At 55.5% G+C, this 115343-nt stretch carries 95 protein-coding genes, 5 tRNA genes, 3 rRNA genes, 1 other RNA gene and 1 pseudogene; 30 read left to right on the top strand and 75 right to left on the bottom strand.

What is annotated here, in order from left to right; all coding sequences use genetic code 11:
* Positions 1 to 150 precede the first annotated feature (150 nt).
* The 15 genes from shiA to KGP17_RS01415 form a co-directional block, all read right to left on the bottom strand.
* Positions 151 to 1497 (bottom strand): shikimate transporter, encoded by a 1347-nt coding sequence (gene shiA / locus KGP17_RS01485; RefSeq protein WP_223498735.1) that lies wholly within the window; start codon positions 1495 to 1497, stop codon positions 151 to 153.
* A gap of 109 nt (positions 1498 to 1606) precedes the next feature.
* Positions 1607 to 5830 carry a DNA-directed RNA polymerase subunit beta' gene (gene rpoC, locus KGP17_RS01480; protein ID WP_021808068.1) on the bottom strand — a complete coding sequence of 1408 codons (4224 nt, stop codon included), beginning with the start codon at positions 5828 to 5830 and terminating at the stop codon, positions 1607 to 1609.
* A 118-nt stretch (positions 5831 to 5948) separates the two neighbouring features.
* Positions 5949 to 9977, bottom strand: coding sequence for a DNA-directed RNA polymerase subunit beta (gene rpoB, locus KGP17_RS01475; protein WP_223498734.1), 4029 nt, complete (start codon positions 9975 to 9977; stop codon positions 5949 to 5951).
* Between the two features lie 332 nt (positions 9978 to 10309).
* Entirely contained in the window at positions 10310 to 10675 is a 366-nt protein-coding gene (gene rplL / locus KGP17_RS01470; RefSeq protein ID WP_021182158.1) for a 50S ribosomal protein L7/L12, read from the bottom strand.
* A 65-nt stretch (positions 10676 to 10740) separates the two neighbouring features.
* Entirely contained in the window at positions 10741 to 11238 is a 498-nt protein-coding gene (gene rplJ / locus KGP17_RS01465; RefSeq protein ID WP_021808069.1) for a 50S ribosomal protein L10, read from the bottom strand.
* A 330-nt stretch (positions 11239 to 11568) separates the two neighbouring features.
* On the bottom strand, positions 11569 to 12273 hold the full coding sequence (rplA, locus tag KGP17_RS01460; RefSeq protein ID WP_021182156.1) for a 50S ribosomal protein L1: 705 nt from the start codon (positions 12271 to 12273) through the stop codon (positions 11569 to 11571).
* A 3-nt stretch (positions 12274 to 12276) separates the two neighbouring features.
* Positions 12277 to 12705 (bottom strand): 50S ribosomal protein L11, encoded by a 429-nt coding sequence (gene rplK, locus KGP17_RS01455; protein ID WP_021182155.1) that lies wholly within the window; start codon positions 12703 to 12705, stop codon positions 12277 to 12279.
* A 157-nt stretch (positions 12706 to 12862) separates the two neighbouring features.
* On the bottom strand, positions 12863 to 13408 hold the full coding sequence (gene nusG / locus KGP17_RS01450; protein WP_021182154.1) for a transcription termination/antitermination protein NusG: 546 nt from the start codon (positions 13406 to 13408) through the stop codon (positions 12863 to 12865).
* Between the two features lies 1 nt (position 13409).
* Positions 13410 to 13793, bottom strand: coding sequence for a preprotein translocase subunit SecE (gene secE / locus KGP17_RS01445; RefSeq protein WP_021182153.1), 384 nt, complete (start codon positions 13791 to 13793; stop codon positions 13410 to 13412).
* Between the two features lie 256 nt (positions 13794 to 14049).
* Positions 14050 to 15234 (bottom strand): elongation factor Tu, encoded by a 1185-nt coding sequence (gene tuf / locus KGP17_RS01440; RefSeq protein ID WP_046808053.1) that lies wholly within the window; start codon positions 15232 to 15234, stop codon positions 14050 to 14052.
* A 111-nt stretch (positions 15235 to 15345) separates the two neighbouring features.
* Positions 15346 to 15421, bottom strand: a tRNA-Thr gene (locus tag KGP17_RS01435).
* Positions 15422 to 15427: 6 nt separating this feature from the next.
* Positions 15428 to 15502 (bottom strand) — tRNA-Gly (locus KGP17_RS01430).
* Between the two features lie 40 nt (positions 15503 to 15542).
* A non-coding RNA gene (locus KGP17_RS01425) (RtT sRNA) lies at positions 15543 to 15653 on the bottom strand.
* A gap of 44 nt (positions 15654 to 15697) precedes the next feature.
* Positions 15698 to 15782: transfer RNA gene (locus tag KGP17_RS01420), tRNA-Tyr, on the bottom strand.
* A gap of 38 nt (positions 15783 to 15820) precedes the next feature.
* Positions 15821 to 15896, bottom strand: a tRNA-Thr gene (locus tag KGP17_RS01415).
* 393 nt (positions 15897 to 16289) lie between these two features.
* Between KGP17_RS01415 and KGP17_RS01410 the strand changes: the two genes are divergently transcribed.
* Complete coding sequence (locus KGP17_RS01410) at positions 16290 to 16838, top strand: N-acetyltransferase (RefSeq protein ID WP_021182235.1); 549 nt, start codon at positions 16290 to 16292, stop codon at positions 16836 to 16838.
* Positions 16839 to 17058: 220 nt separating this feature from the next.
* The gene (gene coaA / locus KGP17_RS01405) at positions 17059 to 18009 is read left to right on the top strand and encodes a type I pantothenate kinase (RefSeq protein WP_021808140.1); all 951 of its coding nucleotides are present in this window, start codon (positions 17059 to 17061) and stop codon (positions 18007 to 18009) included.
* 41 nt (positions 18010 to 18050) lie between these two features.
* On the opposite strand, the gene birA is transcribed toward coaA, so the two are convergent.
* From birA to pepQ, 10 genes are all read right to left on the bottom strand, one after another.
* Positions 18051 to 19013: a bifunctional biotin--[acetyl-CoA-carboxylase] ligase/biotin operon repressor BirA gene (birA, locus tag KGP17_RS01400; protein ID WP_223498733.1), complete on the bottom strand. Its 963-nt coding sequence runs from the start codon at positions 19011 to 19013 to the stop codon at positions 18051 to 18053.
* Complete coding sequence (murB, locus tag KGP17_RS01395) at positions 19010 to 20047, bottom strand: UDP-N-acetylmuramate dehydrogenase (RefSeq protein ID WP_094983248.1); 1038 nt, start codon at positions 20045 to 20047, stop codon at positions 19010 to 19012. The genes birA and murB overlap by 4 nt, the downstream gene beginning before the upstream one ends.
* Before the next feature lie 641 nt (positions 20048 to 20688).
* Positions 20689 to 20804, bottom strand: a 5S ribosomal RNA gene (gene rrf, locus KGP17_RS01390).
* A gap of 104 nt (positions 20805 to 20908) precedes the next feature.
* Positions 20909 to 23816: ribosomal RNA gene (locus tag KGP17_RS01385) — 23S ribosomal RNA — on the bottom strand.
* A gap of 242 nt (positions 23817 to 24058) precedes the next feature.
* A tRNA-Glu gene (locus KGP17_RS01380) sits at positions 24059 to 24134 on the bottom strand.
* Between the two features lie 145 nt (positions 24135 to 24279).
* Positions 24280 to 25820 (bottom strand): 16S ribosomal RNA (locus tag KGP17_RS01375).
* The 16S, 23S and 5S rRNA genes sit together here with 1 tRNA gene alongside, the layout of an rRNA operon.
* Positions 25821 to 26253: 433 nt before the next feature.
* Positions 26254 to 26787, bottom strand: coding sequence for a menaquinone-dependent protoporphyrinogen IX dehydrogenase (gene hemG, locus KGP17_RS01370; protein ID WP_021181453.1), 534 nt, complete (start codon positions 26785 to 26787; stop codon positions 26254 to 26256).
* 23 nt (positions 26788 to 26810) lie between these two features.
* A complete protein-coding gene (gene trkH, locus KGP17_RS01365; RefSeq protein ID WP_021181454.1) occupies positions 26811 to 28262 on the bottom strand; it encodes a Trk system potassium transporter TrkH in 1452 nt (483 codons plus the stop codon).
* 35 nt (positions 28263 to 28297) lie between these two features.
* The gene (locus KGP17_RS01360; RefSeq protein WP_021807951.1) at positions 28298 to 28912 is read right to left on the bottom strand and encodes an IMPACT family protein; all 615 of its coding nucleotides are present in this window, start codon (positions 28910 to 28912) and stop codon (positions 28298 to 28300) included.
* Positions 28912 to 30243, bottom strand: a complete 1332-nt coding sequence (gene pepQ, locus KGP17_RS01355) for a Xaa-Pro dipeptidase (RefSeq protein ID WP_094983278.1) — start codon at positions 30241 to 30243, stop codon at positions 28912 to 28914. The genes KGP17_RS01360 and pepQ overlap by 1 nt, the downstream gene beginning before the upstream one ends.
* Positions 30244 to 30563: 320 nt before the next feature.
* Between pepQ and fadB the strand changes: the two genes are divergently transcribed.
* Complete coding sequence (fadB, locus tag KGP17_RS01350; protein ID WP_059199062.1) at positions 30564 to 32756, top strand: fatty acid oxidation complex subunit alpha FadB; 2193 nt, start codon at positions 30564 to 30566, stop codon at positions 32754 to 32756.
* 10 nt (positions 32757 to 32766) lie between these two features.
* The gene (gene fadA, locus KGP17_RS01345) at positions 32767 to 33930 is read left to right on the top strand and encodes an acetyl-CoA C-acyltransferase FadA (RefSeq protein ID WP_021807954.1); all 1164 of its coding nucleotides are present in this window, start codon (positions 32767 to 32769) and stop codon (positions 33928 to 33930) included.
* Positions 33931 to 34082: 152 nt separating this feature from the next.
* Here the strand turns inward: fadA and fre are convergent, their stop codons facing one another.
* The 3 genes from fre to pepE all read right to left on the bottom strand — a co-directional run bounded on the left by fre (position 34083) and on the right by pepE (position 37270).
* Positions 34083 to 34784 (bottom strand): NAD(P)H-flavin reductase, encoded by a 702-nt coding sequence (gene fre / locus KGP17_RS01340; RefSeq protein WP_021807955.1) that lies wholly within the window; start codon positions 34782 to 34784, stop codon positions 34083 to 34085.
* Between the two features lie 51 nt (positions 34785 to 34835).
* Positions 34836 to 36332 (bottom strand): 4-hydroxy-3-polyprenylbenzoate decarboxylase, encoded by a 1497-nt coding sequence (gene ubiD / locus KGP17_RS01335; RefSeq protein ID WP_059199063.1) that lies wholly within the window; start codon positions 36330 to 36332, stop codon positions 34836 to 34838.
* 212 nt (positions 36333 to 36544) lie between these two features.
* Positions 36545 to 37270 carry a dipeptidase PepE gene (pepE, locus tag KGP17_RS01330; RefSeq protein WP_021807957.1) on the bottom strand — a complete coding sequence of 242 codons (726 nt, stop codon included), beginning with the start codon at positions 37268 to 37270 and terminating at the stop codon, positions 36545 to 36547.
* 242 nt (positions 37271 to 37512) lie between these two features.
* Between pepE and rfaH the strand changes: the two genes are divergently transcribed.
* Positions 37513 to 38001, top strand: coding sequence for a transcription/translation regulatory transformer protein RfaH (gene rfaH, locus KGP17_RS01325; protein ID WP_021181462.1), 489 nt, complete (start codon positions 37513 to 37515; stop codon positions 37999 to 38001).
* 42 nt (positions 38002 to 38043) lie between these two features.
* On the opposite strand, the gene hemB is transcribed toward rfaH, so the two are convergent.
* From hemB to udp, 14 genes and pseudogenes are all read right to left on the bottom strand, one after another.
* The gene (gene hemB, locus KGP17_RS01320; protein ID WP_021181463.1) at positions 38044 to 39066 is read right to left on the bottom strand and encodes a porphobilinogen synthase; all 1023 of its coding nucleotides are present in this window, start codon (positions 39064 to 39066) and stop codon (positions 38044 to 38046) included.
* 14 nt (positions 39067 to 39080) lie between these two features.
* Positions 39081 to 39863, bottom strand: coding sequence for a 3'-5' ssDNA/RNA exonuclease TatD (tatD, locus tag KGP17_RS01315; RefSeq protein ID WP_059201910.1), 783 nt, complete (start codon positions 39861 to 39863; stop codon positions 39081 to 39083).
* Positions 39864 to 39915: 52 nt separating this feature from the next.
* Complete coding sequence (gene tatC, locus KGP17_RS01310) at positions 39916 to 40686, bottom strand: Sec-independent protein translocase subunit TatC (RefSeq protein ID WP_021181465.1); 771 nt, start codon at positions 40684 to 40686, stop codon at positions 39916 to 39918.
* A 176-nt stretch (positions 40687 to 40862) separates the two neighbouring features.
* Positions 40863 to 41262: pseudogene (tatB, locus tag KGP17_RS01305) on the bottom strand (Sec-independent protein translocase protein TatB); the annotation flags it as partial.
* A gap of 3 nt (positions 41263 to 41265) precedes the next feature.
* Positions 41266 to 41532: a Sec-independent protein translocase subunit TatA gene (tatA, locus tag KGP17_RS01300; protein WP_021181467.1), complete on the bottom strand. Its 267-nt coding sequence runs from the start codon at positions 41530 to 41532 to the stop codon at positions 41266 to 41268.
* Between the two features lie 140 nt (positions 41533 to 41672).
* The gene (ubiB, locus tag KGP17_RS01295) at positions 41673 to 43304 is read right to left on the bottom strand and encodes a ubiquinone biosynthesis regulatory protein kinase UbiB (RefSeq protein WP_021181468.1); all 1632 of its coding nucleotides are present in this window, start codon (positions 43302 to 43304) and stop codon (positions 41673 to 41675) included.
* Positions 43301 to 43909 carry an SCP2 domain-containing protein gene (locus KGP17_RS01290; protein WP_094983281.1) on the bottom strand — a complete coding sequence of 203 codons (609 nt, stop codon included), beginning with the start codon at positions 43907 to 43909 and terminating at the stop codon, positions 43301 to 43303. The genes ubiB and KGP17_RS01290 overlap by 4 nt, the downstream gene beginning before the upstream one ends.
* Positions 43910 to 43922: 13 nt before the next feature.
* Complete coding sequence (ubiE, locus tag KGP17_RS01285; protein ID WP_021181470.1) at positions 43923 to 44678, bottom strand: bifunctional demethylmenaquinone methyltransferase/2-methoxy-6-polyprenyl-1,4-benzoquinol methylase UbiE; 756 nt, start codon at positions 44676 to 44678, stop codon at positions 43923 to 43925.
* Between the two features lie 78 nt (positions 44679 to 44756).
* Positions 44757 to 46304, bottom strand: a complete 1548-nt coding sequence (gene rmuC, locus KGP17_RS01280; protein WP_223498731.1) for a DNA recombination protein RmuC — start codon at positions 46302 to 46304, stop codon at positions 44757 to 44759.
* Between the two features lie 142 nt (positions 46305 to 46446).
* Positions 46447 to 47760 (bottom strand): OprD family outer membrane porin, encoded by a 1314-nt coding sequence (locus tag KGP17_RS01275; RefSeq protein ID WP_021807962.1) that lies wholly within the window; start codon positions 47758 to 47760, stop codon positions 46447 to 46449.
* 108 nt (positions 47761 to 47868) lie between these two features.
* Complete coding sequence (locus KGP17_RS01270; RefSeq protein WP_081050576.1) at positions 47869 to 48657, bottom strand: histidine phosphatase family protein; 789 nt, start codon at positions 48655 to 48657, stop codon at positions 47869 to 47871.
* 285 nt (positions 48658 to 48942) lie between these two features.
* Positions 48943 to 49473, bottom strand: a complete 531-nt coding sequence (locus KGP17_RS01265) for a DedA family protein (protein ID WP_024485458.1) — start codon at positions 49471 to 49473, stop codon at positions 48943 to 48945.
* 86 nt (positions 49474 to 49559) lie between these two features.
* A complete protein-coding gene (locus KGP17_RS01260) occupies positions 49560 to 50342 on the bottom strand; it encodes a tyrosine-protein phosphatase (RefSeq protein ID WP_209524141.1) in 783 nt (260 codons plus the stop codon).
* 151 nt (positions 50343 to 50493) lie between these two features.
* Positions 50494 to 51255: a uridine phosphorylase gene (gene udp / locus KGP17_RS01255; protein WP_021807966.1), complete on the bottom strand. Its 762-nt coding sequence runs from the start codon at positions 51253 to 51255 to the stop codon at positions 50494 to 50496.
* A gap of 302 nt (positions 51256 to 51557) precedes the next feature.
* Between udp and KGP17_RS01250 the strand changes: the two genes are divergently transcribed.
* A complete protein-coding gene (locus tag KGP17_RS01250; protein WP_166733875.1) occupies positions 51558 to 52385 on the top strand; it encodes a dienelactone hydrolase family protein in 828 nt (275 codons plus the stop codon).
* An 88-nt stretch (positions 52386 to 52473) separates the two neighbouring features.
* Here the strand turns inward: KGP17_RS01250 and fsa are convergent, their stop codons facing one another.
* Entirely contained in the window at positions 52474 to 53139 is a 666-nt protein-coding gene (fsa, locus tag KGP17_RS01245) for a fructose-6-phosphate aldolase (protein WP_223498730.1), read from the bottom strand.
* Positions 53140 to 53190: 51 nt separating this feature from the next.
* Positions 53191 to 55692, bottom strand: coding sequence for a phosphoenolpyruvate--protein phosphotransferase (gene ptsP, locus KGP17_RS01240; RefSeq protein ID WP_223498729.1), 2502 nt, complete (start codon positions 55690 to 55692; stop codon positions 53191 to 53193).
* 361 nt (positions 55693 to 56053) lie between these two features.
* Between ptsP and KGP17_RS01235 the strand changes: the two genes are divergently transcribed.
* The 5 genes from KGP17_RS01235 to KGP17_RS01215 all read left to right on the top strand — a co-directional run bounded on the left by KGP17_RS01235 (position 56054) and on the right by KGP17_RS01215 (position 61118).
* Positions 56054 to 57130: a PTS fructose transporter subunit EIIC gene (locus KGP17_RS01235; protein WP_021807970.1), complete on the top strand. Its 1077-nt coding sequence runs from the start codon at positions 56054 to 56056 to the stop codon at positions 57128 to 57130.
* Between the two features lie 74 nt (positions 57131 to 57204).
* Positions 57205 to 57525, top strand: coding sequence for a PTS fructose-like transporter subunit IIB (locus KGP17_RS01230; RefSeq protein ID WP_021181481.1), 321 nt, complete (start codon positions 57205 to 57207; stop codon positions 57523 to 57525).
* Between the two features lie 67 nt (positions 57526 to 57592).
* Positions 57593 to 59890, top strand: coding sequence for a formate C-acetyltransferase (locus KGP17_RS01225; RefSeq protein WP_223498728.1), 2298 nt, complete (start codon positions 57593 to 57595; stop codon positions 59888 to 59890).
* The gene (locus tag KGP17_RS01220) at positions 59856 to 60752 is read left to right on the top strand and encodes a [formate-C-acetyltransferase]-activating enzyme (protein ID WP_223498727.1); all 897 of its coding nucleotides are present in this window, start codon (positions 59856 to 59858) and stop codon (positions 60750 to 60752) included. The genes KGP17_RS01225 and KGP17_RS01220 overlap by 35 nt, the downstream gene beginning before the upstream one ends.
* A 21-nt stretch (positions 60753 to 60773) precedes the next feature.
* Positions 60774 to 61118 (top strand): PTS fructose-like transporter subunit IIB, encoded by a 345-nt coding sequence (locus KGP17_RS01215; RefSeq protein ID WP_065685033.1) that lies wholly within the window; start codon positions 60774 to 60776, stop codon positions 61116 to 61118.
* Positions 61119 to 61265: 147 nt separating this feature from the next.
* Here the strand turns inward: KGP17_RS01215 and KGP17_RS01210 are convergent, their stop codons facing one another.
* Positions 61266 to 62153 (bottom strand): AraC family transcriptional regulator, encoded by an 888-nt coding sequence (locus KGP17_RS01210; RefSeq protein ID WP_021807974.1) that lies wholly within the window; start codon positions 62151 to 62153, stop codon positions 61266 to 61268.
* Positions 62154 to 62278: 125 nt separating this feature from the next.
* Positions 62279 to 64555: a 5-methyltetrahydropteroyltriglutamate--homocysteine S-methyltransferase gene (metE, locus tag KGP17_RS01205; protein WP_223498726.1), complete on the bottom strand. Its 2277-nt coding sequence runs from the start codon at positions 64553 to 64555 to the stop codon at positions 62279 to 62281.
* 105 nt (positions 64556 to 64660) lie between these two features.
* Here metE and metR point away from each other — a divergent pair, with 105 nt between their 5' ends.
* Entirely contained in the window at positions 64661 to 65611 is a 951-nt protein-coding gene (gene metR, locus KGP17_RS01200) for an HTH-type transcriptional regulator MetR (protein WP_021807976.1), read from the top strand.
* A 3-nt stretch (positions 65612 to 65614) separates the two neighbouring features.
* On the opposite strand, the gene KGP17_RS01195 is transcribed toward metR, so the two are convergent.
* On the bottom strand, positions 65615 to 66478 hold the full coding sequence (locus KGP17_RS01195; RefSeq protein ID WP_223498725.1) for a carboxylate/amino acid/amine transporter: 864 nt from the start codon (positions 66476 to 66478) through the stop codon (positions 65615 to 65617).
* 156 nt (positions 66479 to 66634) lie between these two features.
* Here KGP17_RS01195 and KGP17_RS01190 point away from each other — a divergent pair, with 156 nt between their 5' ends.
* Positions 66635 to 66988 (top strand): hypothetical protein, encoded by a 354-nt coding sequence (locus tag KGP17_RS01190; RefSeq protein WP_223498724.1) that lies wholly within the window; start codon positions 66635 to 66637, stop codon positions 66986 to 66988.
* On the opposite strand, the gene KGP17_RS01185 is transcribed toward KGP17_RS01190, so the two are convergent.
* From KGP17_RS01185 to KGP17_RS01130, 12 genes are all read right to left on the bottom strand, one after another.
* Entirely contained in the window at positions 66969 to 67925 is a 957-nt protein-coding gene (locus KGP17_RS01185) for an AEC family transporter (protein ID WP_223498723.1), read from the bottom strand. The two genes, KGP17_RS01190 and KGP17_RS01185, sit on opposite strands and share 20 nt — an antisense overlap.
* A 291-nt stretch (positions 67926 to 68216) precedes the next feature.
* Positions 68217 to 68954, bottom strand: coding sequence for a glycerophosphodiester phosphodiesterase (gene ugpQ, locus KGP17_RS01180; protein WP_223498722.1), 738 nt, complete (start codon positions 68952 to 68954; stop codon positions 68217 to 68219).
* Positions 68954 to 70027, bottom strand: coding sequence for a sn-glycerol-3-phosphate import ATP-binding protein UgpC (locus KGP17_RS01175; protein ID WP_021807984.1), 1074 nt, complete (start codon positions 70025 to 70027; stop codon positions 68954 to 68956). Before KGP17_RS01175 ends, ugpQ begins: the two co-directional genes overlap by 1 nt.
* A gap of 5 nt (positions 70028 to 70032) precedes the next feature.
* The gene (gene ugpE, locus KGP17_RS01170) at positions 70033 to 70878 is read right to left on the bottom strand and encodes a sn-glycerol-3-phosphate ABC transporter permease UgpE (RefSeq protein ID WP_223498721.1); all 846 of its coding nucleotides are present in this window, start codon (positions 70876 to 70878) and stop codon (positions 70033 to 70035) included.
* Complete coding sequence (gene ugpA, locus KGP17_RS01165; protein WP_209529141.1) at positions 70875 to 71762, bottom strand: sn-glycerol-3-phosphate ABC transporter permease UgpA; 888 nt, start codon at positions 71760 to 71762, stop codon at positions 70875 to 70877. Before ugpA ends, ugpE begins: the two co-directional genes overlap by 4 nt.
* 115 nt (positions 71763 to 71877) lie before the next feature.
* Positions 71878 to 73197, bottom strand: a complete 1320-nt coding sequence (ugpB, locus tag KGP17_RS01160) for a sn-glycerol-3-phosphate ABC transporter substrate-binding protein UgpB (protein WP_223498720.1) — start codon at positions 73195 to 73197, stop codon at positions 71878 to 71880.
* 193 nt (positions 73198 to 73390) lie between these two features.
* Positions 73391 to 74578, bottom strand: coding sequence for a PLP-dependent aminotransferase family protein (locus KGP17_RS01155; RefSeq protein WP_223498719.1), 1188 nt, complete (start codon positions 74576 to 74578; stop codon positions 73391 to 73393).
* 67 nt (positions 74579 to 74645) lie between these two features.
* Positions 74646 to 75347, bottom strand: coding sequence for a high-affinity branched-chain amino acid ABC transporter ATP-binding protein LivF (gene livF / locus KGP17_RS01150; RefSeq protein WP_021807790.1), 702 nt, complete (start codon positions 75345 to 75347; stop codon positions 74646 to 74648).
* Between the two features lie 4 nt (positions 75348 to 75351).
* A complete protein-coding gene (gene livG / locus KGP17_RS01145) occupies positions 75352 to 76119 on the bottom strand; it encodes a high-affinity branched-chain amino acid ABC transporter ATP-binding protein LivG (protein WP_025120109.1) in 768 nt (255 codons plus the stop codon).
* Positions 76116 to 77399: a high-affinity branched-chain amino acid ABC transporter permease LivM gene (locus tag KGP17_RS01140; RefSeq protein ID WP_223498718.1), complete on the bottom strand. Its 1284-nt coding sequence runs from the start codon at positions 77397 to 77399 to the stop codon at positions 76116 to 76118. The genes livG and KGP17_RS01140 overlap by 4 nt, the downstream gene beginning before the upstream one ends.
* Positions 77396 to 78322, bottom strand: a complete 927-nt coding sequence (gene livH / locus KGP17_RS01135) for a high-affinity branched-chain amino acid ABC transporter permease LivH (protein WP_021181499.1) — start codon at positions 78320 to 78322, stop codon at positions 77396 to 77398. Before livH ends, KGP17_RS01140 begins: the two co-directional genes overlap by 4 nt.
* Before the next feature lie 148 nt (positions 78323 to 78470).
* Complete coding sequence (locus KGP17_RS01130; protein WP_037376583.1) at positions 78471 to 79586, bottom strand: branched-chain amino acid ABC transporter substrate-binding protein; 1116 nt, start codon at positions 79584 to 79586, stop codon at positions 78471 to 78473.
* A 463-nt stretch (positions 79587 to 80049) separates the two neighbouring features.
* Here KGP17_RS01130 and panM point away from each other — a divergent pair, with 463 nt between their 5' ends.
* Genes panM through KGP17_RS01115 form a run of 3 tightly spaced genes read left to right on the top strand, consistent with a single transcriptional unit; the run spans position 80050 to position 83724 of the window.
* Entirely contained in the window at positions 80050 to 80442 is a 393-nt protein-coding gene (gene panM, locus KGP17_RS01125; RefSeq protein WP_223498717.1) for an aspartate 1-decarboxylase autocleavage activator PanM, read from the top strand.
* Positions 80439 to 81656: a DUF3142 domain-containing protein gene (locus KGP17_RS01120; protein ID WP_223498716.1), complete on the top strand. Its 1218-nt coding sequence runs from the start codon at positions 80439 to 80441 to the stop codon at positions 81654 to 81656. Before panM ends, KGP17_RS01120 begins: the two co-directional genes overlap by 4 nt.
* Positions 81643 to 83724 (top strand): hypothetical protein, encoded by a 2082-nt coding sequence (locus KGP17_RS01115; RefSeq protein WP_223498715.1) that lies wholly within the window; start codon positions 81643 to 81645, stop codon positions 83722 to 83724. The genes KGP17_RS01120 and KGP17_RS01115 overlap by 14 nt, the downstream gene beginning before the upstream one ends.
* 58 nt (positions 83725 to 83782) lie before the next feature.
* Here the strand turns inward: KGP17_RS01115 and rpoH are convergent, their stop codons facing one another.
* From rpoH to ftsY, 4 genes are all read right to left on the bottom strand, one after another.
* Positions 83783 to 84640, bottom strand: a complete 858-nt coding sequence (gene rpoH / locus KGP17_RS01110) for an RNA polymerase sigma factor RpoH (protein WP_223498714.1) — start codon at positions 84638 to 84640, stop codon at positions 83783 to 83785.
* Between the two features lie 314 nt (positions 84641 to 84954).
* Complete coding sequence (ftsX, locus tag KGP17_RS01105) at positions 84955 to 85908, bottom strand: permease-like cell division protein FtsX (RefSeq protein ID WP_021181504.1); 954 nt, start codon at positions 85906 to 85908, stop codon at positions 84955 to 84957.
* Positions 85898 to 86569, bottom strand: a complete 672-nt coding sequence (ftsE, locus tag KGP17_RS01100) for a cell division ATP-binding protein FtsE (protein WP_021181505.1) — start codon at positions 86567 to 86569, stop codon at positions 85898 to 85900. The genes ftsX and ftsE overlap by 11 nt, the downstream gene beginning before the upstream one ends.
* Positions 86570 to 86574: 5 nt before the next feature.
* Positions 86575 to 88176 carry a signal recognition particle-docking protein FtsY gene (gene ftsY / locus KGP17_RS01095; protein WP_223498713.1) on the bottom strand — a complete coding sequence of 534 codons (1602 nt, stop codon included), beginning with the start codon at positions 88174 to 88176 and terminating at the stop codon, positions 86575 to 86577.
* A gap of 209 nt (positions 88177 to 88385) precedes the next feature.
* On the opposite strand from ftsY, the gene rsmD reads away from it, so the two are divergent.
* Complete coding sequence (gene rsmD, locus KGP17_RS01090) at positions 88386 to 89009, top strand: 16S rRNA (guanine(966)-N(2))-methyltransferase (protein WP_021181507.1); 624 nt, start codon at positions 88386 to 88388, stop codon at positions 89007 to 89009.
* Positions 88999 to 89271, top strand: coding sequence for a DUF1145 family protein (locus tag KGP17_RS01085; RefSeq protein WP_021181508.1), 273 nt, complete (start codon positions 88999 to 89001; stop codon positions 89269 to 89271). The genes rsmD and KGP17_RS01085 overlap by 11 nt, the downstream gene beginning before the upstream one ends.
* Positions 89272 to 89300: 29 nt before the next feature.
* Here KGP17_RS01085 and KGP17_RS01080 read toward each other — a convergent pair whose 3' ends face one another.
* Positions 89301 to 89660, bottom strand: coding sequence for a DUF2500 domain-containing protein (locus KGP17_RS01080; RefSeq protein ID WP_021181509.1), 360 nt, complete (start codon positions 89658 to 89660; stop codon positions 89301 to 89303).
* 163 nt (positions 89661 to 89823) lie between these two features.
* On the opposite strand from KGP17_RS01080, the gene KGP17_RS01075 reads away from it, so the two are divergent.
* Together KGP17_RS01075 and KGP17_RS01070 are read left to right on the top strand one after the other, a co-directional pair.
* The gene (locus KGP17_RS01075; RefSeq protein ID WP_021181510.1) at positions 89824 to 90450 is read left to right on the top strand and encodes a lysoplasmalogenase; all 627 of its coding nucleotides are present in this window, start codon (positions 89824 to 89826) and stop codon (positions 90448 to 90450) included.
* 142 nt (positions 90451 to 90592) lie between these two features.
* A complete protein-coding gene (locus tag KGP17_RS01070; protein ID WP_223498712.1) occupies positions 90593 to 92929 on the top strand; it encodes a zinc/cadmium/mercury/lead-transporting ATPase in 2337 nt (778 codons plus the stop codon).
* A gap of 49 nt (positions 92930 to 92978) precedes the next feature.
* Here KGP17_RS01070 and tusA read toward each other — a convergent pair whose 3' ends face one another.
* Positions 92979 to 93230: a sulfurtransferase TusA gene (tusA, locus tag KGP17_RS01065; RefSeq protein ID WP_021181512.1), complete on the bottom strand. Its 252-nt coding sequence runs from the start codon at positions 93228 to 93230 to the stop codon at positions 92979 to 92981.
* A gap of 198 nt (positions 93231 to 93428) precedes the next feature.
* Here tusA and KGP17_RS01060 point away from each other — a divergent pair, with 198 nt between their 5' ends.
* The 3 genes from KGP17_RS01060 to KGP17_RS01050 are packed head-to-tail and all read left to right on the top strand — an operon-like array spanning position 93429 to position 95197.
* Positions 93429 to 94094 carry a 7-cyano-7-deazaguanine/7-aminomethyl-7-deazaguanine transporter gene (locus KGP17_RS01060; RefSeq protein WP_021181513.1) on the top strand — a complete coding sequence of 222 codons (666 nt, stop codon included), beginning with the start codon at positions 93429 to 93431 and terminating at the stop codon, positions 94092 to 94094.
* Between the two features lie 48 nt (positions 94095 to 94142).
* The gene (locus KGP17_RS01055; protein WP_209555259.1) at positions 94143 to 94577 is read left to right on the top strand and encodes a GNAT family N-acetyltransferase; all 435 of its coding nucleotides are present in this window, start codon (positions 94143 to 94145) and stop codon (positions 94575 to 94577) included.
* A gap of 53 nt (positions 94578 to 94630) precedes the next feature.
* Positions 94631 to 95197, top strand: coding sequence for a DcrB family lipoprotein (locus tag KGP17_RS01050; protein WP_021807781.1), 567 nt, complete (start codon positions 94631 to 94633; stop codon positions 95195 to 95197).
* A 35-nt stretch (positions 95198 to 95232) separates the two neighbouring features.
* Here KGP17_RS01050 and glpC read toward each other — a convergent pair whose 3' ends face one another.
* Genes glpC through glpA form a run of 3 tightly spaced genes read right to left on the bottom strand, consistent with a single transcriptional unit; the run spans position 95233 to position 99339 of the window.
* Positions 95233 to 96432, bottom strand: coding sequence for an anaerobic glycerol-3-phosphate dehydrogenase subunit GlpC (gene glpC / locus KGP17_RS01045; RefSeq protein WP_223498711.1), 1200 nt, complete (start codon positions 96430 to 96432; stop codon positions 95233 to 95235).
* A complete protein-coding gene (gene glpB / locus KGP17_RS01040) occupies positions 96429 to 97700 on the bottom strand; it encodes a glycerol-3-phosphate dehydrogenase subunit GlpB (protein WP_223499737.1) in 1272 nt (423 codons plus the stop codon). The genes glpC and glpB overlap by 4 nt, the downstream gene beginning before the upstream one ends.
* Positions 97690 to 99339 carry an anaerobic glycerol-3-phosphate dehydrogenase subunit A gene (gene glpA / locus KGP17_RS01035; RefSeq protein ID WP_021807778.1) on the bottom strand — a complete coding sequence of 550 codons (1650 nt, stop codon included), beginning with the start codon at positions 99337 to 99339 and terminating at the stop codon, positions 97690 to 97692. Before glpA ends, glpB begins: the two co-directional genes overlap by 11 nt.
* Before the next feature lie 361 nt (positions 99340 to 99700).
* Between glpA and glpT the strand changes: the two genes are divergently transcribed.
* On the top strand, positions 99701 to 101053 hold the full coding sequence (glpT, locus tag KGP17_RS01030) for a glycerol-3-phosphate transporter (RefSeq protein ID WP_021181519.1): 1353 nt from the start codon (positions 99701 to 99703) through the stop codon (positions 101051 to 101053).
* 103 nt (positions 101054 to 101156) lie between these two features.
* Complete coding sequence (glpQ, locus tag KGP17_RS01025) at positions 101157 to 102236, top strand: glycerophosphodiester phosphodiesterase (RefSeq protein ID WP_021807777.1); 1080 nt, start codon at positions 101157 to 101159, stop codon at positions 102234 to 102236.
* 122 nt (positions 102237 to 102358) lie between these two features.
* On the opposite strand, the gene KGP17_RS01020 is transcribed toward glpQ, so the two are convergent.
* Positions 102359 to 103261, bottom strand: a complete 903-nt coding sequence (locus tag KGP17_RS01020) for a LysR family transcriptional regulator (RefSeq protein WP_021807776.1) — start codon at positions 103259 to 103261, stop codon at positions 102359 to 102361.
* Positions 103262 to 103690: 429 nt separating this feature from the next.
* Here KGP17_RS01020 and budA point away from each other — a divergent pair, with 429 nt between their 5' ends.
* The gene (budA, locus tag KGP17_RS01015) at positions 103691 to 104470 is read left to right on the top strand and encodes an acetolactate decarboxylase (RefSeq protein ID WP_021807775.1); all 780 of its coding nucleotides are present in this window, start codon (positions 103691 to 103693) and stop codon (positions 104468 to 104470) included.
* Between the two features lie 28 nt (positions 104471 to 104498).
* The gene (gene alsS / locus KGP17_RS01010) at positions 104499 to 106178 is read left to right on the top strand and encodes an acetolactate synthase AlsS (RefSeq protein ID WP_223498710.1); all 1680 of its coding nucleotides are present in this window, start codon (positions 104499 to 104501) and stop codon (positions 106176 to 106178) included.
* 308 nt (positions 106179 to 106486) lie between these two features.
* Here the strand turns inward: alsS and yigL are convergent, their stop codons facing one another.
* Both yigL and pldB read right to left on the bottom strand, forming a co-directional pair.
* Positions 106487 to 107287, bottom strand: a complete 801-nt coding sequence (gene yigL / locus KGP17_RS01000; protein WP_179249272.1) for a sugar/pyridoxal phosphate phosphatase YigL — start codon at positions 107285 to 107287, stop codon at positions 106487 to 106489.
* A gap of 11 nt (positions 107288 to 107298) precedes the next feature.
* Entirely contained in the window at positions 107299 to 108336 is a 1038-nt protein-coding gene (pldB, locus tag KGP17_RS00995; protein WP_094982260.1) for a lysophospholipase L2, read from the bottom strand.
* 105 nt (positions 108337 to 108441) lie between these two features.
* Here pldB and rhtB point away from each other — a divergent pair, with 105 nt between their 5' ends.
* Complete coding sequence (gene rhtB, locus KGP17_RS00990) at positions 108442 to 109062, top strand: homoserine/homoserine lactone efflux protein (RefSeq protein ID WP_021181524.1); 621 nt, start codon at positions 108442 to 108444, stop codon at positions 109060 to 109062.
* A gap of 33 nt (positions 109063 to 109095) precedes the next feature.
* Here rhtB and rhtC read toward each other — a convergent pair whose 3' ends face one another.
* From rhtC to pldA, 3 genes are read right to left on the bottom strand one after another with little or no spacing between them, the layout of a single operon-like run.
* Complete coding sequence (gene rhtC / locus KGP17_RS00985) at positions 109096 to 109722, bottom strand: threonine export protein RhtC (RefSeq protein ID WP_179249273.1); 627 nt, start codon at positions 109720 to 109722, stop codon at positions 109096 to 109098.
* Positions 109723 to 109734: 12 nt separating this feature from the next.
* Positions 109735 to 111567 (bottom strand): ATP-dependent DNA helicase RecQ, encoded by a 1833-nt coding sequence (recQ, locus tag KGP17_RS00980; protein ID WP_021181526.1) that lies wholly within the window; start codon positions 111565 to 111567, stop codon positions 109735 to 109737.
* Between the two features lie 55 nt (positions 111568 to 111622).
* Positions 111623 to 112501: a phospholipase A gene (gene pldA, locus KGP17_RS00975; protein ID WP_021807771.1), complete on the bottom strand. Its 879-nt coding sequence runs from the start codon at positions 112499 to 112501 to the stop codon at positions 111623 to 111625.
* A 201-nt stretch (positions 112502 to 112702) separates the two neighbouring features.
* On the opposite strand from pldA, the gene KGP17_RS00970 reads away from it, so the two are divergent.
* Together KGP17_RS00970 and rarD are read left to right on the top strand one after the other, a co-directional pair.
* Positions 112703 to 113173 (top strand): thioesterase family protein, encoded by a 471-nt coding sequence (locus KGP17_RS00970; RefSeq protein ID WP_021807770.1) that lies wholly within the window; start codon positions 112703 to 112705, stop codon positions 113171 to 113173.
* A gap of 101 nt (positions 113174 to 113274) precedes the next feature.
* Entirely contained in the window at positions 113275 to 114162 is an 888-nt protein-coding gene (rarD, locus tag KGP17_RS00965; RefSeq protein WP_021807769.1) for an EamA family transporter RarD, read from the top strand.
* Here rarD and KGP17_RS00960 read toward each other — a convergent pair.
* Positions 114154 to 115215, bottom strand: a complete 1062-nt coding sequence (locus tag KGP17_RS00960) for an AbrB family transcriptional regulator (protein WP_021807768.1) — start codon at positions 115213 to 115215, stop codon at positions 114154 to 114156. The two genes, rarD and KGP17_RS00960, sit on opposite strands and share 9 nt — an antisense overlap.
* Between the last annotated feature and the right edge of the window lie 128 nt (positions 115216 to 115343).

Raw genomic sequence — 115343 nt, 5'->3', positions numbered from 1 at the left:
GGCAAGCTGGCAGGGAAAAATGGCCTGGTTATAGTGGCGGTGTTGGCAAGCGTTCCTAAGCCAACCAAGGTTATCTCCCCCTCTTGATAACCTTGCTTACCAAACGCCGGAGCGTGCGGGGACTGGCCGCACGCTTCCGGTTCCTCTGCTTTATTCGGCCGTCTGGGGTTTCATACGCAGACCTACAATGGCCGAAAGCAAACATCCCAGCGCCAGATAGGCAGCAACCAGATGCCAGGAGCCGTCCATCAACTCCACCAGCAACACGGCAATAAACGGCGTGAAGCCCCCGCCGACCACGCTGGCGACCTGATAACCCACTCCAGCACCGCTATAACGGTATGCCGTGCCGAACAGTTCGGTAAACATCGGCTGCTGCACGCTGACCAGCATGTCGTGCGCCATATTTCCCAGCATGATGGCAAAGAAGATAATCATCACCGTATTACGGCTCTCGAGCGCCATGAAAAACGGTACCGTGCTGGCAACACCAATCAATGCTCCCGTCACGTAGATCCGCCGTCTGCCAAAGCTATCGGCCAAATAGGCAAAGCAAGGGATCGAGACACAGCTCACCGCTCCCACCAACAAGCCGATATTCAGGAACAGATCCCGTGACAGGCCAAGATGGGTGGTCGAGTAGTTCATGGCAAAGGCCGTGACGATATACATCGTCAGCAGTTCGCCAAAGCGTAGGGCAATGATCAACAAGAAGGCTTTGGGATTCTGGCGCAGTGCCTCAAAGATTGGGAACTTGCGGATTTTCTCGGCCCGTTCGTGCAGCGTTTTATTGGCTTCAAACTCCTGCGACTCGTCCATGCCGTTACGGATCCACCAGGCAATGGCGACCAGCACCAGGCTGAACAGGAACGGCAAACGCCAGCCCCAGCTAATAAAGTCCGCATTGCTGGTGAAATGGCTGACCAGGGAAACCGAGCCGGTAGCCAACAGCAACCCGACGCCAAAACCAATCTGTACGCCGCTGCTGTAAAAGGCTTTTCTCTTCTTCGGCGCGCTTTCTACCGCCAGCAAGGCTGCACCGCCCCATTCGCCGCCCACGGCAAACCCTTGCACCGCTCGTAGCAGTACCAGCATCACCGGGGCCCACCAGCCGACTGAATCGAAAGAGGGCAACAGGCCAATCAACGCCGTAGAGATCCCCATCATCCAGACGGTGATCATCAGCATGCGCTTACGGCCCAGCTTATCGCCAAAGTGCCCGAATACCATGCCACCTAGCGGGCGAAACAGAAAACCGACGCCAAAGGTGCCAAAGGCGGCCAGCGTGCCCATCGTTGGGCTGACCTGCGGGAAAAACTCAGTGTTAAAGACTAAAGCGGCAACTATTCCGTACAGCAGGAAGTCGTACCAATCGACTACGGCGCCAACAAAGCTTCCCCAGGCGGCACGCCGCGCCCGGCTTTGAGAGTACTGGGTTGGTGAGGTTATTTCGCTGTTGGCAGCGCTGCTGCCACTGACTGAAGTTGAGGTGTCCATGCCTGTTCCGTTATTTTAACTTTACAGCACTGTACAACAAAAAGCCCCGGCTAGGATAGCCAGGGCTTTAGTCATTCACTGCAAAACGTACAGTCAGGGATCAGGTGACTTATTCGTCACTGCCACCCAGGTTGCCAGCGTTGAGCAATTCGGCCAGGTTGGCTGTCGCTTCTTCCGCACTCACCAGCGGAACAACCGGAGTTTCACCCAGAGCCTTACGGCGCATACGATCCTGATGATAAGCGTAACCGGTACCGGCTGGGATCAGACGGCCCACGATCACGTTCTCTTTCAGGCCGCGCAGTTCATCACGCTTACCGGCAACAGCCGCTTCGGTGAGAACGCGCGTCGTTTCCTGGAACGATGCAGCAGAGATGAAGGACTCGGTCGCCAAGGAAGCCTTGGTGATACCCAGCAGATCGCGTGAGAAGGTTGCTTCGATCTTGCCTTCAGCAGCAAGTTTACGGTTAGCAATCTTGACGCGTGATACTTCAGCCTGTTCGCCTTCCAGGAACTCGGTGCTACCAGCGCTAACGATGGTCCCTTTACGCAGCATCTGACGAACGATAACTTCGATGTGTTTATCGTTAATCTTAACGCCTTGCAGACGGTAAACTTCCTGCACTTCGTTGGTGATGTAGCGGGTAACAGCATGCACACCACGCAGACGCAGAATGTCATGTGGAGATTCTGGGCCGTCAGAAACAACGTCACCACGTTCCACAATTTCACCTTCGAACACGTTGAGCTGACGCCATTTAGGGATCATCTCTTCGTAAGCGTCGCTGCCGTCCAGTGGAGAGATTACCAGGCGACGTTTGCCTTTGGTCTCTTTACCGAACGAGATAATCCCGCTGATTTCAGCCAGGATTGCCGGCTCTTTCGGACGACGTGCTTCGAACAGATCCGCAACGCGTGGCAGACCACCGGTAATATCCTTGGTACCGCCGGATTCCTGAGGAATACGCGCCAGGGTATCACCCGCACCGATCTGAATGCCGTCTTCCAGCTGCACAATCGCTTTACCCGGCAGGAAGTATTGAGCAGGCATATCAGTACCTGGGATCAATACGTCGTCGCCTTTGGCATCAACGATTTTCAGTGCCGGACGCAGGTCTTTACCGCTACCGGTACGTTCTGCGCTGTCCAGTACCACCAGAGAAGACAAACCGGTCAGTTCGTCGGTCTGGCGAGTAATGGTCTGGCCGTCAACCATATCGGCGAAGCGAATGAAACCGCTCACCTCGGTCACAACCGGCATGGTGTGTGGATCCCAGTTAGCAACGGTTTCGCCGCCGTTAACTTCTGCACCATCACCTTTGCCCATTACGGCACCGTAAGGCACTTTGTAGCTTTCTTTGGTACGGCCGAATTCGTCGATCAGCTTCAGTTCGGTATTACGCGAGGTAATGACCAGCTTGCCTGAGGCGTTCATAACGAACTTCACGTTGCTCAGCTTCAGGTTACCTTTGTTCTTCACCTGGATGCTGGATTCTGCTGCCGCACGAGATGCCGCACCACCGATGTGGAACGTACGCATCGTCAGCTGTGTACCCGGCTCACCGATGGACTGGGCCGCGATAACGCCGATAGCTTCACCTTTGTTGATGATGTGGCCACGTGCCAGGTCGCGACCATAGCAGTTGGCGCACACGCCAAAGTCGGTTTCACAGCTAACTACGGAACGGACTTTAACGCTGTCGACAGAGTTCTCTTCCAACAGGTCACAGGTCTTCTCGTTCAGCAGGGTGTTACGTGGCACCAGGATGTCAGCCGTACCCGGCTTGATGACATCTTCAGCGGTCACACGACCCAGAACGCGTTCACGCAGTGGCTCTTTAACGTCACCACCTTCGATAACCGGAGTCATCATGATGCCGTTGTGAGTACCACAGTCGTCTTCGGTCACTACCAGGTCCTGCGCCACGTCAACCAGACGACGGGTCAGATAACCGGAGTTTGCCGTTTTCAGTGCGGTATCCGCCAAGCCTTTACGAGCACCGTGCGTGGAGATGAAGTACTGGAGTACGTTCAGACCTTCACGGAAGTTCGCTGTGATTGGCGTTTCGATGATGGAGCCATCTGGCTTGGCCATCAGGCCACGCATACCCGCCAACTGACGGATCTGAGCGGCAGAACCACGAGCACCGGAGTCGGCCATCATAAAGATGCTGTTGAAGGAAACTTGTTGTTCCACCACGCCGTCACGGTTAACCACGTCTTCAACCGACAGGTTTTCCATCATCGCTTTAGCAACACGTTCGTTCGCCGCAGCCCAGATATCGATCACTTTGTTGTAGCGTTCGCCCGCGGTAACCAGACCAGACTGGAACTGCTCCTGGATCTCGGCAACTTCGGTTTCCGCTTCTTCGATGATCTCTGCTTTCTTGGCTGGGATAACCATGTCATCGATACCTACGGATGCGCCTGAACGGGCAGCGTAAGCAAAACCGGTGTACATGATCTGGTCAGCGAAGATTACGGTCGGCTTCAGGCCCAGGATGCGGTAACAGGTGTTCAGCATCTTGGAGATCGCTTTCTTGCCCAGAGGCTGGTTAACGATCGAGTAAGGCAGACCTTGCGGTACGATCATCCACAGGATGGCGCGACCGATGGTGGTATCAATAATCGAAGTCTGGTGAACAGATTCACCTTCGGTATTCTTGATCTCTTCTGTAATACGCACTTTTACGCGTGCATGCAGAGAGGCCAGACCAGCGCGGTAAACGCGTTCAGCTTCTTTAGGACCCGTCAGAACCATGCCTTCGCCTTTGGCGTTAACACAGTCACGAGTCATATAGTACAGACCCAATACAACGTCCTGAGAAGGAACGATGATTGGCTCGCCGTTCGCTGGTGACAGGATGTTGTTGGTAGACATCATCAACGCACGCGCTTCCAGCTGGGCTTCCAGCGTCAACGGTACGTGAACAGCCATCTGGTCACCATCGAAGTCGGCGTTGTAGGCCGCACAAACCAGCGGGTGCAGCTGGATCGCTTTACCTTCGATCAGAACCGGTTCAAACGCCTGGATACCCAAACGGTGCAGGGTTGGTGCACGGTTCAGCAGTACCGGGTGTTCGCGGATCACTTCGTCCAGGATATCCCAAACGACAGCTTCTTCGCGCTCAACCATTTTCTTGGCGGCTTTGATCGTTGTGGCCAGGCCACGCAGTTCCAGCTTGCCGTAGATGAACGGTTTGAACAGCTCCAGTGCCATTTTCTTCGGCAGACCGCACTGATGCAGACGCAGGTATGGACCTACGGTGATAACAGAACGACCAGAGTAGTCAACACGTTTACCCAACAGGTTCTGACGGAAACGACCCTGCTTACCTTTGATCATGTCGGCCAAAGATTTCAGAGGACGCTTGTTGGAACCGGTGATAGCACGACCGCGACGGCCGTTATCCAGCAGGGCATCTACCGCTTCTTGCAGCATACGCTTTTCGTTGCGCACGATGATGTCAGGCGCAGCCAGATCCAGCAGGCGTTTCAGACGGTTGTTACGGTTGATCACGCGGCGGTACAGATCGTTCAGATCTGAAGTCGCGAAACGGCCACCATCCAGTGGAACCAATGGACGCAGATCTGGCGGCAGTACCGGCAGCACGGTCAGGATCATCCACTCTGGCTTGTTACCAGATTGCACGAACGCTTCCAGCAGCTTGATACGCTTGGTCAGCTTCTTACGCTTGGTTTCGGAGTTGGTTTCGTTCAGCTCTTCACGCAGCTGCTCACACTCGGCTTCCAGATCCATGTTTTTCAACAGGGCCTGAATAGCTTCCGCACCCATCTTGGCGTCGAATTCGTCACCAAACTCTTCCAGCGCATCCAGATACTGCTCTTCAGTCAGGATCTGACGACGCTCGAGGTTGGTCATACCGCCTTCGACTACCACGTAGGATTCGAAGTACAGTACACGTTCGATGTCACGCAGCGGCATATCCAGCAGCAAACCGATGCGCGAAGGCAGCGATTTCAGGAACCAGATGTGCGCAGTTGGGGAAGCCAGTTCGATGTGGCCCATACGCTCACGGCGTACTTTGGTCTGGGTCACTTCAACGCCGCACTTCTCACAGATCACGCCGCGGTGTTTCAAGCGCTTGTACTTACCGCACAGGCACTCGTAATCTTTTACCGGCCCAAAGATACGGGCGCAGAAAAGGCCGTCACGCTCAGGTTTGAACGTACGGTAGTTAATGGTTTCCGGCTTTTTAACTTCACCGAACGACCATGAACGGATCATGTCTGGCGATGCCAGAGCAATCTTGATCGCATCAAACTCTTCGGTCTTAGTTTGCGCTTTCAGAAACTTTAATAAGTCTTTCACGGATTGGCTCCTGTCGGAGTTAAACCTGTTGGGAGCACGCTGACAAATCGTGCGCCCGTGTGACCTGAACAACCACCCTCTGGCTCCCTAAGGTCGGGAGCCAGAGCTGGAATAGCGATTAGTCGCCTTCCAGTTCGATGTTGATACCCAGCGAGCGGATTTCTTTCAACAGTACGTTGAAGGACTCCGGCATGCCTGGTTCCATACGGTGATCGCCATCCACGATGTTTTTGTACATCTTGGTACGGCCGTTGACGTCATCCGACTTAACGGTAAGCATTTCCTGCAAGGTGTAAGCTGCGCCGTATGCTTCCAGCGCCCACACTTCCATCTCACCGAAGCGCTGACCACCGAATTGCGCCTTACCACCCAGCGGCTGCTGAGTAACCAAGCTGTAAGAACCGGTAGAACGCGCGTGCATCTTATCGTCAACCAAGTGGTTCAGTTTCAGCATGTACATATAGCCGACGGTTACCTGGCGCTCGAACTGCTCGCCGGTACGGCCATCAAACAGCGTAATCTGACCTGAAGTCGGGATACCGCCCATTTCCAGCAGTTGCTTGATTTCTGACTCTTTCGCACCATCGAAGACTGGGGTTGCGATCGGCATACCTTTTTTCAGGTTCTCTGCCAGACGCAAGACTTCGTCGTCGGTGAAGGTGTTCAGGTCAACTTTCTGGCAAACGCCGTCACCCAGATCGTAAGCCTTCTGGATGAATTCACGCAGCTTGGCCACTTCCTGGTGCTGCTTGAGCATTTGGTTGATCTTCTCACCAATGCCTTTCGCCGCCATACCCAGGTGAGTTTCCAGGATCTGACCGATGTTCATACGCGATGGAACGCCCAGCGGGTTCAGAACGATGTCAACCGGCGTACCGTTTTCATCGTAAGGCATATCTTCGATCGGGTTGATCTTGGAGATAACACCCTTGTTACCGTGACGGCCTGCCATCTTGTCACCCGGTTGGATCTGACGCTTAACGGCCAGATACACCTTGACGATTTTCAGCACGCCTGGTGCCAGATCGTCGCCTTGGGTGATCTTACGACGCTTGGCATCCAGCTTCTTCTCGAAGTCGGATTTCAGTTCGTCGTACTGCTCTGCCAGCTGCTCCAGCTGGTTTTGCTTGTCTTCGTCGGTCAGGCCCAGTTCCAACCAGCGATCGCGTGGCAGTTTGCTCAGCTTCTCGGCTTCGATACCACCAGAAACCAGTACCGCATGGATACGAGCGAACAGGCCAGCTTCCAGGATCTGCAGTTCTTCAGTCAGGTCTTTCTTCGCCTGCTTCAGCTGCATCTCTTCGATTTCCAACGCACGTTTGTCTTTGTCCACGCCATCGCGGGTAAAGACCTGCACGTCGATAACCGTACCGGAAACGCCGTTTGGTACGCGCAGAGAAGAGTCTTTAACGTCAGACGCTTTCTCACCGAAGATCGCACGCAGCAGCTTCTCTTCTGGCGTCAGCTGGGTTTCACCTTTCGGCGTTACCTTACCAACCAGAATGTCGCCACCGGTCACTTCTGCACCGATATACACGATACCGGACTCATCCAGCTTGGAGAGCGCTGCTTCACCCACGTTAGGGATGTCGGCGGTGATCTCTTCCGGCCCCAGTTTGGTGTCGCGAGACACGCAAGCCAGTTCCTGGATGTGGATGGTGGTGAAGCGATCTTCCTGTACTACACGTTCGGAGACCAAGATGGAGTCTTCGAAGTTGTAGCCGTTCCAAGGCATGAACGCGACGCGCATGTTCTGACCCAATGCCAGTTCACCCAGGTCTGTAGACGGGCCATCTGCCAGCACGTCGCCGCGCTCGATTGGCTCACCCAGATTCACACAAGGCATCTGGTTGATACAGGTGTTCTGGTTAGAACGGGTGTACTTGGTCAGGTTATAAATATCGATACCTGCTTCGCCCGGGTACATCTCGTCTTCGTTAACTTTGATAACGATACGGGAAGCATCCACGTACTGGATCACACCACCACGTTTGGCTACGGCAGTAACACCGGAGTCAACCGCTACGGCACGTTCCATACCGGTACCTACCAGCGGCTTGTCAGCACGCAGGGTTGGCACCGCTTGACGTTGCATGTTCGCACCCATCAATGCACGGTTGGCGTCATCGTGTTCCAGGAATGGGATCAGTGAAGCACCAACGGAGACAACCTGCTGGGTTGATACGTCCATATAGTCAACCTGGTCGCGGCTAAACAGGCTTGATTCGCCTTTGCTACGACAGGTAACCAGGTCTTCTTCAAAGCGGCCTTCTTCGTCCAGGTTGGAGTTCGCCTGAGCGATAACGAAGTTGCCTTCTTCAATAGCAGACAGATAGTTGATTTCATCGGTCACCACGCCGTCACGCACGCGGCGGTACGGGGTTTCCAGGAAGCCATACTCGTTGGTCTGTGCGTACACGGACAAGGAGTTGATCAGACCGATGTTTGGACCTTCCGGCGTTTCGATTGGGCACACGCGACCGTAGTGAGTCGGGTGTACGTCTCGAACTTCAAAGCCGGCACGTTCACGGGTCAGACCGCCTGGGCCCAATGCAGAGATACGACGTTTGTGCGTGATCTCGGACAACGGGTTGTTCTGGTCCATAAACTGGGACAGCTGGCTTGAACCGAAGAACTCTTTCACCGCCGCCGAAATTGGCTTGGCGTTGATCATGTCCTGAGGCATCAGGGTATCCAGATCGCCCAGGGACAGACGTTCTTTCACCGCACGCTCAACACGTACCAGACCGACACGGAACTGGTTCTCGGCCATTTCGCCAACGGAACGGATACGACGGTTGCCCAAGTGGTCGATATCGTCCACTTCGCCTTTACCGTTACGGATATCGATGAGCTTCTTCATCACTTCGATGATGTCGTCTTTGCTCAGGATGCCCGAACCTTCGATCTCGTCACGCAGCAGAGAACGGTTGAACTTCATCCGGCCAACCGCAGACAGATCGTAGCGGTCTTCAGAGAAGAACAGGTTCTCGAACAGGCTTTCCGCCGCTTCACGCGTTGGTGGCTCACCAGGGCGCATCATGCGGTAGATTTCTACCAGAGCGCTCAGACGATCGCTGGTTGGGTCGACACGTACGGTTTCAGAGATGTACGCACCGTGGTCCAGATCGTTGGTGAACAGCGTTTCGATACGCTTGTGGCCTGACTGGCTCAGCTTGGCCAACAGATCCAGTGACAGCTCCATGTTGGCTGCACAGATCAATTCGCCGGTATTGGTATCGATATAGTCCTTCGCGACCACTTTGCCCGCGATGTACTCAACCGGTACTTCAATGCTGCGAATTTCGTCTTTTTCGAGCTGACGGATATGACGAGCGGTGATACGGCGTGCTTTCTCAACGTAGATCTTACCGTTGGCTTCGATATCGAAGGACGCAGTTTCACCACGCAGACGCTCTGGAACCAGCTCCATCTGCAGCTTGTTATCACGGATCTCGAAAACAATTTTCTCAAAGAACAGGTCAAGGATCTGCTCAGTGGTGTAGTTCAGCGCGCGCAGAATAATGGTCGCAGGCAGTTTGCGGCGACGGTCGATACGCACGAACAGGTTGTCTTTCGGGTCAAACTCGAAATCCAGCCATGAGCCACGGTAAGGGATGATACGTGCGTTATACAGCACTTTGCCCGAGGAGTGGGTTTTGCCCTTATCGCTGTCGAAGAACACACCAGGACTACGATGCAGCTGGGATACGATAACCCTCTCAGTACCGTTAATGACAAAGGTACCGTTTTCGGTCATGAGCGGAATTTCGCCCATATAGACTTCTTGTTCCTTGATGTCTTTGACCGTACCTTCTGGTGCTTCACGTTCGTAGATGACCAGGCGCAGTTTTACGCGCAGCGGTGCAGAGTACGTCACACCACGGATCTGGCACTCTTTAACGTCAAACACCGGCTCACCAAGACGGTAGCTAACGTATTGCAGCTCCGAATTGCCACTGTAGCTCTGGATCGGGAAAACAGAACGGAATGCGGCTTCTAAGCCGTATTGCCCTTCTGGATCTTGCTCGATAAATTTCTGGAACGAGTCAAGCTGGATAGAAAGGAGATAAGGTATGTCCAAAACTTGTGGACGCTTACCAAAATCCTTACGAATACGTTTCTTCTCGGTATAGGAGTAAACCATAGGGTTCCTCAGCTCGCTGGAAAGTCGAACCTATTGTCCGTCCGGGTAGGGGACGGTTCATGCAACACCGTTTTGTTGACCGGAAAGCGAGAACACTTTCCGCAATACTCGTTTCTATCACGCTTAAATCATTTCATTGCCGTGGCGGCAGATTCGGCTGCGGCGCAGAGGGCAGTATATTAAGTCGTCGATAGAAAGAAATATTGGGGTTAGCCAGTAGTCAAACAGTGTGAAACTCTACTGACGCCCTACAGCGCAAAAAGGCTGGTGACCAAAAAGTCACCAGCCATCAGCCTGTTAGTTAAAACAGACTGCACTCCAAAAGCAGTGGCTTATTTAACTTCAACTTCAGCGCCAGCTTCTTCCAGAGCTTTTTTCAGTGCTTCAGCGTCGTCTTTGCTGATGCCTTCTTTCAGTGCTGCTGGTGCAGACTCAACCAGGTCTTTAGCTTCTTTCAGACCCAGGCCAGTTGCGCCACGTACTGCTTTGATTACTGCAACTTTGTTCGCGCCGATACCTTTCAGTACAACGTCGAATTCAGTTTTTTCTTCAGCAGCTTCAACAGCAGCAGCAGGACCTGCAGCTACAGCAGCAGCAGAAACACCGAACTTCTCTTCCATAGCGGCGATCAGTTCAACGATTTCCATTACAGACAGGGCTGCAACGCCTTCGATAATTTGGTCTTTAGTGATAGACATAACAAAAGTTCCTAAAATTCAGAAATAGTTTAAATACGTAAGCAAAGGCTAAGAAAGAGAAAGGCTTATGCCGCTTCTTTCTGATCGCGTACTGCAGCCAGAGTGCGAACCAATTTGCCGGCAGCGGCTTCTTTCATGGTTGCCATCAGGCGTGCGATTGCTTCTTCGTAAGTAGGCAGCGTTGCCAAGCGGTCGATTTGTGCCGCAGGGATCAGCTCACCTTCAAAGGCCGCAGCTTTAACCTCAAATTTTGCATTCGCTTTCGCGAACTCTTTGAACAGACGAGCAGCAGCGCCCGGGTGTTCAGTAGAGAATGCAATCAAGGTTGGACCGACAAACGTGTCTTTCAGGCATTCGAACGGAGTGCCTTCAACTACGCGACGCATCAAGGTGTTGCGAACAACACGCATGTAAACGCCAGCTTCACGACCTGCTTTACGCAGTTCAGTCATTTTATCAACGGTAACGCCACGAGAATCCGCAACTACCGCAGACAGCGCGCCTTTGGCTACTTCGTTGACTTCAGCAACAATCGCTTGTTTGTCTTGAAGATTTAATGCCATTAGCTTTTTGCTCCTGGATTTAGCCGGGGAAATCCCCGGAACTCACTTCACTCAACAGCTTGTGCGAACACGCGCCGTTGAGCGGCTTAACACGGTGAGCAGAATCCAGCAAAGACCATTCTTTTTAAAAAAGAAAAAATTTCTTTAGGCTCTGTCACCGTCTACGCAGGAAGGATTAAGTGCCTTGCGGCACACCTGCGGTCTTGGACGGAGGCCTGGATAGGCCAGGCTCCAACCGAAAAATCTGTTGTTCCGCACGTAGCAGAACCTTGGGGGATAAGATTCTAGATGAATTCCACCCCCAAGTCAAAGCGATTAATCACCAGGTGATTAGTTCGCTACAGCACTCAGACCGCTTTGATCGATAGCAACGCCAGCACCCATGGTGGTGGAGAGGCTAACTTTCTTGATGTACATGCCTTTTGCCTGAGATGGTTTGGCTTTTTTCAGCGCAACCAGCAGAGACTCCAGGTTTTCCTTCAGCTTGTCTGTGTCGAAATCAACCTTACCGATAGTGGTATGGATGATACCGTTTTTGTCGTTACGATAACGAACCTGACCTGCTTTAGCGTTCTTCACAGCTTCTGCAACGTTAGGAGTAACGGTACCCACTTTCGGGTTAGGCATCAGACCACGTGGACCCAGAACCTGGCCCAGTTGACCTACAACGCGCATTGCATCCGGGGAAGCAATAACCACGTCGAAGTTCATCTCGCCTTTCTTGATCAGGTCAGCCAGATCTTCCATACCTACCAGCTCTGCGCCTGCAGCTTTAGCAGCTTCAGCGTTAGGGCCCTGGGCAAATACGGCAACGCGAACGCTGCGACCGGTGCCGTGTGGCAGAACGGTAGCACCACGTACGTTTTGGTCTGATTTACGAGCGTCGATGCCGAGGTTAACGGCAACGTCAACGCTTTCTACGAATTTAGCGGTGGCCAGCTCTTTCAGCAGAGCAACAGCTTCGAGGATGTCATACTGTTTAGTAGCATCAACTTTGTCACGGATCACGCGCATGCGCTTGGTCAGCTTAGCCATTTCTTAATCCTCCACTACCAGGCCCATGGAACGAGCAGTACCTTCGATGGAGCGAATCATCGCTGCAACGTCAGAACCAGTCATGTCCGCAGCTTTGGTTTCTGCGATTTCACGAACCTGTGCACTAGTCACTTTGCCAACTTTATCTTTGTTCGGCTTGCCGGAACCAGATTTAATACCAGCCGCTTTCTTCAGCAGAACTGCTGCTGGCGGGGTTTTGGTAACGAAAGTGAAGGAGCGATCAGAATAAACTGTAATAACAACCGGGATCGGCAGGCCTTTCTCAACGCTGTCAGTTTTAGCGTTGAATGCCTTACAGAATTCCATGATGTTAACACCTTGCTGACCCAGAGCTGGACCAACTGGTGGACTTGGGTTAGCCATACCGGCTGCAACTTGCAGCTTAACGTAGGCTTGTACTTTCTTGGCCATTGAAATTTCCTCGTTTGGGTAATATCGCCTCCTGAGAGGCTCCCCGTGTTTTATCTCGCTGCAAGAGCAAGACATCTAAAAACAAAAGGCGCGAAATTATAGTTCAATTTCGCGCCTCTGACAAGCCACAAATCCGCTCGCCTTGCTGATTATTTGATCAGCCTTTTTCTACCTGGCTAAAGTCCAGTTCCACCGGCGTTGCACGGCCAAAGATGGAGACAGACACTTTCAGGCGGCTCTTCTCGTAGTCCACTTCTTCAACGACGCCGTTAAAGTCAGCAAATGGACCATCGTTGACGCGCACCAGTTCACCCGGCTCGAACATCGTTTTCGGACGTGGCTTATCACCAGCCTGCTGCAGGCGGTTCATAATCGCGTCCACTTCTTTATCGCTGATCGGTGCAGGACGATCGGAAGTTCCACCGATGAAGCCCATAACACGAGGAACACTGCGCACCAAGTGCCAGCTGGCGTCATTCATCACCATCTGAACCAGTACATAGCCAGGGAAGAATTTACGCTCACTCTTACGACGCAGACCACCACGGATCTCCACCACTTCTTCGGTGGGAACCATGACTTCGCCGAACAGCTCTTCCATATCGTGCAGTTTGATATGTTCACGCAGCGATTGCGCTACGCGACCTTCAAAACCGGAAAACGCCTGAACGACGTACCAGCGTTTTTTTGGGGCTTCAGACATTTTAGAACCTCAGGCCAGTAATAAACGATACCAGACGGACCAATATACCATCCAGGCCCCACAGAATCAGTGACATCACGGCGGTTACCGCGGCAACGATCAACGTGGTGTGTAACGTTTCCTGACGAGTTGGCCAGATCACTTTACGTACTTCAGTACGCGCTTCGCGCGCAAACGCAACGGTGGCTTTGCCTTTAGTGGTCATCAATGCCACTGCGCCAGCAACGGCAATAACCACGACAACGGCCAACGCACGCAGCGGCAGGCTGAAATCACGGTAGTAATAGTTACCGACGATAGCCACAACCAACAGAACGGCGACGATTGACCACTTGGCCGCTTCAAGGCCGCGCCCGCTCCCTTGAGCCTCGGTATTCGCACTCATAAACCAACCTGTCACTAATGATTCGAACAAACAACTTTGCCTCGCAATGCGAGGCAAACCAAACCGAACAGATGCCGCTTGGCAGCATCCCGGTGTTTTACGCCATGACGTATTCCAGTCAATACCGTTTAAGAGCCCATCTCACCAATGATTATGACTGCAAAATCGCTGATGAGATAGGTTCTAGTTCACAGCGTAGAAAAAGGGCATCAAATGATGCCCTTTTATCGCATGTCGCGTCAAATATTATCCGCGATTAAGCGATAACTTTGGCAACAACACCAGCGCCAACGGTACGGCCGCCTTCACGGATTGCGAAACGCAAGCCTTGGTCCATAGCGATTGGGTGGATCAGGGTAACAACCATGTTCACGTTATCGCCTGGCATTACCATCTCTACGCCTTCTGGCAGTTCGATGGTACCGGTCACGTCAGTGGTACGGAAGTAGAACTGTGGACGGTAGCCTTTGAAGAATGGAGTATGACGACCACCTTCTTCTTTGCTCAGGATATACACTTCTGAATCGAACTGAGTGTGTGGTTTGATGGAACCTGGTTTAGCCAGTACCTGACCACGTTCGATGTCTTCACGCTTGATACCACGCAGCAGAACACCAACGTTCTCACCAGCACGGCCTTCGTCCAGCAGTTTGCGGAACATTTCAACGCCGGTACAGGTAGACTTAACGGTGTCTTTGATACCAACGATTTCAACTTCTTCGCCAACTTTAACGATACCGCGCTCAACACGACCGGTAACTACGGTACCACGACCGGAGATGGAGAAGACGTCTTCGATTGGCAGCAGGAACGGCTGGTCGATAGCACGCTCTGGTTCTGGGATGTAAGAATCCAGGTGACCGGCCAGCTCGATGATTTTAGCTTCCCACTCAGCTTCGCCTTCCAGTGCTTTCAGCGCTGAACCACGAACAACCGGCAGGTCATCACCAGGGAAGTCATAAGCAGACAGAAGTTCACGAACTTCCATTTCTACCAGTTCCAGCAGCTCTTCATCATCAACCATGTCGCATTTGTTCATGAATACGATGATGTAAGGAACGCCAACCTGACGACCCAGCAGGATGTGCTCACGAGTCTGAGGCATAGGGCCGTCAGTCGCAGCGACAACCAGGATAGCGCCGTCCATCTGAGCAGCACCGGTGATCATGTTTTTCACGTAGTCGGCGTGCCCTGGGCAGTCAACGTGCGCGTAGTGACGAGTCGGGGTGTCATATTCAACGTGAGAAGTGTTGATGGTGATACCACGAGCTTTTTCTTCTGGCGCGTTATCGATCTGGTCGAAAGCACGTGCAGAACCACCGTAGGTTTTAGCCAGAACGGTAGTGATTGCAGCAGTCAGGGTAGTTTTGCCGTGGTCAACGTGGCCGATAGTACCGACGTTAACGTGCGGTTTTGAACGTTCAAATTTTTCTTTAGACATCGATTGTCCCTCTAAGACACGGATAAATCGGTGGTATCACCACATCAACCAAGCATTTGCTTGTTGAATTCAGGAAACAGAAAGAAAATCAGGGGGCGAGAAATTAAGAAGTGGTGCTGATAGGCAGATTCGAACTGCCGACCTCACCCTTACCAAGGGTGCGCTCTACCAACTGAGCTATATCAGCACATCTTGGAGCGGGCAGTGGGAATCGAACCCACATCATCAGCTTGGAAGGCTGAGGTAATAGCCATTATACGATGCCCGCATCCTGGAACTCGGCTACCTGACTTTTCTGTAGACTTTAAAGGTGGAGAGAAGGATTGTTCGTCGCTTAACTCTTCACCCTTCGTGCCAGCAACTTCCGTTACGCGGCGCGAACTGTTTGAAGGTTTTCACCTTCCCCACTCGGCGCTTGATTCAGCATTACCGCTCGGTGTGACCCAGTGCCTCGGGTCTAATATGGTGGTGGGGGAAGGATTCGAACCTTCGAAGTCTGTGACGGCAGATTTACAGTCTGCTCCCTTTGGCCGCTCGGGAACCCCACCAGATTTTAACTACTTTTACTGACCACTTCATACTTGAATGGTGCCGGCTACCGGAATCGAACTGGTGACCTACTGATTACAAGTCAGTTGCTCTACCTACTGAGCTAAGCCGGCATCAAGTGCAGCGCATTCTAGGTAGAGCTGACGGGCTATGCAACAAAAAAATTGCGATCTAAGCCCTATCGCTCATAAATCAGCCGATTTCTGCATCCGGCTCGCAGTTTTTCACCGTTGAGGCGCAAAATTTCATCAAATATGGGCATTAATCTAAACTATTTTAGACCTACCCTGCTGATGCTTTCCCTGCACTTTTGCATATCGCTCAATCAAAGATAGTCTATCGGTTTAAAGCCGCGATCGGGATGGTGCACCACAAAGAGGACGGTGCTCTCTGATGGTGCTGATATACCGCTTTCGTCCCTGGGTTGGCGGCTCCCCCACAGGTTAGCCGCGTTGGCGCGCTTATTGCTTATCATCATTATCCCTAATAGCCAGGAGGAATGACCGATGAAAATTGTCCTGATCAATGCGGCAACGCTTCCCATATACCGCGCCGAGCTGGCGCAGTTGCTCACCGATGCGGTCACTCACGGGGCTTCAGTAGGTTACGACACGCAAATTCCCCACGAGGATGCTGAGAGCTACTTCCATAGCCTGCGCCCAGCGTTGGCCAAAGGAGAGTTGCTATTGTGGATTGCCAGAGACGAAAGCGGCGTCATTGGCACCGTCCAACTCGCCCTGTGTCAAAAGCCTAACGGCCGCAACCGGGCCGAAGTACAAAAACTGCTGGTGCACAGCCGCGCCCGTCGCAATGGCGTTGGACAGGCGTTGATGAAAACGCTGGAAAAAATGGCGCTTGAGATCCGCCGTGGGCTGCTTTATCTGGACACCCAGGCCGGTTCTGCAGCCGAAGGGCTGTATCGCTCGTTGGGCTATCGTTGCCTCGGGGAGATACCCGATTACGCCGCGGCTCCCGACGGGTATTACCACCCTACAGCGATTTACTACAAGCGGCTGTTTGCCGTTCAGCAACCCTCCCGCGCCGCCGCCAGCTGACCTGAAAACGGTATCATTGCCCAGTGATACCGCCTTGCAACAGGCCCTTTCTCAATTGCGTGCCTGTTCGCACTATTGGTAAAAACTGCCGCTAATCGACCACATTTGCGAAAAAAGTCTACGCCTAAAAGCCCGCTGTCTATAATATGCAGTTTGATTATTATCTGGAGTTGGCGTCCAGCGCCTTTCCCAACCTGCGTTAACAGGCAGAATTTGGCTTATGATAAAAAGAGATCAATCTTTAGCGACGCCTTACCTTCAGTTCGATCGCAGCCAGTGGGCCGCGTTACGGGATTCGGTGCCGCTGACGCTGTCGGAAGAAGAGATTGTTAAACTCAAAGGGATTAACGAAGATCTCTCCCTGGAGGAAGTCGCGCAGATCTACTTGCCGCTCTCACGGTTGCTGAACTTCTATATCAGTTCAAACCTGCGTCGCCAGGCAGTTCTGGAGCAATTCCTTGGTACAGATGGCCAACGCATTCCTTATGTGATCGGCATTGCTGGCAGCGTAGCCGTGGGTAAAAGTACCACGGCGCGTTTGTTGCAGGCGTTGTTGAGCCGCTGGCCGGAACATCGTAGCGTCGAGCTGATCACCACAGACGGCTTTCTGCACCCGAACAAGGTGCTGAACGAGCGCGGCCTGATGAAGAAAAAAGGGTTCCCGCAATCCTACGACATGCATAGCCTGGTGAAATTCGTTTCAGAAGTTAAATCCGGTGCCAAACGTGTTACTGCCCCGGTTTACTCTCACCTGATCTATGACGTCGTACCTGAAGGCAATAAAGTTATCGAACAGCCTGATATTCTGATCCTGGAAGGATTGAATGTTTTGCAAAGCGGTATGGACTATCCACACGATCCTCACCGGGTATTTGTTTCCGACTTTGTTGATTTCTCAATCTATGTTGATGCCCCTGGCGATCTATTGCAAAGCTGGTATATCAACCGCTTCCTGAAGTTCCGTCAGGGTGCGTTCTCTAACCCAGACTCCTATTTCCATAGCTATGCTCAGTTGCCGGAAACGGAGGCGATAAATATCGCCACCCAGCTGTGGAATGAGATTAATGGATTGAATTTACAGCAGAATATCTTACCGACTCGCGAGAGAGCCAGCTTAATCATGACTAAGAGTGCCAATCACGCTGTGGAAAGTGTACGGTTGCGGAAATAATCGATAGCGTAAGAGAGGCCAATGGCCTCTCTTATTTTAGCTTATTCAGCACTCCGCAAAGATATTTCACCACCAATAAAGGGTTTAATGACTCCTTCCTGTTCAAGCAGCAATGCACCCTGCTGATCAATACCGCGGGCAATACCGAAAATCTGTTGTTCACCAATTAATAGTTTAACTGGACGATCGATAAAATTATCTAATTGACGCCAACGTGAAATAAAAGGTGCTAGCCCATCTATTTCAAATTGCCGTAATGAATTTCGTAGTTCATTAAGCAATTTGGCGGCCAATTCATTTCGATCGATAGTGTTCCCGGCTTCCTGCAGGTTGATCCAGCGCTGATCAATCTGACTGGCGTTGGTTTCACGCATCGCCATGTTGATACCCGCTCCGAGCACCAACTGGGCTGCATCCCCGGTTTTACCGGTCAGCTCAACCAAAATACCGGCCAACTTGCGATCGTTAAGGTATAAATCATTGGGCCACTTCACACGGACCTGTTCTGCACCGAGATGCTGCAACACTTCTGCCATCACGATGCCAATAACCAGGCTCAACCCCATCGCGGCCGCTGGCCCTTGTTCAAGACGCCAGAACATGGATAAATATAGGTTGGCCCCGAAAGGCGAAACCCACTGCCGACCACGTCGCCCACGCCCTGCCTGCTGATACTCGGCTATACAGGCATCACCGGATGTCAGTTCTGCAAGCCTGTCCAACAGATACTGGTTGGTTGAATCAACCACGGGCAATACCGTGACCCGCTTGTCTTCCAGTAAGCCAAGTATACGCTCAGCATCCAGCAAGTTGATCGCCGCAGGTAGGCTATAGCCTTTCCCCGGAACCGTGAACACATCCAAGCCCCACTCCCGGATAGTCTGAATATGCTTGTTAATCGCTGCGCGGCTCATTCCCAATGACTCACCCAAATGTTCGCCAGAGTGGAACTCGCCGTCCGCCAGTAGGGAGATGATCTTCAGTGGTACTGTGGTATCTCTCATGAAATGACCTCTACGGCATCCAGCTCACCAGTGGCCCCGATAAAACGTACCTCTGGTTCTAACCAGACATCGAATTTCTGCGCGACCGTATTGCGCACATGCCTGGCCAGTGCCACCACATCCTGGCTGCTGGCATTATCGGCATTTACCAATACCAAGGCCTGCTGACGGTGCACCGCTGCGCCACCGATCTGATGCCCCTTGAGTGAACACTGATCGATCAGCCAACCGGCAGCCAGTTTTTCTTGCCCGTCCGGCTGCGGATAATGTGGCATTGCAGGATATTGGGCTAATAATGCTTTAGCGGCTTCCCCGCTCACCAGTGGGTTTTTAAAGAAGCTGCCTGCATTGCCACTAATACGTGGGTCTGGCAGCTTGCTGCGCCGCATGGCGCATACCGCGTCAAATACCTGCTGCGGCGTTACCGTCTTGGGATCCAGCTTGGCAAGGTCGCCGTAGTTCAGCAACGGATTCCACTGTTTGCTAAGCCGTAAACCAACGCCCACAATCACGAATCCTTGCTTAAGCTCATGCTTAAAAACGCTTTCCCGGTAACCAAACTGGCAGCGTTCAGGATCCATACGATCGATTTCACCCGTAGTCAGGTTCAGCAGGTCGACATACTCACAGACCTGTTTGAGCTCGATGCCGTACGCCCCGATATTCTGGATAGGGGCCGAACCGACCAAACCCGGGATCAATGCCAGATTCTCCAGCCCGGGGATGCCACGTTCGAGCATCTGGCTAACCAGATGGTGCCAATTCTCTCCGGCGCTGACATGCAAATGCCAGGCGTCCTGCTCTTCCCTGACCGTGATACCTTTTAACTGGTTAATCATGACCGTACCGGCAAAATCCTCCAGGAACAGGACGTTGCTCCCTTCACCGAGTACCAGCAGTGGCTGTTGGCGCTTTTGCGCTTGCTGCCAGGCTTTAATCATCATTTCAATTTCTTCGGCAATGACTAAATGCGCTGCGTTGACCGGGAGCGCAAAAGTATTGTGATTTTTTAAAGACGCGCTTTCAGTAGACATGATTTAAATACTCTGACGGAACAAATTATCATCTAGTCTACTCGATCCACCGCGCATGGCTATTATTTGTTTTTATTCACTGGTAATTTCTTGTGAGCTAATAACCTCTGACTTCATGGGATATTAAAAATATCCTTTTAAATCATGATAATATGAAAATTCTATTATCTTGATTCAAGCACAAGTCTGAGTTATATAAAATCTATCAGCATTAATGATATGTATGAATTAGCCTGGCGGGTTTGGAACTAAAAATTTCATGAATATTTCCAGGTGGGAACTCGGTTATATTTAATCGTTTACCTATGCGGAGATAATTCGGGATAGCCGAGTGATACCATCCCCTCACCCTAGCCCTCTCCCACAGGGAGAGGGAACCGATCGAGTCCGCTGGTATTCCTCTGAACTTCTTATCTTTCTGATTACTCATCACTGCCGAAACGGCATGGGTTCATCAAAGGTTCCGACTTGCCGTAGCCGCACTCACTCATCCACGACGCCGGACAGCTCCCTCTCCCCGCGCACGGTGTTCAGGATGTTCTCGTCTGGTACTCTGGGAGAGGGCTGGGGTGAGGGGCATTTCTGTTTCCGACCCATAGCAAAAAGGCCATCCTTGCGGATGGCCTCTTGGCTTAATTGATGCCTGGCAGTGTCCTACTCTCGCATGGGGAGACCCCACACTACCATCGGCGCTACGGCGTTTCACTTCTGAGTTCGGCATGGGGTCAGGTGGGACCACCGCGCTATTGCCGCCAGGCAAATTCGTTTCATTCCAACCGCTTCACTCTCGTGTCGCCATTGAAACCAATCTCGGAACGTCGCTGAAAATTGTCGTCTACTCTAAAACACCTTCGGTGTTGTAAGGTTAAGCCTCACGGATCATTAGTACTGGTTAGCTCAATGCATCGCTGCACTTACACACCCAGCCTATCAACGTCTTAGTCTTAAACGTTCCTTCAGGGACCTTAAAGGCCCAGGGAAGACTCATCTCGAGGCAAGTTTCGCGCTTAGATGCTTTCAGCGCTTATCTTTTCCGCACTTAGCTACCGGGCAGTGCCATTGGCATGACAACCCGAACACCAGTGGTGCGTTCACTCCGGTCCTCTCGTACTAGGAGCAACCCCTCTCAATCTTCCAACGCCCACGGCAGATAGGGACCGAACTGTCTCACGACGTTCTAAACCCAGCTCGCGTACCACTTTAAATGGCGAACAGCCATACCCTTGGGACCTACTTCAGCCCCAGGATGTGATGAGCCGACATCGAGGTGCCAAACACCGCCGTCGATATGAACTCTTGGGCGGTATCAGCCTGTTATCCCCGGAGTACCTTTTATCCGTTGAGCGATGGCCCTTCCATTCAGAACCACCGGATCACTAAGACCTACTTTCGTACCTGCTCGAGCCGTCACTCTCGCAGTCAAGCTAGCTTATGCCTTTGCACTAACCTCACGATGTCCGACCGTGATTAGCTAACCTTCGTGCTCCTCCGTTACTCTTTGGGAGGAGACCGCCCCAGTCAAACTACCCACCAGACACTGTCCTCACCCCGGATTACGGGGCCGAGTTAGAACATCAAACATTAAAGGGTGGTATTTCAAGGTTGGCTCCATGCAGACTGGCGTCCACACTTCAAAGCCTCCCACCTATCCTACACATCAAGGCTCAATGTTCAGTGTCAAGCTATAGTAAAGGTTCACGGGGTCTTTCCGTCTTGCCGCGGGTACACTGCATCTTCACAGCGAGTTCAATTTCACTGAGTCTCGGGTGGAGACAGCCTGGCCATCATTACGCCATTCGTGCAGGTCGGAACTTACCCGACAAGGAATTTCGCTACCTTAGGACCGTTATAGTTACGGCCGCCGTTTACTGGGGCTTCGATCAAGAGCTTCGCCTTGCGGCTGACCCCATCAATTAACCTTCCAGCACCGGGCAGGCGTCACACCGTATACGTCCACTTTCGTGTTTGCACAGTGCTGTGTTTTTATTAAACAGTTGCAGCCAGCTGGTATCTGCGACTGGCTTCAGCTCCGAGAGCAAGTCTCTTCACCTACGCGCCAGCGTGCCTTCTCCCGAAGTTACGGCACCATTTTGCCTAGTTCCTTCACCCGAGTTCTCTCAAGCGCCTTGGTATTCTCTACCTGACCACCTGTGTCGGTTTGGGGTACGATTTGATGTTACCTGATGCTTAGAGGCTTTTCCTGGAAGCAGGGCATCAACTACTTCTGCACCGTAGTGCATCGTCATCACGCCTCAGGGTTAGTAAGTAACCGGATTTACCAGGTCACTCCCCCTACACGCTTAAACCGGGACAACCGTCGCCCGGCTAGCCTAGCCTTCTCCGTCCCCCCTTCGCAGTAACACCGAGTACAGGAATATTAACCTGTTTCCCATCGACTACGCCTTTCGGCCTCGCCTTAGGGGTCGACTCACCCTGCCCCGATTAACGTTGGACAGGAACCCTTGGTCTTCCGGCGAGCGGGTTTTTCACCCGCTTTATCGTTACTTATGTCAGCATTCGCACTTCTGATACCTCCAGCAAACCTCACAGTTCACCTTCAACGGCTTACAGAACGCTCCCCTACCCAACAACGCCTAAGCGTCGCTGCCGCAGCTTCGGTGCATGGTTTAGCCCCGTTACATCTTCCGCGCAGGCCGACTCGACCAGTGAGCTATTACGCTTTCTTTAAATGATGGCTGCTTCTAAGCCAACATCCTGGCTGTCTATGCCTTCCCACATCGTTTCCCACTTAACCATGACTTTGGGACCTTAGCTGGCGGTCTGGGTTGTTTCCCTCTTCACGACGGACGTTAGCACCCGCCGTGTGTCTCCCGTGATAACATTCTTCGGTATTCGGAGTTTGCATCGGTTTGGTAAGCCGGGATGGCCCCCTAGCCGAAACAGTGCTCTACCCCCGAAGATGAGTTCACGAGGCGCTACCTAAATAGCTTTCGGGGAGAACCAGCTATCTCCCGGTTTGATTGGCCTTTCACCCCCAGCCACAAGTCATCCGCTAATTTTTCAACATTAGTCGGTTCGGTCCTCCAGTTAGTGTTACCCAACCTTCAACCTGCCCATGGCTAGATCACCGGGTTTCGGGTCTATACCTTGCAACTATTCGCCCAGTTAAGACTCGGTTTCCCTACGGCTCCCCTATACGGTTAACCTTGCTACAAAATATAAGTCGCTGACCCATTATACAAAAGGTACGCAGTCACACCACGAAGGTGCTCCCACTGCTTGTACGTACACGGTTTCAGGTTCTATTTCACTCCCCTCGCCGGGGTTCTTTTCGCCTTTCCCTCACGGTACTGGTTCACTATCGGTCAGTCAGGAGTATTTAGCCTTGGAGGATGGTCCCCCCATATTCAGACAGGATGTCACGTGTCCCGCCCTACTCATCGAACTCACAGTTAATGCATTTTAGTGTACGGGGCTATCACCCTTTGCTGCGCGACTTTCCAGACGCTTCCACTAACACAAGAACTGATTCAGGTTCTGGGCTGTTCCCCGTTCGCTCGCCGCTACTAGGGGAATCTCGGTTGATTTCTTTTCCTCGGGGTACTTAGATGTTTCAGTTCCCCCGGTTCGCCTCGTATGGCTATGTATTCACCATACGATAGTGTGTCGAAACACACTGGGTTTCCCCATTCGGGTATTGCCGGTTATAACGGTTCATATCACCTTACCGACACTTTTCGCAGATTAGCACGCCCTTCATCGCCTCTGACTGCCTAGGCATCCACCGTGTACGCTTAGTCACTTAACCTCACAACCCGAAGGTGTTTCTGTAAACAGAGACACTGTCGTGCTGTTTATTTGAGAGACTCTATGACAGGTTAATCCTTACCCCAATAGTTCTACGGAGGGATAAGTTTCAGCTGTCATGTTTCAATTTTCAGCTTGTTCCAGATTGTTAAAGAGCAATATCTTAAACACGACTCGCAAGAGTCATCTTTAAGATAATCAGTCACGAATGACCGGTGATAATGTCTTTCACTCATTATCGGATGGCGTCCCCAAGGGGATTCGAACCCCTGTTACAGCCGTGAAAGGGCAGTGTCCTAGGCCTCTAGACGATGGGGACACAAAATCCGATTAAACCCAGGGTTTAACCGTTTCTCGTATCAGCATGAGTCCAGAAGACTCATTACATCAACAGGTAGCGCTTTGCTCATTACTTTTCATCAGACAATCTGTGTGGACACTGCACGCAACTGCATATCTTTAGGTAAGGAGGTGATCCAACCGCAGGTTCCCCTACGGTTACCTTGTTACGACTTCACCCCAGTCATGAATCACAAAGTGGTAAGCGCCCTCCCGAAGGTTAAGCTACCTACTTCTTTTGCAACCCACTCCCATGGTGTGACGGGCGGTGTGTACAAGGCCCGGGAACGTATTCACCGTAGCATTCTGATCTACGATTACTAGCGATTCCGACTTCACGGAGTCGAGTTGCAGACTCCGATCCGGACTACGACATACTTTATGAGGTCCGCTTGCTCTCGCGAGTTCGCTTCTCTTTGTATATGCCATTGTAGCACGTGTGTAGCCCTACTCGTAAGGGCCATGATGACTTGACGTCATCCCCACCTTCCTCCGGTTTATCACCGGCAGTCTCCTTTGAGTTCCCGCCATGACGCGCTGGCAACAAAGGATAAGGGTTGCGCTCGTTGCGGGACTTAACCCAACATTTCACAACACGAGCTGACGACAGCCATGCAGCACCTGTCTCACAGTTCCCGAAGGCACCAATCCATCTCTGGAAAGTTCTGTGGATGTCAAGAGTAGGTAAGGTTCTTCGCGTTGCATCGAATTAAACCACATGCTCCACCGCTTGTGCGGGCCCCCGTCAATTCATTTGAGTTTTAACCTTGCGGCCGTACTCCCCAGGCGGTCGACTTAACGCGTTAGCTCCGGAAGCCACGCCTCAAGGGCACAACCTCCAAGTCGACATCGTTTACAGCGTGGACTACCAGGGTATCTAATCCTGTTTGCTCCCCACGCTTTCGCACCTGAGCGTCAGTCTTTGTCCAGGGGGCCGCCTTCGCCACCGGTATTCCTCCAGATCTCTACGCATTTCACCGCTACACCTGGAATTCTACCCCCCTCTACAAGACTCTAGCTTGCCAGTTTCAAATGCAGTTCCCAAGTTAAGCTCGGGGATTTCACATCTGACTTAACAAACCGCCTGCGTGCGCTTTACGCCCAGTAATTCCGATTAACGCTTGCACCCTCCGTATTACCGCGGCTGCTGGCACGGAGTTAGCCGGTGCTTCTTCTGCGAGTAACGTCAATGAACAGTGCTATTAACACTGAACCCTTCCTCCTCGCTGAAAGTGCTTTACAACCCGAAGGCCTTCTTCACACACGCGGCATGGCTGCATCAGGCTTGCGCCCATTGTGCAATATTCCCCACTGCTGCCTCCCGTAGGAGTCTGGACCGTGTCTCAGTTCCAGTGTGGCTGGTCATCCTCTCAGACCAGCTAGGGATCGTCGCCTAGGTGAGCCATTACCTCACCTACTAGCTAATCCCATCTGGGCACATCCGATGGTGTGAGGCCCGAAGGTCCCCCACTTTGGTCCGAAGACGTTATGCGGTATTAGCTACCGTTTCCAGTAGTTATCCCCCTCCATCGGGCAGTTTCCCAGACATTACTCACCCGTCCGCCGCTCGTCACCCAGGAGCAAGCTCCCTGTGCTACCGCTCGACTTGCATGTGTTAGGCCTGCCGCCAGCGTTCAATCTGAGCCATGATCAAACTCTTCAATTAAAAGCTTGATTTGCTGCAACTCGTGCAGCGATGCTCGAAAATTAACTTTCGTAATCATTCATTCGCATGAATGACTGCTTGGTCACTCTTCAAGACTTGATATTTTTTTGCTACCGAAGTAGCTGGATATCGTCTTGTGAGTGCCCACACAGATTGTCTGATAAATTGTTAAAGAGCGTTCGTTACCGTGAAGTTTCTCGGTAACGCGGGAGGTGCATATTACGCTTTCCCGCTGAAGAGTCAACCTTTTTCTCTTACGAGACGCGGTGTTTTCACCGGGTTGCTTCTTCCTGGCTGGGCGACTTGCTCGTCGTTGTTCCCGGTCAGTGGAGGCGCATTATAGGGAGTTCTCAGAAGGGCGCAACCCCTAAATTCAAAAAACTTTTCAAGCGCGGCTTTTTTCGGCAAAACGCTGCACAAGGCAGCATTTCTATCACTTTTCGTACTGGATGCGGCTAAATTCCTGGGAAAAACGGTCCACCTGCTGCCAATCTGTATATTCCACTTCTTTACTGGTATCCGTCTCTCCCCCGGTCATTTTCATAATAAAGCGGATCATGACGCGATCGAACCAGCGATAACGCGGATAACGCAGCGCACCGGCAAACACGGCGCACTGCTTCGGCTGCCAAGGTGATGACAATAAGAACTTGCGGGTGTAGGCGTTGGTTTGGGGCGAACGCTTTTCCGGTTTGCGTGCCGTCAGGTTAACCGCGAAGAACGCGCTAGGCATCTGATTCAACTGATCAGCGTGACGCTTCACAAATCGGTGTAATGCCGTATTGAAATGCCCGTAGCGTATCGAAGCCCCTATAAGTACCTGTTGGTACTGCCCAAGCTCGATATGCTCTGCCTGCTGCAGATCGATAACGTCGCAGTTCAGGGTATCCTGCAACTGGTTAGCTATATAAGCAGCAATAGAGTGCGTTTGTCCGTCACGGCTCGAATAAAGAATCAGTGCCTTCATGGCGTTACTCCTCGTAGATACATTTACTCACGCCAGAAAGTCGGTGTGAAGAGAACCAACAGCGTAAACACTTCCAAACGGCCAAACAGCATGGTCAAAACCAGTACCCACTTTGCCGGTGGCGGCATGGTGGTAAAGTTATCGGCGACAACGCCGAGGCCAGGCCCCAGATTGTTAAGCGTAGCCGTTACCGCGGCAAAGGCCGAGAACTCGTCCACACCTGTGGCGATAATGGCCAGCATGCTGACGATAAATACCAATGCATAGGCGGAGAAGAAGCCCCACACCGCTTCAAGAATACGCTCTGGCAACGCGCGGTTGCCTAATTTGATGGTGTAAACCGCATTTGGATGCACCAACCGCTTCAACTCACGCGACCCTTGGAGGTACAGCAGCAGGATGCGGATCACTTTCAAGCCACCGCCGGTTGAACCCGCGCAGCCACCGATAAACGCTGAACAGAGCAGGAGCATTGGCAAGAACAGTGGCCATTTGGCGATGCTGTCGGTGGTAAACCCTGCAGTGGTTGCCATCGACACCACCTGGAAGAAAGCCTGATTAAGCGTTTCCATGCCGCTTCTATATATACCGTGCCACCACAGCACCACGGTACACACCGCCACCAGCGTGAACTGCACGGCGATAAACATGCGAAATTCCGGATCGCGCCAGTACACTTTCAAGCTGCGCCCGCTGAGCAAGGCAAAGTGCAAGCCATAGTTACAACCGGAGATCAATAGGAATACAGCGATGATGGTGTTGATGGCCGGGCTGGCAAAGTAACCCACGCTGGCATCATGCGTGGAAAAGCCCCCGATGGCGATAGTTGCAAAGCTATGGCCGATAGCATCGAATACCGACATTCCGGCGCCCCATAACGCCAGCGCGCAGGCAATGGTCAGCAGTACGTAAATCAGCCACAAGGTCTTGGCCGTTTCGGCAATACGCGGGCGCATTTTATTGTCTTTCAATGGGCCGGGCATTTCCGCACGGTATAGCTGCATGCCCCCGACGCCGAGGATAGGCAGTATGGCGACGGCCAGCACGATGATCCCCATCCCCCCCATCCATTGCAGCATCTGGCGGTAGAATAAGATGGCTTTAGGCAAGGAGTCTAGCCCGACCAGGGTGGTAGCTCCGGTAGTGGTTAAACCCGAGAAGGATTCGAAAAAGGCGTCTGTCAGGGAGAGATTGGGCCGTTCGGAAAACAGGAAAGGTAATGCCCCCACGCTGCCCAGCACGGTCCAGAACAACACCACAATCAGGAAGCCTTCGCGTGGCTTTAATTCATGCTTCTGCTTGCGGTTTGGCCACCACAGCATCAAGCCAATGGTCACGGCTACAAAGAAGGTCTGGCTGAATGCCCGCCCCGCTCCGTCGCGGTATATCAATGCCACCAGGCCAGGAATAAACATTGTCCCGGAAAACAGGATAACCAGCAGGCCCACAATACGGGTTATGGCGCGAAAATGCATTTCAGCACGATCCTTAACAATTCAGTTGGTGGGAATTATTGCGATATAGGGACTAATTGCAAACTTCCGCGGCTGAGATCGCGTAATTTATTCCCGAATGCCTCGGTACCGGTGGCCGGTAGCGCCAAATGTAACACCACGGCAGCACCGTAATCCCCATGCACAATCCGCCCTTCACTAAGCTGTAGCAAATTCTCTACCATTGCCAGCTGAGCATAGTCGCACTGCAAAGTATATTCGAGCTGCGGCACTTTATAGCTGACAACCAACTGCTTAAGCGCCTGTTGTACGCCGCTGCCGTATGCCCGCACCAGGCCACCGGTACCCAGCTTGATCCCACCATAGTAGCGAACTACCACCGCGGTTATTTCACCGATCCCACTGCCCATGAGCTGGCTCAGGATGGGCTTGCCCGCCGTGCCGGAGGGTTCACCGTCATCGGAGAACCCCAACTGCTGCGAATCATTCGGTGCCCCGGCAACAAAAGCCCAGCAATGGTGCCGGGCCGTTGGATGCTCGTCACGCACCTGCTGGATAAAGGCTTTGGCCGCCTCGACCCCGCAGGTGGGGGCCAGCAGGGTGATGAAACGGCTTTTCTTTATCTCTTCACTGACGCTGATGACAGCGCCAGGAATGGGGTAAGGCTGCATCAGGCCAGGTTCAGATCGCGCGTCATATTCTCAATACGCTTTTCGTGGACCACAATATTGTCCTCAATGCGGATACCGCCGTAAGGTTTCAACGCGTCGATACGATCCCAGGCAAAGTGTTTACTGAACTCGCCACTACGCCAAGGTGCCAACAGGGACTCAATGAAATACAGGCCCGGCTCAATGGTCAGCACCATGCCTGGTTGCATGACACGAGTGCAGCGCAGGAAAGGATATTTTGCGGGTGCTGCCAGATGAGTACCATTTTCATCCTGCATAAACCCGGCGGCATCATGCACCTGCAAACCAAGCGGGTGGCCTAAGCCGTGCGGCAGGAACGGACAGGTGATGCCTTGTTCGACCATCGCTTCTTCGCTGATGCCCGTTACCAGCTTATGATTTTTCAACAGTTTGGCGATACGTTGATGCATCTGTACATGGTAATCCGTGTAGCGCACCCCGGCTTTGATGGTATCTATCAGCGCAAGCTGTTCACCGTTGAGATCTTTCACCAGATGGGCGAATGCATTGTCGCTCTGAGCCGCATAGGTGCGAGTCAGGTCGGCAGCGTAGCCGTTGTATTCCGCCCCTGCATCGATCAGGAAGCTACGGGATTCGGCAGGAGGTTGATGATCCAGCTTGGTGTAATGCAGCACCGCCGCATGCTCATTCAGGGCCACGATATTATCGTAAGGCACGTCCGTATCACGATGGCCAGTGGCGGTCAGATAGGCCAGGTTGATATCGAACTCGCTCATACCGGACTGGAAGGCTTCATGAGCGGCACGGTGCCCCATCACGGCCGTTTTCTGCGCTTCGCGCATGCAGGCCAGTTCATAACCGGTTTTGATCGAGCGACGGAAATCGAGGAAATTCAGCACCGCTTGCGGATTGATGTGCTCGGCCGCAATGCCAAGAGAGAGGGCCCGCTGTTGTGCATAGCCGATATAGCCTACACGCTCGCGCTGCTGCGGCAGTTGGCTGGCGATATCATCTGCATTGGTCAGCGGCAACAGTTCAATGGATTTGGTCCAGAAGCTGTTGGGTAGCGGTTCAACGCTATGCCAGTAATCCACCGGGGAATAGAACCACAGCTTGGGTTTGTTAACGCCGTCCACCCACAACCAGCAGTTCGGCACCGACGTTACCGGCACCCACGCCTTGAAGTTGGCGTTCACTTTAAACGGGTAGCTGTGGTCGTCCAGAAAGACCCGTTGCAGCTCGCCTGAATGGATCAGCAATGCATCCAGATTGTTGCGCTCTAATACTTCACGAGCTCGTTGTTGCAGTGTTGCCAAGTGGTCGTTATACAAAGAAGCCAGCGTTTCCATCACAGTACCCTTATGCCCTCAGAACGGAATGAGCCATCTTAACACACAGATCCCACGCTCCAACCCCATCACCTCCTGCATGAGGTGTGCTTCGCAAACCTCTGCAAACAGATTGCATCCCCAGGTGATATGGCCGCTACGCACCAAAGTTTCTCGCTCAGGGGTAAAAAATAACTTGATTGGGTATCAAGCAATTAGCCATTCCCCCTGTGATCAGGTTTGCAAATATGCAATCTATTATTTGCAATTTATTAACATAAAAACCACACTCGTCATCATCTGGTCATACCAGATCATCTGCGCTGATTCAGGAGATCGACATGCTCTACCAAGGCGAAACATTACAAGTACACTGGCTCGACAACGGCATCGCCGAGTTGGTGTTCAACGCACCAGGCCCGATCAACAAGCTGGATACCAGCACCGTTGCCAGCCTGGGTGCCGCACTCGAGGTGCTGGAACAGCAAACCGAGTTGAAAGGGCTGCTGCTGCGCTCTGCCAAATCCGCATTCATCGTGGGTGCCGACATCACCGAGTTCCTCTCGCTGTTTGCCGCACCGGCTGAAAAGTTGCATGAATGGCTGGTGTTTGCCAATACCATCTTTAACCGGCTGGAAGATTTGCCGGTGCCAACCATTTCCGCCATTAACGGTTACGCGTTAGGCGGTGGCTGCGAATGCATCCTGGCGACCGATTTCCGTATCGCCTCTCCGGACGCACGCATCGGTCTGCCGGAAACCAAACTGGGCATCATGCCAGGATTCGGGGGTTCCGTACGTCTGCCACGCCTGCTGGGTAACGACAGCGCGCTGGAAATCATTGCCGCCGGGAAAGATATCGGCGCGAAAGACGCGCTGAAAGTCGGCCTGGTCGATGCCGTGGTCGCACCGGAGAAACTGGTGGAAGCCGCGCTGAAAGTACTGCAACAGGCGATCGACGGCCAACTCGACTGGCGCGCCTACCGTCAGCCGAAGCTGGAGCCGCTGAAACTGAGCCCAATCGAAGCGGCCATGAGTTTCACCACTGCCAAAGGCATGGTGATGCAAACTGCCGGGAAACATTATCCTGCGCCAATGACCGCGGTAAAAACTATCGAAGCCGCCGCCAAGTTTGGCCGTGAAGAAGCGTTGAAACTGGAAACCGCCAGCTTTGTGCCTTTGGCCCGCTCTAACGAAGCGCGCGCCCTGGTGGGCATTTTCCTCAACGATCAGTTCGTGAAAGGCCAGGCGAAAAAATTGGCCAAGAACGTTGAAGCACCGAAACAGGCTGCCGTGCTGGGTGCCGGAATTATGGGTGGCGGTATCGCCTACCAATCCGCGCTGAAAGGCGTGCCGGTGATCATGAAGGACATCAGCGACAAATCCCTGACTCTCGGCATGAATGAAGCGGCCAAACTGCTGAATAAACAGCTGGAGCGCGGCAAACTGGATGGCCTGAAGATGGCACAGGTGCTGTCAACCATCCAGCCCACGCTGGACTATGCCGGAATCGAACGCGCCCAACTGATTGTTGAGGCCGTAGTTGAAAATCCTAAGGTAAAAGCGGCGGTGTTGTCTGAAGTGGAAGCCCTGATCGGCGAAGATACCGTACTGGCCTCCAATACCTCAACCATCCCGATCAATCACCTGGCAAAATCGTTGAAGCGCCCACAAAACTTCTGCGGTATGCATTTCTTCAACCCGGTGCACCGCATGCCGTTGGTTGAGATAATCCGCGGTGAACACACCAGCGACAGCACTATCGCCGCCGTGGTGGCCTACGCCACCCGCATGGGCAAAACGCCGATCGTGGTCAATGATTGCCCTGGGTTCTTCGTTAACCGCGTGCTGTTCCCGTATTTTGCCGGGTTCAGTCAGCTGCTGCGCGACGGCGCCGACTTCCGTCAGATCGACAAAGTGATGGAAAAACAGTTCGGCTGGCCGATGGGCCCGGCGTATCTGTTGGATGTGGTCGGTATTGATACCGCGCACCATGCCCAGGCGGTGATGGCCAACGGTTTCCCTGAGCGCATGAGTAAAAATTACCGCGATGCGATCGACGTGATGTTCGATAACCAACGCTTCGGCCAGAAAAACCAGCTGGGCTTCTACCGCTACAGCCAGGATAGCAAAGGCAAGCCGCGTAAAGATAACGACGAGCAAACCGACACTCTGCTGGCAACCGTGAGCGCATCGGCACAGACCTTCAGCAGTGAAGAGATCATTGCCCGCATGATGATCCCGATGATCAACGAAGTGGTACGCTGTCTGGAAGAAGGCATTGTGGCCAGCCCGGCAGAAGCGGATATGGCATTGGTTTACGGCATCGGCTTCCCGCCGTTCCACGGTGGCGCATTCCGCTATCTGGATACGCTCGGCACCGCCAATTACGTCGAAATGGCCCAGCGTTACGCTAACCTGGGGGCGCTGTATCAAGTGCCAGCTGGCCTGCGTGCCAAGGCGGAACGTAATGAAAGCTACTACCCGGTGGTGACAGCGGCGCTGTCTGATATCTCCACTGGCCAACCGGCATGAGGTTATAAAGATGGAAAACGTAGTTATTGTTGATGCCGTACGTACGCCAATGGGCCGCTCAAAAGGCGGCGCTTTCCGCCAGGTACGCGCGGAAGATCTTTCCGCTCATCTGATGCGTGCCGTGCTGAGCCGTAACCCGGCGCTGAATGCCGCTGAAATTGATGATATTTATTGGGGCTGCGTGCAGCAGACGCTGGAACAAGGCTTCAATATCGCCCGTAACGCCGCGCTGCTGGCCGAGATCCCACATAGCGTGCCAGCGGTAACGGTGAACCGCCTGTGTGGTTCTTCGATGCAGGCCTTGCACGACGCAGCCCGCGCAATCATGGTTGGTGACGCGCAGGTCAGCCTGATTGGCGGAGTGGAACATATGGGCCACGTCCCAATGAACCACGGTGTAGACTTCCATCCAGGCCTGAGCCGCACCGTGGCAAAAGCGGCAGGGATGATGGGCCTGACCGCAGAAATGCTGGCCAAAATGCATAATATCAGCCGCGAAATGCAGGATGAATTTGCAGCCCGCTCCCACCAACGTGCCCATGCCGCTACGTTGGCCGGCTATTTCAAAAACGAAATTATCCCCACCACCGGCCATGACGCCGACGGCGTACTGACTCGTTACGATTATGACGAAGTGATCCGCCCGGAAACCACCGTTGCCAGCCTGGCGGCATTGCGCCCGGCGTTTGACCCGGTCAACGGCACCGTCACCGCAGGCACCTCTTCCGCACTGTCTGACGGCGCTTCCGCCATGCTTATCATGAGCGAATCCCGTGCCAAGTCACTCGGACTGAAGGCTCGTGCCCGCATCCGCTCAATGGCGGTCGTGGGATGCGATCCTTCGATCATGGGCTATGGTCCGGTGCCTGCCAGCAAACTCGCGCTTAAACGCGCCGGCCTGAGCGTGCAGGATATAGACCTGTTTGAATTGAATGAGGCTTTTGCCGCCCAGTCGCTGCCCTGTATTAAAGATCTGGGGCTGCTGGAAAGCATGGACGATAAGATCAACCTTAACGGCGGTGCGATTGCCCTGGGCCACCCATTAGGCTGCTCCGGCTCCCGTATCTCCACCACCTTGCTGAACAATATGGAACGCCGTGACGTGCAGTTTGGTCTGGCCACCATGTGTATCGGCCTGGGTCAGGGGATCGCCACGGTATTTGAACGCGTTTAGCTGTGTCTGATTGGATGCTCCAAAAGGGCATCCCAAAGGTTTTGTTGCCGTACTTCCCGCCTGTCAGGGGCGGGTTTTTTTATGCCTGAAATTCGATGTCAAAAAAAACGGGGCAGCATCTGGCCACCCCGTCTTTACTACCGCGCATACAATCAGATAAACGCGAAAGCATCGCCAAACATGTGCGCTTCCAGTGCACCACGCTCGGCACAGAAACGCTCACGGGCAATTTTCGCCATCTCGAAACGACCTGCAATATAGATATCATGCTCCGCCAGCGAGCCAAAATCCTGTAACACGGCGCTCAGCACCGTGCCACTGCGGCCACGCCAGTCCTCTTCCGGCTGTTCAACTACCGGGATAACCTTCAGATTTGGGTATTGCAGTGAAATCGCTTCCAGTTCGCTGAGATCATAAAGATGCTTCAGCTCACGCCCACCCCAGTAGATAGAGATATCACGGTCTGGCTGGCGCTCCAGCGCCGTCAGCAAAATCGAGCGCGCGTAAGAGAACCCGGTACCACCGGCAATCAACACCAGCGGGCGCTCGCCCTCTTCACGCAGCCAGGCTTCACCATGCGGAATATCCACGGTGATGGCCTGCTCTTTCAGCACACGATCCATCACCGCCATCGCATACAGGTTCAGTTCAGAAGCACCAATATGCAGCTCGATATAATCTTGCTGTGCTGGCGTCGAAGCCACAGAGAACGGGCGTTTATCACGTTCATCCATCACTACCATCAGGTATTGCCCTGCTTTGAACGAAAACGGTGCCTCTGGCACCAAACGTACCCGATAAACGGTATCGGTAATGGCCTCTACGGAGGTCACTTTACAGCTCAAGATTGTCATGCGTTCCCTCTGTCGGGTCATCAATGCAAGACCGAGAACAAAGACTGGCGCTTAAAGCGTCGGTTCTCTGTCACTGAATATGGCGAGCTCATCCCAGATGTCATCGATACGCGCACGCACCTTCTCATCCATTTGAATCGGACGGCCCCACTCTCTCTGGGTTTCTCCCGGCCATTTATTGGTGGCATCCAGGCCCATCTTCGATCCCAGCCCGGAAACCGGTGAGGCGAAGTCCAGATAATCAATCGGCGTATTCTCCACTAAAACGGTATCCCTTGCCGGATCCATTCTGGTGGTGATCGCCCAAATTACGTCATTCCAGTCACGCGCATTCACATCGTCATCGCAGACGATGACAAACTTGGTATACATAAATTGGCGTAGGAAAGACCAGACCCCCATCATTACGCGTTTGGCGTGCCCTGCGTACTGTTTTTTGATGGTCACCACCGCCAGGCGATAGGAACACCCTTCCGGCGGCAGGTAGAAATCGACGATTTCCGGGAACTGTTTTTGCAGGATCGGCACGAACACTTCGTTCAGCGCCACTCCCATCACCGCTGGTTCATCCGGCGGGCGACCGGTATAGGTCGAGTGATAAATCGCGTTGCGCCGTTGGGTAATATGGGTCACGGTAAAGACGGGGAAGTGGTCGATCTCGTTATAGTAACCGGTGTGATCGCCATACGGGCCTTCCGGCGCCAGCTCCCCTTGCTCGATATAACCTTCCAACACAATTTCCGCGCTGGCGGGAACTTCGAGATCGCAGGACAAACATTTGACCACTTCGGTCTTGTTGCCGCGCAACAACCCGGCAAAGGCATATTCGGACAGGTTATCCGGCACCGGCGTCACTGCGCCCAAAATGGTGGCAGGATCGGCACCCAGCGCAACGGCAACCGGGAAACGTTCACCAGGATGTTCCTGACACCACTCCTGATAATCCAGCGCGCCGCCACGGTGCGAGAGCCAGCGCATAATCAGCTTGTTCTTGCCCAATACCTGCTGGCGATAGATCCCCAGATTCTGGCGCTCTTTATGCGGGCCACGGGTAACCGTCAGCCCCCAGGTGACCAGCGGGGCGGCATCTTCCGGCCAGCAGTGCATCACCGGAATACGGCCAAGATCGACATCTTCCCCTTGCCACACCTGTTCCTGGCACGGGGCAGAGCCCAGCACCTTAGTCGGCATATTCAGCACTTGCTTGAATTTGGGGACCTTGTCGAACAGATCGCGAAAGCCCTTCGGTGGCTCCGGCTCTTTGAGGAACGCCAACAGCTTGCCCACTTCGCGCAGCGCACTGACGTCTTCCTGCCCCATCCCCATCGCCACCCGCTTGGGCGTGCCGAACAGGTTACAGAGCACCGGCATATCGTAGCCTTTCGGGTTTTCGAACAGCAACGCCGGGCCGCCTGCTCGCAGCGTACGATCGGCAATTTCTGTCATTTCCAGATAGGGATCAATCGGCTGGCTGATGCGTTTTAGTTCCCCTCTCTTTTCCAGCAACGAGAGGAAATCGCGTAGGTCACGGTATTTCATGCAAGCCATTACACCATTGATTTATAGAAGATTTAAACGACGATCCCTGAAAATCTCAAGGGGGTTCGACGTTTAATTAACTGGCTGATTTTAAGGCGTTTCACAGCAACGGATAGATTAACAAATTCTAGCCAATCTGCCCACATTAGCGCTACTAGTTTGGGTTGTCATCACAATGCTGAATCTGTAGGGGCGCCGCATGCTGCGCCCCCTTCGGTTTATCAATGGCAGATGAACGGCACCAACGAGCGCAGCGCCAAAGTATCATGATATTCCTGTATCTCTACCCCGTGGCGGAACACTTTAAAGCCCTGCTCCCTGGCGCTGAAGTAGCGCAGATCGTTGCCGCAGACGTGCAGCAGGCTGCCTTCACGCAGTGCAACAACCGACTCGCTTGGGTTTACCGCACAGAACTCTGCCAGGCGCTCATCACGGGTTTCACCCATGTGGCCGCTGATGTGGGCATCGATGTAATGTGGGTTGATCTGGACCGGGAACAACCCCAGCGCAGGCAACACGACGCTGCTGCGTACCGGCATATCGTTGGTGGTACGGATGCTCGGCGTCGCCACGTTACAGCCAGCGCTCCAACCTACATAAGGCACTTCGCGCTCACGCACCGCACGCTGGATTGGCACAATCAGGCCATTTTCATGCAGCATCTGGTTCAGCATCCAGGTATTGCCGCCGCTGACCAAAATACACTCGGCCTGTGCGATCGCCTCTGCCGGGGACTCGGCGTGGTGGATGCTGGTAACCTTGATCCCCAACGTCTGCGACAGTTCCCCCGCACGCTGGTCGTAATCACCGCGGATCATGGCATAAGGAATAAATACGGCCGACGTGATGTTACGGCGTTCAATCATGGCCAACAGCTGACTCTTGGCATAACCGAGCAGTTCGGCCTCGCCGGAAAGCTTGCCGTTACTCAGTAAAAATAGCTCCATGTCTCTCCCTCAGTGCAAGAATGATAAAGGCGTCACATTGAGCATCAGGCTTGCCCACCATACTGTGACAGTCGTAAATTTGAGGCCTATTGTTATACCTGAATCAGGTAAACAAATATGTGACTTTATGCTGGCTACCGTGGATTGCCGCAACTCATGGCAACAAGATGGACGCTTGCGTCACTAGGTATCCGTAGTGGCTTTTGGTATGCTTAACGGCTGACAGAAAGGCATGTGAAACTATGGAATCTTGGTATTTACTTTATTGTAAGCGCGGCCAGCTGTTGCGGGCCCAGGAACACCTGGTAAGGCAAGCCGTCAACTGCCTGAGCCCAATGATTACGTTGGAGAAAATCGTGCGTGGCAAGCGTACCGCCGTTAGCGAACCGCTGTTTCCCAACTACCTGTTTGTTGAATTCGATCCGGAACGTATTCACACCACCACGATCAGCGCTACCCGTGGTGTCAGCCACTTTGTACGATTTGGAGCCTTACCGACCCAGATACCGTTACAGGTTATCGAAGAGCTCCAGACACATAGCGAAGAATACTATGTGGACCCAGAGACCCCACAGCCGGGCGATACGGTGTTGATCACCGATGGCGTGTTCGAGGGCCTACATGCGATCTACACCGAACCCGACGGTGAAGCCCGCTCGATGCTGCTGCTGAATTTGATCAACAAGCAGATTAATCAGAGCATCGATAACCGGCAGTTCCAGAAGCTGTAATGCAAACAGGCACCCAAGGGTGCCTGTTTTGTCCGCTACCGATTAACGGCGCATCGCATCATCATGCAGCCACTGGGCGACACGCTTGGCGAAGTAGGTCAGCACACCATCAGCCCCGGCACGCTTAAAGCACAGCAAGGATTCCATCACCGCCGGTTGCTCCTGCAGCCAGCCGTTCTGGATCGCCGCCATATGCATCGCATATTCGCCCGACACCTGATAGGCGAAGGTCGGCACCCCGAAGGTATCTTTGACACGCCGCACCACGTCCAGATACGGCATCCCCGGCTTCACCATCACCATATCCGCGCCTTCCTGCAGATCCTGAGCAATCTCTTGCAGGGCTTCGTCGCCGTTGGCCGGATCCATCTGATAGGTTTTCTTGTTGCCGCCTTTCAGGTTACCGGTGGAGCCGAGCGCATCACGGAACGGGCCGTAATAGCATGAGGCATATTTGGCGGAATACGCCATGATCTGGGTATTCACCAGGCCTTGCAGCTCGAGTTGATCGCGGATCGCGCCGATGCGGCCATCCATCATATCGCTGGGAGCCACGATTTCGGCACCGGCTTCAGCGTGAGATAGCGCCTGGCGAACCAGAATCTCTTTGCTGATGTCGTTGATCACGTAGCCATGTTCGTCGATCACCCCGTCCTGCCCATGGGTCGTATACGGGTCGAGCGCCACATCGGTCAGGATCCCCAGCTCCGGCACGGCATCTTTCAACGCACGCACGGTGCGCTGCACCAAACCATCCGGGTTGTAGGCTTCCTCGGCATGCAGCGACTTCAGGCCAGGCTCAATCACCGGGAACAGGGAGATCACCGGCACGCCGAGCTTGGCAATGGCTTCTGCCTCTTTGATCAGCAGATCGATGCTCATGCGCGATACGCCAGGCATCGAGGAAACGGCTTCCTGACGGTTGCTGCCTTCCATGACAAACACCGGGTAGATCAGGTCATTGACCGTCACCTGATTCTCGGCGACCAAACGGCGGCTGAAGTCATGGCGGCGCACACGGCGCATACGGCGACCAGGGAAGGTGCCCGGAAATGCATAGCTCATAATTTTCTCCTAACTCAGACCAGCCGGAATAACCGGCGGGCGTTCTCATCAGTTTTCTGGCCCAGCCACGCGGGATCTTCTTCGCGCCAGGTCGCAACCTGCCGGATGATATGGGGCAGAAAACAGGGTTCGTTGCGGCGAGATGCAGGTTTCGGGTGTAAATCCCGGGGCAACAAATAGGGGGCATCGGTTTCCAGCAGCAGACGATCGGCCGGGATTTGGGGTAACAAGGCACGCAGTTCCAGACCCCTGCGCTCATCACAAACCCAACCGGTGATACCGATCGACAGCCCCAGCGCCAGACAGTCCTGTAACTCTTCGGCGCTGCCGGTGAAGCAATGCACGACTGCGGCGGGCAGTTTATCCAACCAAGGGGTCAGCAGTGCAACAAAACGTGCGTGTGCGTCGCGACAATGCAGGAAGACCGGCATATTGAGCTCGGCGGCCAATGCCAACTGGGCGTTGAAAGCCACTTCCTGCTGTTCCGGGGTAGAAAAGTTGCGGTTAAAGTCCAGCCCACATTCACCAATGGCTGCAACGAAGGGCTGCGATGCCAACCGGTGAATGTGCTGCGCAACCTCATCGTTCCAACTGCTGGCATCATGCGGATGCACGCCAGCCGTAGACCAGCAATAGCCACTATGCGCACGGGCCAGGTGACTGGCCGCCTCGCTTTGCTGCGCGTTGGTGCCGGTGATCAGCATCCCCGTCACGCCTGCGGTTTTGGCTCGCTCAACCACCTGTGTGGCATCTTTGGCAAATTGGGAGCTGGTAAGGTTGACGCCAATATCAAACATGGTTTTTCCAAAGCAAAAGCCGCCCGATGGGCGGCTTAGAGACAGACGAGTATCAGGAGGCTGGTGGCTCTTCGCCTTCCTCTTCTTCCTCTACCGGCTTGCGCCGCTTCCCGACATAGAAGCGGGCGAAGAATACCCCGACCTCAAACAACAGGTACATCGGGATCGCCAATAGGGTTTGCGAGAACACGTCCGGTGGCGTCAACAGCATGCCGACCACGAAAGCACCAACCAGCACATACGGGCGTTTCTTACGCAGGTCTTCTGGCGTAGTAACACCGCTCCAGCACAGCAGAATAATGGCAACCGGCACTTCAAAAGCCACGCCGAACGCCATAAACAGCGCCATGACGAAACTCAGGTAGTTGCTGATATCGGTCGCAATCGTGACGCCGATGGGTGCAGTTTTGGCAAAAAAGCCAAAGGCCAGAGGGAACACGACAAAGTAGGCAAACGCCATCCCCAAATAGAACAACAGGCTGCTGGAGACCAGCAACGGCATCATCAGGCGGCGTTCATGCTGGTACAACGCAGGAGCGATAAAGGCCCAGACCTGATAGAGAATGAAAGGCGCGGCAACGATCACCGAAACCATCATCGTCAACTTGATCGGAGCAAAGAACGGTGAAGCCACATCGGTGGCGATCATGCTCGCCCCGGCAGGCAACTGATCGATCAGCGGTGCAGACACGATCTGATAAATATCGTTAGCGAAAAACACCAACACGATAAAGATCGCCAGCACGCTGATGATCGAATTTAACAGCCGCTTACGCAGTTCAATCAGATGACTGATAAGCGGTTGGGTATCTTCAACGGCCATGTTTTAACGTTCGCCACTAGGTTGTTGAGACGCAGGGGATTTATCCGCCACAGGCTCTGGGATGGCCTGCTTTGCAGGGATTTGCTGATCCACGACCGTTGCCTGAGCCACGGTTGGCACCACCAGCTCACTATGCTCGACTGGCGCAGGTTCAGTCGGCTGCGGTGTGGCAACAGGTGCCGAAGCGGTAGTCGCCGCTTCCGCCGGCGTCACGCCATCGTGAATGGCTTCAGGATCGGTGACCACTGGATTGTGGATGGTATGCGGCGGTTCGTCCTTATCGACGTGATAAGAGCGTTTCAGCGACTCAGCCGCCTCTTTCAGCTCATCCATTGAAGCTTTGAGTTCCGGCGTTAAATTCTGCAAACCCGCTTTCTCCGCCTTCTTAAGGCTTTCCTGCAGTTCTTGCAGCTTCAATTCCTGCGTCAGCTCATTCTGCACCGAAGCTGCCAGAGAGCGCAGCGCTCGGATCCAGCCCGCAACGGTTCTGACCGCCACCGGTAACCGTTCTGGCCCGAGTACCACCAGGCCAATCACCAGTACCAGCAGCAGTTCACCAAACCCAATGTCAAACACGGTTTATACCTGCTCTTTGTTCTTCGACTCTTCCGCTGCTTTCACTTCCGGCTGCTTATCGGTGATAGGCTTGGCAGCAAAGTCTGCATCGTGGTTGGTTTTTTCAGTCGTGTTGGTTGGCGCGGTGCTGTTGTCGTCGCCAATCGCTTTTTTGAAGCCCTTGATTGATGCACCGAGATCGGAACCTAGGGTACGCAGTTTGTTGGTGCCAAACAGCAGTACCACGATCACCGCGATGATCAACAATTGCCAAATACTAATACCGCCCATTGTACTTACCTCTGGTTTAAAAAAGGGTCTATACCCGTTGTCTTTCAAGTTGCCGCATTATATACCCTTCATCTTTGTGTTGGATATGCCCCGTTTTTGCAGGGCTACAGCGACAACGCTTAACCTGATGGTTAATTTATTCAGACGGTGCGTTTCCAACCAACGACCCAGGCTACTACGCCTGCGGCCATCATCCAGGCAGGGAACACCTCTACGCCTCCCAGCAGTAAAATCGTACCACTGACTAACAGTGTAGCGCCAACCCCGAACAAATACCGTGATTGACCTTGCCGAACGCGTTGCGCCTGCATCTGACCGGTCAATTTATCGACGCTTTGTTGCAACAGTTTATGCTGTTGCAGGCTGTCATAAAATAGCTCTGGTAACTCCGGCAATTTCTCGGCCCAGAACGGCGCTTTTTCTTTCAGCGCGCGGATCACCGCCGGAATGCCCACCTGATCCCGCAGCCAGCTTTCCAGGAACGGCTTCGCCGTGGTCCACAGATCCAGTTGCGGATAGAGCTGGCGGCCAAGGCCCTCAACGTACAGCAGCGTCTTTTGCAGTAATACCAGTTGCGGTTGCACTTCCATATTGAAACGGCGTGCGGTATTGAACAGGTTCAACAGCACGTTACCGAACGAAATTTCCGCCAGCGGTTTTTCAAAGATCGGCTCGCAGACGGTACGGATGGCAAACTCAAAATCTTCCACGTTGGTATCACGCGGTACCCAACCAGAATCAACGTGCAGTTCCGCCACCTTACGGTAGTCGCGGTTGAAGAAGGCGATAAAGTTTTCCGCCAGATAGCGCTTGTCGTCTTTGTTCAGGGAACCCACGATACCGCAGTCGATGCCGATATAACACGGATCTTCCGGGTGTTCATAGCTGACGAAAATATTGCCTGGGTGCATGTCGGCATGGAAGAAGCTGTCACGGAATACCTGGGTAAAGAACACCTGGACGCCACGCTCGGCCAGCAGTTTCATATTGGTGTTCTGCTGTTCCAGAGCCGCAATATCCGACACCGGGATACCGTAAATCCGCTCCATCACCAACACGCTTTCACGGCAGTAATCGGAGTAAACCTCTGGCACGTAGAGCATCGGGCTACCGTCAAAATTACGGCGCAGCTGGATGGCGTTGGCCGCTTCACGCAGCAGGTTCAGCTCATCGAGCAGGGTTTTCTCATATTCACGCACCACTTCGCGCGGGCGCAGACGGCGACCGTCCGGCATCAGCTTAGGTACCCAACCTGCCAGGCGATACATCAGGCGCACATCGGCTTTGATAATCGGCCCAATATCCGGGCGGATCACCTTCAGCACCACCTCTTGGCCGGTCGTTTTCAGCCGGGCGGTATGCACCTGGGCAATCGAAGCCGATGCCAGCGCCTGCTGGTCAAAGTCATCGAACCAGGTTTCCAGCGGGCCGCCCATTGCCAACTCGATATGCTTACGCGCGAGCGCGCCATCGAACGGTGCTACTCGGTCCTGCAACAGCGTCAGTTGGTCGGCAATATGGGGTGGGAACAGATCGCGGCGGGTCGACATCATCTGGCCGAACTTGATCCACACCGGGCCCAGCTCTTGCAGCGCCAGGCGCAGGCGTTCACCCAACGGCTGGTCTTTATGGCGGTTAGGCATCCAGAACAGCAGGCGACGGCCAATGCGCAGCGGCAGCGTCAAGCGCATCTTGGGGATCAGTTCATCCAGTCCATAGCTCAGGAAAACGCGCACGATCAAATACAGGCGGCAAATTTCGCCAGGGGTCATCGGTTACCCTCCAACTTGTCCAGACGGGCAATCAGTGCGTCCACACTGCGAACGGTGGCATCAACCTCTTCGTTAAACCACACCACTTCAAGCGGGCCGGGAGCCATACGCCACTCTTCGGTCAGCGTTTCGGCGACGTAGCGTTGCTGGCTCTGCAAACCGGATTTCAGCAGGCCCAAACCTTTGCCAACGATCTGGCTAACCCCTTGCGCGGCGATGTCGCCTACATAAGGCGCCAGCCATTCCGCCGGATCCCACTCTGCCAGATCGAGCAAGCCGACCAGCTGTTGCACCACCTGAATATCGCCTTCGACAATCAGCTCGCCGCTGCGCATCAGCGGGGAAAGTTGCTGACGATCGCGCAATTTCAGCAGCACCGGTACGCGGGTTTGCACCGTACAGTCGGCTCTATCTTCTGATTGGCCAAGCACATCCACGCGCTGTTCGCTGAACAGCAGAACCAACGGCGAAGAGAGTTCCTGTAGCTCGATACGTAACACTTTACCCGCCAGCCGTTGGCGGGCAGCTTTCATGCTGCGATCGCGAAACAGCAGGCTATTGAGCGAGGTTTCCAGCACGCCGGTCAGTAACGGGGTTAGCAGCATCGGCATTTCCATATCAGAACTTGAAGCCCCGGTGCAGCGCCACGATGCCGCCGGTCAGGTTGAAGTAGTTGACGTTCTCGAAACCGGCCGCAGCCATCATCCCCTTCAGGGTTTCCTGATCGGGGTGCATGCGGATCGATTCTGCCAGATAGCGGTAGCTGTCCGGATCTTTCACCACCAGCTCACCAATTTTTGGCAGCACGTGGAAGGAATAGGCGTCGTAAGCCTTGCTCAGCGGCTCCAGCAGCGGCTTGGAAAATTCCAGCACCAGCAGGCGGCCACCCGGTTTCAGCACGCGGAACATCGAGCGCAGCGCTTTGTCTTTATCGGTGACGTTGCGCAGGCCAAAGGAGATGGTGATGCAGTCAAAATAATTATCTGGGAACGGCAGCGCTTCGGCGTTGGCCTGCACGTAGCTGATATTGCCAACGATGCCGTGGTCGCGCAGCTTTTCGCGCCCCATCTTGAGCATGGAATCGTTGATATCCGCCAGCACCACCTGCCCCTGCTCACCGACCATGCGGGAGAACTTGGCGGCCAGATCGCCAGTACCACCGGCCAGATCCAGCACGCGCTGGCCGCGGCGCACGCCGCTGCAATCGATGGTAAAGCGCTTCCAGATACGATGGATACCAAACGACATCAGGTCGTTCATCACGTCATATTTTGCCGCTACCGAGTGAAAAACGTTGGCCACCATGGCCTGCTTCTCGTCTCTTGCTACGGTACGAAAGCCAAAATCGGTGGTTTCCTGCGCTTGATCTGCCATTGTCCTGCCTGCCATTCAGTCAATTTAGTGTCGTGGAGTGTACCAGAAAGCCGCGTAATACCCCACCTTGCAACGGTATCATCCGTGCGATGTGCGATGCGGTTCTTCGTTGCTATCGTCGTTATCTTCCTCCGGGAGCGAGGCGATATCCTCGTCTGGCTCAGAGAGCAGCTCATCATCCTGTTGTTCCGATGCCTGCTGCGCCAAAAGCGGGTTGATGGGACGTTTAATCTCAACCCCAAGCGCGCGGAAGCCCTCGATCCGGCCGATAAGATTACCACGGCCTTCGCTCAGTTTATTCATCGCCTGGTGATAACTGCCCTGCGCCCTATCCAGGCTCTGCCCCAGGGCCGACATATCGTCAACGAACAGGCGCATCTTGTCATACAGGCGGGCGGCGCGATCGGCGATCCGCTGGGCGTTCTGGCTTTGGTGTTCATAGCGCCACAGGTTGGTGATGGTACGCAGAGCCACCAGCAAAGTGGTTGGGCTGACCAGCATGATGTTATGTTGCAATGCCTCGCTAATCAGCTCCGGCTCACGATCGATGGCCAGCAGGAAGGCGGGTTCCACCGGGATAAACATCAGCACATAATCCAGCGAACGCAGGCCAGGTAACTGTTGATAATCTTTACGGCCCAGCACACGGATGTGCCCGCGCAGCGAAGTGATATGCTCGGTCAACGCTGCTTCGCGTTCAAAATCATCTTCACTGTTGAAGTAACGCTCATAGGCCACCAGCGACATTTTGGCGTCGATCACCACGTCCTTGCCCTGTGGCAAACGCACGATCACGTCCGGCTGCATGCGGCTTTGGCTATCCAGCCGCACATTGACCTGCGTCTCATACTCATGTCCTTCACGCAGGCCAGAGGCTTCCAACACGCGGCTCAGCACCACCTCGCCCCAGTTGCCCTGGGTTTTGTTATCGCCTTTTAGCGCCTTGGTGAGGTTGAGCGCCTCGCGAGCCATTTGCGCATTCAACTGTTGCAGATTACGGATTTCGTGCGTCAATGTATGGCGTTCGCGTGCTTCCTGGCCAAAACTGTCCTGCACCTGGCGGCGGAAACCGTCCAACTGCTCGCGTAACGGCACCAACAGGCGATCCAGGCTTTGCTTATTTTGCTCATCTACCTTACGGCCGCTGTTTTCGAAAATGCGGTTGGCCAGATTCTCAAACTGGGTGGTCAAACGCTGTTCACTGCTGATCAACAGCCGCTGTTTCTCTTCTGCGGCCATCCGGGTCTCTTCCAGGCGGATCGTCACCTCACGCAGTTCGGCTTCCTGAGCGCTGTTGACTTCACGCTGCGCCCGTAGCTCCTGGTTCAGCAATTCACATTCATTGCGCCAATGGTTGAGCTGTTGCAGTCTCTCCTGCCCGGCGGCCAGTTGGCTGTGCAGGGTGCGCAGTTCCAGATCGTTTTGCCGTAGCAGCTGTTCGTGGCGTTGCAGCGTCTCTTGGCGGGAGGCAGTTTCAAGCTGTGCCTGCTGTAAAGACTGTTCCAGCAGACGCATGTCGGTTTCATGTTGCGCGCCGTGCTGTTGCGCACGCAGGCTGGCGATCAGCCACCCCAGCAGTAAACCTATCGCTACGCCACCAATACCGTAAACCAAACTGGTATCCACCCTGCCTCCTGTCATGCATGCACTTGCGGCGCGTTTTACGCCTGTTGCCTGCCACGTTAAAGGGAGCCTGTATGGATGTCCAGTCTGTTTTTATGTGGAAGTGAGCACGGTAACCAAGGCATTACCGTGCAGATAAGGCGGATTAAAACAGTTTGAAGCGATATTCGGCGATAAACTCGCCGGACAGCGAGTGGGAGGTCTGGGAATGGCCATCCACCAGTATCGGCGTTTTATTGCTGTTCTTATAAGACCAACCCGGCCCGGCCATGGCGAATACCGTCAGGTTTTTCAGCTTGGGATGGGAGGGAGCCCAGCGGCCAAAGACGTTGATCTCACCGGTACGCACCGCAGCACCTTGGTAGCTGAACTGGCCAACGTTGCCCGCCAGCCCGGCAGTAAACTCAGGCGTGATGCGATATTCGGCCATGGTGGCCAACATGGTTTCGCCATCGCGCATATAGTCTTCACCGGCATAGGCCATGGAGGTAAAGGTGCCGCGTGAGTTTTTGGACATATGACGGGGATAGAAGCCAAGCTGGCCGTCACCCTTCGGCGCTCGCGTATGGGCGATGCCGACCTTGACGCTCCACAGCGGCTCCTGCCATTTGGCATCCAGCGCATAGTGGTTGGCGTTATGATCGAAGTTGCGCTTGCTCAGCGCCATCTGTTTATAGTCATCCAGCGCCTGAGTGGTGTAAATCTGGCTGCCCAGGCTGAGTTTCTCATCGACCTTGTAGCTCATACGCAAGATCTGACGGCGCAGATAGTCCTGAGACTCCCCGTAGGCCAGTTGACCGTTAAATGCTTTATTCTCATAGCCCAGCTCGGCACTGGCAAGATGGTTGATATAGCGGCCATCGTTGGTTTGCAAGCGCAGGCTGTCGGGTGAGCTACGATCCATCGAACGTTCAACATACGCGCCGCGCAAAGAGAGCCCGGCACCGGCTACGCCACCGGACCAACCCAGGTAAGTCGTAGGCGACAGGCGAGTGGAGGTGGAGATCACGCCGTAGTTACGCAACACCTGCCAGCCAGCCTGCGCATTCAGCGCTGCGCCACCCACGTCGCCTTTCAGCTTGATATAGCGCTGGCCCACCTTGCTGTAGCCAGCAGCATTCTCTTTGCTGTTGCCGGGGCCGTTGTTGTACAGCACCCCACGAGTATTGAAGTAATCACTGGCACCCAGCTTTACCGCGCTGTAGTAATCGAGATTAACGCCGATAAAGTCCGCCAGATAGCCGGACTGATAGCCCAGCGCCAACCCTTGCCCCCAGGCGTTATGCACCTCTTTTGGATTGGCGGCATCTTCCTTGAGGTACTTCCAGTAGTTTTTCAGCGACAGTTCAGCATGGCTGTCGCTGAAAAAGGGCGAATTCAGGACGTCATCAACGCTGGCCTGGGCCGCGGTGGAGAATAGCGAAATAGCGACCAGACAGCTTAAAGCAGAACGTTTCATTATTGTTATCCCCGAAAAAGGTATAGAAAATCCCTGCCGAGGCGATATGCTATCGCCCCAGATAATATCCCCGAGCCAAAAGGGTGGGTTATTTTTATTAGGTAATAATCAAGGTGCTTTATTGAGTAACGCTTTCCCTTTAGCGACATAAGTCATATCGCCAATATCGGTTACGGTATATTTTCCGTCTTTATAAGTCATCTTGACGACGGCCGCATTAGTCAGTGGCTTATTTTTGTTCGGATTATCGGTCATATCGGAAATCATCATCTGCATCGAGAGCCCGGAAGAGACCGCCAGGATGTTTTTATCCCCGTTCTTCACCGCATTCTGCACCATGGTATGCAAGGCTCGTTGCATACGGGTTTTGACCTGCTGCGCGCTTTCCGCCTCTTGCTTATCATCGCTTTGCGTGATGGCATCCACCATCGGGATCAGGCTGATCTTGCCTTCGCCCATTTGCTTGAACATCTCGGCACCAGAGGCCAGGCCCAGCTTCTTGGCAGCAGCGTCGGCCATCTCTGCGTTAGCGCGTCCTTCAAAACCGCCGAAGAACATTTCGCGCAGGTCGGTCAATTCCGTGACCTTAGCGTCCGGCTTCCCCATTTCCTTGAGGATCACCTGCATCGTTTCACGCTGGCGGCCAGCGTCACTGGTGTAGAAGCTATCGAAAGGGATCTCCTTCAACCCGGCCCCCAGATAGCGCGCGGTTTCGATCCCGGCCGGTGTCAGCGGTGAGTCAGCCCAGCCCTGCACGCGATCGTAGGTATTGAGCAGTGTTTTACCGTGGCGGGCAAAATAGATATCGACGCTGTCGCTTTGCGCGGCGGTTACGTTGAAGGCTGCAGCAGAGGAAACGGCAAGTACGGAGGCCAGTAGCCAGGTTTTAATTTTCATAAATCTTTCCTTAGTGAACAAAATAACGTCTATAGGTTAATTTTTTTAATCATCGGCAGATCATTTGCCAAAATAAGGGCGAAAAAAAACCCAAACCCATGACATTGGTTCGTCAACGGGTTTGGGTTTTGCCTGTTTATTCACAGTAACAATCCACTTATTGGGAAAGTAACACCGTTAAAAAAATAAGGGAATTAAAAAACGCCGGTTAAGGATAAATTCGTGATCGAATTCTCACTGTGCGCTGAATAATTAAAATATGAGGTTATTTGGCAAGGCGCCGGTTCATGCCATCCACTGGGTAAACCATTTGATACCAAAGGCGCCTGGCGCCAGGATGCCGAAGGCCCAGACCATTGCCGAGGCCACATTGGCGATCTGGAACGCGGTTTGCGGCATGGCACAAATGCCCCCCACCAGCGGTACTACGGCGCGCAACGGCCCGAAGAAGCGCCCAAAGAAGATACCCAGCACGCCCCAACGCTCAAAAAACGCATGGCCACGCACCAACAGCTGCGGATTGCGTGACAGCGGCCACATATGGGCTACACGCCCCTGATAGTGATAACCGACCCAATAGGAGAGCCAGTCACCAAAGAAGGCACCGGCGGCCGCCGCCGCCCAGATCGGCCAGAAGGCAATGCCGCTCTCGCCAATCAACGCCCCCAACCCCAGCAGAATAACCGTGGCAGGCAGCAACAGCGAGAGGAAGGCCAGCGACTCACCAAACGCCAGGAAGAAGACGATCGGGATCGCCCAGGCTTCATGCTGGCGCACTGTTTCGCTAACCCAGTTAATCACGTCATTGAGGTTCATAACCTGCTCCTTTTGAGAACGGATCCGACCTCAAGGATACGCAGCCTCCTTCCTCACTAGTTAAACCCTGGTTAAACATGGTGCCGTTATTCCAGATAGAGCGCCTGCAACGTCTCGAGCTGGCTTTGCCCCAACCCATATTCGGCCTCCAACCAACGGTTGGTGGAACCGTATTGCTCATGAATGCAGCCCAACGCGGTCGCCAGGAACTCTTCACGTGCACTGAGCACATAGGCAAACTGCGCCACCGAGGCGTCGTTCAGGCGGCTGGAGATCTGATCCAGCATATGTTCACGGTAGCTCGCCAGCGTGGTTTCCGTCAGCAGATAATCTTCCATTACCGTAGCCTCATCCGCACCCAGCGCCAGCAGTACCATCGCCGAACCAACTCCGGTACGGTCTTTGCCTACCGCACAGTGCTGCACAATCGCACCGCCTTCAGGCTGAGCCAGCAGCTGCGCCAGTTGGCGATAGGCGGCGTTATTGAACGGCAGGCGGCGGTACAGCTCCAGCATAAAGGCCCGGGCATCAAACTTGGCCAGCGTTTCGTCGGTGAGTTTTTCAAGGTTGGCATTCACTTCGCTGCTGAGCGGGTTGGCCGGCACATGGTAATAATCGGCTCCCGACCATAGCACGTCAGGTTTAGCCTGCACTTCGTCGAAGTCGCGGTAATCCAGCACCGAGCGCATTGGCACCTGAGCCAGGTAGCTACAGTCGTTTTCACTCAAGCGATCCAGAGCGCCGGAACGAAACAGCAGCCCGCGTTTGATGCGGCGGCCATCGGCCACACTGTTGCCGCCTAAATCGCGGAAGTTGATGCCACCGTCTAGCGGCGCAAGTGAAGGATGGAGCAAAATCTGAGCGGTCATAGACGTCCTTTATGTTGATTGTCTTGAGATTAGCTGCCATACGGCCAGCAATGGCAAGACCCCAGCAGCAGCAGGCCAGCAGCATGACACAGAGGGGGTAACCGTAACAGAAGGAGAAACGGGCCGTCAAACGGCCCGCTTTTAACGGGGATTACAGCAGACGGCGAGCAGCCTCAACGACGATTTGCACCGCCTGGCTTTCAGTCTTCTTCATGGTTTCCGCATTCGGGATCTCTTGCTGGGTGCGGTTAACGATCACACCGGCAACCATCCCCGCACGCAGGCCCTGACTGGCGCACATGGTCAGCAGAGTGGCGGATTCCATTTCATAGTTCATCACGCCCATCGCCTGCCACTCTTCCATTGAGCCTTTAAAGCGGCTGACCACACGGCCGGAATAGGTGTCGTAACGTTCCTGGCCTGGGTAGAAGGTATCGGAAGAGGCGGTCACGCCGATATGCGTGGTAGCACCGCTAGCCTTGGCGGCTTCAACCAGCGCAGTGGTACAGGCAAAGTCTGCCACTGCCGGGAATTCCATTGGGGCAAAGTGCAAGCTGGCACCGTCGAGGCGCACAGCAGCGGTTGTCACCAGCACGTCGCCCACGTTGATATTGGCCTGAATGGCACCGGTCGTGCCGATACGCAGGAAGGTACGGATACCCAGCTGTGCCAACTCTTCAACGGCGATCGAGGTAGACGGGCCACCGATACCGGTTGAGCACACGATCACTGCCTTGCCATCCAGTTCTGCACGCCAAGAGGTAAATTCGCGGTGGGAAGCCAGATGAACCGGGTTTTCCATCAGCTTGGCAATTTTCTCAACACGCTGCGGATCGCCAGGGACGATGGCCAATGTAGCGCCTTGCAGATCGTTTTTAGTGAGACCGAGGTGGAAAACGTCAGACTGAGACATGGGGGACTCCTCATGGATACGGTTTTTGGGAGGAACAAACAGAGATTCTACTGACAATCGCTGTTAAATTTCGTGATGATCATCACCTTGAATAAAGAAACAGAAATTCATCTACATTATTTTTGTGATTAATATCACATAAAAAACCCTGACACGCTTAATCTCCATTCAGTTTATACCAACTTGCTGCCTGAGCAGCCATTGCTATCCTGCGCGAAAATTCGCCATGCGATGCTAATAAGCGCTAATCTGCCTATAGTTAACTGCCGCGCTTTTTCTCTAACGCATGGAGCCTGCAATCAATGAAAACAGAACAACAAATGACGTTAAAACAGGCCAAAGGGGGATTTACCCCGGCCGTCGCACCGTTGGCCACCTCAACCATTCTGACCGATGTGCAGGATATACACGTGGGGGAAACCACCATCCCTTCGCAGGGGGACGATCTGCCAGCCTATATCGCCAAACCGGCCCATCATCAAGGGCCGTTCCCCATTGTGCTGGTCGTGCAGGAAATCTTTGGCGTGCATGAGCACATTCAGGATCTGTGCCGCCGCCTGGCCAAGCAGGGTTATCTTGCCATCGCTCCAGAACTCTATTTCCGCCAAGGCGATGCCAGAGAGTACAGCGAAATCAGCGAGCTGATGCAAAAGCTGGTCAGCAAGGTGCCTGACAGCCAGGTATTGGCGGATCTGGATCACGCTGCGCACTGGGCAACGCGCCACGGCGGCGATGCCGGCAAGTTGGCGATCACCGGTTTCTGCTGGGGCGGTCGCATCACCTGGCTGTATGCCGCGCATAATCCGCAGCTGAAAGCGGCAGTGGCCTGGTACGGCAAGCTGGTGGGGGAGAAAACCTTGAATTCGCCGAAGCACCCGGTTGATATCGCCACCGATCTTTCGGCGCCGGTACTTGGGCTATACGGTGGCCAGGATGGCAGCATTCCGCAGGAAACGGTGGAAACCATGCGCAAGGCGATCAGAGCGGCCAATGCCGATGCGGAAATCGTGGTTTATCCAGAAGCGGGTCATGCTTTCCACGCCGATTACCGGCCAAGCTATAACGCGGAGGCTTCCGCCGACGGTTGGCAGCGCATGTTGGCCTGGTTCAGCCAGCATGGCGTGAAATAGACGGGCGCAATATGCCGAGTTAGGAGGGAAATATCAGCAGTTTCAGGGGCAGCAAGTGCCCCTGATGCTTGTCAGTTAAGCAACTAACTTAGCTCAGTGACAAAGTGCCGAACGCACCGTGCCAATCGTGCTCGAACTTCTCAACCGCCGCCTGCACCGCCGGGGCGCTGATAAACTGCTCTGCGACATCGACCGATAAGGTAATAGCTTCACAACCTGCCAACAGGCACTCCAGTGCCTGACGTGGAGTCTTGAAGCTGGCGGCCAGCACCTTGGCCTGCGGGGCGTGCAGTTCTAACAAGTGCTGTAACTCCTGCACGGTAGCAATGCCATTGCCACCCTGGGCATCCACGCGGTTGACGTAAGGTGCCACATACTTCGCCCCTGCCAAGGCAGAAAGCAGCCCCTGTGCTGCCCCATACACTGCCGTCCCCAGCGTTGGAACAGCCAAGCCTTGCAGGATTTTGATCGCGGCCAGCCCTTCACTCGTCACAGGTACTTTCACCACCACGCCAGGAACGCGCTGGTGAAGCATGACCGCCTCTTCAACCATCTGCTCGGCCGTGGTCGCCATCACCTGGGCAAACAGCTTCCCTTCACCACCGATGATATCGCGTAAAGCGGGCAGCACTTCCCATAGCGACGTGCGTGACGCTGCCACAATGCTCGGGTTAGTTGTCACCCCTTGCAACGGCAACACACGTGCCAGACGTTTTACCGCATTGATGTCGGCAGTATCCAGATAGAGTTCCATAGTTGCTCCTCAAGGCTAAAAATGAAGGGCGCCGCAGCGCCCAAAAATGGATTACAGTTCAAGCTCTTGTTTCAGCAACGCTTCTACCTGTTGGGCAGACACTGCGTTTACCAGTGCGTCACGGAAACCTTCATGCATGATGCGCCGCGCCAGCTTGGAGAAAATACGCATATGCTGGTCGCCGGCGGCATGTTTATTAAGGGTCAGCATGATCACGAACTGCGCCTCTTCATCGCCCCAAACAACCGGCTGCGCCAGCTTGGCCACGCTGATGGTGGACTGTTCAATATGTTCAGATTTGGTATGCGGAATGGCAAAGCCAAAGCCCAGGCCGGTGGAGAATACCGCCTCACGCGCCCACAAATCGGCGGCAAGATTACGGGGGTAACGGCAACGCCCGGCCAGCAGCAGGTTATCTGCCATCCCTTTGATCACCTCTTCTTTGCTGCGCCAATCTGCCCCCAGGGCAATGCATTCCGGCGTGATCAGCGGCGCATCGCTTTGCTCCATACGGAACTGGGCCAGCAGGTGTTCCACTTCCAGCGAAGTACGGCAGGCCATGGCCCGGTTGAGCAGCAAACGGCATTCGCGGCTGTCCAGCTTGGCCAGGCGGGTTTTGGTGGCGGCAATGGAAGGCGCGCTCATGCTGATCTCATCCAGCCCCATACCCACCAGCAGTGGCAACACCGAACCTTTCGCCCCCAGCTCGCCACACAGGCCGATCCATTTGCCATGTCGGTGCACTTCACGCACCGCATGATCCAACCCACGCAGGAACGCCGGGTTCAGGCTGTTGTAGTGCTTGATGACCTTGGCATTATCACGATCCACCGCCAGCAGGTACTGCGTCAGATCGTTGCTGCCGATACTGAAGAAGTCGATCTCCTCACAGCACTGGTCGATGATAAACAGCACCGAAGGCACTTCCAGCATGATGCCGAGCGGAATTTTTTCGTCGAACGGGATCTGTCCGGCACGCAGCGATTGCTTCACTTCGGCCAGTTGATCCTTCACCCACAGGATCTCTTCCATTGAGGAGATCATCGGGATCATGATCTTCAGCGGACCATGTGCCGAAGCACGCAGGATCGAGCGTAGCTGGGTGCGGAACAGCGGCAGGAATTCCTGATAGATACGCACCGCCCGGTAACCGAGGAACGGGTTGTTTTCGGCCGGGATGTTCAGATAATCCACCGGCTTGTCGCCGCCGATATCCATGGTACGCACGATGATCGTCTTGCCTGCTGCGGCTTCCACTGCCTGGCAGTAAATGTTGTAAAGCTCATCTTCGGAAGGCGCGGTCAGGCGATCCATATACAGCATTTCGGTACGGAACAGGCCTACTGCCTCTGCACCGTTGCCGAAGGCCGCCTCCGCTTCTACCGCATGGGCGATATTGGCGGCAACTTCCATCCGCACACCGTCGGCCGTACGCCCCGGTTGATCAAGATAGGCGCTTTGCTGGCTGCGGATCTGCTCGCTCAGCCACTGCTCCTGCTGATAATAGCGACGAACCGGTTCGCTGAGATCGCAGGCCACCAGCCCAAGATCGCCGTCGATCTGCACCGATTGATTCAAATATGGCAGCATTGCAGCGGCATCAACGCCAACCAGGGTTGGAATGTTAAAGGAGCGCGCTAGGATCACCGTATGTGAGGTGCTGCCACCGCTGCCCAGCAACAGGCCTTTCAAATAACGCTTGTCCAGCTCCAGGAATTGGCTCGGGGTCAGTTCATCGGTGATGCAAATGCTGTCTACACTCAGTGCCTGCTGCGCCGGGAAGCGCTGCTCGCCATAAATTTGCTGTAACAGCTGGAAGCTGACATCACGAATATCCAGCTCGCGCTCGCGCAGATAGGCACTGGCAGACTGTGCCAGTTGCTGGCTGAAGTGGGCTGCAGTGGCCACAATGGCAGCGGCACAACTTTCCCCTGCCAACACGCCATCAAGCAGGTGCTGGCGGAATGCGCCGTCACGTAGCAAGGAGCGATGCGCTTCCAGCACCGCCGTGGTGGTGCCGTTACCGCCCATCAGTTGCAGATCCAACGCCTTGCCGAAGCGCGTCAACCCTTCGGCCAACTGCTGCTGCTCCTGTTCAACAGATTGCGTAGGCGGCAACATCAGGGCGTTTAAATCTATCCGCGCCAGATGCACCAGTTTGCCATTGGCGGTGCCTTGGTTGACGGAGCGAGCGCGTACCAGCGTTGGGTTCAGGTTAGCCAAAGACTGCGGGATAGGCTCCTGCTCTGCCTGGTCATTCACCTGTGGCAACGCTTCGTCGCAGTGCGGGAATTCATGTTGGATAAACTGGCTCAGGCGCTCAAACGCCGCCTGTTCATCTTCCCCTTCGATAGTGATGCGGCATTCATCACCCAGCAAAGTATCGGTACCGATCAGTGACAACACGCTTTTGCCGTCGCCACGCAGGCCGCTACGCGAGTTGTGCCATTCAAAGCGGGAACGGAAACCGTTGCACAGGGTTTCGATATGGCTGGCTGGGCGGGCATGTACCCCGTTGGGCAGCGCGCAGGTAAACGTCACAAATTTCGCCATCACTCTTTCCTCATACCAAAAGCAGCGGTGAACAACACCGGTTTGCCACAAGGATAAAAGCGCAGCGCGGCCCAGAGCTATCGGATAAAAATGTCAAACACTGGACAAATGTATCCTGACGGCATAAATGCGATGCCGCTCACAAAGCCCGTTGCCACAAGCCCGGTTTATTCTGTCGCACACTTTGAGTTAGATCGCACTTTTCTCCAGACAATACAAAAATCCAGTAAATGGCAATTTTATCCACTGTTGATAGTTCCGCCAGATGCCTATTGTGATAGCCAACAACCTTTATCCATCAGGGGTCATTCCCCGGTGGTTTTATCTCAGAAGCACGCTGGTTGCGGCCAGGGAGTGAACGATGAAAGAGCTACTCACTATTCTAAGAAACACACGCCAGCACTTGATGACCGGCGTCTCCCATATGATCCCGTTTGTGGTCGCCGGCGGCATTTTGCTGGCTATCTCCGTGATGCTGTATGGCAAAGGGGCTGTCCCCGATGCGGCGACGGACCCTAACCTGAAAAAACTGTTTGATATCGGCGTGGCTGGATTGACGTTGATGGTGCCTTTCCTGGCGGCCTATATCGGCTACTCCATCTCGGATCGCTCCGCGCTGGCTCCCTCGGCGATTGGGGCCTGGGTAGGCGCATCCTTCGGGGCTGGTTTCTTCGGGGCGATCATCGCTGGCCTGCTGGGCGGGATTATTGTGTTCTATCTCAAGAAGATCCCGGTGCCGAAGATCCTGCGCTCGGTGATGCCGATCTTCGTGATCCCAATCATCGGCACCCTGCTTACCGCAGGCATCATGATGTGGGGCCTGGGTGAACCGGTTGGCGCTCTGACCAACGGCCTGACCCACTGGCTGCAAGGTATGCAGCAGGGCAGCATCGTCGTGCTGGCCATCATCATGGGCCTGATGTTGGCGTTTGACATGGGCGGCCCGGTTAACAAGGTGGCCTACGCCTTTATGCTGATCTGCGTCGCTCAGGGCGTGTATTCGGTGGTCGCCATCGCGGCCGTTGCCATCGCCACCCCACCGCTCGGCCTGGGATTCGCCACGCTGATTGGCCGCAAATACTACACCCCAGAAGAGCGCGAAGCGGGTAAAGCTGCACTGCTGATGGGCTGCGTCGGCGTTACCGAAGGGGCTATCCCGTTCGCCGCTGCCGATCCGCTGCGCGTGATCCCCTCCATCATGATTGGTTCTGCCTGCGCCGCCGTGACGGCCGCGTTGGTGGGTGCACAGTGCTACGCCGGTTGGGGTGGTCTGATTGTGCTGCCAGTCGTTGAAGGCAAGCTGGGCTACGTAGCCGCGCTGCTGGTGGGCATGGTGGTCACCGCCCTGCTGGTTAACCTGCTGAAAAGCTTTGCTGCCAAGAAACAGGCTACTAAAGTCGCCCAGGATGATCTGGACTTGGATTTCGAAATTAACTGAATAAATACGCCTGCAAGCTGCCGCTAATCACAGTGCAGCTTGCAAGACACGCATACCATTTTGAGGAGTTTTCCATGACCATGATTATCGCTGTAACCGCTTGTCCATCTGGCGTTGCCCATACCTACATGGCTGCCGAGGCCATCGAGCGTTCCGCCAAAGCGCAAGGCTGGCAGTGCAAAGTTGAAACCCAAGGCTCCATCGGCCTGGAAAACGAACTGACGGCCGAAGACGTGGCAGCCGCCGACGTGGTGATCCTGACCAAGGATATCGGCATCAAGTTTGAAGAACGTTTTAAAGGGAAAACCGTGGTACGCGTGGCCATCAGCGACGCGGTAAAACGAGCCGATGCCATCATGGAGAAGATTGCCGCCCATTTAGCGCAAAAGGCTTAACCGCTCAGCCAGCCCGGCACGACGTGCCGGGTTTTCCCGCCCCATTACCGCACAAAAGGAAAATGTGATGATCTCCCGGATCGAACGTCTAAAAGCCGCCCTGTTCTCCGCCCCGCGTGAAATTTCACTCGAACGCGCACTGCTCTATACCGCCAGCCACCGGCAGACCGAGGGAGAACCCACCATCATCCGCCGTGCCAAGGCAACCGCCTATATTCTCGATCACGTGGCAATCACCCTGCGGGAAGATGAACTGATTGCCGGTAACCGTACGGTGAAGCCGCGGGCCGGGATCGTGTCGCCAGAGATGGACCCTTACTGGCTGCTGAAAGAACTGGATGCTTTCCCAACCCGTCCGCAGGATCGCTTTGCCATTTCCGAAGCGGACAAGCAGGTGTATCGCGAGCAGCTTTACCCTTATTGGGAAAAACGTTCAATGAAGGATTTCATCAACGGCCAGATGTCAGAGGAGGTTAAAGCCGCTACCCAGACCCAGATTTTCAGCGTCAACCAGACAGATAAGGGCCAGGGGCATATCATCATCGATTATCCGCGCCTGCTGAATAACGGCCTGGATAGCCTGCTAGCCGAACTGCAAAGCCATGCGGATCAGCAGCCAGACAACGCATTTTATGCTGCCGCACTATTGTTGTTACATGCCTCACAGCGCCATATCCTGCGCTATGCCAGCCTGGCACGCCAAATGGCGGAGCAATGCAGCGATGAGACTCGTCACGCCGAGCTGCTGCGCATCGCCGAGATCTCCAGCCACAACGCCCACCACAAGCCGCAGGATTTCTACCAGGCGTGTCAGCTGTTCTGGTATATGAACATCATTTTGCAGTATGAATCCAACGCCAGCTCCCTGTCGCTGGGCCGTTTCGATCAGTACATGCTGCCATTTTATCAAGCCTCCCTCAATCAGGGGCAGGATCCGGCCTTCCTGAAGGAGCTGCTGGAAAGCCTGTGGGTGAAATGCAACGACATCGTGCTGCTGCGCTCTACTTCCAGTGCTCGTTATTTCGCAGGGTTCCCTACCGGCTATACCATCTTGCTGGGCGGCCTGACGGAAACCGGCCGCAGCGCGGTCAACGTGCTGTCTTTCCTGTGCCTGGATGCCTACCAGAATATCCGCCTGCCGCAGCCGAACCTGGGCGTGCGGGTCAATGAGTTCATCGATCGGCCATTCCTGCTGAAAACCGCCGAAACCATCCGCCTCGGCACCGGTATTCCGCAAATCTTTAACGATGAGGTGGTGGTGCCAGCGTTCCTGAACCGTGGCGTCTCACTGGAAGATGCGCGTGATTATGCGGTGGTGGGCTGTGTTGAGCTGTCGATCCCAGGGCGCACCTACGGCCTGCACGACATTGCCATGTTCAACCTGCTGAAAGTGATGGAGTTGACGCTGCTGGATAACGAAGGCAACGCCAGCCTCACCTATCCGCAGTTGCTGGATCACATTCGCGAAAAGATCCGTCATTACGTCCGGCTGATGGCCGAAGGCAGCAACATCTGCGATATCGGCCACCGCGACTGGGCACCGGTGCCGCTGCTGTCTTCCTTTATCGATGACTGCCTGCAAAACGGCAAAGACATCACCGAAGGCGGCGCACGCTACAACTTCTCCGGGGTACAAGGTATCGGCATCGCCAACCTGAGCGATTCGCTGTTTGCCCTGAAAGGCCTGGTGTTCGATCAACAGCGCCTGAGCTTTGATGAGCTACTGGCCACGCTGAAGGCCAACTTCGCCACGCCGGAAGGGGAAAAGATCCGCGCACGGTTGATCAACCGCTTCGACAAATACGGCAATGATATCGACGAAGTTGACCTGATCAGTGCCGATCTGCTGCGATTTTACTGCAAAGAGGTGGAACAGTACCGTAACCCGCGCGGCGGTCAATTTACCCCCGGATCTTATACCGTTTCTGCCCACGTGCCATTGGGGGCGGTGGTGGGAGCCACACCAGACGGGCGCTATGCAGGGGAACAATTGGCGGACGGCGGGCTTTCGCCAATGCTCGGCCAGGATGGCCAGGGGCCGACGGCGGTGCTGAAATCGGTGAGCAAGCTGGATAACTACCTGCTCTCCAACGGTACGCTGCTAAACGTAAAATTCACCCCAAGTACGCTGGAAGGTCAGCAAGGGCTGAATAAACTGGCTGATTTCCTCGGGGCCTTTACCAAGCTCAAGCTACAACACGTGCAGTTCAACGTGGTGAATGCCGAAACGCTGAAGGAAGCGCAGGCCAGGCCACAGGACTTCGCCGGGCTGGTGGTGCGTGTTGCCGGCTATAGCGCATTCTTCGTGGAGCTGTCGAAGGAGATCCAGGATGACATCATCCGCCGTACAGCGCATCAACTGTAACCTGATCACGCCCGGGTTTTCCCGGGCGACGCCCGCAGAGCCACAGGCCCGGATCTTCAATATTCAGCGTTATTCACTGAACGACGGCCACGGTATCCGCACCGTGGTGTTTTTCAAAGGCTGCCCACATAGCTGCCCTTGGTGTGCCAACCCGGAGTCGATGTCCGGCAAGATCCATCGCGTGCGGCGCGAGGCCAAATGCCTGCGATGCCAACCCTGCCTGAACGACGCACAGGAGTGCCCAAGCGGAGCGATGGAACTGATCGGGCAAAACATCACGCTGGAGGCGCTGTTACAGCAAATCCTCAAGGATGAGGTGTTTTATCGCACCTCCGGCGGCGGGGTGACGCTTTCCGGTGGCGAAGTACTGATGCAAGCCGAGTTTGCCACCCAACTGTTGCAGCGCTTGCAGGCGTTGGGCATCAATACCGCCGTTGAAACCGCCGGAGATGCCTCGCAGGCCCAGGTGCTGGCCCTGGCAGAACACTGCGACCAAGTCCTGTTCGATCTGAAAATCATGGATGCCGAGGCCGCCAAACATCAGTTGAACATCAATCTGCCACGGGTGCTGGCAAACTTTACCGCGCTGGTGCAGCGCGGAGTTAACCTGATCCCGCGCCTGCCGTTAATACCCGGCTACACTTTGAGCACGGAGAATATGGCGCAGGTGCTGGCATTCCTGGCGCCTTTTGGGCTACAAGAGATCCATCTGCTGCCTTTTCATCAGTACGGCGAGGCGAAATATAGCCTGCTGGGGCGCGAATATGTCATGCGCGGCGTAGCGGCCCCAACGGAACTACAGATCGCTCCCTTACAGGCGATGGCGCAACAGGCGGGTTACCGGGTGATCATTGGCGGTTGAACAGCAGAAAAAGGGGCTGACATGACGATAAAACTCGTAGCGGTAACGGCCTGTATCAGCGGGGTCGCCCATACCTACATGGCTGCCGAGCGGCTGGAAAAACTGTGCACGCAGGAGAAATGGCCGGTCAAAGTAGAAACCCAGGGTGCATTGGGGATTGAAAATTCGCTGACGGCGGACGATCTTGCCCAGGCCGACGTGGTGCTGTTGATCAGCGATATTCTGCTGGCGGAAAGTGAGCGTTTTGAGCACCACCGCTGCGTGCAGATCGGCATCAACACCTTTCTGCGCACGCCGGAGAAGGCGCTCAGTGCGGTACGCAAGGCAGCCGCTTCGCCCCAGGAAACGCATATCCGCGTAGTTTAACTACGGTGTTAGCCCCCCTCACCCTAACCCTCTCCCCAAGGAGAGGGGACCGATCGAGTGTGCTTGAAATTGCAGTGACTCACCTTGGATGAGGGGACGATAGCATTTGCTGATATGGACTCTATACTTGCAAAAGAGCAAGGGCTATCAACTCCCTCTCCCTGTGGAAGAGGGTTGGGGTGAGGGGCCCAGTTCACTGTGGTATTGACCGCGATACTCCGACGGGGAACGTTCGGTGTTCTTGCGAAACAGGCGGCAGAAATAGTTACTGTCGACAAACCCGCAGGCGTGCGCCACCTCTTTCACCTTCATGTCATAGCGTTTGAGCAGGTGCTTCGCCTGCTCCAGCCGCACGTGATTAAGATATTCGTTAAACCCGATGCCACCGGCCTTCTGGAACAGATGAGAAAGGTAATTCGGTGAGATATAAAACGCCTGGGCCACCGACTCGCGGGTAAGCGGCTCACGATAATGTTCCTCCAGGTGACCCCGCACCGCATCAAACAGCGCCTGGCTGCGCGAGGCGGTTCTCACCGAGGTGCCAAACAGATCGAGCGCATGGCTCAGCAAGCCCTTTACCAGGAAACGCGCGGTAGGCTGATCGCTCTGATGCCAGGAGAGTTCGTTAAGCGCCTGCAACATGAACGACCCCACACGCGGGCCACGGCGCGCCACGTTATCCTTACCCAGCGGCAGCGTGTTTTCCCCATCCCAGCCCAGCAGGCTATAGCCGAGTTGCTGCTTGCCAAACAACAGGCTGAGCGTGGTTGTAGGTTGCTGCCAGCGCGGGCTGTTCCAGCCTTGCGCCGGGACAAACAGCACATCCCCCGGCAGCAGTATCTGTTGTTGCCGCACTCCCTGGCTGCCCTCCCACTCCATTTCCTGCTCCCCGTCCACCACCAGCTCAAGGCGTGGAAAGCCTACCTGATAAGCCAGCTCCGGGGCCGGATGTTGGTTACCGGCAAAATAAACCTGCCGGATCCCCTGCCCGTCATCGAGCAGCGGAGCCAACACGGCCACCAGCGGGTGTTTCATCGGGAATAATCCTTCAAACCAAGTGAACAACGAGACTTGATAATAACCAATAGCGGCGAGGAAAACGCGGGAGTAGAACAAGAAAAGGGCGCCAAAGCGCCCTTGAGTAAAATATCGTTTTTGGATCAGACCACCTGGTCGCGCAGACGCTGAGCCGCTAACACCATGTTGGCCAGCGACTGGCGGGTTTCTGGCCAGCCACGGGTTTTCAGGCCGCAGTCCGGGTTCACCCACAGGCGTTCCGCCGGGATATTCTGTGCCGCTTTACGCAGCAGCGCTTCGATCCATTCCACGCTTGGCACGTTCGGCGAGTGGATGTCGTAAACGCCCGGCCCGATTTCATTTGGATAGTCGAACTCTTTGAACGCTTCCAGCAGATCCATATCGGAACGAGAGGTTTCGATGGTGATCACATCTGCATCCAGAGCCGCGATAGAATCCATGATGTCGTTGAACTCGCAATAACACATGTGGGTGTGGATCTGGGTATCATCCTGCGCCACGGCGGCGTTCAGTTTGAAGGCATCCACCGCCCAGTCGAGGTACGCGGCCCAATCGGACTGGCGCAACGGCAGGCCTTCGCGCAGAGCAGGCTCGTCGATCTGGATAATACCGATACCGGCCTTCTCCAAGTCTTCCACTTCATCACGCAGCGCCAACGCAATCTGTTTGGCGATCACTTCACGGCTCACATCTTCACGCGGGAAGGACCAGCAAAGAATGGTCACCGGGCCGGTCAACATGCCTTTTACCGGCTTGTCGGTCAGCGACTGGGCAAACTTGGCCCACTCTACGGTGATGGCTTCCGGGCGGCTGATATCGCCAATAATCACCGGTGGTTTCACGCAGCGGGAACCGTAGCTCTGTACCCAACCGTTTTGGGTGAACACGAAGCCGTCCAGGTTCTCGCCGAAGTATTCCACCATGTCGTTACGCTCGGCTTCGCCGTGCACCAGCACATCCAGCCCCAGGCGTTCCTGCTCGGCGATGGCCTGCTTGATATGTTCGCCGATGCTGGTGCGGTAGTTGCTACCATCCAGGCGGCCCTGCTTGAAGTCCAGACGCAGGCCGCGGATTTCGGTGGTCTGCGGGAAGGAGCCGATGGTGGTGGTTGGCCAGGCTGGCAGGTTGAAGCGATCGCGCTGAGCCTGAGCACGTTGTTCATAAGGGCGCTGACGTTCGCTGTCTTTGGCAGTGATGGCCGCCAGGCGTTGCTCAACCTGCGCATTATGCACACGGCTGGATTGGCGGCGGGCGCGGATTGGGGCGCTGTAGGCATCCAGTTTGGCTTGTTTATCTGCCCCTGGTGCATTCAGAGCTGAACTCAACAGCGCCAGTTCGGCGCATTTTTGCAGCGCAAAGGCGAACCAGCTTTTCACTTCTTCGTCCAGGCGGCTTTCCACGCTCAGATCGATCGGGCTGTGCAGCAGCGAGCACGAGGTGCCGATCCACAGCGGGCGGCTACCAACCAGCGGCTGCAGGCGTTCAAACCAACTGCTCACATCAGCACGCCAGACGTTACGGCCATTGATCACCCCAAGCGACAGCACCCACTCTTTAGGCAACGCGTTGTTCAGGGCAGCAGCATCATCTTTGCCTGCGACCAGATCCACATGCAGCCCCTGCACCGGCAGTTCGCGGATGGTGTCGAGGTTATGGCCAATGCTGTCGAAATAGGTGGTCAGCAGCAGTTTGACCTGGCCTTGCAGCGCGGCGTAAGCCGGTTTAAAGGCCTCCAACCAGGCTTTAGGCAGTTCCAGCACCAGCGCAGGTTCGTCGATCTGTACCCACTCGATGCCGCGTTTGGCCAGCTCCGCCAGCACTTGCTGGTAGACCGGCAGGATATCGTTCAGCAGTGACAGACGGTCGAACTGCTCGCCCTTCACCTTGCCCAGCCACAGATAGGTTAACGGGCCCAACAGCACCGGCTTGATTTTGTGGCCCAGCGCCAACGCTTCGTCAACTTCATCCAGCAGTTGAGTCCAGCCCAGTTTGAACCGCTGGCCTTGAGTAAACTCAGGCACCATGTAGTGATAGTTGGTGTTAAACCATTTGGTCATTTCCGCCGCTGCCGCAGGTTCACCGGTGGGTGCGCGGCCACGGCCAATACGGAACAGGGTATCGAGATCGATCGAGCCATCTTTATTTTGGTGACGTGCCGGGACGTTGCCCAGCAGCAGGCTGGTGGTCAGCACGTGATCGTACCAGGCAAAATCGCCAACCGGCACCAAATCCACCCCGGCCTGCTGTTGTTGTTGCCAGTGACGAGCGCGCAGCTCGCGGCCAACCGCCAACAGCTCTTCCTGTGTTGAATTACCTGCCCAGTAACTTTCCTGCGCTTTTTTCAGTTCACGACGCAGACCAACGCGTGGAAAACCCAGTGTGTGATTTAGAATTGTCATCGTCATATTTCCCATTTAGCCGTCCAGATGTTTACACATCCATAATCCGCAGGTACTGTATGATCCACAAGCGCAATATTTTCACTGTCACTGTGAAGGACTCTCATGATCGAACTGAAACACTTACGGACCCTACAGGCTCTGCGTAATACCGGCTCCCTGGCCGCCGCCGCCGCACAGCTTCATCAGACACAGTCTGCTCTCTCGCATCAGTTCAGCGATCTGGAGCAGCGTCTGGGCTTTAAGCTGTTTGTTCGTAAAAGCCAGCCGCTGCGCTTTACCGCTCAGGGGGAGATCCTGCTACAGCTGGCAGAGCAGGTATTGCCGCAGATCCAACAGGCGCTGCAGGCCTGCCACGAACCGCATCAAACCACGCTGCGCATCGCCATCGAATGCCACAGCTGTATTCAGTGGCTGACGCCGGCGTTGGACAACTTCCGCTCCTATTTCCCGCAGGTGGTGATGGATTTCAAATCCGGCGTGACGTTCGATCCGCAACCAGCCCTGCAACAAGGTGAGCTGGATCTGGTGCTGACCTCTGACATCCTGCCGCGCAGCGGGCTGCACTATTCGCCGATGTTCGACTTTGAAGTCCGGCTGATCCTCGCTCCCGATCACCCGTTGGCCAATAAGCCGCACATTGAACCGGCAGACCTGAGTGATGAAGTGCTGATGATCTACCCGGTGCAGCGCCAACGGCTGGACATCTGGCGTCATTTCCTGCAGCCGGCAGGCGTCAGCCCGGCGCTGAAAAACGTCGATAACACGCTGTTATTGATTCAAATGGTGTCGGCCAGGATGGGGATCGCCGCGTTACCGCACTGGGTGGTGGAGAGTTTTGAGCGCCAGGGGCTGGTCGTCACCAAGACGCTCGGGGATGGCCTGTGGAGCCGCTTGTATGCCGCTACCCGCGACGGTGAGCAGCGCCAAACGGTCACCGAAGCCTTTATCCGCTCGGCACGTCAGCACGCCTGCGAGCATCTGCCGTTCGTGCGTGATGCCGCCCGGCCGATGGGCAGCCTGCCAGACACCAAGTCCTTAGCGTCTTTAAGCTAGCGGCTAGCCGCTAGCCGCTTTCGGCGCGACCCAGCGGCGATGTACCCATAGCGAGGCGACAATCACCGAGCCACCGATAATAAAGCTGGCCCAGTGCGGCTGCTGATGCCAAACAGCAAAATTAACCAGCAGGCCCGCGGGCACATGCATATTGTTCATGATGCCCAACGTACCAGCATCCACCTGTGTCGCCCCGTAGTTCCACATAAAGTAGCCCAATCCGGAAGCCACCACGCCCAGCCAAACCAAAATGCCCCATTGCAGGTTGGTGGTTGGCAGTTGGTTCGGATTACCCCACAGGAACCAGGCGACCACCGCTACTGCCGCCGCGCCCAGATAGAACCAGGAAAATGCCGTATGTTGCGGCAGCGGGTGTACTTCCATCAGGCGTTTGTAACCCACCATGCCGATGGCGAAGCTGATATTCGCCGCCTGCACCAGCAGCAGCCCCCACCAGAAGTGATCGCTCAGTTGGTGGTAGCGGATAATCGCCGCCCCCAGCACGGCCAGCAACGCGCTGAACAGATAGCCCCAACGCAGACGGCGGCCGCTGATCAGATCGTAAATCAGCGTGATGTACAGCGGCGTCAGCACCGTAAACAGCAGGAATTCCGACACGGTCAGATAGAGAAAAGCACGGAAGCTAATCAGATACATGATACCAAGCTGGAAGGCACCCACCAGCATATACAGCAGGATCACTTTCAGCTTGATGTTGCGCCAGCGCAGGAACGGCAGAAACACCAGCGCAGCCAGCCCAACGCGCATCAGCACCGAGAACCAGCTGTCGACATTGCCTGCCAGGTATTCGCCGATCAGGCTAAAAGAAAATGCCCATAAAATGGTGGTAATAACCAGAAGCAGCACGACAAGTTCACCCTAAAAGATCCGAAAGGGCGATTGTAGCGGAAGCAGAACAACAATGTGGCGCAAAGGAGGTTTACGTTTGAATGTAAAATAAACTAACGGCAATTTTGCCTGACTACGTTAGGCTTAAGACTATCGGGAGAACCGGAGGTAAACATGAAACGTCACCTTATTATCACCGCCCTGCTGTGGCTACCTTGGCTGGCTGCGGCGGAAAACGGGGTCACTACGCTCAGCCAGCAACAGCACTTTCTCAACCAGCTCGACCAGCAGGCACAGCAGCAGCGCATGCTGAACAACCAGCAGATGGAGCAGCGCCAGCAGCAGGGTTATCCGCTCAAGGCCAACCAGCCGAAAATGCTGCCCTATAACGGCAATAACAACCCGATGCAGCCACAGATGACCACTGGCAAGATGCTGCAAAACGGCAATCAGCCGGTTAATCCCTTTAACCAGACTGCTCCGGTAATACCGCAGGCACCGCTCCCGGCTACACCCTTACCCCCATAACGGTGAGGATTAACGGGGTGGTGATCGCCGCCAGCGCAGTGGACATCACCAGGCTGGTAGCGGCAGGGCCCGTTAGAACGTTAAATTGCCGTGACATCAGGTAGACGTTCACCCCCACCGCCATGGAGCCTAGCAGAACCACCACACGGGTTTCCATCGGAGGTAAATCCATTGACCAAGCCAGCAGCCAGACCACCATCGGCTGGACGATCAGCTTGAGAAAGCAGATGGCGCTGCTCAGTTGCCAGCCTTCGCTGATACGGTATTCCGCCAGCCCCATACCGAGCACCACCAGCGACAGCGGAGCCGCCACCTGGCCCAGCATGCTGACCGGTTGATCGACAAACACCGGCAGTGGCAGGCCGGTCAGGCTGAACAGCGTGCCAGACAGGATGCCGATAATCAGCGGATTGGTCAGCACGCTGCGCGCCGTTTTGATAAAGCCTTGCAGCGTGGGAGAGCCATTACGTGCCCATTCGATGGAGATGGTCACCAGCGTCCACAGAATCAGGCCATTGAATACCAGCACCAAGGCCACCGACGGAATGGCTTCCTCGCCTAGCATCACCGTGGCGATCGGCAGGCCAAGCATGACGTTATTGGAGAAAATGCCGCCCAGAGCGAATACCGACCCCGAAACGCCGTCCAGCTTGAAGATCCGCCGTGCGGCAATGCGGCCGATTACGAAGACGATCAGGCAACTGCCGAAGAAGGCGATCAGCAGGCGGGCATCCACTGCTGGACGTTGCGAGAAATCGCACATCATGCGAAACAACATGGCAGGCAGGGCGAGGGAAAACACAAAGCGGGTCACGCCATCGGTGATGGTAGATGGCCACTTTCCCCAGCGGATAAGGCCATATCCCAGCACGATCAGCACAAATAACGGCAAAGACAGCACTATCTGGTGCCACAGCGAAACAATAAAGGCAGGCATCGCATCCCTTCCGATGGCGCGGCGGCAACGGGCTGACGTCGCTATGTTCTGGTTTAGTCAAAGTGAATGGCCCTCACCCTACCCCTCTCCCACAGGGAGAGGGGACCGATCGAGCTCGCTGATACTCCGGAGAAATTCAGGCTAATCCAGTGTACAGACTGCCATCAGAATCCGATCGAACTCTCTGATACCCCGGAAGAAACTCGGGCTAACACAGTGCACGGACTGGCTCCCTCTCCCTGTGGGAGAGGGTCGGGGTGAGGGGTGATCTTTATCTACTAAATTAACCGTTTAAAAATCCGGACCGATCACATCTATCCGGTCGGTGCAAATACAGTCAACGCCCCAATTCAATAACAAACGCGCCCGCTCCGGCTGATTGACGGTATACACCAGAATACGCAGCCCGGCATCTTTCAGCACCGCGACACGTTCAGCGGTCAGTTCTTTATGATTAATATGCAGCGAGACACAGCCCAGGCGCTCGGTCAGCTCACGCCAATTGTCATCCCATTTGTCCAGCAACAGGCCACGCGGCAGTTCTGGGGCGGTCTGCTGCGCCGCTGCCAGAGCTTCCACCGAGAATGAAGAAAGCAGCGGATCGGTTTGCCCTTGCCACAACATGCTGGCGGCAAAGGCCACCACGCGGCCGGTTTCCTCGTCGCTGCCGGTGGTTGGCTTGATTTCAATATTGGCCATCATGCCGTGCTGCTTACAGCGCTCCGCCACGTCAGACAGCAGCGGCAAACGCTCCCCTTTAAAGGCCGAGCTGTACCAGTCACCGGCATCCAGTTCGACCAGTTTTTCCCATGGCAGTTCGCCCGCCACGCCCCAGCCGTTGCTAGTACGTTCAAGCGTGTCATCATGCAGCAGGAAAATCTGCCCGTCCTGCGCCAGTTTGGCGTCAAATTCGATCATCTTGTGGCCATGACGCGCGCCGACATCTATCGCCGCCAGGGTATTTTCCGGTGCCAGAGAACCGCCGCCGCGATGGGCGACAATATGGGGATAAGGCCAGGCTGTAGTCATCAATCCATCCGTGTTCCGCTGTGGGTAGCAAAAAAGTGCAGCGCCGACGCAGGCAGCTGTAAATACAGGGTACTGCCCGCAGGCGGCAGGGTTTCATGGCTCAGGCGGACGATCACGCCTGAACTCCCCCATTGGCCGTGTGCCAGATTATCGGCACCGAGCAGTTCCAGCGTTTGCAGCTCTAGCGGGATCCCGCCCTGCTCGCGCGTACTCAGTTGAATATGCTCCGGTCGGATACCCAACGTCAACTCCTGTCCGCCCCACTGTGGCCGAGGCTCTGGCAGATCCAGTGCCATGCCACCGGTCAGTTGCAGTTGTTTGCCGTCCACACTCAGCGTGCCAGGCAACAAGTTCATCGCCGGGGAACCGATAAAGCTGGCGACAAACAGCGTCGCCGGACGTTGATAAACCTCGCTCGGCGTACCAATTTGCTCCGCCACACCTTTATTCATCACGATCACCCGCTGCGCCAGCGTCATCGCTTCAACCTGATCGTGGGTGACATACAGGCTGGTGGTTTTCAGGCGGCGATGCAGCTGCTGCAATTCCAGGCGCATCTGGACACGCAATTTGGCGTCCAGGTTGGAGAGCGGTTCATCAAACAGGAACACCGCCGGTTCGCGCACAATCGCGCGCCCCATCGCCACCCGCTGGCGCTGGCCACCGGAAAGCTCACGCGGTTTGCGTTGCAACAGCGGTTCCAACTCGAGAATACGCGCGGCCTCTTCTACCCGCTGACGGATGTGCTGTTTGCCAAAGCCACGGATTTTCAGGCCATAGGCCATGTTGTCGTACACGCTCATATGCGGATACAGCGCGTAGTTCTGGAACACCATGGCGATGCCGCGATCTTTCGGTTCCAGATCGGTCACACGCTGGCTATCAATATAGATATCCCCGCTGGTGGTGCGCTCCAGCCCGGCCACCATCCGCAGCAGCGTCGATTTGCCACAGCCGGAGGGGCCAACCATCACAATAAATTCGCCGTCAGCCACGTCGAGATCGATCTGCTTGATCACCGGCGTTTTGCCGTCGTAAGACTTGGTGACTGCCTGTAGTTTTAAACCTGCCATATTCGTTACTTCTCGCTATCAACCAGGCCGCGCACAAACCAGCGCTGCATCAGAAGAACCACCGCCAACGGCGGGATCAAAGTCAACATCATTGCCGCCATCACCTGATTCCACTGGGTCGGCGCGCCGGAGGTGGAAATCATGCTGCGGATCCCCGCCACCGCCGTGCTCATCGAGGCGTCACTGGTGACCAGGATCGGCCAAAGATACTGATTCCAGCCGTAAATAAAGGTGATGACAAACAGCGCCGCCAGATTGGTTTTCGACAGCGGCAGCACGATGTCCCAAAAGAAGCGCATCGGCCCGGCTCCGTCGATACGGGCAGCCTCCAGCAGCTCATCCGGCAGGGTCATAAAGAACTGACGCAGCAGGAAGGTGGCCGTGGCCGATGCCATCAGCGGCAGCGTGAGTCCGGTGTAGCTGTCCAGCAGGTTGAGGTTGGAGATCACTTCCACCGTCGGGAAGATACGCACCTCGACCGGCAGCATCAGCGTCATGAAGATCAGCCAGAAGAACAGGCTGCGCAGCGGAAAACGGAAATAGACGATGGCATAGGCGGACAGCACCGAGACCACGATTTTGCCGCAGGTGATCGCCAGCGCCATGATCACACTGTTGAGCAGCAGCATCGAGAACGGCACCTTGATAGTGCCCACTCCGCCCTGCCAGATATGGCGGATGTTGTCCCAAAGGTGCCCTCCGGGGACCAGCGTCATAGGCACCTGGAACACCTGCTGATCGTCCAGCGTGGCGGCCACAAAGGCCACATACAGCGGGAACAGCACCACCAGCACGCCAACAATCAGCATCGTATGGCTGAAGATATCCAGCCCGCGTCGGTTCTCAATCATTGGTAGCGCACCTTACGTTCGACAAAGCGGAACTGGATCACCGTCAGGCCAATCACCAGCAGCATCAGCACCACCGACTGCGCCGCCGAACTGGACAGATCCAGACCAGCAAAGCCTTCACGATAGATTTTGTACACCAGCGTGGTGGTCGACTGTACCGGCCCACCGCCGGTAGCGGCGTCGATCACCGGGAAGGTGTCGAAGAAGGCATACACCAGGTTGACCACCAGTAGGAAGAAGCTCACCGGCGTGATCAGCGGCAGCACCAGGTTGAAGAAACGCCGCACCGGGCCAGCCCCGTCGATCGCCGCCGCTTCCACCAGAGAACGCGGGATGGATTGCAATGCGGCCAGGAAAAACAGGAAGTTATAGCTGATTTGCTGCCACACCGATGCCAACACCACCAGGAACATCGCCTGTCCGCTGTTTTGCGCATGGTTCCAGTCGTAGCCGAAACCGGCGAGCACATGGGTGATCAGGCCCATGCCGGGGCTGAACAGGAAGATCCACAGCACCGCCGCTACCGCAGGGGCAACCGCATAGGGCAGGATCATCAAGGTCTGATAGAAACGGCTGCCGCGCAGCACATAGTCCACCAGCGCGGCAAAGAACAGCGATACCAGCAGGCCAGCACCGGCCACCAGGAAGCTGAACAACAGCGTGGTGTAGAAAGAGTCCAGGTAATACGGGTCCTGAAACAGCTGTGTGAAGTTGTCCAACCCGACAAACTGGCTGGAAAGGCCGAACGGATCGACGCTTTGTACCGAGTACCACAGCGCCTGACCGGCAGGCCACAGGAAGAACACGACGGTGATCAGCAGTTGTGGCAGCACCAACACATAGGGCAGCCAGCTACAGCCGAAGCCGGGACGGGATGATGACATAGGGTTAACCGTTAAATGGGGATGAGGGGGGGTATAAGCCCCTCACCCCAGCCCTCTCCCAAAGGGAGAGGGAGTGGATCGATGTCGTTTGGCAAAAGAACGCCCAATCTGACGCTTACTTGGTGGAAGCCTCGAAGCGGCGCAGCAACACGTCACCGCGCTGTACTGCAGCATCCAGCGCCTGCTGCGGGGTTTTCTTGTCGGTCCATACGCTTTCCAGCTCTTCATCCACCACGGTACGGATCTGCGGCATATTGCCCAGACGCAGCCCTTTGGTGAACGCCAACGGTGGCTTGTTCAGCATCTGGCGAGTAGCCACATCGGCACCTGGATTTTTGTCGTAGAAGCCCTGTTGCTTGGTCATTTCATAGGCAGCAGTGGTGATCGGCAGGTAGCCGGTCTTTTGATGCCATTCGGCGGCAATCTCAGGCTGGGCCAGATATTGCAGGAACTCCGCCACGCCTTTGTAGGTCGCCGCGTCTTTGCCGTTCATCACCCACAGGCTGGCCCCGCCGATAATGGCGTTCTGCGGTGCATTTTTGGCGTCAGCATCGTAAGGCATCATGCCCACGCCGAAATCAAACTTGGCGTATTTGCGGATGCTGGCCAGCGAGCCGGAAGAGGCGGTCGCCATGGCGCAGTCGCCGTTGTAGAACTTCTCGGTAGGTTCGTCCTTGCGGCCGAAGTAGGTGAAGTCGCCCTTCTTGTTCATGTCTTGCAGGAACTGAATATGCTTCACCTGTAGCGGCTGGTTGAACTCCAGCTTGGCACTGGTGCCACCAAAGCCGTTGTTTTCACTGGCGAACGGCACGCCATGCCAGGCGCTGAAGTTCTCCAGTTGGATCCAACCCAGCCAACCGCTGGTGTAGCCGCACTTCATGCCAGCCGCGCGCAGTTTGGCGGCATCGGCCGCCAATTCCTGCCAGGTTTTCGGTGGCTGATCCGGGTTCAAGCCCGCTTTCTTGAAGGCGTCTTTGTTGTAATACAGCACCGGGGTGGAGCTGTTGAAAGGCTGGGACAGCAGATGGCCGCTCTTGTTATCGGTGTAGTAACCGGCCACGGTCGGCACAAACACCGATTCGTCGAACTTGACGCCCGACTCCTGGAATACCTGATACACCGGTTTGATCGCCTTGCTCGCCATCATGGTGGCGGTGCCCACTTCATAGACTTGCAGGATCGCCGGTGCCTTGCCGGAACGGTAAGCAGCTATGCCCGCCGCCAGGCTCTGTTCGTAGTTGCCTTTATAAACCGGGACGATCTTCACATCGCCGTGAGTTTGGTTGAAACGGTCCGCCAGAGAATCCACTTCGGTGCCCAGTTCCCCTTCCATCGAATGCCAGAAGGGGATCTCGGTGGCAGCTATTGCATGGCCGCTGACCGCCAGGGCCAAGGTAACGCACAACGTGGTTTTTTTAATCGCGTGAGCAAACATGCCTAACTCCTGAAAAAGCGGGTGTGATCAAAACGCGTGAGCGAAAAGAAACAGTTTTTGTTCGGATGCTAAACATGCCATGCGCGGATGACAGTAAAATAACTCTGGCGTGACAGCTAGATGACAGCGAGGTGAAGTGCAGATGGCGGTTTGATGTCGGCGGTAGGGAATTCTCCCCACCGCCGCAGAGAGATTACAGCGAGCGACGCAGGCGGGCGACGGCCTCTTGCATCTGTTGTTCGGTTGCCGTGGCAAACGACAGGCGGAAGGTTGAGCGATCCGGTTTGTCAGAGAAGAAGTATTCTCCCGGCACAAACACCACGCCCTGTTTCAGAGTGGTATTCAGCCACTCGGTGGCATCGAATTGCTGACGGAAACGCGCCCACAGGAACATGCCGCCTTTCGGCATATCAAAGCTGATCACATCACCCAGCTCTTTTTCCACCAGCCCGGCCAGGATCTCACCTTTGTGCTTATAGGCCGCGCGGATCTTTTCGATCTGCGCCGGCAAACGATCCAGCCCCAGGTAACATTCGACGATGCTCTGCGACAGCGCGCTAGCATGCAGATCCGCCGCCTGCTTGATGATCGCCACTTTATGCAACAGGAACGGTGGCAAGATGGCCCAACCCAGGCGCAGGCCCGGAGCCAGGATCTTGGAGAAGGTGGAGGTGTAGATAATGTTTTCCGTATGGCCCAGCACCTGCTGCGAAACCTGATACAGCGTAGCATTACGCTCTTCGGTGAAGCGCAGCTCGCCGTACGGGTCATCCTCGATAATCAGGAAGTTATGCTCCACCGCCAGTTTCACCAACTGCTCACGGCGTGCGGCGCTCAGGGTCAGACCGCTTGGGTTGCCGAAGTTCGGCACCACGTACACCCCTTTGATCTTCTGGGTTTTCAGCAGTTCAGCCAGCTCATCCACCACCATGCCGTCGCTGTCAGAAGAAACGGACATGACGTTGGCTTCCGCCAGTTCCAGCGTTTGCAGCGCCGCCAGATAGGTCGGGCGCTCTACCACAAACACATCACCAGGGTTAATCACCGCACGCATCACCAGATCTAACGCCTGCTGGGAGCCTGCGGTCACCACGATATCTTCCGGCTTGGCATTAACGCCACGCTTTGCGCATAGGGTACAGATGCCTTCACGCAGCAGTTCGCTGCCTTCAGTCAGCCCATATTGGAAAGCACTTTTCGGTTGTTCGGTAATAGCCTGCTGGGTAGCAATGCTCAATCCTTCGAAGTCAAACAGTGCATCAGAGGGAATGCCACCCGCCAGCGAAATGACGTTTTCCATTTTGCTGTGCTTGAGCAATTCGCGGATTGCCGAGCTTTTGACCTTTACGATGCGCTGTGCGAGTAGTCCTTCTGTCTTCATTGCTTGTTCTCGTAATCGTTAAGAATAGGGGCGCCACTCAGTGCGCCCTATGTCAATTACCCATGGTTTAACCACCCAGGTATGCTGACCGCACTGCTTCGTTTGCTAATAATGCGGCCCCCGTATCTTCCAACACCACGCGGCCGTTTTCCAGCACATAACCACGATCCGCCAGTTTTAGCGCCTGGTTGGCGTTTTGTTCCACCAGGAAAATGGTCATCCCCTCTTCGCGCAGCTGCTGGATGATATCGAAAATCTGCTGGATGATGATGGGGGCCAGCCCGAGTGAAGGCTCGTCCAACAGCAGTAACTTTGGCTGGCTCATCAGCGCACGGCCAATCGCCAGCATCTGCTGCTCACCACCGGACATGGTGCCAGAGCGCTGGCTGCGGCGCTCCAGCAGGCGTGGAAACAGGGTAAACACCCGCTCAATGCGTTGGTGATACTGCTCGCGGTCGGCAAAAAAACCGCCCATCGCCAGGTTCTCTTCCACCGTCATGCGTGAGAACACCCGCCGCCCTTCCGGTACGATCGCCACGGCCTCGCGCATGATGCGCGCTGTCTGCCACTGGGTGATATCCTGATCCATCAAGGTGATGGACCCTTCACTGGCCCTTGGGTCGCCGCATAGCGTGCCGAGCAGGGTGGTTTTACCGGCACCGTTGGCGCCGATCAGGGTGACAATCTCCCCCTGTTGAATGTTCAGGCTGACCTGGTGCAGCGCCTGAATTTTGCCGTAATGGGCGGAAACCTGATTAAATGACAACATATGCTTATTCGCCCAGATAGGCCCGGATCACGTCCGGGTTATTGCGGATTTCTGCCGGTGAGCCTTGCGCCAACGGCGTTCCCTGATTCACCACGTAGATGCGATCGGAAATCCCCATCACCAGTTTCATATCGTGCTCAATCAACAGCACCGACACCTGGTGCTGGTCACGCAGCTCGACGATCAGATGATCCAGCTCATCGGTTTCTTTCGGGTTCAGGCCCGCCGCCGGTTCATCCAGCATCAATAGTTCCGGGCGCGTTACCATGCAACGGGCGATCTCCAGCCGACGCTGCTGGCCATAGGCCAGATTACCCGCCGAACGGTTAGCCATCTCCAACAGGCCCACACGCTCCAGCCACACTGCCGCACGCTCAAGCGCATCGGCTTCTGCACGGCGGAACGCCGGGGTTTTCAGCAAACCGGCAAACACGCCGCTTTTCAGATGCTGATGTTGGGCCACCAGCAGGTTTTCAATCACCGTCATTTCGCGGAACAGCCGCACGTGCTGGAAGGTGCGCACCACACCCATGCGGGCAATGGTCTGGCCGGAAAGCCCTTCCAGATGGCGATCGCGCAGTTTGATGGTGCCACTGGTCGGGCGATAGAACCCGGTCAGGCAGTTGAACACCGTGGTCTTGCCTGCGCCGTTCGGGCCAATCAACGAAACAATCTCACCTTGATGCAGTTCCAGCGCGACGTTGTTTACCGCCAGCAAACCACCAAAACGCATCGAAAGCCCGGCTACCGCCAGTAAAGGTTGAGTACTCATGCCTGCTCCCCCTTCACGGCTTGGATATCAGCCACTTTCAGCTTCAACTGCGGGCGTTTCATCGGCAGCAGCCCCTGCGGCCGCCAAATCATCATCAAGACCATCAGCGCCCCCAGCAGCAACATACTGTATTCATTCAGATCGCGCATCATCTCACGGGATACTACCAGCAGGATCGCCGCCAGGATCACCGCAAACTGTGAGCCCATGCCGCCCAACACCACGATCGCCAGCACAAAGGCCGATTCCACAAAGGTGAAGGATTCCGGGCTGACAAACCCCTGACGTGCGGCAAACAGCGTGCCGGCAAAACCGGCAAAGGCGGCACTGATGGTGAAGGCGGTCAGTTTGATTTTGGTCGGGCTCAAGCCCAGTGAACGGCAGGCGATTTCATCTTCGCGCAATGCTTCCCAGGCACGGCCCAGCGGCATGCGCAGCAGGCGGTTAATCACAAACAGCGTCAATATCACCAGCAGCAGCGCTACCAGGTAGAGGAACACTATGCGGTCACTGGGATCATATTTCAGGCCAAAGAAGTTATGGAAGGTATCCCAGCCGCCGTCGCGGGCACTGCGGTTAAACTCCAGACCAAAAAAGGTGGGTTTCGGGATCTGGCTGATGCCGTTTGGCCCGCCGGTAATCTCGGTGTTGTTCAGCAGCAGGATGCGGACGATTTCACCAAAGCCCAGCGTGACGATCGCCAGATAGTCTCCCCGCAGGCGTAATACCGGGAAACCAAGCAGGAAGCCAAAGATGGCGGTGACAATCCCCGCCAGCGGCAGGCTTTCCCAGAATCCCAGGCCGTAATAATGGTTCAGCAATGCGTAGGTATAGGCTCCGATGGCGTAAAAGCCGCCGTAACCCAGCACCAACAGGCCGGAAAGGCCGACCACCACGTTCAGGCCCAGCCCCAGCATCACGTAGATCAGCGTCAGGGTGGCGATATCCACCGTGCCGCGCGACACCAGGAACGGCCAGACGACGGCGGCAATGATGATCGCCGCTGCCAGCACCTTCTGGCGCATGGTGGAGCCGTCAAAGCTGGGTAAGACGAACGCCGGGCCGGAGATTTTCTTCATCCCATGCTGCATCAGCGGACGCAGCAGTTGGAAGAAAAACACCACCACACAACCGATGCCAATCCACATCCAGCGCACTTCGGCAGCGCCGTGCACCACCAGCTTGGTACCGTCGAGGCTCAGTTGCATCCCCATCAGGAAGGAGGCCATGACAAACAGCACGACCGTGGCAATACAGGCGTTAAGCAGACCGAGTTTCATACTTTCTCAACCTCCGGACGCCCAAGGATGCCGGTTGGCATCACCAGCAACACCACAATCAGCAAGGCGAAGGACACCGCGTCTTTGTATTCGGTGCTCAAATAGGCCGAGGTGAGCGCTTCAGCCACACCCAGCACCAGCCCGCCGATCATCGCCCCAGGAATGCTGCCAATCCCGCCCAGTACCGCCGCGGTGAAGGCTTTCATCCCGGCCATAAAGCCGATGTAAGGGTTGATCACGCCGTAGAACTGGCCGAGCAGCACGCCAGCCACTGCCGCCATCACTGCCCCGATCACGAAGGTGAGCGAAATCACCCGGTCGGTATTGATGCCCAGCAGGCTGGCCATCTTCAAATCTTCCGCACAGGCACGGCAAGCGCGGCCCATACGCGAATAACGGATAAACATCGTCAGCGCCAGCATCGCCAGGAAGGTGACGACCCAGATGATGAGCTGCATGGTGCTGATGGTCGCGGCAAAGCCGTTGCTCTCACCCAGCACCCATTGGCCGGTGACCAGGCTTGGCAGCGCCACATCACGCGACCCCTGCGTCAGGCTGACGTAGTTTTGCAGGAATATCGACATCCCGATGGCGGAAATCAGCGCAATCAGGCGCTTGGAGTTGCGCACCGGTTTGTAGGCCACCCGCTCGATGCTCCAGCCATAGGCGCTGGCAATTACGATCGACACCAGGAACGCTGCGCCGATCAGCAGCCAACCCACGTCGATGCCGATCATCATCAGGGCGGCGATCACGATAAAGGAGACATAGCTGCCGATCATATAGACCTCGCCGTGGGCGAAGTTGATCATGCCGATAATGCCGTAGACCATGGTGTAACCGATGGCGATCAATGCATAGGTGCTGCCCAGCGTCACGCCGTTGAACATCTGCTGCAGAAAATAGAGAAACTGCTCTGACATACTCTGACCTTCTAAGGTGTTGTACTGGCCGACAAAGAGCGGCCCAACGGCCTGCTGGCGTTGCAGGCGCCGGGAATTCCCGGTTTGTAGATTTTGCTGTCAAGGTGGCCTCCACGCCCAAAAAACGCAGAGGCCACCTTAAACGGGCTTATTTAATCGGCGTTGATGAGCCGTCGGCATGCCATTCAAACACCCCGAACTCGAAGCCTTTCAGATCGCCTTTGTCATCCCAGCTCAGAGGCCCCATCACGGTTGCCACCGGTTGGCCGGTTTTCAGATCTTTGACGATATCTGCCGGTTCCTGGCTCCCGCTGCGCTCCATCCCGGTGACCAGTGATTGCAGTGCAGCATAGGTGGTCCAGACAAATGGCCCTGTAGGATCCAGTTTCTTGGCTTTTAATGCATCGACCACCGGCTGGTTGGCTGGCACCTGATCGTAACGTTTTGGCAGCGTCACCAGCATGCCTTCAGACGCGGCACCGGCAATGTTGGACAGCGAGGAGTTACCCACACCTTCCGGGCCCATGAAGCGGGTAGTCAAGCCCGCCTGTTTGGCCTGACGCAGGATCTGGCCCATCTCCGGGTAGTAACCGCCGAAGTAGACGAAATCGACGTTTTCTTTCTTCAGACGAGCGACCAGGGTAGAGAAATCTTTATCGCCAGCGGTGATGCCTTCAAACATCACAACATCGGTCCCCTGCTTTTTCAGGCTGTCACGCACTGAACGCGCCAGACCTTCACCGTATTGCTGCTTGTCGTGGACTACAGCGATGCGCTTGGGTTTAATCTCGTTGAGGATGTAGCTGGCGGCCGTTGGGCCCTGATCGGAATCCAGGCCAGTGGTGCGCAGGATCATCTTGTAACCACGGGTGGTCAGATCGGCGTTGGTCGCCGCCGGGGTGATCATGATCACGCCTTCATCTTCATAGATGTCGGAGGCTGGCTGGGTTGAAGAAGAGCACAGGTGGCCGATCACGTAACGAATGCCGTCATTGATGACCTTGTTGGCTACCGCTACCGCCTGTTTTGGGTCACAGGCATCGTCATACTCTACCGCCACCAGCTTATCGCCCTTGATACCGCCTTTGGCGTTGATATCGGCAATCGCCTGACGTGCACCGGTGAACTCCATATCACCATACTGCGCTACCGGGCCGGACATGGCACCCACTACGGCAATCTTGATGTCTTTTGCCACAGCGACATGGCCGATAGCCATCGCGATACAACCGGCCAGCAGCGCTTTACCCTTTGTTAATTTCATCCGCATATTCCCCATCTGTCGTTGTGAGTGTTGCTGTTGTATTTGTCACACCTAATCATTGTTTCTACCCGGCAGATTGCAAGTAACAGCCAACTGACCGTGGCTGGCAAAACGCCGGTAAATCGCTTTTATCTATAAGTAATAATGATTTAGGTACCTTTGCGACAATATTTTCTAATAAGACTTTATTTTTCATGTTATTAAACAGGAGTTTTCTTCTGCAAAGCAACTCCCAAGGTCAGAAACAAGCGGTGTAAACAGCATAAAATCCGGATTAAATCTGCGCCGTTTAGCGCAAGGAACAGCGCGATGTGCTGGTTAACACGCCATTAACTAACCGTTTACTCGGAAAATGCCAGCAGCAAAAAACATTTCGCGCAGACCTCGTATAGAAAAACTTACACAACGCGCTGTGCAAGATCCATTACACTGTCGGCATCCCTTATCGGTGCGGAAATCCGGCATGAAACTGACCATTGAACGCTTGACCAGTTTGTCCCCTCAAGACCTTATCGACCTTGGTAAAATCTGGCCACATCAACAGCCTGAGCAGTGGCTAAGCTGGCTGGAGGAGGGGAAAGCACTGTTTGCCGCCCGCTTTAACGAGCGGCTGCTGGGGGCGGTAAAAATCGAGATAGCGGGCCAGAGAGCTCAATTGCACGACCTGCTGGTGCGCGAAGTGACACGCCGCCGTGGCGTGGGGCTGTATCTGATGGAAGATGCCCAACGCCAATTGCCACAGGTGCAACATTGGCAACTGGATACTACCGGGTTGGCCGCACGTGAACGTGGCGAAGTCGGCAACTTTATGCGTGCCTGCGGATTCAAGGCTCAGGCCGATTGCTGGCAAAAATGAAACGTTGGCTAGCTCTGATCGTCATTATGCTGCTCGCCGTCATGGCCTGGTTTGTAGGGCGCTACCAGGCCATGAATCTTCATCAACCTTGGGATCAGCAGGCCTACGTTTGGCAAAGGGTGTGGACACCTCAGCATGCCGAGGCGCTGGCTGCCAGCCGTGACCTGTTTACTACCCTGCGCGTGTTGGGTCTGCAGGTGCATCCCCGTGAGGGTTTCCGGGACATCACGGTCAATACCGCCATGCTGAAACAAGATGGCCGCCCGCTATGGTTGGTAGTGCGGATAGACGGGCAATTGATGCAGTTGGATGAGGCCACCATCTATGCACGTCTGCAACAACAGCTGCAACGCTGGCAGGCGGCTGGTTTACCGGTGATTGGTGTGGAGATCGACCATGACGCCGCCACCGTACGGCTGCCCAAATATCAACAATTTCTGCACCAACTGCGCCAACGGCTGCCCTCTTCATTACAGCTAGGCATCACCGCCCTGCCCGCCTGGATCGGATCCCCAGCGCTGCCCGGCGTACTGCAACAGGTAGACAGCTCGGTGCTTCAGGTACATGCGGTGCTCTCCCCCACCCAAGGTTTATTCGACGGCCGGTTGGCGCAGGAGTGGACACGCCAGTACGCTCGCCTTAGCCCTAAACCCTTCCGTATTGCCTTGCCAGCCTACGGCATGGCTCTGCTAGGGTTCGATGCACAGGGGGCTCTGGTTGAGAGCGAAGCCTCGCAGCGCGTGGCGGGCAAGGTCCAGGAACTGACCGTGGCACCGCAGCAGGTTGCCGATTTCTTGCAGCAGCTCGCACAACGCCCACTGCCACGTCTGCGCGGCATTATCTGGTTCCGCCTGCCGCTGGAAAACGATCGCCGCGCCTGGTCGATGGCGACGCTACGGGCGGTGATCCAGCACCAGCCATTGCTCACCCACTGGCAGGTTAAATTTTTGCCGCAGCCACAGCAAAATGGGCTGTATGATTTGATGATTGAGAATCAGGGTCCGGTGGATGCTCCGTTACCGCGTGAGATCCACATTCAGGCCGAAGGTTGCCTGGCCGCCGACGCGGTAGGTCATTACCAGTTGGCAACGCCATCGGACCCCCAACGCTTTATCCGCATTAGCGGCGATCAGCTCCGAGCAGGGCAATCACGCCCCTTGGGCTGGCTACGCTGCCAACAGATCACGCCAGGAGGCACCCATGTCATACCTTGATTTGCACACTGCAGGGCACCGTCGCCGTGCGCTCCCGTTAGCATCACTGATCGCTGCAGCATTGATGGTGCCGCTGAGCGGCCAAGCCTGTGGGCCAGACTTCCCCAACCGCCTGCTGGTTAACCGCAACGGCACCCTGCTGTATATGCCTGAGGGCAACTTCGCTTTCGAAGCCACCCGTCTGGTACCGGTAGACCCACAGCTGCCACGCTGGCAGGCTCCGCCCATGGCCCCGGTGACACCGCCAAAACCGATGCCGCTTTCACCCGCACAGCAGGCCATTAGCCAGATGCGTGCTACCCACACCGTTGAAGAAGCCGACGCGGTGAATGCGCAAGGGCTATCTAATGCCGCGCGCTTATATACGCTGGGGGCGGTCGCCTTTGCCGCAAAAGATCCGCGGGCGTCGCAATATTTCCAGCAGGTGTTGGCGTTGCCAGCCGCCGAGCAGGAAGCATGGGGGTTACGGGCGCAATACTCGCTCGGCCGCCTGCTGATGGACGATCATGGCACGCCGGAAAGTGAATCCGGTAGCGAGCCGGTGGTGAAACATCCGGAGAAAGCGCAACTTGAGCAGGCCTTGGCTGCCTTCCAACAGGTGATCGACCAGGTGAAAAGTGGCACCGCCGATCCCGATCAACTGGCACTGAGTAGCCTGGGCCAACAAGCACGTATTCATTTGTGGCTCGGGGAAATCGCTCCGGCAGCACAGCTATATGCTCAGCAGGCCGCCCAAGGCGATCCCGATGGCGGTCTCTCGCTGCAATATATCTCCTCCTATCTGATCAACCCGCAGCATGTAGAGGCGTTAAAACAGGCTATTCACGATCCGTTGGTGCAGCAATTGGTCACCATTGAGCTGTTCGCCCGCAGCAGTAATCTGGAGATGTCCGGTATCATTAACGGCGAGACCAGCGCCAAGCAGCTTGTCGATCAGACCCTGACGTTGCTCAATGACTCGGTTAAAAGCGGTTTCACCGGTAGCGACCGGCTGGCGGCGCTGGCCTATCGTTCCGGGCAATATGCCATGGCGGCCAACCTGCTGAAAAATGCGGGAGATGGCGGTTTAGCCTGGTGGTTACGTGCCAAAATGGCCCTGCGTGAGGGTGATGTGAAAGCCGCAACCGCCGCCTATGCCAAAGCCGCAGCCGCATTCCCTACCGATGAAAGCTGGGGGGAGCAGCGTAACGAAGACTTCGCAGCCGAAATGATCGTGCCGGATTGCCGAGTTGCCGGCGAGCAGGCCATTCTGGCACTGAACCGAGGCGACTATCTGCAAGCGATGGACCTGATGTATCGCGGCAAAGAAAACTACTGGGCAGACGTGGCGGATATCGCCGAGCGGGTGCTAACGGTCGATGAGCTGAAAGGCTTTGTGGATAAGCATGCGCCAGCCCCCACCACGCCACTCAAGCCGGTCAAACCCGATGAATACAATGGCGAGCGGATCACCCAAGAGGTTCAACTGCGTGAATTGCTGGCACGGCGCATGATGCGCGTAGGCCGCTATGAGGAAGCGGTGAACTACTTTGCCATTCCAAACTACCGCCAAGCGGCGCAGGACTTTGCCAACCTGATGAAAGCGGCGAAGGATAAATCGGCAGATAAGAACACACGCGCCAAAAGCTACTATCAGGCGGCGGCGCTGTTGCGCTCGCAGGGGTTGGATTTCACCGGCTATGAAATGACGCCGGATTATAATATTTATGGCGCGGGGTATTCCTATCTGGGGGATGCGTTCAACACCAAGGATAGCAAAGACAAGAGTTGGATCAGCGCGGCGGAAGCGGCACGGGCCAAGAAATCGTTGCCAGATGCAGATAACCGTTTCCTGCATTACCGCTGGCAGGCGGTGGATCTGGCGCAAAAGGCCGCCGACCTGCTACCGCCGAAAAGCCAGGCCTACGCTGCCGTGCTGTGTAATGCCGCTGGTTGGGTGATAGCCCGCGACGCCAAAACCGGCCGCGCGCTGTATCAGCGTTATATCAAGAATGGCACCCAGTTTGAGTGGGGTACCAAATTTGGCTATGACTGCCCGGCACCGGAGTTTGATCCCGCAGCCAACTAACTACAAAAACAGAAAAGCCCGGCAAGCCGGGCTTTTCGAGCGTTAAGCGCTATCGGTATCAGGCTTCGATCGCCATCTTCAGTTTCTTCATGGCGTTCTTTTCCAGCTGACGCACACGCTCGGCAGAAACGCCGTACTGATCGGCCAGCTCTTGCAGGGTGGACTTGTTGTCGTCGTCCAACCAGCGGGCGCGAATGATATGCTGGCTGCGCTCGTCCAGACCTTCCAGCGCGTAGGCCAGTTTGTCTGCGGCGTTGCTTTCCCAGTTATCTTCTTCGATCCCTTCGGCAAAGTCCGAGCTTTTATCCTGCAGATAGAGCATTGGGGCCATGGCATGGCCGTCACGCCTTTCGTCTTCCGGCGTTGGGTCAAAGGTCATGTCCTGTGCCGCCATACGCGACTCCATCTCACGCACGTCTTTGCTGGTGACACCCAGCTCGCGCGCGACCAGCTCCACTTCATCTTGGTTGAACCAGCCCAGACGCTGCTTGGTTTTACGCAGGTTGAAGAACAGCTTGCGCTGTGCCTTGGTGGTCGCCACTTTGACGATACGCCAGTTACGCAGCACGTATTCGTGAATTTCTGCCTTGATCCAATGCACCGCAAAGGACACCAGACGTACGCCAACCTCTGGGTTGAAGCGACGCACGGCCTTCATCAGGCCGATATTACCTTCCTGGATAAGATCTGCCACCGGCAAACCGTACCCTGAATAGTTACGGGCAATATGAGCGACAAAGCGCAGGTGAGACAGGATGAGCTGCTTAGCTGCTTCCAGATCGCCCTGATAATGCAGCCGTTCAGCCAGTTCCCGCTCTTCCTCTGCCGTCAGCATCGGATAGGTGTTGGCTGCCCGCAGGTAGGCTTCCAAGCTGCCCTGTGGGACTAAGGCTAAAGTGCGCATTTCTTTGGTCATTCAAAACCCTCTCTTGATAAAACTGGTCATGCAGGTGATTTCACGGCGGGGAGCTATTGATCTTGCGGCAGTTGCTGTTGCAAAAGCGGGTCCACACGCCGGGCACCTAAACATTTGCTGCAGATTTGGACCGTGCTCAACCCCAAAAGTTCACCGTTTTTCACACACAGTGCACACGACAATACGTCATGCAAGCTCAGGTTGATTGGGAATTTGTGCGTTTGAGAAGAGATCGGAGATGTTGAGGTCTGGCAGCTCTTCTCCCGCAGCACGGCAACCGGGCCGCAGCAGGAGAAGAGTATACCAAAAATTCACTATTGTGGTGTAAATCGGCGTAAATGTTGCACGGTGGCCAACCAGGCGGCAATCCAGCCGATCATCGCCGAGATCAGCAGCAGCAACAGCGCCTCATCCCAACCCAGGCCATGCAGGGTAAAGGTGGTGCCAAACACCTTCGCCACGTTGGTCACTACCGACTCCAGCTTCCACACCAGCGCGCCAGACAGGGCCAGCGACAGCAGCGCGCCGAAGAAGCCGAGCATTGCACCACCGTTGAGGAATGGCCGCAGGATAAAGCCGTCGGTGGCACCGATCAGCTTCATCACGTTGATGGTATCGCGACGGCTGAAGATGCTCAGACGCACGCTGTTACCAATCACCAGGAACACCGCCACCACCATCAGTATGCCGATCATCAAGGCCACCTGGCCCACCAACCCGGTCAGCGCCGCCAGGCGGGCAAACCAGCTGTCGTCCATCCTGACTTCATCCACGCCCTGCACCGCCGCCACGCGATCGCGCAGGGTGGTGAGCGTATCGGAACTCTGGAAACTCATCTGCGGCGTGACAATCGCCACGGCTGGCAGCGGGTTTTCTTCCAGCATATCCAGCGCGCCACCAAAACCAGACCAGTTGCGGAACTCGCCCCGCGCCTCTTCACGCGACAGGTAGTTCACCTTCTCCACCCCGGCCTCGGCCTTGATGGCATCCAGCACTTTGACCGCCGCGTCATCGTCGAGAGATTTATCCAGATACACCGTCAGCTGTGGCGTTGGGTACCACTGTGTCGCAGCGGTACTGACGTTTTTCCAGACGATGTAACAAACGCTCGGCAGCGTCAGGGAGATGGCGATGACCATCACGGTCAGCAGCGTTGCCAGCGGTTGGCGCAGCATATCGGCAATGGCGTTCATCCAGGCATAGCGCCACTGCTCACGCCAGCCACCGCGCAATGCCTTGCTCTTGGCGGTTTTTGCATTATTCGCCATGCTGTGCCCCCCCTACCATACGGCCCTGGCTCAGCGTCAGGATGCGGTAATTGCGCCGGGCGATCAGCCCGGTGTCGTGGGTTGCCATCAGCACCGTCACCCCAACGCGGTTAAATTCTTCAAACAGGCGCAGGATCCCTTCCGACAGGGCGTCGTCCAGGTTACCGGTCGGTTCATCCGCCAACAGCACCGCTGGCTTGTTCACCACCGCGCGGGCAATGCCAACGCGTTGCTGCTCACCACCGGAAAGCTGAATGGGGAAGTTCTTCGCTTTATCCAGCAGCCCGACCTTGTCCAGCGCAGCCGAAACGCGGCGACGGATATCTTCGGTACTGGCTCCGGCGATGACCAGCGGCATCGCCACGTTGTCATACACCGTACGATCCAGCAGCAGATGGTGATCCTGAAAAATCATGCCGATCTGGCGGCGCAGGAAAGGCACCTCGCGGTTTTTCAACCGGCTGATGTCATGCCCGCCAAACCAGATATGACCGGCGCTTGGCCGCTCAATCCCACAAATCAGTTTCAGCAGGGTACTTTTCCCCGCGCCGGAATGGCCGGTCAGAAACGCCATCTCCGCCGGACGCAGATGAAAATCTACCCCCTGCAGGGCTTGCCGTCCGCCCAGATAAGCTTTACTGACCTGTTCAAAGCGAATCATCCGTATCAATCCTCTCGGGCAAAAAGTGCCTCAATAAAGTCATCAGCCTTAAACGGCCGCAAATCTTCGATGCCTTCACCAACGCCGATGTAACGGATCGGGATAGTAAACTGATCGGCGATAGAGAAAATCACCCCGCCTTTGGCGGTACCGTCCAGTTTAGTCAGCGTTATGCCGGTCAGGCCCACGGCTTCATTAAATAATTTCGCCTGGTTAACCGCATTTTGTCCGGTGCTGGCATCCAGAGTCAGCATAACCTCATGGGGGGCCTGCTCGTCCAGTTTTTTCATCACCCGCACGATCTTCTTCAGCTCTTCCATCAGGTGCGCCTTGTTCTGCAGGCGACCGGCGGTGTCGGCGATCAGCACATCGATATTACGGGCTTTAGCCGCCTGCACCGCGTCGAAGATCACCGAAGCGGAATCGGCACCGGTATGCTGAGCGATGACCGGAATGCGGTTACGTTCGCCCCAGACCTGCAACTGTTCTACTGCAGCGGCGCGGAAGGTGTCGCCCGCGGCCAGCATCACCGATTTACCTTCGGCCTGGAACTGACGCGCCAGCTTGCCGATGGTGGTGGTTTTACCCACGCCGTTGACGCCAACCATCAAGATCACGAATGGCGTTTTGCCACCGACATCCAGTGGCTGATCCACCTTGGCGAGAATTTCCGCCATCTCTTCTTTCAGTTTGCCATACAGCGATTCGGCATCTTTCAATTGCTTACGGCTGGCGTGCAGAGTAAGAGACTCAATGATTTTACGAGTGGTTTCTACGCCTACGTCGGCGATTAACAGCTGTTCTTCCAGCTCTTCGAACAAATCGTCGTCGATCTTCTTGCCACGGAACAGGCCGATAAAGCCGGAACCCAGATTCTGTTTGGTTTTCAGCAGGCTGCGTTTAAGGCGCGCGAAGAAGCCTTCTTTGCTCGGGCGCTCTTGCTCTTGCGTTACCGCCGGAGCCAGCAGCTCAGGCTGTTCGGGTTCCGCATCCAGCTCAGGCTCGATAACCTCTTCAATCACCTCTGGCTCAGGTTCGATATTTTCAGCAGGCACTTCGATTACCGCTTCAATCACCTCAGGCTCAGGTTCGATAATTTCAGCAGGCACTTCGATTACCGCTTCAACCACCTCTGGCTCAGGTTCGATAATTTCAGCAGGCGCTTCGATTACCGCTTCAACCACCTCTGGCTCAGGTTCGATAATTTCAGCAGGCACTTCGATTACTGCCTCAACCACCTCTGGCTCAGGTTCGATAATTTCAGCAGGCGCTTCAATCAGCTCGGGCTCTTCTACTTGAGCCTCAGGCTGTTGCGCTACGGTGACTTCTTCGATCGCCACCGGCTCAGCATGGTGTTCGTCCAGCGGCAGGATATTTTCGGTGATAGGCTCGCCGCTCAGGCTGCTATCCCACTCCCCTGGAGTATCTTTGGTGGCGGCTGGAGCAGATCCCTGGGTAGGAAGCTTATCGTCCAGTTTGGGGGCAGCCGGGGTTTCTGCGGCCTGCTGTTCCGCCTGTTCTACGGCAGATTCAGGTTGTTGCTGCTCTTCTTCCTTCTGGCCGAAGCCCAGCCAGGAGAAAAACCCACGTTTTTTATCTTTTGCCATGTTCTGACCCTACTCCGTACCAATGGCTTGCAAATGCGAAAAATTAATTCGCCGAGTCTATCACTTTCCCTGGCACAGCAACACGCATCGGCAATGCTTTCATCGCGGTAGTTTTAACGCTCTCACCGCCTCCAGGCTGCAACTTATCCGCAATCCGGTATAGAATGGCGGTAACTTTTCGTTAACTTCGCAACTGATTAAGACTCTTTATGGCAAAACAACCACCGCGCGGCGCGCTCAAAAAACCGCAGACGGCCTCCGCTGGCCAGATCCGCATCATCGGCGGCCAATGGCGCGGGCGCAAACTGCCGGTGCCCAACAGTGAGGGGCTACGGCCAACCACCGACCGCGTACGCGAAACCTTGTTCAACTGGTTAGCCCCGGTGATCCGTGGGGCTCGCTGTCTGGACTGCTTCGCGGGTAGCGGTGCGTTGGGATTGGAAGCCTTATCGCGCTATGCCGAAAGCGCCACGCTGCTGGAATACGAGCGGCCAGTAGCCCAACAGCTGGGGAAAAACCTGGCGCTGTTGCAAGGCAATGGCAGCGTGGTGAATACCAACGCTTTGACCTGGCTGGCAGGTAACGGGCAACCTTTTGACGTGGTGTTTCTCGATCCCCCGTTCCGCAAAGGGTTGCTGGCCGATACCGTCACGCTGCTGGAACAACAGGGTTGGTTAGCGAACGAGGCCTGGATTTACGTCGAGGCCGAAGCCGAAAGCGCCGCCACCGATGTTCCTGCGACCTGGACACTGCACCGCGAGAAGGTCGCCGGCCAGGTAGCCTATCGTCTTTACCTCCGTACCCTTGAAGAGAAAACCGAACATGCTGATTAACCTGGGCCGTCTGCTGATGCTGTGCGTATGGGGCTTTCTGCTCACCAACCTGTTTCACCCGTATCCCAAGCCGTTGACCTACTTCATCAACGTAGCCTTGTTCTTTATGGTGGTGATGCACGGGCTACAGCTGGTGCTACTGAAATCCACCCAGCCGAAAGACCAGCCCATCAGCCGCTGGCTGGAAACCAAGATCTTTATTTTTGGCGTGTTTGAGCTGTTGGACTGGCAGAAAAAACAGCCGCCGCTGAAGAAAAAATAGCCTTTTAGCGGGCGCAGCATGCGGCGCCCCTACGATTTCTGCGCCGTGAAGGAGATAAAGCGGGTGCCCTGCAGGCTCAGCGTGCCCTGAGCGCCTTTATCTATCTGATTATATTGCTGCTGCGGCAACGGTATTTTGATCTCGCTGCCGCCCGTCAACGGACGGAAGTACACTTCGTAACGCATATCTTCCACCACGATATTTTCCCGCTGCCGCGAACGACGATTCGGCGAGGGGAACTCCCGCTTGGCGCTGACTTCCACCTGCAATGTACGCACCGGCTGGCGGTCATTATCCGCATCCTGGCGGCGTTTGTTGAGGTATTGGCGGGTCGCCAGCACCGCGATCAGCGCGATCACGGCAACAAAGAACAACGGTGGCTTACTCATTGACGGTTTTCCTCTTTTATCCGGCGGATTTCATTCACGCCTAAAACCGCGTAAACATAGCATTCGGAAGAAAGCATTGTCGAACCCACGCGCGCTGCTTACACTGAGAAAGTGACAACCTGGAGTTGGTTATCCCGGCTCCCATAATAAATAAGGAAGACATATGAGTTGGCCGTTCCTTGCCGTATTTTTTTCCGGTTGGTTGTTCGTTGATGCCTCCTATCGCGGCCCGCGCTGGCAACGCTGGGTATTTAAACCAGTCACCTTACTGCTGTTGCTGTTATTGGCCTGGCAGGCTCCGGTATTGGGCCCTGCGGGTTACCTGATCGTTTTGGGCCTGTTGGCTACGCTGGCGGGTGATGCCTTGTTACTGCTGCCGCGCGAGCGGGTGCTGTACGCCATCGGTGCTTTCTTCCTCTCACACCTGCTGTATACCCTGAGCTTTGCCAGCCAGATGACCTTCAGCCTGTTCTGGCCTTTGCCGCTGGTGCTGCTGGTGATTGGCGCACTGCTGCTGGCCATCATCTGGAGCCGGTTGGAAGAGATGCGCTGGCCGATCGCCACGCTGGTCGCTATGACGCTGCTGATGGTGTGGCTGGCGGGGGAACAATATTTCCTGCGCAGTACCGACTTTGGCTTCTCATTGCTGGCGGGTACCTCGCTGTTGCTGTTGGCGAATATCGTCTGGCTGCTGAACCGCTACCGCTTTACCTTCCGTGCGGCAGATGCCGTGGTCGCTTTCTGCTACTTCTCCGGGCATTTCCTCATCGTCCGCTCGCTATATCTGTAATGACAGGTTACGGATTCGGGCAACCGGATCCGTAGCCTCCCCCTCAATTAACAATAATTCTCATATCGCACTTGACTCTGGAGCCAGCTCCAAGGTGTAGAGTGCTTGTTGAGAGGATATTGGATTGCCTGAAGGGGGCGCTATGCAGACTCATAAACCACATAATCACCAAGAGCATCAGCATCAAGAACATAATCACGATCACGGCTGCGGCTGTAGTCATGACCACGCCAAAACCCAGCATGGCTGTAGCAATGAAAAAACCCCGGTGGGAGCAACCGCTGCCCATGACCATCACGCGGCCCACGATCACGGTGCCAGCTGCTGCAGTAGCGATGGCCCCGACGACCCGGATGAGGAAAGCGACAGGCTGGCTGCCGTTCCCCCTTCCGGCAGCCAGCGTTTCAGTTGGAAAGTCACCGGCATGGATTGCCCGAGCTGTGCCAAGAAAATCGAAAATGCCGTAACGTCGATCCCCGGCGTCGACAGCGCTCGCGTGCTGTTTGCCACGGAAAAACTGGTGGTGGATGCCCAATCCGACGTCAGCATGCGGATCCAGGACGCGGTAAAACAGGCTGGCTTTACCCTGTTGGGGACTAACCCGCCGGCAATAGGCGATGAACCCAAAACCTCCCGGTTTGGTGAGTACGGCCCTCTGCTGCTGCTCTCCGCACTGATGGTGCTCAGTTGGGTTCTCGACTTCTTCAACCCACGGCTGGGCGAAATTGCCTTTATTGCCACCACCTTGGTCGGCCTGGTGCCGATTGCCAGCAAAGCCTTGCGCCTGATCCGTTCAGGCACACCGTTTGCCATAGAAACCTTGATGAGCGTTGCCGCCATCGGTGCGCTGTTTATCGGTGCCACCGCCGAAGCGGCCATGGTGCTGCTGTTGTTTATGGTGGGAGAACTGCTGGAATCCTACGCGGCCAATCGTGCACGCCGTGGCGTGAAAGCGTTGATGGAACTGGTGCCGGAAGATGCTCTGCTTATCCAGGGCAGCGTACGTAAACGCGTGCCTGTAGTCAGCCTGCGCCCCGGTGACGTAATAGAGATCGCGCCCGGTGGCCGCTTGCCTGCCGATGCCGAGTTGCTAAACCCGTTCGCCAGCTTTGACGAAAGCGCTTTAACCGGTGAATCCGTGCCGGTAGAGCGCCAACAGGGTCAGAAAGTGGCCGCTGGCAGCCTGTCCGTCGATCAGGCCGCGCAGATGAAGGTCACTTCCGAGCCGGGTAAAAATGCCATCGACCGTATCCTGCAGCTGATTGAAGAGGCCGAAGAGCGCCGCGCACCGATTGAGCGCTTCCTCGATCGCTTCAGCCGTTACTACACTCCGGCGATCATGCTGCTGGCCGTGGCGGTGATCCTGGTGCCACCGCTGCTGTTTGCCGAGCCTTGGGAGATGTGGATCTATCGGGGTCTGACCTTGCTGCTGATCGGTTGTCCGTGTGCCTTGGTCATCTCCACGCCAGCGGCCATCACCTCTGGCCTTGCGGCGGCCACGCGCCGTGGCGCGCTGATTAAAGGTGGTGCGGCATTAGAACAATTGGGCCAAGTGCAAACCATCGCGTTCGACAAAACCGGTACGCTGACCGAAGGCAAACCGACGGTGACCGACGTGCTGCCTGCAGACGGCCTCAGCGAACAGCAACTGCTGGCCATTGCAGCGGCTGTCGAGACGGGCTCACATCATCCACTGGCACAGGCGATCGTCAAGCGCGCAGCGGAGAACGGGACTGCATTGCCACTGGCCGAAGGCCGCCGGGCTCTGGCGGGTATCGGGGTTGAAGGGAAGGTTGACGGTAAAACTATCCTGATCAGCGCACCGGGCAAGTTGACGGAAAACCAGTTGAGCAGCGAATGGCGCAGCCAGGTAGAGACGCTGGAAACGGCGGGTAAAACCGCAGTGGTGGTGCTAGAGGACGGGCAGCCTATCGGTTTGCTGGCGTTGCGTGACACCTTGCGTAGCGACGCTAAACAGGCGATTGCCGAGTTGACGCAATTAGGCGTTCGTGGCGTGATGCTCACAGGTGATAACCCGCGCGCTGCGGCCGCCATTGCCAATGAATTGGGGATCGATTACCGCGCCGGGTTAATGCCGGAAGACAAAGTGAACGCGGTAACCGAGCTGAGCAAGTTGCAACCTACCGCCATGATCGGCGACGGTATCAACGATGCCCCGGCGATGAAGGCCGCCAGCATTGGCATTGCGATGGGGAGCGGTACCGACGTGGCATTGGAAACGGCGGATGCCGCGCTGACACACAACCGGTTGACCGGCGTTGCCGAGATGATCCGCATCTCCCGCGCTACCCACGCTAATATTCGCCAGAACATTACCATTGCGCTTGGGCTGAAAGCGATTTTCCTGGTCACCACCCTACTGGGGATGACTGGCCTGTGGCTGGCCGTATTGGCAGACTCTGGAGCAACCGCGCTGGTGACCGCCAACGCCTTACGGCTGCTGAAGAAACGTACATAGTAGAACATCTGTCAGGCCCGTTATGGAAATGGGCCTGACAGCCAAAGGATTATTCTGCCAGGCCCTTACGCAGCAGGTAACGATATGGGGCCTGCTCGGTTTCCTGGGCCACCAGCGTATGTTCCATAAAACGGCAAAAACCCGGGATGTCGCGGGTGGTGGCCGGATCGTCGGCAATGATCAGCAAGGTTTTACCGTTATCCATATGGCGCACGGTTTTGCGCACCATCATGACCGGTTCCGGACAGCGCAGCCCCAGCGCGTCTAGCGTCTGGTCTGCCTGGGCAAAAATGTCAGTCATACATCTCTCTCGATCTAAAACGATCGGCGAACCCTCGCCGGATCTGATTACCCGCTAGTTTACGCCGGTAGTTTTTCTGCGCAAGATACGTTAACGTTTGCGTTAAATTTAACCATTGCATTGAATGCCCAAACGCGTACCATGTCGCCGCGCAGTTAACAATGGGTTCCCTCACCCCACACTCAAAAAGGCTACATTATGTATTCGTTTACCGATCGACAACGCTTAATCGCGTTGGTTTGGCTATCGCTATTTCACATCGCCATCATTACTTCCAGCAACTACCTGGTGCAGTTGCCGATCAGCATTTTCGGCTTTCACACCACCTGGGGTGCCTTCACTTTTCCGTTTATCTTCCTGGCCACTGACCTGACCGTACGGATCTTCGGTGCTCCGCTGGCACGCAGGATTATCCTTGCCGTGATGGTCCCGGCGCTGTTTATCTCCTATGTGATCTCCACCGTCACTTTCCAGGGTGAATGGCAGGGCTTTGCCGCCTTGACCAGCTTCAACCTGTTTGTAGCGCGTATCGCCGCCGCCAGCTTTATGGCCTACGTACTGGGCCAGATCCTGGACGTGCAGGTGTTCAACCGCCTACGTCAACGCAGTGCCTGGTGGGTTGCCCCCGCCGCGGCCATGTTCCTTGGCAATATCAGCGATACCCTGGCCTTCTTCTTTATCGCCTTCTACAAAAGCAGCGATCCCTTTATGGCCGCCAACTGGGTGGAAATCGCGCTGGTAGATTACAGCTTCAAGGTGCTGATCTGTCTGGTATTCTTCCTGCCGATGTACGGGGTGCTGCTCAATATGCTGCTCAAACGTCTGGCAGAACGCCAACCCGCCAACCGGTTGCAACTGAGTTAACCCGCCTTCTGGTTTATACTGGGCAGCCTGATTTAACGGAGGCTGCCCATGCGCTTAACCACTCGCCAAGCTACACTTGAAGAGATCTTCTCTCTTTACCTCTGCATTCCAGAATTTGGCAGTCTGCACAGCCTGAAAGATTTGCAGCAACGTATCGGGGATAACCCTTCTCACGGCTTGATTGCCGAAATTGATGGCCAGGCAGCCGGTTTTAAACTCGGCTATCAAACCGCGCCGGGGGAGTTCTACAGCTGGCTGGGCGCAGTTTTACCTGATTTTCGCCGCCAGGGTATCGCCCAAACCATGCTGGCGGAGCAAGAGCGTTGGGCGCGTTCGCAAGGCTATCAGCAACTGTGGGTAAAAACCCGCAACCAGTTCCGCGCCATGCTAATAATGCTCATTAGCCACGAATATCAGATTTTCACTCTAGAAAAGAAAGGCGAAGTAGACGAGTATCGTCTATTACTTAAAAAAAACCTGTGACATCTAGCCATACGGTCAACCAACTCTATCTGCAAAGGAATAAGGAACACCAGATGCGTAAAGTAACAAAATTGATGGGTATCGGCCTGTTAGTGCTTGGCCTGGCGGCCTGTGATAGCGCCACCAAAGACACTAATGCCCCCGCAGGCAGCGCAGCAGCCAGCGTCCCAAGCGGACAACAGGTGAGTTTATTGGATGGCAAGCTGACCTTTACCCTGCCTAACGGTTTGGCCGATCAGAGCGATAAGCTGACCAACCAACCAACTAACGTGCACATCTATGCCGACAGCACCAACCAGCGTGCGGTGATCGTGATCGTTGCCGACAAGGCAGCGGGCGATCTGGATACCCTGGCCAAACGCATGGAAGAGCAGCAACACTCCCGCGATGCCAACCTGCAGGTCATTACCAATAAAGCGGTTGAAATTAACGGCACGCCAATGCGCCAACTGGATACCGTGATCACCGTGGCTGGCCAGAAAGCCTACTCTGGCGTGCTGCTTGCTATGCTGCCAGACGGTAAGCAACTGACCCTGCAAATCACGCTGCCAGCGGATAACCAGCAGCAGTCTCAAAGCGTAGCGGCTGGCGTGTTCAATACGGTGAAGATCAAGCAGTAATCGCACTGGGCCAGCATGCTGGCCCGTTTAATCTGTTACGCCAATGCCTGTGCTAACAGGGTGATCGGATGTTCACAGCGCTTGCTGGTGGACATCTCGATCTGCCATTTGCAGGTTTCACAATCGGTGATCACCATATCCACTCCGCTGGCTTCAATCTGGCGAAATAGCGAGGCACCAATGCCTTGCGAGGTTTCATAGTTTTCCGACTTGAAGCCGTAAGTCCCGGCGATACCGCAGCACTGCGAGTCCAGCACCACCAGTTCCAGCCCTGGGATCTGCCGCAATAACTCCAGCGTATAGGCCGTCCAGCCCATTTTCTCCATATGACACGGCGTGTGGTAAGCCACCCGGAGCGGCGTCTGTTTGAGCGGCAAGGTGCGCCCTTGGCTGAGCAGACGATAGAGATAACGTGTAGCCAGCTCCACCCGTTCACGCACCGCCGAGGTGTCCACCTCCAGCAAATGCGGGTACTCATCACGCAGGGTAAACGTGCAGCTCGACGAAGTAGCCACCACCGGTATGCCTTTGGTCAGGACCGCCTCATGCAGCGATTCCGCATTCACTTTAGCCTGCTTCTTCGCCTGTGCAATAAAGCCGTTGGCGATCAGCGGTACGCCGCAGCATTTCTCCCGCTTGAGCAGCTGCACGCCGATATCCATGGCGTTAAACACCTTGATCAGGTCTTTGCCAAGCTGTGGATGGTTGTAGTTAACAAAGCAACCGTGGAAAAACGCCACCTGCTCGGCATAGCGCTGCTGCTGTTCCGCCTGCTGGCGGTACCAACGGCGGAAGGTGCCAAACGAGTATTTCGGCAGCTCACGCCGATGGTCGATCTTCAACGCCTTATCCAACAGCTTGCGTACCGGCTTCAGGCCGGTAGTCGCGTTAACGATAGGGGCAAACGGCGTCGAGAGCGTGCCCATGATGTCAGTGTGGCTGAGGATGGCATCGCGCAGCGTCGGTTTGCTTTGGCTGAAATTGGCCCGTGCGCGTTGGATAATATCGCCGATTTTAACGTCGGAGGGGCAAGCCACTTCGCAGCGCTTGCAGTTAGTGCAATACTTCAGCGCTTCGTCGTAAAGCGCCGGATCTTTCAGCCGCAGGCGCTCCCCATCAGGCCCGGCCTGCTTTGGCCCCGGATAGAGCGGGTTAGCCTTGGCAACCGGGCAATAGGTGGTGCAGACGGTGCATTTGATGCAGCTCTCGAAGCTGTTGTCTGGTAACAGGCTCATGCTGAAACCTCCTGTGCCAGGATCTGTTGGGCAACGTGCAGCGCGCCGAGCAGCGAAACCCCGGCGCCACAGCCCTGCTGCAACGGATCGTAACCGCCAGCCACGGCACCGATAGCATACAGATTGGTCATCGCCTCCCCCTGTTTTAACGCCCGTAGCGCGGTATCGGTCTGAACCCCAAATTGCAGGTACGGCTGCGGAGCAAACAGATTGGCATCGCTCCAGTCGGCGCGTTCGGCTTTGCTGTAAACGTCGAGGCCAAATACCGGCTCACGAATGCCGTCAAAACTAGCCACCAGGCCGTTGCTGAAGAAGCTGCCGCTGGCCAGTATCACCTGCTGCGCGCGCAGCGGAATATCGGTGTGATTGCGGGTATACAGACCGGTGACGCGCTGCCCGTCGAAGCTGGCACGCAACACGCTATCCCCCGGCATAAACACCCCACCCAGTTGCTGCAAACGCTGGCGCAAGGCCTGATGCAGCCGCATGCCGAGCACGGAAGGCGGCAGCGTGGGTAACAGGTAAACGGGCTTACCGACCAACCGGCGCAACGTCATCAACGGTTCATCATCCTCTAACCCCAGGCAGGCTGGCAGGAGGATGGCCTCAGCCTCTCCTGTCTGGCGCGTGATCTCTTCCGCCAACTGAGTCAGATGTTCTGGCAGATCCAGCACGCGGGCGATATTCACCGCGCGGAACTCGCTGGGATTATTACGTAGACGATCCAAAACAGGCAGATGCAAAAATGCCACCTCAGCCTTGAGACCCTGCTCTTGCATCAATGAGCTGGCCGCCATCTGCGGTTGGAAATCCAGAAAGCCTTCAATCCCCAGTACGGCGATATTCTGCCACGGCAACTTGCTGCCCAAGGGAGAGACAGGGATCGCCAGGGGGCTGAGCCAGGTGGCACGGCGGGTCCCGAGAGGGGTCACGCGTAGATGGTTTTGGCTGCTATCACCCTGCATCTGCCACCCGCAACGCTCTAATAATTGCTCAGCCTCCGTTGCCAGCGCGGCCACCTGTGTGGCTCCCATCAGGCTATACGGATGCTGCGGAGCCTGTTGCGCCAGTTCGGGCAAGGCAGACAGAGGCGATGCCACCGGCGTACCATCGGGCAAATGGGCCAACAGATCGAGCGAGCCGGAAGAAAAATAGAGCGCGCTTTGGCCGGAACTGACTACCGCGCAGCGTTTGCCATGCTCGGCTAAACGGATAGCACAGCTCATCCCAGCCAAGCCACCACCAATCACCACCGCATCAAATTGCATCATCCGCCTCCTGCTTAGGGTCGCCTTGCGCATCTAACCCACATAACCCTTGATATACCCAACTGGTGAATTCGCTCTCCCGCAGGGCATCGCCCCAGGCGATAGGCCGCACGCCTTTCCAGCGTTCATTGAGGAAATGGGACAGTTGGGTGATGGATTGCTGCGGCGTTACCACGTTAAACCGCGTCAACAAACCTGCGGCACGGCAGGCGCACAGCTCACCCTGGCAGGTCCCCATACCCACGCGGGTACGGCGGCGCAGATCGACCAGATTGTTGACGGTCAGAGAATCCACCGCATAGCGCACCTCACCGGCGGTCACTGCTTCACACTCACACACCAGGCTGTTGTCCAGCCGGTTACCAGAAGGGACCAGGCTGGCGCGATCGCCATGGCGGTACACCGCCGACCCCCGGATGCTGGCAGGCAGTGAAACCACGCTGCGCACCGTTTCTTCGGCGCTCTGACGGGAACCGGGCAACGCCGCTTCCGCCGTGGTGCAAGGGCTGTCGATGCCCAGCTTGGCGCAGACCAGGTCGGTGGTCCATTCGGCCATCAGCCGGTAAGTCATCAATTTGCCGCCGGTAATGGTGATAAAGCCTTCCAACCCATCGCGCGCCGCATGATCGAGCAGCACGATGCCACGGCTGACGTTACGCCCGGAGGGATCGTCGTCGCTGGCGACCAGTGGCCGCACGCCCGCATAGGCACGCAGAATGCGCGTTTGCGCCAATTTCGGCGCCAGCAGAGTACCTTCTCGGATTAATATATCCACTTCCTGTGGCGTCACGACCATGTTGTCGATCTGGTCGTAATCGATATGGGTAGAGGTGGTGCCAATCAGCGAGATGGTGTCGCCAGGCACCAGAATGTCGGCATCCGCCGGTTTGCGGCAGCGGTTAATCACCATGTTATTGATGCGATGGCCCAGGATCAGCAATGCCCCTTTGGCAGGGAACATGCGGATGCGCAGATCGGCATACTCGGCAATTTGCTGGCCCCAGATCCCGGCGGCGTTGACCACCACCTGAGCATGAATATCGTACTGTTGTGCGGCCTTGTGATCGAAAACGCGCACGCCCGTCACGCGATCGCCAGTACGCAACAAACCGGTAACCTGATGATAGGTGAGGATTTGTGCGCCATGTTCACGCGCATCAAGCATGTTGGCCGCCGTTAAGCGGAAAGGATCGACGGTGCCATCCGGCACCCGCACTGCGCCGATCAGCGCCGGGTTAGCCGCAGGCTCCAGGCGTAATGCCAGCGCGGGGTCAATGGCTTCGGCCTCGATCCCGGCGCTGCGACAGGCGGCAATAAACTGCTGCTGAAAGGCCAATGAGTCCTGAGGCAAGGTAATGAACAGGCCATCGGTACGTTCGATGCAGTGGTGGGCAATACGCTTGAGAATGCGGTTTTCTTCAATACATTCGCGTGCAGATTCGCCGTCGGTGACCGAATAGCGCGCTCCGCTGTGCAACAACCCGTGGTTGCGGCCAGTAGCGCCAGTGGCGATGTCATGCCTTTCCAGTAAAACGCAACGCAGACCGCGCCGCGCACAGTCACGGGCAATCCCCGCGCCGGTAGCGCCGCCGCCAATGATGATCACGTCCGTTTCGGTGATTGGTGAGTTGTTGCTCATCACGCCCCCTGAGCCTGTAGTTATGGCTTTATTTAGCCACAGTCAGTAGGGTTTTTGTTTGATAAGGAACAATAACGAACAGAAAACGAAAATAATATGGCCATAAAAAGCCATGAATGTGACAAACATCACGTATTTGTGCTATTTAGCCATTCCAAAATGTTAACCGATCACTCAAAATTCGCCACAGTTTCATAAAAGTGTAACAAATGAGCCATCCATCACGGTGTGACCGGGGGGTTTTCTCTAGCATTGCGCTCGTTATGGAACATTTAACAACACTTCAGGTATCCGCAAGCTCATCTTCAGGACAGCCGTTTCCTGTTGAGGCAATAAACAGATAAAGCCATCGGAGGCGCTCATGTTGAGTATTTTTAAGCCAGCCGCACACATTTCTCGTGTGCCAGTCGACAAGGTAGACCCGCTCTACCGTAAGCTGCGCTGGCAGATTTTTATGGGGATCTTTTTTGGTTACGCCGCCTACTATCTGGTGCGTAAAAACTTCACCCTGGCGATGCCGTATCTGATCGATCAGGGCTTCAGCCGTGGTGACCTGGGCTTCGCGCTGTCAGGGATTTCCATCGCCTACGGTTTCTCCAAGTTCATCATGGGGTCGGTTTCAGACCGCTCCAACCCGCGCGTATTTCTACCCGCCGGCCTGATACTGGCCGCTGCCGTCATGCTGTTTATGGGCTTCGTGCCTTGGGCAACCTCCAGCATTGCCGTGATGTTCGTGCTGCTGTTCCTGTGTGGTTGGTTCCAAGGTATGGGCTGGCCGCCTTGTGGCCGTACCATGGTGCACTGGTGGTCGCAGAAAGAGCGTGGCGGTATCGTTTCGGTATGGAACTGTGCGCACAACGTCGGTGGCGGCCTGCCTCCACTGCTGTTCCTGCTGGGTATGGCCTGGTTTAACGACTGGCATGCGGCGCTGTATATGCCTGCCTTCGGTGCGATCCTGGTGGCCCTGATCGCCTTCGCCTTGATGCGCGACACCCCGCAATCTGTTGGTCTGCCACCGATTGAAGAATACAAAAACGACTATCCGGATGATTATACCGAAGAAGCAGAAGAAGAGCTGACAGCCAAGCAGATCTTCATGCAGTACGTGTTGCCAAACAAACTGCTGTGGTACATCGCGATCGCCAACGTGTTCGTGTATCTGCTGCGCTACGGCATCCTGGACTGGTCACCAACCTACCTGAAAGAAGTGAAACACTTCGCACTGGATAAGTCCTCCTGGGCCTACTTCCTTTACGAATACGCTGGTATTCCAGGCACCCTGCTGTGCGGCTGGATGTCGGACAAGGTGTTTAAAGGCAACCGTGGTGCCACCGGGGTGTTCTTCATGGTGCTGGTAACCATCGCCACCATCGTTTACTGGCTGAACCCGGTGGGTAACCCTGGCATCGATATGGCCTGTATGATCACCATCGGCTTCCTGATCTATGGCCCAGTCATGCTGATCGGCCTGCACGCGCTGGAACTGGCACCGAAGAAAGCGGCAGGTACCGCCGCCGGCTTTACCGGTCTGTTCGGTTACCTGGGGGGCTCGGTCGCAGCCAGCGCCATCGTCGGCTATACCGTTGACTACTTCGGTTGGGACGGCGGCTTTATGGTGATGATCGGCGGCAGCATCGGTGCGGTGATCCTGCTGGTGCTGACCATGATCAGCGAGAAGAAACACCACGCAGAAATCGCGGCTAAACGCGGCTAAAAGCTAAGCGGGCGCAGTATGCAGCGCCCCTACCCTTTATCGTTAATCTAAGGCCGCGCTTGTGCGGCCTTTTTCTTACCTCTACAACATGGAGCTACACAGAATGCGGACTCAAACCAAAGCCCTGCTGACAGGGATCATTCTTGCCACTTCAATGCTCAGTGCCGCCCAGGCTGCGGATAAAGTCGTTATCGCTCACCGCGGTGCCAGCGGCTATCTGCCGGAGCATACGTTACCGGCCAAGGCAATGGCCTACGCGCAGGGCGCCGACTTCCTTGAGCAAGATCTGGTGATGACCAAAGACAACGAGCTGGTAGTGTTGCACGACCATTATCTGGATCGCGTCACCGACGTTGCCGAACGTTTCCCGGACCGGGCGCGTAAAGATGGCCGCTACTACGCCATCGACTTTACGCTGCCTGAGATCAAATCACTGAAGTTCACCGAAGGCTTTGATATCAAAGACGGTAAGCAGGTGCAAAGCTACCCTGGCCGCTTCCCGATGGGCAAATCCGACTTCCGCGTCCACACCTTCCAGGAAGAGATCGAGTTCGTGCAGGGTCTCAACCATTCAACCGGCAAGAACATCGGCCTCTACCCGGAAATCAAGGCCCCCTGGTTCCATCAGCAGGAAGGAAAAGACATCTCCACCAAGGTGCTGGAAGTCCTCAAGCAATACGGCTACACCAGCAAGAGCGACAACGTCTATCTGCAGTGTTTTGATGCCAACGAGCTGAAACGCATCAAGGATCAGTTGGAACCCAAGATGGGGATGGATCTGAAGCTGGTACAGCTGATTGCCTACACCGACTGGAACGAAACCTACGAGCAGAAGGCCGACGGCAAGTGGGTCAACTATGACTACGACTGGATGTTCAAACCGGGCGCGATGAAAAAGATCGCCCAGTATGCCGACGGCATCGGGCCTGATTATCACATGCTGATCGTCGAAGAGAAATCGAAGCCGAACCAGATTGTGTTGACCGATATGGTCAAGGACGCTCATGCCAGCAATATGGCGGTGCACCCTTACACCATTCGTGCCGATAAGCTGCCGAAATACGTCACCGACGTGAACCAGCTGTTCGACGCGATTTACAATCAGGCGGGCGTTGACGGCGTGTTTACCGACTTCCCGGACAAGGGTGTACAGTTCCTGCAAAAGCAGGGGCAACATAAGTAACGACAACTCCCCACCGGGTTACCCGGTGGGGATCAGAACCAAGTCTGCCGTAACAGCAAAGCAACCACATAAATGCCTATGCCAGAGGCTGAACCGGGATTGAAAAGCTCGATCGAGCCACTTCATTGCCAGCTTGGAGGTTGACCAATACGCTCAGTGAGCAAACTCATAAAAACGCTCAATTTGGCCGAAATTCTGGCTGCTGGGCGCAATAGATAGATCCCTTGTTCCTCGCCGCGCGGATCTGCCAGCAGGGGCAACAAACTTCCTGCCTGAATATCCGGCCCCACCACCCAGTTAGGCAAGAAAGTGATGCCTAATCCGAGTAATGCCGCTTGGCGTTGTGCCGAGAAATCATCACAGCGCAGCACCATCTTGCACTGATTCATCAGAGGTTCACTGAGGATTTGCGCCCAGCAAGCGGGTTGCTGTTTGTGATAGCGGGCGATCAACTGATGATCACGTAACTCCTGTAGGTTGGCCGGTTTCCCATTGCGAACGATATAGTCCGGGCTGGCACACATGAACCAGCGCTGTGTAGCGATGCGGTTTGCGTACAGTGAACTGTCTTTCTGCTCGCCGATACGAATGGCGGCGTCCAGCATTTCTTGTTTCGGATCGGTCTGGCGTTCGGTGAGATCCAACTCAACTACCAACCTTGGATAACGCTGGATTAGCACCGGTAAGAGCGGCAACAGATAGGTTTTACCGAAAGTGGGCAAGCAACTGATACGCAGCACGCCTTGCGGAGTCTCGTTTTGCGCTGCCAGTTCGGCGCGGATATCGATGATTTGCGTCAGCAACTGTGAGGCGCGCTTTTTCAGCATTTCACCAGCTTCGGTCAGCACCAGGCCGCGAGTTGAGCGCACAAACAGCATGACGCCAAGTTCACCTTCCAGCGTATCGATATGCCGCACCAATGAAGAAGGCACCATGCCCAGTTTGCGTGCGGCGGCAGAGAAGCTACCCAATTGGGCAACATCGAGAAAGATCGGCAAATGTTCGGCATAGCGTGCGTCATTCATCTTTGCATTATATGCAAAAGCATTTCTTATGAATACTCGGTTCTCTACCGGCTGAGTTAACGTTACTCTACCCCCAGAGTAAAGCAGCGATATCGCGCTGAAAATATTAAATTATCAAGATAAAATGCCTTAGTTTATTTTTATAAACCTTAAAATTTGATATTGAATAGTGAATTAATCTGCTGAATTTATTTTCAAATTAATACCGCATTAACCGTAAACGTGATGTGTCACGGTTAAAATCATTAGAAGGTCTTTGTTTTATCTAGACTCTGCTTGAGTCCGGCACGTTGCCTGTTTGTATCACTGTTTTTTGCCGCTGCCAGTGAAGGGTTCTAAGTGAGCACTTTGGCAGCGGCAGGTTTGCTCATGCTCTTGAGCATTTAAACGCATAGCACTTTAGATGCCGTGCGGGTGGAGGAGGTGGTAATGAATGAAAATCACGGCTGTTCATGTGCGCAGCAGTTGGCGCAAGGTTTTGCCAGGCAAGCGCTGGATTGTGGTCAGGGGGAAATTTATCAGACCTCATTGATGAGCGCCTTGCTTGGTGGCGTTTACGAAGGGGATGTCACTATCGCCGAATTGCTCACACACGGTAATTTCGGTCTAGGGACCTTCAACCATCTTGATGGTGAACTGATCGCTTTTGATCGGGAAGTACATCAGTTGCGTGCAGATGGCAGCGCCCGCGCGGCCAGTCTGCAACAAAGAACGCCGTTCGCGGTGGTCACTTTTTTTCAGCCTAGCGTGACGCTAAAGATGGAAAAACCGATCTGCAAAGCCGACCTGCACCGGTGCATCGACCAGCAGGTAGCTTCACCTAATCTATTCTGTGCGCTACGGGTTGATGGTCTGTTCAGCCACGTGGAAACTCGGACCGTACCGCGGCAAGAGCGGCCCTACAAACCGATGCTGGAAGCGATCGAAGCGCAGCCGACCTTTGCATTTCAGCAACGCAGCGGCACATTGGTGGGATTCCGCTCACCTGATTATATGCAGGGCATCAGTGTTGCGGGTTACCACGAACACTTTATCACCGACGATCGCATCGGTGGGGGTCATGTATTGGATTATCAACTCGATCATGGCCGTCTGCAGTTTGGCGTGATCGCTCGTCTCAATCTTCAATTGCCGCACGATGCGGATTTCCTGTGCGCCGACCTCTGTCCAGAGGATTTGGATTGCGCCATTCGTTCTGCCGAGGGTTAATCGGCGTCGTTTTTTCAGGAGGTGGATTATGGTTGGTTCAGACAATCACTGGCGGTGTGGGGCAGATTTGGTGGTTAAAAATCTGCACGCGCAGGGTGTGAAACAGGTATTTGGTATCCCCGGAGCTAAAATAGACCGCGTATTCGATGCGTTGGAAGATGAACCTGAGATAAAAACCGTGGTGGTACGTCACGAAGCCAACGCGGCGTTTATGGCAGCGGCAGTTGGCCGCTTGACCGGCAAGGCAGGGGTCGCACTGGTGACCTCCGGGCCGGGCAGCTCTAACCTGATCACCGGGCTGGCCACCGCAACCTCCGAAGGGGATTCGGTGGTGGCCTTGGGCGGAGCGGTGAAACGTGCTGACAATCTGAAACAAACACACCAGAGCATGGATACCGTCAGCATGTTCCGGCCAGTCACCAAATATTGTGCCGAGGTACATACCGGTTCCGCCATTTCAGAAGTCATGGCCAATGCGTTTCGCAGTGCTGAATTTGGCCGTCCTGGGGCTGCGTTTATCAGCTTGCCGATGGATATCATCAATGAACCGGTTACGGCACCGGTGCTGACCGGATGCCGCTCACCCCGTCTGGGGGCCGCTTCAACCGAAGACATTCATGAGGCGCTTAAACTGATCCAGCAGGCGAAATGTCCGGTACTGTTACTGGGGCTGCAAGCCAGCCGCCCAGAAAACAGTGCCGCAATACGCCATTTGTTACAGCGTACGCATATGCCGGTGGTAGGAACCTATCAAGCCGCCGGAGTGATTGATGTTAATGATTTTTCCCGCTTTGCTGGCCGCGTCGGGTTATTCAACAATCAGCCTGCCGACCAACTGTTGCAAAAGGCCGATCTGGTGGTCAGTGTGGGTTATAGCCCGATCGAATACGACCCCTGCATGTGGAACAGCCAAAGGCGGTTGATGCTGGTACATATCGATGTACAACCGGCCGAAATTGATACCTGTTACCGCCCAGATGTGGAGCTGATTGGCAATATCAACGCCACTATCAATTTGCTGACCGAAGGTTTCAGCAATGTGCTCAGTATGCCTGCCGAAGTGGAACTGATCTTATCCGATCTCGGCCTGCAGCGCGCAGAGCTGGCAGAGCGTGCTGCAGGCCGTGGCGGCATGCCGATTCATCCGTTGCGCATCGTCAAGGAACTGCAGGATATCGTCAGCGATGACGTGACGCTATGTGTGGATATGGGGAGCTTCCATATCTGGATCGCTCGCTATTTGTATTGCTTCCGTGCCCGCCAACTCCTGATCTCCAATGGCCAGCAGACCATGGGGGTTGCCCTGCCGTGGGCCATTGGTGCGGCGTTGGTCCGGCCAGGAGACAAAGTGTTATCCATCTCCGGCGATGGGGGATTTATGCAATCGAGTATGGAGTTGGAAACCGCAGTGCGGCTGAAAGCCAATATTGTGCATGTGATTTGGGTGGATAATGCCTACAACATGGTGGAGATGCAGGAGGTGAATAAATATCAACGCAAGTCTGGTGTAGAGTTTGGCCCGATTGATTTCAAAGCCTATGCAGAGGCATGCGGCGCCGTCGGATTTGCAGTGCAATCAGTGGAGGATTTGCGGTATATGTTGCGTAAGGCTATGGAAATTGAGGGGCCGGTGGTGGTGGCGATCCCGGTAGATTATGCTGACAATTACAAACTGATGGCTCAAATGAACTTTAGCCAAATGATTTGATTCGGGCTAGGGAAAACGTTCCCTTAGGCTACCCCTTGGAGACTGTAAACGTCGTTCACCTGACGGTGCACTACGCCTGGAGGGCATTTGCCTTCCTGTTTCCATAACGCAAGTGCTCTGCTATAAGCCGTGCTTTATGCCGTGGCTATCAACAGCCGGCACAGATCGGTCGGATGGCGTCGGTACCAACACAGACGTTTTCCATCTCAGGTGCATAGCACTGAACCCAATGGTAAATCGTTTTGTGGCACGGAATGTGAGCTGAGTCGCTCGGCGGGCGCAGCCGGTGAAGACTGCGCCCCAACCAGTTAAATCGAGTACATTTTACGCAGGTAATGAGGCACCGCGTCGTCAACGTTGGAGCCAATCACTTCCAGCTCCGGCAGTTTGTCTTTCAGACGCTGCTGGGCATCCTGCATGATGCAGCCTTTCCCCGCCATTGACAGCATTTCCAGATCGTTCATGCCGTCGCCAAAGGCGATGCACTCTTTGAGCGAATAGCCGATGATCTTGGCGACTTCTTCCAACGCATGGCCTTTCGAGACGCCACCGGCCATCACTTCCAGGCAGGTTGGGAACGAGAAGCTGACGTTGACCCGATCGCCCCAACGTGCGTTGATGGCATCTTCCAGCGGCAGCAGTTTCTCATGATCGTCGCAGGTGAAATACACCTTGCACACGCCATCGGTTTCCAGCAAGCCCGGCTCAAACAACTGGTATTTAAAGATCGATTCCTGGAAAAATTCTTCCTGCTCCGGGCTTTCACGGTTCATGAACCAGTCGTCGTTGCGGTAGACGTTGGTCAGGATCTCCTGGTTGTCGTGCATCATGTTGTACAGATCGCGGGCGATATCCTCATCCAGGTTGTGGCTGAAGATCAGCTCACCGGCGGTGTTATGTACCCGCGCACCGTTGGAGGTGATCATAAAAGCACTGATGCCGAGATTATCGCGGATCTGGGAAACGTCGATATGGTGGCGGCCGGTAGCGAAAACAAAGTGCACGCCCTGCTGCGTCAGCAGCTGCAGCGTTTCTTTGGCGTACGGTGTCAGGGTGTGCTCAGGGGACAGCAGAGTGCCATCTAAATCGGAAGCAACGACGTGATACATAGCGATATGTTCTAACCTCTAGTGGAATTTTCGGCGGCAGCAGTACCGCCTAAGTGCTGAGCAAAGAAACGCAGGATTGCGTTCAGTGCCTCGGCGCGCATCGCGTCCCGTTCGAACAGGATCTCATGGCGAGCGCCTTTGATAACCCACGGTTTTCCCCCTTCACAAGGGTGCCCCGCGTCTGACAGTGCCTGACAAAAAGCGCGCTGGGAACGGTTGTCGACCACCCGATCCTCACCGGCCTGCAATAATAAAATCGGCGTAGTGATGTTAGCAGCCTGGGCGATGATCTGCTGCCCGGCCTGAATACTTTCCTTGACCCAGTGATAGGTTGGCCCACCTACCCGCAGTTCGGGATGATCGGCGTAATAACGCAGGTTGCGGCGATAACGCTCGCGGCTGTGGGTCAACGTATTGACCACAAAGGGTAAGGGACGCCAATGCCCGGTGCCCACCGCGTAATAGTCACGCAGCCCTGGGCGTTTTTCCGTCCAGCTCAAAATACCGTTGGCCATCCAGCCCGGCATCGGCAGATAAATGCCCAACATCGGCGCGCAGAGTGCGACGGCGGCGAACGACTGTGGCTCACGTGCCAAAAACTGCGCCAGTATCGCGCCCCCCATAGAGTGTGCCAGCGCGACGTGCTGCCGGTAACCCAAGGGTTTAACCTGCTGATGATAAAACTGGGCAAAATCGTCTACGTAGTCGGCAAAGTTTACCACATGCCCCCGGTGCGTATCTGCCAGCATCCGCCCGGATAACCCCTGACCACGATGATCGATGATCATCACGTCATAGCCGCAGTGAAACAGATCGTACGCCACTTCGGGGTACTTGATATAGCTTTCGATGCGCCCGGGGCTTATCACCACCACCCGCTGGTGTAGCGGGGAAGCTAAGCGCACAAAGCGGATGGGTACGCCCCCGACGCCGATGAACTCCCCTTCCTCACGTCTCCGCCAAAAATCCAGCAGTGGCCCAGTCGCGAAGGCAGAAAACTGCTTTTCACGGTTTAACCATTGCGCGGGATCATGGGTGAATGACGACATGGCCTACCTTTTAACGGGATGTTCAGAGAGGTAAATGTGATCTCTGGCACGGGAAATCATACTAGCGTATTGTGGCACAAATTGGTGTATTCAGGGAGCATTGCGATGACCTTAGACTGGTGGTTAACCTATCTGCTGACAACCCTTATCCTCAGCCTTTCCCCCGGCTCCGGTGCCATCAACACCATGAGTACCGGCATCAGCCACGGCTATCGCGGAGCGGCAGCGTCAATTGCAGGCCTCCAGGTTGGCCTGAGTATCCATATTGTGCTGGTGGGGATTGGCCTCGGCGCGGTAGTCTCCCAATCGCTGCTGGCCTTTGAACTGCTGAAATGGTTTGGTGCGGCCTATCTGGTGTGGCTGGGTATCCAGCAGTGGCGTGCCGCAGGTGCGTTGGATCTGCACACTCTGGCAGGCACCATGCCACGGCGCCGTCTGTTTCGCCGCGCCGTACTGGTGAATCTGACCAACCCCAAGAGCATCGTGTTTCTGGCAGCCCTGTTCCCGCAGTTTATCATGCCCAACCAGCCCCAGGCCGAGCAGTATGTCATTCTCGGCGTCACCACGGTGGTGATCGATATTCTGGTGATGATTGGCTATGCCACGCTGGCCACCCGCATTGCCGGTTGGTTAAAGACCCCGCGCCAAATGCAGTTGTTAAACCGGATTTTTGGCTCGCTGTTTATTCTGGTGGCGGGATTACTGGCAACGGCTAGAAAGGCATGATCTACCGGGCCGCAGGGGTCGGCCCGGTAATCATTAACGCGTGAAGATCAGATGCAGGCCAAAACCGGTGAACAACACCCCGGCCAGGCCATCGATCCACTTCGCCATCCGCTGATAGCCCCGGCGCATAGCGGGTAACGCAAAGATGATCGCCACCAGGGTGAACCAGATAAAGGTTTCACCGGTGATCAGAGCGAACAGTCCCCAGCGCGCTCCGGCACCTACATCCTCGCCGACAAACAGCGAGAACACGCTACCGAAGTAGATAACAGCCTTGGGATTGGAAAGGTTGGTGAGCAAGCCACGGATAAAGCTGCGGCCCGGCTTGGGTAACGCCACCTTCACTTCTGCTGCCGGAGCAGTTTGCGCATTCTGGCCACGGGCGGAGCGCAGCAGTTGCCAGCCCATCCAGCACAGATACAGGCCACCGCCCACCATGATGATCTGGTGCAGCCAGGCCATCTTTTGCAGGATCAGGTTCAACCCCAGCAGCGCCACACCGGCCCAGACCATGACGCCGAGGGAAATCCCCACCACGCCCATCATCGCCTCGCGACGGGAGCGGCTGGCTGCGGTTTGCGATACAAAAAAGAAGTCCGGCCCTGGGCTCATCAGCGCAATCAAATGCACCATCGCCACCGTTAAAAACAACATCAGCATGAGTGATTATCCTTATTCGTCGTCACCGTCGAGGTGAGCGCGGATCAGCGCCATAAATGGCGCACCAAAACGTTCCAGCTTACGCTGCCCCACGCCGTTGACGCTCAACAACTCGCTGGCCCTGATCGGCATCTGTTCGGCCATCTCCAGCAGCGTTGCGTCGTTGAACACCACGTACGGGGGGATGTTCTCTTCGTCGGCAATCGATTTACGCAGCTTGCGCAGTTTGGCAAACAGCTTGCGATCGTAATTGCCGCCGTAGGATTTCTGATTGGCGCTGCTGCGTACCTTGAAGCTCTGAATACGCGGCACCGCCAGCTGTAATACCACTTCGCCACGCAGCACCGGGCGCGCGGCCTCGGTCAGTTGCAGTGCCGAATGCATCGCTATGTTCTGGGTGATAAAGCCCAGATGGATCAGTTGGCGCAGCACGCTGGTCCAGTGTTCGGTGGTCTGATCGCGGCCAATGCCGTACACCGGCAGCTTTTCATGACCAAACTCGCGGATACGCTGGTTATTGGAGCCGCGTAGCACCTCCACCACATAGCCAATGCCGAAGCGTTGCCCAACGCGGCCAATCGCCGAGAGTGCCTTACGGGCATCCTCCAGGCCGTCATAACGCTTGGGCGGATCGAGGCAGATATCGCAGTTGCCACAGGCCTGCTGCTTGCCTTCACCGAAGTAGTTCAGCAGCACCAGGCGGCGACAGGTTTGCGCTTCGGCAAATGCCCCCATGGCGTTGAGCTTATGGCGTTCGATATCCAACTGTTGCCCTGCCGGTTTCTCTTCCAGGCAACGGCGTAACCAGGCCATATCCGCCGGGTCATACAGCAGGATCGCTTCCGCTGGCAGGCCATCACGCCCTGCACGGCCAGTCTCCTGATAATAGGACTCTATGTTGCGCGGAATATCGAAGTGCACCACAAAACGCACGTTGGGTTTGTTGATGCCCATACCGAAGGCGACGGTGGCTACCACCACCTGCAAATCATCACGCTGGAAAGCCTCCTGCACCTGGGAGCGGCGTTCGTTGTCCAGCCCGGCGTGATAGGCCCCAACGCTCAACCCACGGCTTTGCAGACGTGCGGTGGTGTCTTCCACCTTGGCGCGGCTGTTGCAGTAAATAATGCCGCTTTTACCGCGCTGGTCCTGCACGAAGCGCCAAAGTTGGTCGAGCGGCTTGAACTTCTCCACCAGCGTGTAGCGGATATTGGGGCGGTCGAAACTGCTGATCTGGATTAGCGGCTCGTCTAGCGCCAACAGGCGAACGATATCCCCCCGCGTGGCTTCATCGGCGGTGGCCGTCAATGCCACTACCGGCATGGTCGGGAAACGTTGCTTCAACTGGCCCAGTGCGCGGTATTCCGGGCGGAAGTCGTGGCCCCACTGGGAAATACAGTGCGCCTCGTCCACCGCCAGCATCACCGGCGGGCAGTGATCCAACAGTTCGAGGAAGCTGTCCATCATCAGCCGTTCAGGCGCGATATACAGCATCTTGATCTGGCCGCTGCGGCAACCTGCCATCACCTCAAGCTGCTGCTCGCGCGTTTGCGTCGAGTTATAGCAGGCGGCGGAAACGCCATAGGCCAAGAGCTGATCGACCTGATCTTTCATCAAGGAAATCAGTGGGGATACCACCAGCGTCAGTCCATCCATCACCAGCGCCGGGATTTGATAGCACAGCGATTTACCCCCGCCGGTCGGCATCACCACCAGGCAATCCTGGCCGCCGATAATTGCGTTGATAATCGTTTGTTGACCCGGACGGAACTGCTGGTAGCCGAAGGTATCGCGTAATACCTGCTCTGCCAGCAACTCTCTGTTTATCACTGCTGCGGTTGACACACACTTCCCCATTTATCGCTATCACGGTGCCTGACTGACACCGCTATTACCTAAACTACATAATATCGTTAAGCATGACACCAACACCCAGCCGTGTCTGCTTGAAGTTGTAATCAATCATCGATTCGCCGTAGCCGCTGAACACCTGGGTATAGAAACGAACATGGCTGGTAATTGGGTAGCTCCAGCCCACCTGCGCGCCGCCATAACCGCTATTCCAGTTGTACTGGCCTTCGGCACTGAACACGCTTTCCCCCAAGGCATAGCCCACCGTCAGACGGTAATAGCCCATATACTTGGTGATATCCGGGTTATCGTCGTTGCTGTCGCTTTCCGAGAAGCGGAACCAGGGTTTGACCTCGACCTGCCAGTCGCCGTTCTGCGCCATCAGGCGTGCATAGCCACGGTTCCAACTGCGTGAGGTAGGATCTTCACGGCCATTGGACTCATGATTCAGACCCACTTCGATATCACGCAGCGTCCAGCCGGCAAACTTATACGCCGTAGCCCAGCCGACAAAAATTTGCGGTTCGTAGTTGGTTTCACGAAACGGTGAGGACTCGTCATGGTTGGAGAACTGCCACCAGGAACGTTGGGTGTACGATGCTCCCAATACCGAGTTCTCACCGGCAATGCCACGCCAGATCGGGAAGGCCAGGCTGAGCTGGAACTTTACCTCATCCTTGCGGGCATTTTCCGCCCAGCTATAGGATTTGATCGCTTCTTTGTTCAGATCGCTGGTATCGGTATAAATCAGGTAGTTCGTTTCATAAGGATACAGAGTGAACGGATTATCATAGTGTTGCAGCATGTTACCGATGATGCTGCCACGAACCGCCGGTTTATTCAGATTCTTTTGCTCGGTGGCCTCATCGGCCTGCACCACTACTGGCGCAAACAGCATCGCCATCACAATCCCAGACAGAACGCGCATAATTTTTTCACTCTCGAAAGATAAGGAAAAACCCGGAAATAAAAGCAGGCTATTTTACACACATTGCTGGTTTTACCGCACTAGTGAATACATTTATCTGCCAGGCCTGGAAAGCAACAAAAGATAAGCATAAAATCCACAAGTCATTAACCTGGACTGACCAGTACATCGGCTGGCCGAACTCAAATAAAGAAAGGAACTATGTCACACACAACTTTGACCCTCGAGGCCGCCCGCCAGAAAATAGGCGAAATCTTCGTCTATCACATGCCGTTTAACCGTGAATTGGGGCTGGAGCTTCGCCGCTTTGAGGATGATTACGTTGAATTGAGCTTTACTAACCAACCTAAGCTGGTGGGCAATGCCGCCCAGAAAATCCTGCATGGCGGCGTGATCGCTTCCGTACTGGATGTTGCCGCCGGGCTAGCGTGCGTGGGCAGCGTGCTGATGCGTCAGGACCCGCTGATCGAGGAAGAGCTGGCGTCCCGTTTATCGCGCATGGGGACGATCGATCTGCGCGTCGACTATCTGCGCCCAGGCCGCGGCGAGCATTTTGTTGCTTCCGCCAGCGTACTGCGCAGCGGTAATAAAGTGGCGGTGGCACGCGTTGAGCTGCACAACCACGATGGCTTACACATCGCCAGCGCCACCGCCACCTACCTGGTGGGCTAAGGGTGCCAGCCGGTTGTGATCCATACACCACACAATTGTGGGACACGGCCGGTTATCTTCAGTAAAATCACCGCATCTCCGTTTCCCACCCGGTAACCGTCATGGACGCACAACAGACGCGGCAGGGCATTTTCTTTGCTCTGGCCGCCTATTTTATTTGGGGTATCGCCCCCGCCTATTTCAAGCTGATCCAACAGGTCCCTGCCGATGAAATCCTCACCCACCGGGTGATCTGGTCGTTCTTCTTTATGCTGGGGCTGGTGTCATTGGGCCGCAATTGGCCGCAGGTGCGGGCCGCTTGTAAAAACCGCAAGCGGCTACTGCTGCTGGCCGTTACCGCGCTGCTGGTGGGAGGGAACTGGCTGCTGTTTATCTGGGCGGTGAATAACCACCATATGCTGGAGGCCAGCCTGGGCTATTTCATCAATCCACTGGTGAACGTGCTGCTGGGGATGCTGTTCCTGGGCGAGCGTTTCCGCCGTATGCAGTGGGTGGCCGTAGCCTTGGCCTTTACCGGGGTGTTGGTACAGCTGTGGCAGTTTGGTTCGCTGCCGATCATCGGGCTTGGCCTGGCCTTCAGCTTTGCCTTCTACGGCCTGCTGCGCAAGAAGATTGCCATTGATGCACAAACCGGCATGCTGATCGAAACCCTGTGGCTGCTGCCGGTGGCCGCCATCTACCTGTTCCTGATTGCCGATAGCCCAACCAGCCATCTGAGCGCCAACCCCTGGTCGCTGAATTTACTGCTGGTTGCCGCCGGGGTGGTCACCACCGTGCCACTGCTGTTCTTTACCGCAGCGGCCACCCGTCTGCGCCTGTCGACGCTCGGGTTCTTCCAATACCTCGGGCCAACGTTGATGTTCCTGCTGGCAGTCACCTTCTACGGTGAGACCATCGGCCAGGATAAGCTGGTGACCTTTGGCTTTATCTGGGCGGCGTTGGTGTTGTTCCTGTTGGATGCCTTATACCAGCAACGAAAGCTACGTTGATTGTACCGGCTGGGCATGGTTAGAGATGAATCTGGCCATCGCCGGGCCGGTCAGCAAAATAGTAAACAGCCGCAGCGTCTGCATCGCCATCACAAAGGTCATATCAACCCGGCTGCCTGCGGCGATGATCGCCACGGTATCCAATCCGCCGGGGCTGGTGGCCAGATAGGCCGTCAACAGATCGACCGGCAGGAACTGGGTCAACATCCACCCCAGCCCGCCACAAAACAGCATCAGCGCGACAATCGAGACCACCATCTGCGGCAAGGTGCGCAATGCCAGCAGGAAGATGGCCCGGGTAAAACGCAGCCCGACGCTCCAGCCAATCAGCGTGTAGGCCAGCGCCAGCAGCCATTCGGGCACTTGTAACATCATGGTGCCAGTGGAATGTAATGCCGCCCCCGCGATCATTGGCAACATCAGCGCACCGGAAGGAATGCGCAGGCGCGGTCCTAACCAGGAGCCGATAACGGCTACGGCCAAAGTACCGGCAAAGCGCCAGTCGAGGGCGGGGAACCACTCCAGAGCGGCGCTCCCATGCCCAGCTTCATCTCCCAGGCCGATACGCGCCACGACCGCTGCTGCCGTCGCGACAAACAGCACGCGCAGATACTGCATAAACGCCACCAGCCGCACATCTGCGCCGAAATCTCCCGCCATCGCCACCATCGCCGATGCGCCGCCAGGGGAAGATCCCCAGGCACCGGTAGGGCCAGGCAGACCACTGAAACGCACCAGGCACCAGCCGGAAACGCCGCTCGCCAACAACGTCGCGATCAGCACCAGCAATACCAGCGGCCAATCATCCAACAGGGGGGTAAGAATATTGGGCGAAAGGCTTTGGGCGATCATACAACCCAGGATCGCCTGTGCAGCAATAAATAGGGGGCCAGGGATGCGCACCGAAGCGCCGAGCAGCCCCATCGCGACGCCGACAATCATCGGCCCAAGCAACAAGGCGGCAGGAACATGGAAGGCCTGTAGACCAAACCCCAACACCAGCGAAGCCAGCAGCAGGATCAGCCATTGAATGACGCGTGGAAACTTCTCCATTAAGACGCATGCCTTACGAGCCGATAAGCAGTGGGGATATTCTACCCCGGTTTAACGGGCGAAAGCGGGGATCATTGAAGATAAAATGGGGCGGTGGTGTAGACCACCACCCGAAGCGTACGAGAGCC

Origin of the sequence: Serratia sp. JSRIV001, assembly GCF_019968745.1 — a bacterium.
In the GTDB taxonomy this organism is placed as follows: Bacteria; Pseudomonadota; Gammaproteobacteria; order Enterobacterales; family Enterobacteriaceae; genus Chania; species Chania fonticola_B.
This window is presented reverse-complemented; position numbering and strand designations above follow the sequence as displayed.

Excerpts from the sequence above, each read along its gene's own strand:
- shiA (WP_223498735.1), bottom strand. The coding sequence starts at position 1,497 with ATGGACACCTCAACTTCAGTCAGTGGCAGCAGCGCTGCCAACAGCGAA.
- rpoB (WP_223498734.1), bottom strand. The coding sequence starts at position 9,977 with ATGGTTTACTCCTATACCGAGAAGAAACGTATTCGTAAGGATTTTGGT.
- rplL (WP_021182158.1), bottom strand. The coding sequence starts at position 10,675 with ATGTCTATCACTAAAGACCAAATTATCGAAGGCGTTGCAGCCCTGTCT.
- rplJ (WP_021808069.1), bottom strand. The coding sequence starts at position 11,238 with ATGGCATTAAATCTTCAAGACAAACAAGCGATTGTTGCTGAAGTCAAC.
- rplA (WP_021182156.1), bottom strand. The coding sequence starts at position 12,273 with ATGGCTAAGCTGACCAAGCGCATGCGCGTGATCCGTGACAAAGTTGAT.
- rplK (WP_021182155.1), bottom strand. The coding sequence starts at position 12,705 with ATGGCCAAGAAAGTACAAGCCTACGTTAAGCTGCAAGTTGCAGCCGGT.
- nusG (WP_021182154.1), bottom strand. The coding sequence starts at position 13,408 with ATGTCTGAAGCCCCAAAAAAACGCTGGTACGTCGTTCAGGCGTTTTCC.
- secE (WP_021182153.1), bottom strand. The coding sequence starts at position 13,793 with ATGAGTGCGAATACCGAGGCTCAAGGGAGCGGGCGCGGCCTTGAAGCG.
- tuf (WP_046808053.1), bottom strand. The coding sequence starts at position 15,234 with ATGTCTAAAGAAAAATTTGAACGTTCAAAACCGCACGTTAACGTCGGT.
- KGP17_RS01410 (WP_021182235.1), top strand. The coding sequence starts at position 16,290 with ATGAAAATTGTCCTGATCAATGCGGCAACGCTTCCCATATACCGCGCC.
- coaA (WP_021808140.1), top strand. The coding sequence starts at position 17,059 with ATGATAAAAAGAGATCAATCTTTAGCGACGCCTTACCTTCAGTTCGAT.
- birA (WP_223498733.1), bottom strand. The coding sequence starts at position 19,013 with ATGAGAGATACCACAGTACCACTGAAGATCATCTCCCTACTGGCGGAC.
- murB (WP_094983248.1), bottom strand. The coding sequence starts at position 20,047 with ATGTCTACTGAAAGCGCGTCTTTAAAAAATCACAATACTTTTGCGCTC.
- hemG (WP_021181453.1), bottom strand. The coding sequence starts at position 26,787 with ATGAAGGCACTGATTCTTTATTCGAGCCGTGACGGACAAACGCACTCT.
- trkH (WP_021181454.1), bottom strand. The coding sequence starts at position 28,262 with ATGCATTTTCGCGCCATAACCCGTATTGTGGGCCTGCTGGTTATCCTG.
- KGP17_RS01360 (WP_021807951.1), bottom strand. The coding sequence starts at position 28,912 with ATGCAGCCTTACCCCATTCCTGGCGCTGTCATCAGCGTCAGTGAAGAG.
- pepQ (WP_094983278.1), bottom strand. The coding sequence starts at position 30,243 with ATGGAAACGCTGGCTTCTTTGTATAACGACCACTTGGCAACACTGCAA.
- fadB (WP_059199062.1), top strand. The coding sequence starts at position 30,564 with ATGCTCTACCAAGGCGAAACATTACAAGTACACTGGCTCGACAACGGC.
- fadA (WP_021807954.1), top strand. The coding sequence starts at position 32,767 with ATGGAAAACGTAGTTATTGTTGATGCCGTACGTACGCCAATGGGCCGC.
- fre (WP_021807955.1), bottom strand. The coding sequence starts at position 34,784 with ATGACAATCTTGAGCTGTAAAGTGACCTCCGTAGAGGCCATTACCGAT.
- ubiD (WP_059199063.1), bottom strand. The coding sequence starts at position 36,332 with ATGGCTTGCATGAAATACCGTGACCTACGCGATTTCCTCTCGTTGCTG.
- pepE (WP_021807957.1), bottom strand. The coding sequence starts at position 37,270 with ATGGAGCTATTTTTACTGAGTAACGGCAAGCTTTCCGGCGAGGCCGAA.
- rfaH (WP_021181462.1), top strand. The coding sequence starts at position 37,513 with ATGGAATCTTGGTATTTACTTTATTGTAAGCGCGGCCAGCTGTTGCGG.
- hemB (WP_021181463.1), bottom strand. The coding sequence starts at position 39,066 with ATGAGCTATGCATTTCCGGGCACCTTCCCTGGTCGCCGTATGCGCCGT.
- tatD (WP_059201910.1), bottom strand. The coding sequence starts at position 39,863 with ATGTTTGATATTGGCGTCAACCTTACCAGCTCCCAATTTGCCAAAGAT.
- tatC (WP_021181465.1), bottom strand. The coding sequence starts at position 40,686 with ATGGCCGTTGAAGATACCCAACCGCTTATCAGTCATCTGATTGAACTG.
- tatA (WP_021181467.1), bottom strand. The coding sequence starts at position 41,532 with ATGGGCGGTATTAGTATTTGGCAATTGTTGATCATCGCGGTGATCGTG.
- ubiB (WP_021181468.1), bottom strand. The coding sequence starts at position 43,304 with ATGACCCCTGGCGAAATTTGCCGCCTGTATTTGATCGTGCGCGTTTTC.
- KGP17_RS01290 (WP_094983281.1), bottom strand. The coding sequence starts at position 43,909 with ATGCTGCTAACCCCGTTACTGACCGGCGTGCTGGAAACCTCGCTCAAT.
- ubiE (WP_021181470.1), bottom strand. The coding sequence starts at position 44,678 with ATGGCAGATCAAGCGCAGGAAACCACCGATTTTGGCTTTCGTACCGTA.
- KGP17_RS01275 (WP_021807962.1), bottom strand. The coding sequence starts at position 47,760 with ATGAAACGTTCTGCTTTAAGCTGTCTGGTCGCTATTTCGCTATTCTCC.
- KGP17_RS01270 (WP_081050576.1), bottom strand. The coding sequence starts at position 48,657 with ATGAAAATTAAAACCTGGCTACTGGCCTCCGTACTTGCCGTTTCCTCT.
- KGP17_RS01265 (WP_024485458.1), bottom strand. The coding sequence starts at position 49,473 with ATGAACCTCAATGACGTGATTAACTGGGTTAGCGAAACAGTGCGCCAG.
- KGP17_RS01260 (WP_209524141.1), bottom strand. The coding sequence starts at position 50,342 with ATGACCGCTCAGATTTTGCTCCATCCTTCACTTGCGCCGCTAGACGGT.
- udp (WP_021807966.1), bottom strand. The coding sequence starts at position 51,255 with ATGTCTCAGTCTGACGTTTTCCACCTCGGTCTCACTAAAAACGATCTG.
- KGP17_RS01250 (WP_166733875.1), top strand. The coding sequence starts at position 51,558 with ATGAAAACAGAACAACAAATGACGTTAAAACAGGCCAAAGGGGGATTT.
- fsa (WP_223498730.1), bottom strand. The coding sequence starts at position 53,139 with ATGGAACTCTATCTGGATACTGCCGACATCAATGCGGTAAAACGTCTG.
- ptsP (WP_223498729.1), bottom strand. The coding sequence starts at position 55,692 with ATGGCGAAATTTGTGACGTTTACCTGCGCGCTGCCCAACGGGGTACAT.
- KGP17_RS01235 (WP_021807970.1), top strand. The coding sequence starts at position 56,054 with ATGAAAGAGCTACTCACTATTCTAAGAAACACACGCCAGCACTTGATG.
- KGP17_RS01230 (WP_021181481.1), top strand. The coding sequence starts at position 57,205 with ATGACCATGATTATCGCTGTAACCGCTTGTCCATCTGGCGTTGCCCAT.
- KGP17_RS01225 (WP_223498728.1), top strand. The coding sequence starts at position 57,593 with ATGATCTCCCGGATCGAACGTCTAAAAGCCGCCCTGTTCTCCGCCCCG.
- KGP17_RS01220 (WP_223498727.1), top strand. The coding sequence starts at position 59,856 with ATGACATCATCCGCCGTACAGCGCATCAACTGTAACCTGATCACGCCC.
- KGP17_RS01215 (WP_065685033.1), top strand. The coding sequence starts at position 60,774 with ATGACGATAAAACTCGTAGCGGTAACGGCCTGTATCAGCGGGGTCGCC.
- KGP17_RS01210 (WP_021807974.1), bottom strand. The coding sequence starts at position 62,153 with ATGAAACACCCGCTGGTGGCCGTGTTGGCTCCGCTGCTCGATGACGGG.
- metE (WP_223498726.1), bottom strand. The coding sequence starts at position 64,555 with ATGACAATTCTAAATCACACACTGGGTTTTCCACGCGTTGGTCTGCGT.
- metR (WP_021807976.1), top strand. The coding sequence starts at position 64,661 with ATGATCGAACTGAAACACTTACGGACCCTACAGGCTCTGCGTAATACC.
- KGP17_RS01190 (WP_223498724.1), top strand. The coding sequence starts at position 66,635 with ATGAAACGTCACCTTATTATCACCGCCCTGCTGTGGCTACCTTGGCTG.
- KGP17_RS01185 (WP_223498723.1), bottom strand. The coding sequence starts at position 67,925 with ATGCCTGCCTTTATTGTTTCGCTGTGGCACCAGATAGTGCTGTCTTTG.
- ugpQ (WP_223498722.1), bottom strand. The coding sequence starts at position 68,954 with ATGACTACAGCCTGGCCTTATCCCCATATTGTCGCCCATCGCGGCGGC.
- KGP17_RS01175 (WP_021807984.1), bottom strand. The coding sequence starts at position 70,027 with ATGGCAGGTTTAAAACTACAGGCAGTCACCAAGTCTTACGACGGCAAA.
- ugpE (WP_223498721.1), bottom strand. The coding sequence starts at position 70,878 with ATGATTGAGAACCGACGCGGGCTGGATATCTTCAGCCATACGATGCTG.
- ugpA (WP_209529141.1), bottom strand. The coding sequence starts at position 71,762 with ATGTCATCATCCCGTCCCGGCTTCGGCTGTAGCTGGCTGCCCTATGTG.
- ugpB (WP_223498720.1), bottom strand. The coding sequence starts at position 73,197 with ATGTTTGCTCACGCGATTAAAAAAACCACGTTGTGCGTTACCTTGGCC.
- KGP17_RS01155 (WP_223498719.1), bottom strand. The coding sequence starts at position 74,578 with ATGAAGACAGAAGGACTACTCGCACAGCGCATCGTAAAGGTCAAAAGC.
- livF (WP_021807790.1), bottom strand. The coding sequence starts at position 75,347 with ATGTTGTCATTTAATCAGGTTTCCGCCCATTACGGCAAAATTCAGGCG.
- livG (WP_025120109.1), bottom strand. The coding sequence starts at position 76,119 with ATGAGTACTCAACCTTTACTGGCGGTAGCCGGGCTTTCGATGCGTTTT.
- KGP17_RS01140 (WP_223498718.1), bottom strand. The coding sequence starts at position 77,399 with ATGAAACTCGGTCTGCTTAACGCCTGTATTGCCACGGTCGTGCTGTTT.
- livH (WP_021181499.1), bottom strand. The coding sequence starts at position 78,322 with ATGTCAGAGCAGTTTCTCTATTTTCTGCAGCAGATGTTCAACGGCGTG.
- KGP17_RS01130 (WP_037376583.1), bottom strand. The coding sequence starts at position 79,586 with ATGAAATTAACAAAGGGTAAAGCGCTGCTGGCCGGTTGTATCGCGATG.
- panM (WP_223498717.1), top strand. The coding sequence starts at position 80,050 with ATGAAACTGACCATTGAACGCTTGACCAGTTTGTCCCCTCAAGACCTT.
- KGP17_RS01120 (WP_223498716.1), top strand. The coding sequence starts at position 80,439 with ATGAAACGTTGGCTAGCTCTGATCGTCATTATGCTGCTCGCCGTCATG.
- KGP17_RS01115 (WP_223498715.1), top strand. The coding sequence starts at position 81,643 with ATGTCATACCTTGATTTGCACACTGCAGGGCACCGTCGCCGTGCGCTC.
- rpoH (WP_223498714.1), bottom strand. The coding sequence starts at position 84,640 with ATGACCAAAGAAATGCGCACTTTAGCCTTAGTCCCACAGGGCAGCTTG.
- ftsX (WP_021181504.1), bottom strand. The coding sequence starts at position 85,908 with ATGGCGAATAATGCAAAAACCGCCAAGAGCAAGGCATTGCGCGGTGGC.
- ftsE (WP_021181505.1), bottom strand. The coding sequence starts at position 86,569 with ATGATTCGCTTTGAACAGGTCAGTAAAGCTTATCTGGGCGGACGGCAA.
- ftsY (WP_223498713.1), bottom strand. The coding sequence starts at position 88,176 with ATGGCAAAAGATAAAAAACGTGGGTTTTTCTCCTGGCTGGGCTTCGGC.
- rsmD (WP_021181507.1), top strand. The coding sequence starts at position 88,386 with ATGGCAAAACAACCACCGCGCGGCGCGCTCAAAAAACCGCAGACGGCC.
- KGP17_RS01085 (WP_021181508.1), top strand. The coding sequence starts at position 88,999 with ATGCTGATTAACCTGGGCCGTCTGCTGATGCTGTGCGTATGGGGCTTT.
- KGP17_RS01080 (WP_021181509.1), bottom strand. The coding sequence starts at position 89,660 with ATGAGTAAGCCACCGTTGTTCTTTGTTGCCGTGATCGCGCTGATCGCG.
- KGP17_RS01075 (WP_021181510.1), top strand. The coding sequence starts at position 89,824 with ATGAGTTGGCCGTTCCTTGCCGTATTTTTTTCCGGTTGGTTGTTCGTT.
- KGP17_RS01070 (WP_223498712.1), top strand. The coding sequence starts at position 90,593 with ATGCAGACTCATAAACCACATAATCACCAAGAGCATCAGCATCAAGAA.
- tusA (WP_021181512.1), bottom strand. The coding sequence starts at position 93,230 with ATGACTGACATTTTTGCCCAGGCAGACCAGACGCTAGACGCGCTGGGG.
- KGP17_RS01060 (WP_021181513.1), top strand. The coding sequence starts at position 93,429 with ATGTATTCGTTTACCGATCGACAACGCTTAATCGCGTTGGTTTGGCTA.
- KGP17_RS01055 (WP_209555259.1), top strand. The coding sequence starts at position 94,143 with ATGCGCTTAACCACTCGCCAAGCTACACTTGAAGAGATCTTCTCTCTT.
- KGP17_RS01050 (WP_021807781.1), top strand. The coding sequence starts at position 94,631 with ATGCGTAAAGTAACAAAATTGATGGGTATCGGCCTGTTAGTGCTTGGC.
- glpC (WP_223498711.1), bottom strand. The coding sequence starts at position 96,432 with ATGAGCCTGTTACCAGACAACAGCTTCGAGAGCTGCATCAAATGCACC.
- glpB (WP_223499737.1), bottom strand. The coding sequence starts at position 97,700 with ATGCAATTTGATGCGGTGGTGATTGGTGGTGGCTTGGCTGGGATGAGC.
- glpA (WP_021807778.1), bottom strand. The coding sequence starts at position 99,339 with ATGAGCAACAACTCACCAATCACCGAAACGGACGTGATCATCATTGGC.
- glpT (WP_021181519.1), top strand. The coding sequence starts at position 99,701 with ATGTTGAGTATTTTTAAGCCAGCCGCACACATTTCTCGTGTGCCAGTC.
- glpQ (WP_021807777.1), top strand. The coding sequence starts at position 101,157 with ATGCGGACTCAAACCAAAGCCCTGCTGACAGGGATCATTCTTGCCACT.
- KGP17_RS01020 (WP_021807776.1), bottom strand. The coding sequence starts at position 103,261 with ATGAATGACGCACGCTATGCCGAACATTTGCCGATCTTTCTCGATGTT.
- budA (WP_021807775.1), top strand. The coding sequence starts at position 103,691 with ATGAATGAAAATCACGGCTGTTCATGTGCGCAGCAGTTGGCGCAAGGT.
- alsS (WP_223498710.1), top strand. The coding sequence starts at position 104,499 with ATGGTTGGTTCAGACAATCACTGGCGGTGTGGGGCAGATTTGGTGGTT.
- yigL (WP_179249272.1), bottom strand. The coding sequence starts at position 107,287 with ATGTATCACGTCGTTGCTTCCGATTTAGATGGCACTCTGCTGTCCCCT.
- pldB (WP_094982260.1), bottom strand. The coding sequence starts at position 108,336 with ATGTCGTCATTCACCCATGATCCCGCGCAATGGTTAAACCGTGAAAAG.
- rhtB (WP_021181524.1), top strand. The coding sequence starts at position 108,442 with ATGACCTTAGACTGGTGGTTAACCTATCTGCTGACAACCCTTATCCTC.
- rhtC (WP_179249273.1), bottom strand. The coding sequence starts at position 109,722 with ATGCTGATGTTGTTTTTAACGGTGGCGATGGTGCATTTGATTGCGCTG.
- pldA (WP_021807771.1), bottom strand. The coding sequence starts at position 112,501 with ATGCGCGTTCTGTCTGGGATTGTGATGGCGATGCTGTTTGCGCCAGTA.
- KGP17_RS00970 (WP_021807770.1), top strand. The coding sequence starts at position 112,703 with ATGTCACACACAACTTTGACCCTCGAGGCCGCCCGCCAGAAAATAGGC.
- rarD (WP_021807769.1), top strand. The coding sequence starts at position 113,275 with ATGGACGCACAACAGACGCGGCAGGGCATTTTCTTTGCTCTGGCCGCC.
- KGP17_RS00960 (WP_021807768.1), bottom strand. The coding sequence starts at position 115,215 with ATGGAGAAGTTTCCACGCGTCATTCAATGGCTGATCCTGCTGCTGGCT.